Origin of the sequence: Kribbella sp. NPDC026596 (assembly GCF_040638415.1) — a bacterium.
Taxonomy (GTDB): domain Bacteria; phylum Actinomycetota; class Actinomycetes; order Propionibacteriales; family Kribbellaceae; genus Kribbella.
In genome coordinates, this window is sequence record NZ_JBEZYF010000015.1 from 1 (window position 1) to 115,070 (window position 115,070).

Consider the following 115,070-nt stretch of genomic DNA (forward strand, 5'->3'; position numbering starts at 1 on the left):
GGCCTCCCAGCCTGGACTGAGGAGCGCAGGGAGCGAAGCGACCGGAGCGACGAGGGACGGCCGGGAGTAGAGCCCCATGACCCGCCGAGCCGGAGGCGAGGCCAAAAGCACTGTCATGTCAGGCGAGATCCATGAAGTGCTCGAGGCCGACCGTCAGGCCGGGGGTGTCTACGATCCGCCGGACGCCGAGCAGGACGCCGGCCATGAACGAGACACGCGCCATCGAGTCGTGCCGGATCGTCAGGGTCTCCCCCTCGTCACCGAACAGGACCTCCTGGTGCGCGATCAGACCGCGCAGCCGGACCCCGTGCACCCGGATCCCGTCCACCTCCGCACCCCGGGCGCCGTCCAGCGCCGTGGTGGTCGCGTCCGGGATCGGCCCGGACCCGGCCTCGCGACGGGCGCCCGCGACCAGTTCCGCCGTACGGCGGGCTGTCCCGGACGGAGCGTCCACCTTGTCCGGGTGGTGCAACTCGATGATCTCGACAGACTCGTAGTACCGCGCGGCCTTGGCGGCGAACTGCATCATCAGCACGGCGCCGATCGAGAAGTTCGGCGCGATCAGTACGCCGGCTCCCGGGCTGGCGTCCAGCTGCGAGCGCAACGTGGCGAGCCGCTCGTCGTCGAAGCCGGTGGTGCCGACGACGGCGTGGATGCCGTGCTCGATGCACCAGGCCAGGTTGTCCATCACCACCTCGGGGCGGGTGAAGTCGACGACCACCTGGGCGCCTGCCTCGGTCAGTTGCTCGAGCTTGTCGCCGAGGTCGAGCCGTGCGACGAGCTCACAGTCGTCGGACTCCTCCACGGCGAGGCACGTCTGAGCGCCCATCCTGCCCTTGGCCCCCAGCACACCGACCTTGATCATGCGCACCCTTCCGATTGGAATCGAGGGCTCCAGGATCTCATCCGGTCAGGGGGTCTTGGTCGCGGCCTCGCTCCGGGGGACCCAGACCTGCACGTCCATCGTCTGCTGTGTCGGCGCGAGCAGTCGGTAGTCGGCTTGGAAGTCCAGCCCGCAGGCCCGCAGCGCGGTGATCTCGACGTTGGAGATCCGCCGGTTGAGGATGATGATCGGCGGACGGTCCGGGGCCCACGGGCGGCCTTGGCGGCAGGCCTCCTCGATCCCGGCCGCGGTCCGGACCCGCTCCTTCGGCGAGACCCACGCCTCGCCGACTGGCTTGCCCTGCAGCATCAGGACCAGTCCGGCCATCTGGTCGAAGGCCAGCATCGGCCTGCCCGGCGATGCGTACGCGCTGAGCCGAGTCGCCAGCTCGGTGAAGTTGCGTTCGGCTGCGGGCGGTAGATAAAGACCCTTCAACGCCGGCTGCTTCGCGGCTGCGGTCAGATCCGAATGCTCGGCCGACCGGTACGGATAGCGGAAGAGCCCGGTGTAGGCGATCGACGTCGCCGCCACCAGCGACGCCACCGTGACGATCCCCACCGTCATGCGGGCGACGACCGGCGTGGCCCCGATCCCGGTCACCACCGCGACCATCACCGCGGCCCAGGCGGCGAACCCGTTCAAGCCGATCGTGTAGAGCGGATTGTTCGTCCCGAACGCCTGGATCAGCGGCAAGACCACCAGCAGTCCGAGGATCACCCAGCCGCGTGTGTTCTCACGGCTCAGCAGCGAGCGATCCGTCACTCCGACCCGTCCCGCGACCACGGCCGCGGCGGCCGCCACGACAGCGACCAGTACGGCGGCCAGCAAGGTGACCGCGTAGTCGGGGGTGTGCTGTGATCCACCCAATGCGGCACCGTCGACGACCACCCGTCGTACAGACAGGACGAAAGCGACCAGCGCGAGCGCGGCGGCGGCGAAGCGCAGCCAGCGCCAGCGGCCGATCACCGCCACGGCGACCGCGACCAGCAGGATCCCGTGGTCGCGCAGCGTGCGTCCGAGCAGGTTCAGACCACTCGTCCAGTAGAAGTGCAGCAGCACCGTCGGCGTGTACGACGTACCCGCGATGAACCTGTTCACGGTGAGGATCCCCGGCACTGCGACGTTCAGCCGGACCACGAACAACTGCACGACGAGCGCGGCCAGCGCCAGCCCGCCCAGGGTCAGAAGGAAGCCCCGGGCAACAGCACGGACTCCCTGACCGGCCAGCACGACGACGGCGGCGACCACGATCAGTCCGATCACCACGACCGAGGTCCACTTCGCCAGCACCATCACACCGATGACGAGACCGGCCGAGACGAGCAGCCAGAACGGCACCGGGCGGCCACGATCGACCGCCGTCGCCATCCACAGCACGCACGACACCAGCGTCAACGCACCGAGCAGGACGACATCGTTGTACCCGGGCGACAGCGGCAGCCAGCTGTAACACATCCCACCGGCGGCCAGGATCACTGCCATCCCGGCCAGCTCCCACAGCTTCGTCGGCGCCGCGCCCGGCCGCCGGCCGCGCAGCCAGCGCATGAAGCTGTACCCGAAGAGCAGATGGACCAGGACCACCGTCAGCAGCCGGAACAACCGCAACCGCTCGATGTCGTACCCGAGCCACTCGAACACCGGGCCGTACACATACTGCACTCCGGTCAACGCCAACGGGTTGCTGTCCCACCACCGGTAGGACAGCAGGTAGTAACCCTCGTCGGTGATGTCGAAGCCCTCGTTGGCGGCCCGTCCGGCGGTCAGGATCCACCAGGCGGCCAGCCCGCCCGCAACCACGATGACGCCGACCAGCAGGACGAACTGCCTACTCCTCGGGGTCATCGGCACTCCAGTCATGGCGGCAACCCTAGGCCATCACTCCACCGCCAAGGCTGGCGTGTAGGCGGTCTGGGCATCCTCCGCGAAGTGGCAGGAGACGGTCTGGCCGGACGGGATCTGGCGGAGCTGCGGTTCTTCGCTGCTGCAGCGGGATTCCGCTCGTAGGCATCTGGTGTGGAACCGGCAGCCCGACGGTGGCATGACGGGCGACGGTGGATCACCGGCCAGCACGATCCGCCTGCGGCCTTGCCGGGCCAGGCCGGGCTCGGCGGACAGCAGTGCCTGCGTGTACGGGTGCGCGGGTACGTCGTACACGTGCTGGTGCTCGCCCAGCTCGGCGACCCGGCCCAGGTACATCACCGCGACCCGGTCCGAGACATGCCGGACCACGGACAGGTCGTGGGCGACGAAGATGATGCTGAGACCGAGCTCCCGCTGCAGACCCATCAGCAGGTTCACGACCTGGGCCTGGACGGACAGGTCCAGCGCCGACACCGGCTCGTCGCAGAGCAGTACGTCGGGGTTCAGCGCGATCGCCCGCGCGATGCCGATCCGCTGCCGCTGCCCACCGGAGAACTGGTGCGGGAACTTCGTCTCGTCCTCGGCCCGCAGTCCGACCATCTCGAGCAACTCGCGGACCCGGGACCGGATGTCCATACCCTTCGAGACATCCGGGTGGACCTCCAGCGGTTCGGCCACGATCTCGCCGACCCGCATCCGCGGGTTCAGGCTCGAGTACGGATCCTGGAACACCACCTGCACGTTCCGACGCCACCGCCGCAGCTCACGGGACTTCAGCTTGCTGACGTCGACACCGTCGTACGACAACTGCCCCGAGGTCGGCTTCTCCAGGGCGGCGAGCAGCCGGACCAGCGTGGACTTCCCGCAGCCGGACTCGCCGACGATACCGAGCGACTCGCCCCTGCGCAGCGTCAGGTCGACGCCGTCGACCGCGCGGACCAGAGTCTTGGTGCCGAAGCTCAGCGCCGGGCTGATGTCGTAGTGCTTCACCAGATTCGTTGCCACCAGCAACTCGTCGGCCATCAGACCGCCTCTCGTTCCGCGATCGACGTACGCCGGATGCACGCGGCGTCCCGGCCTGGTGCGACGGTCAGCAACGGCGGGAGCTCGTGGGCGCACTCGTCGACGGCGATCGGGCACCGGGGCCGGAACGCGCAGCCGGACGGGATCGCCCGCAGCGACGGCGGCGTACCGGGGATCGTCGGCAGCTCCTGTCCCTTCAGCTCCGCCGACGGCATCGACCCCAGAAGCCCTTCCGTATAGGGATGGACGGGATGCTCCAGGGCCTCCGCGGTCGACGCTCGCTCGACCACGTGGCCGGCGTACATCACCACCACGTTGTCCGCGACGTCCGACACCACGCCGAGGTCGTGAGTGATCAGGACGACTCCCATGTCCCGCTCGGCCTGCAGTTCGGCGATCAGCTCCAGGATCTGCGCCTGCACGGTGACGTCGAGGGCCGTGGTCGGCTCGTCCGCGATCAGTACGTCGGGATCGAGCGCGAGCGCCATCGCCAGCATCACCCGCTGCCGCATGCCGCCGGAGAACTCGTGCGGGAAGTCGCGCACCCGCTTCGCCGCGGCCGGGATCCGGACCTGGTCGAGCATCTCCGCCGCCCGCTTGAACGCGTCCTTCTTGGACATCCCTCGATGCACCCGGTAGCACTCGGCGATCTGGGTGCCGACCGACTGGACCGGGTTCAGCGCGGACAGCGAGTCCTGGAACACCATGGTGATCCGGTCGCCGACGATCTTGCGCCGTTCCTTCGTCGTCATCGCGATCAGGTCCGCGCCCCGGTACTTCGCCGTACCCGAGACGATCCGGCCCGGCGGCATCTCCAGGATCCCGGTCAGCGCCTGGGTCGACACACTCTTGCCCGACCCCGACTCGCCCAGGATCGCCAGCGTCTCCCCGGCCCGTACCTGCCACGACACGCCGTCGACGGCCCGCACCGGGCCCCGCGGCGTATCGAACTCAACAGTCAGATCGTCGACCTTGAGCAGTACTTCACCACTGTTTTTGGTCATCGGGCCTCCCGGTCTGGACTGAGGAGTGCAGGGAGCGAAGCGACCGGAGCGACGAGGGAAGACCGGGAGCCAAGGCCCGATGACCCACCGAGCCGGAGGCGAGGAATGTGCACAGTCATCGGATCAGCTTCGGGTCTAGGGCGTCTCGGATCGAGTCGCCAATGATCATGAACGAGATCGTCATCGTCGAGATGAACAACGCCGGCCAGATGAACAGGTGCGGGGTGTCGCGGTACGACGCCGCGACGCCGAACTGCGATCCCCAGGAGATGGACGGCGGTTGCAGCCCGACGCCGAGGAAGGTCAGCGCGGCCTCGAGGCCGACCATGCCGCCGATGCCCAGGGTGGTCATCGCCAGCAGCGGCGCCATCGCGTTCGGGAACACGTGCTTGCGCAGGATCCGCACCGGCGGTACGCCGATCGACCGGGCCGCCAGCACGTACTCGCGGTTGCGGACCGAGAACACCGTGGCGCGCATCAGCCGCATCCCGCCCGGCCAGCCGATCAGCAGGATGACACCGACGATGATCCAGATGCTGCGGTTCGGGACCGAGTTCAGGATCACGATCAGCACCACGATGCCCGGCACCGCGAACAGCACGTCGGCGGTCCGCGAGATCAGGCCGTCGACGAAACCCGGGAAGTAGCCGGCCAGCAGCCCGAACGAGCCGGCCAGGATGAACACGCCGAAACTCGCGCAGATACTGACCAGCACCGACGGCCGGGCTCCGTAGATCACGTTCGCGAAGTAGTCGCAGCCCTGGATGTCGAACCCGAACAGGTGTCCCGGGCTCCGGCTCTGCCGGCTCTTGGCCAGCTCGCAGAAGCGCGGATCCACGGAGGTGAAGAGCTTCGGCACCGCCGCCATCAGGAAGAACAGCAACAGCAGCAGGCTGCAGACGACGAACTGCGGCTTGCGTAACAACGCCCGCAGCAGTTCCCGGTTCGACAGCGTGCGGCCGTCGCCGAGCTCCTGGGCCTCGGCACCGACAACAGCTTGGATCTCAGACATTGCGCACCCTCGGATCCAGGACGCCGTACAGGAGGTCGACCAGCAGGTTGATCACGATGAACGAGATGAACGCCAGCGTCGACAGCAGCACCACGACGCCACCCTCCTTCAGCTTGATCGCCTGGAACATGAACTGGCCGAGCCCGGGCAGGTTGAAGATGGATTCGGTGATGATCGCCCCGCCGAACATGCCGGCCAGGTCGATCCCGATGAAGGTGACGATCGGGAGCAGCGCGTTCGGCAGGATGTGCGCCCACAGCACCCGCTGCTCCCCCAGTCCCTTCGCCCGGGCGGTCTTCACGTAGTCGGCGTTCACCGTCTCCACGATCGAGGTCCGCATCAGCCGGGCCAGCCCGGCGAACCCGAGCACCCCGATCACCAGCGCGGGCAGCAGGTACGCCCGCGGGAACCCTTCGAGCACGCCGGAGACCGGGAACCACTTCAGCTCGACGCCGAACAGGTACTGCGCGGCGAAGTACGCCACCAGCCCGGGCACCGCGAGCAGCACCAAAGTTGCCAGCAGCAACGATTTGTCGATCAATCCGTTGCGCTTGAACCCGGCGTAGATCCCGAAGAACAGCCCCAGCGTCCACTGGAACGCGTTCGCCAGCAGGGTCAGCTTCAGCGTGACCGGGATCCGGAGCCGGAGCTGGTCGGCGATGTCCGCGCCGGCGAACGTCGTCCCGAAGTGGCCGGTGAGAATGTCCTTCATGCTCAGCAGGTACTGGATGATGAACGGATCGTCGAGGTGGAACTGGGCCCGTTTGGCCGCCAGCACTGCGGCCGGGATCGGCTTGTCACCGGCCAGTTCCCGCAGGGGGTCTCCGGGCATCGCGAAGACGAGCGCGAAGACCCCCAGCGTGACGATCAGTCCGATCGGGACCGCCGCCAGGACACGGCGTGCGACGAACCGGATCACTTGAACGTCGCGTAGAGCGCCGACACCCCGACGTACTTCGACACGCGCGGCTCGATCTTGGCCGAGTGCAGGTACGCGTTCGACTTGGTGTACAGCGGGATCAGCGGCAGATCCTCGAGCGCGATGTCCTCGGCCTGCTGGTACAGCTTGATCGCCTTGTCCTGGTCCGGCTCGGCGTCGCCCTTGGCCAGCAGCGCGTCCAGCGCCGGGTTGCTGTAGCCGGCGAAGTTCGCGTCACCGTTGGACTTGAACATCGGGGTCAGGTAGTCCTCGATCGACGGGTAGTCGTGACCCCAGCCACCGAACCGCAGTCCGTCCAGCTTGTGGGTGTCCGCCAGCGTGGTGATCTCCGAGCCTTGCTTGCCGGTGTACTTGATGGTCAGCCCGAGGTTCTGCCGGAGCATGTTGCCGATCGCCTCGGCGAAGATCTGCCCGGTCGCGGACGTCGTGCTGTAGCTGATGTTGACCGTGCCGGAGAAGCCGCCGGCCTCGGCCAGCAAAGCCTTGGCCTTGGTCGCGTCGAAGTCGCAGTACTTGCAGGCGTCGTCGCGGTAGCCGTCGATGTCCGGCGCGATCAGGCCCTTGGCCGGCTCGGACAGGCCGACCAGGTCGGCGAAGGCCTTCCGGTCGATCGCCTCCGAGAACGCGTGCCGCAGCTTCGGGTTCTTGTAGCGCGCGTCCCAGGCCGGGAAGACCAGGTAGTTCGCGCCGGAGCTGACACTGGTCACCCACTGGTCGGGCGCGTCGGTCTTGAAGCTCTGCACCTTGGTCGAGGGCACGTCGGTGAAGTCCACGTTGCCGGCCAGGAACTCGTTGTACGCCGTGTCCGCGTTCGGGATGAACCGGTAGGTGATCGAGTCCGCCTCGGGCGCGTTCGGGCCCTTGTAGCCGTCCCACTTGGCCAGCTTGATGTCGTCACCGGCGTTCCAGTCGGCGGCCAGCTTGTACGGGCCGTTGCCGATCGGCTTGCGCTTGTAGGCGTCCGGGTTCTTCCGCACCTCCTCCGGCAGCGGGGCCAGGCCGAGGTACTGCAGGGTCAGGCCGAACTGCGAGAACGGCACCTTGAGCTTGACCGTGAAGGTCAGGTCGTCGACCTGCTTCAGGCCGCTCAGCGTCTTCACGGCGGTCGGCTTCGGGGTGGCGCCGTCCGCGGTGGGCGGGTTCAGCGCGTCGTACCCGTCGACCTTGGAGAAGAAGCCGTTGTTCTTCCAGGCGTTCGAGCCCTGCGCGGTCATGTTCCAGCTATCCACGTAGTCCTTCGCGGTCAGCGGCTGGCCGTTCTGGAACGCGTTGCCGGGCCGGAGCTTGATCGTCCAGGTCTGGCTGGTCTTGTCCGGTGTGACCGAGTCGGCCATCACGTTCTGCAGCTTGCCCGAGTTCGGGTCGGTGGTGACCAGCGGGGCGAACATCGCCATCGCGACCTGGATCCCCGGACTGCCGTTCTCGTTCAGCGGGTTGATGTACTCCAGCGGGTCGGCGGCGATCGCGATGACCTCGCTCTTCGCGCCAGTGCCGGAGCTACCTCCGGACTTCCCGTCACCACAGGAGGCGAGCACCAGCGATAAGCCGATTGCCACCCCCACAAACCCAGTCAGACGTCGCACGGTCAAACCAACTTCCTCGGCGGGAGGGCCGCTAGGCGGGCGGATCAAGCGTCATGGTGGCTGGTCGAAACTGCGCATGTCAACGTTGTCAGGCACAAAGCGGCGGCGCGTAACGTGAGCGTTACTTTCCCAAGACCTCAGACGACCGCCCGACACGACGGCACAACCGCCCGACCTTAATCCGATAAGTGCCACAAGTCATCAGATGTCAGGTCAGATTTCGGCCAAACTCCTCGGTGCGCACAAATGCGCACTCACGTCGCTGCCCTCAGTCCGGCCTAGATCCCGCGCCAGGTCGACGTGGACCGCCCGAACCCCCCACCCACGGCGCCCACGCGCCGAGCCCTCGGGCGCCAAGACCCGAACCCGGCGGCGCCCCGGCGAACTGCGCCGCGGGACATGGCGAGCCCCAACTGGCGAAGGAAGTCGAGGACCGCTTCCGGCGGCTGCGCCGGGACCGGTTCGGGAACTGGTGCCGGATGCTTCGTGCGCCGCGAAGTGATCGCGGACGCCCGCGACCGCGCCTCCCGCCGCGCCGCCCTGAACCACCGGGCAACCGGAGGCCGGCGTACTCCCGACGCTGGACGCCTGTGACCATTCACATAAGCCACAGTGACCCCCGCACGCCAGATCGGCGTGCCCCACCAGGGGTGATCCACCAACCACCAGACGCCCGCGGGCCACTCAGCCGGTGGCCGTTCGCTCGGCGACCATCTCCCGCTCCGCGTCAGAGGGGCGGGATGTTCTGGTTCAGGTGGAACAGGTTGCCCGGGTCGTACTTCCGCTTCAAAGCGACCAGCCGGTCGTACGTCGCAGCGCCGTACGCGGACCGGATCCGGTCGGTGCCCTCGTCGGTCAGGAAGTTGACGTACACGCCGGACTGGTGCGGTTCCATCGCCCGCCACGAGTCCCGGACCCACTCCCGCTGCTCCTCGAACCCCTCCGGTCCGAGCGTCACCCCGACGAAGTTGATCGTGTGCCCGCTCCCCCGCCCGCCGAACGCCGTACTGTCCGAGGGCACCTGGGAGATCGCGCCACCGAGATGGAAGATCGGGTACGCCGTGTACGGCGAATCGATCGCGAGGCCGCGCGCGGCCGCGATGTCGATCACCTCGTCGGTCAGCTCGGCGACGTCACACGCCCGCATGTAGTACCACCGGCCGTGCGGGAAGCTCGGGTCGAGCATCGACTGCAGGTCCAGATACGGCTTCGGGATGATCGTGTCCAGGAGCGGCGGCGCGAAGGCCTTGAGCGGCGCGACCGCCTTCTCGCCGTCCTCGACCGGTCCGGCGTAGCAGGCGACGACCGCCACCACCGGCCGGCCGTGCAGCTCGGCCGGGATCGTCGGCGTGTCCGGCAGCCAGCGGTGGATCACCGCAGTGGTCAGCTCGTCGGGTACGTCGGTGATCCAGTCGCGGTAGAAGCGCATCAGGTCCGGCGACTGGTCCATCGGCCAGGCCACGAGGCCGGCGTACACGATCGGCCCGACCGGGTGCAGCCGGAACTCGAACTCGGTCACGACACCGAAGTTTCCGCCGCCACCACGGATGCCCCAGAACAGGTCCGCGTTGACGTCCTCGCTCGCGGTCACCAGCTCGCCCTCGGCGGTGACCACGTCGACCGAGATCAGGTTGTCGATGCTCAGCCCGTACTTGCGCATCAGCCAGCCGATCCCGCCGCCCAGGGTGAGACCAGACAGACCGGTATGCGTCACGATTCCGGACGGCGTCGCGAGACCGAACGCCTGGGTCTCGCGGTCGAGTTCACCGAGCAGCACACCCGCTTGCGCTCGGGCGGTACGCCGTACCGGATCGACCCGGATGCCCTTCAGCAGCGAGAGATCCAGCACCACGCCGCCGTCGCAGGTCGAGTGACCGGGGAAACTGTGCCCGCCGCCCCGGACCGCGACCGGTCCGCCGGTACGCCGCGCGTACGCGAGCGCTGACCGGATATCGGCGACCCCCGTGCACCGGGCGACCACTCCCGGCCGGCGGTCGATCGACCCGTTCCACACTTTCCGGACGTCGTCGTACGACGGCTCGCCCGGATGGACCAGCTCCCCGCGGAAGTTCTCGCCGAGTGCCTGAATCTCCGGACTAATCGTGCTCATGACCAGCTCCCGCCCCCAAGTCCCCCAGGTCGCTGACCCCGCCAGTGTGCTCCTGCACCCTGGGGCTGTCGAGCCGCTCAGGACCTAGCGGCTGGGGAGCAATTGGGTGATCAGGGCGTCGGCCGTCCACTGCTCCCACCGGCTAGGGCTCCAGCCGCGGCGGCTGATGAGGAAGTGGTACATCTCAGGGCTCTGCAAGGCAAGGGCGATGTCGATCGCCGTGGCCGTATCGACGCCGTCGCGCAGCGGACTCCTGGACGCGAGAGCGGTGATGAGCTCTGTCATGACGATGGCGCGCTGGGTGTTGTTCGTCTCCCACAGTTCCGCGAGGTCGGAGTCGGCTGACGCGGCGCCGGCCACCACTTGGAGCACTGGTGCGACGCGTTCGTAGATCTCGCGCGACAATCGCGCCAGCTCACGGAGCTGGAGGACCGGATCGGGGTCTGCGATTGCGGCGCGCACCTTCGGCCGCTCCAGCGTCGGCACCGGCTCCTCGTCCCCGGCGACCGCGATGTCGAGGATCTCTTTGAGCAAGGCGCTCTTGGTGCCGAACGTGAAGTAGAGCGTCTGCACCGCCATGCCGGCCTCGTCGGCGATGGCCTGTATGGACGTCGAGGCATACCCGCGATCAGTGAACAGCGCCAGCGCCGCCGCGCGCATCCGGCGCCGGTTGGCCTGTGCTTTGTCCGCTCTGCTGGTGGCCGGGCCGGCTGACGCGTTCATGACCGCAGCCTATCAGTTGACTAGAGTGTTCCTCTAGTGATCCACTAGAGGAACACTCTAGTGATTTTCGACTGACTGGGAGCACGATCGATGAGCGAGACGCTCGCGCACTCCGGCAGCACTCGCCGGCTACTCGGCACCACGGCTCGACTGACAGCGTTCGTCGGCGGCCCGGTGTTCTGGCTGGGAACGCTTCTGCATCCCGCCCGTGACGGTTGGAGCATCGCGGCCGTCGGCGAGCGCTACGGCCTCACGCACGACATCCAAGCGGCCGGCCTGCTGCTGCAGGTCATCTGTCTGGCGAGCGTGATCGCGCTGGGCACTCAGATCACCCGGCGGCGAGATCTCCGGTCGTCGTACGCCGCTCTGACCGGCACCCTGCTGTGGTTCGCCCTGATCGTCTTCGACGGGGCGCACAACCCGGTCCGGGCCGAGTACGCGCCGAGCCTCGTGCACGAGCCGGCCGACCTCGACACAACGGCAGCGCTCATCGTGTTCCCGGCGCTGCTCGTCTTCCCGTTCGGGTACCTCTGGCTCGCCCGCACACTCGGCCGTCACGGTCTGCGCTGGGCCGGCGTGCTGCTCGGCGCCGGTGCCACCGTCTACACGATCGGCGGCCTGTTCATCTTCACATCCGGGCCGCGCTTCGGGCTCATCCAGCTCTTCGAAGTCGCCGGGGCGACGGCGTACGCCGTCGGCTTCATCCTCCTCGGCCGCGCAGCCATCAACGATCTCCAACAGCCCCCGCTGACCTCTCGCCGCCACTCCTGAAGGACGCCATCATGCCTCCAGCCCGCCCCGAAGACGCCGCGGCGATCCTCCAGGCCCTGATCTCACCTGCAGGGCGGCTCGATCCCTTCCCGCTGTACGCCGCTGCCCACCGGATCGGCCCGGTCCTTACCGTCACCGACAGCGTCTTCCTGGTGGTCGGCTACGCGGCGGTCAACCAGGTGCTTCGGAACCCTGGCTTCGGCCTGCCGGACACGACACCAAGCCGGTCCGCACCGGCTGTCGACCGGACCGCCGGCGCCGCCCTGCGCATGATGGAACGGTCGATCCTGCGGGCCAACCCACCGAATCACGGTCGCATGCGCTCGTTGATCTCCCAGGTGTTCACGCCACGCCGCGTCGCCGCGCTCCAGCCGTCGGTCGAGGCCGCGGTGGACACTCTGCTCGATCGGCTCGCCGAGCCCGCGGCGGATGACGGCATGGTCGACTTCATGGACCAGTTCGCCTTCCAACTGCCGGTCACCGTCATCTGCGAACTGCTCGGGATCCCGGCCCGCGACCGCCATAAGTTCCGCCCGCTGGCATCCGCACTGACAGCGGCACTGGAACTTGCCGGCGACGCGGACGGTCCCGCCGACGCGGCGGCCCGCGACTTGGGGCGGTATTTCACTCCCCTGATCAGCGAACGTCGTACGGCGCCGGGCGACGACCTCGTCAGCGCTTTGGTGGCCGCACGCGACGCGGATGACGGCCGCCTGTCCGACGAGGAGCTGCTCGCCAATCTGATCCTTCTGCTGGTCGCCGGCTTCGAGACCACCACCGACCTCCTCGGCAACGGGCTGGCGATCCTGCTGGACCGCCCGGATCTCGCCACAGCACTGCGTCCCGGCTCGGCCACGACAGCAGGCTTCATCGAGGAAGTTCTTCGGTACGAGTCTCCGGTGCAGGTCACGACCCGGGTAGCCCTCATCGACGGCCTCACTGCCGAGGATGTCCCCGTGCCCGACGGCAGCGACGTGATCCTCGTGCTCGGAGCAGCCAACCGCGATCCGGGCCGGTATCACCGGCCCGACTGCTTCGATGCCACCCGAAGCGACATCAAGCCCCTGAGCTTCGGCGCCGGCCCGCACATCTGCATCGGCAACAGCCTGGCCCGGCTCGAAGCCTCGGTGGCGTTCCCCCGCCTGCTCAGCCGGTTTCCCGATCTGTCGGCGGACCCCGGGCGGCAGCCCACGCGCCGCGACAGACTCGTTCTGCGTGGCTACCAGACTCTGCCGGTCCGGGTCAGACCGTGAAGGCGGTGCTGTCCTCGTCGAAGGGGCCCATCACGGTCAGGGCGGGGGCGCCGGCGTAGAGCTCGGCGGCGAGGTGGATGACGTCGTCGAGGGTGACGGAGTCGATCCGGTCCAGGATGTCGTCGACGGTCGGGAGCTCGCCGTAAACGAGCTCGGCCTTGGCGATCCGGGTCATCTTGGCGCCGGTGTCCTCCAGCCCCATCACGACCGAGCCACGCATCTGGCCCTTGCCCCGGAGCAGCTCGTCGGGGGTGATGTTGCCGCTGGCAATCGATTGGAGCTCGGCGCGGACCACGTCGAGGACCTCGTTGGCCTTCTTCGGCAGGCATCCGGCGTACACGCCGACCATGCCGGAGTCGGCGTACGCCGAACCGAAGGTGAAGACCGAGTACGCCAGACCGCGCTTCTCCCGGACCTCCTGGAACAGTCGCGACGACATGCCGCCGCCGACGATCCCGTGCAGGACACCGGCGACGTAGCGCCGGTCGTCGTTGCGTACCAGGCCCGGCATCCCGAGCACCAGGTGCGCCTGCTCGGCCTCGCGGTGGTGGACCTGCACCCCGCCGTACGTCGGAACCGGCTTGACGACACCGCCTCGCACCGGCGCCGGCTCGGCCTCGGTGGTCACCCAGTGCCGCTCGAAAGCCTTGCGGACCAGGCGAACGACGTCGGTGTGGTCGACGTTCCCGGCGACCGAGACGACGATGTTGGACGGCTTGTAGCGACGGCGGTACCACCCGACGACCTGCTGGCGGGACAGTCCGGCGACGGACTCCGGCGTACCGGTGATGGAGCGGCCGAGCGGGGACGTGCCCCAGAGCTGCTCGGCGAACAGATCGTGGATGTGGTCCGACGTCTCGTCGGCGTGCATCGCGATCTCTTCGTCGATGACGTCGCGTTCACTCTCCACGTCCGCACTGGTCAGCGTGGCGGAGGTGATCATGTCGCAGATGACGTCGACCGCGAGCGGGAGGTCGGAGTCCAGCACCCGGGCGTAGTAGCAGGTGTACTCCTTGCCCGTGAACGCGTTCATCTCACCGCCGACCGCGTCGATGGCGGAGGAGATCTCCAGCGCGTCGCGGCGCTCGGTGCCCTTGAACAGCAGGTGCTCGAGGAAGTGCGTGGCGCCGGCCAGCTGCTCCGGTTCGTCCCGGGAGCCGACGCCGACCCAGACGCCGAAGGTGACCGAGCGGAAGCCCGGCACGGACTGGGACAGCACACGAAGCCCGGAGGGCAGGACGGTCCGTTTGACCGGACCGCCCGCCTCCGGGCTCAGCAGTGTGCTGGTGATGGCTCGAGTCACTCGGCGGCGGGCTCGGCCTTGTCGTCGGACTTCTTGTCGCCCTCGCCCTCGATCACGGGGATCAGCGAGAGCTTGCCGCGGTCGTCGATCTCGGCGATCTCAACCTGCAGCTTCTGGCCGACCGACAGCACGTCCTCGACCGCCTCGACGCGCTTGCCACCGGCCAGCGGACGCAGCTTGCTGATGTGCAGCAGGCCGTCCTTGCCCGGCAGCAGGCTGATGAACGCACCGAAGTTGGTCGTCTTCACGACCGTGCCCAGGTAGCGCTCGCCCTTCTCCGGCATGGTCGGGTTCGCGATCGCGTTGATCGCGGCCCGGGCCGCCTCGGCCGACGGACCGTCGGTCGCGCCGATGTAGACGGTGCCGTCGTCCTCGATCGAGATGTCGGCGCCGGTGTCCTCGGTGATCTGGTTGATCATCTTGCCCTTCGGGCCGATGACCTCGCCGATCTTGTCGACCGGGACCTTCACCGAGATGACCCGCGGCGCGAACTCGCTCATCTCACCCGGCGCGTCGATGGCCTTGGCCATCACGTCCAGGATCGTCAGGCGGGCGTCCTTGGCCTGGGTCAGCGCGCCGGCCAGCACGCTGGCCGGGATGCCGTCCAGCTTGGTGTCCAGCTGCAGGGCGGTGACGAAGTCCTTCGTACCGGCGACCTTGAAGTCCATGTCGCCGAACGCGTCCTCCGCGCCCAGGATGTCGGTCAGCGCGACGTACTGCGTCTCGCCGTCGATCTCGCCGGAGATCAGGCCCATCGCGATACCGGCGACCGGAGCCTTCAGCGGCACACCGGCCGACAGCAGCGACAGCGTCGAGGCGCAGACCGAACCCATCGAGGTGGAACCGTTCGAGCCGAGCGCCTCGGACACCTGACGCAGCGCGTACGGGAAGTCCTCGCGCGACGGCAGCACCGGCACCAGGGCCCGCTCGGCCAGCGCGCCGTGACCGATCTCGCGGCGCTTCGGCGAACCCACCCGGCCGGTCTCACCGGTCGAGTACGGCGGGAAGTTGTAGTTGTGCATGTAGCGCTTGCGCGTCTCCGGGGAGAGCGTGTCCAGCTGCTGCTCCATCCGCAGCATGTTCAGCGTGGTGACACCCAGGATCTGGGTCTCGCCGCGCTCGAACAGCGCCGAACCGTGCACCCGCGGGAGCACCCGCACCTGGGCCTTGAGCGGCCGGATGTCGGCCAGCCCGCGGCCGTCGATGCGGACCTTCTCCTTGAGCACGCGCTGACGGACCAGCTTCTTGGTCAGCGACCGGAACGCCGCGGACAGCTCCTTCTCGCGGCCCTCGAAGTCGGCGGCCAGCTTGTCCACCGTGGCGGCCTTGACCGCGTCGGTGGCGTCCTCGCGCTCGTGCTTGCCGGCGATGGTCAGCGCCTGCGCCAGCTCCTCGGACGCCGAGGCCTCGACCGCGGCGAAAGCGTCGTCCTGGTAGTCCGGAAAGACCGGGAACTCACCGGTCGGCTTCGCGGCCCGCGCGGCCAGATCGGCCTGCGCCTCGACCAGCGTCTTGATGAACGCCTTGGAGGCCTCGAGGCCCTGGGCCACGATCTCCTCGGTCGGCGCCTGCGCGCCACCGGCGACCTTGTCGAAGGTGGTCGGGGTCGACTCGGCCTCGACCATCATGATCGCGACGTCACCGGTGTCGGTCACCCGGCCGGCGACCACCATGTCGAAGACCGCGTCCTCGAGCTCGGTGTGGGTCGGGAACGCCACCCACTGGCCCTCGATCAGCGCGACGCGGACGCCGCCGATCGGGCCGGAGAACGGCAGGCCGGCCAGCTGGGTCGACATCGACGCGGCGTTGATCGCGAGGACGTCGTACAGCTTGTCCGGGTTCAGGGCCAGGACGGTGATGACGACCTGGATCTCGTTGCGCAGGCCGGACACGAACGACGGCCGCAGCGGGCGGTCGATCAGCCGGCAGGTCAGGATGGCCTCCTCGGACGGACGGCCCTCCCGGCGGAAGAACGAGCCCGGGATGCGGCCGGCGGCGTACATCCGCTCCTCGACGTCCACCGTCAACGGGAAGAAGTCGAACTGGTCCTTGGGCTTCTTGCTGGCCGTGGTGGCCGACAGCACCATCGTGTCGCCATCGAGGTAGGCGGCGGCCGAACCGGCGGCCTGCTGGGCCAGTCGGCCCGTCTCGAAGCGGATGGTACGGGTGCCGAAGCTGCCATTGTCGATGACGGCTTCAGCGAAATCTGCGCCCTCCATGGGCACACTTGTGGATCCCGACACGGGATACCCCTCTCTAGCAGTGTGACGACTGCGAGGCGCGAGCTTCCGGGGTGCCGGTCTTCGATCGAGGCCCGCGGGTATCCCAGTGCTACCTGTTACCCGAAAGCCACTACCGAGGACCGGTCGTCTCCCGCCACGCGCTTCGCGTCGCCTCGTTCGTCTTGCGTGCTTCTGTATTCAGTTAGAACCCGCGCGAGTGCGCGGATACGCGAGGAGCGGCCACCCGAACCGGGGGGCCGCTCCTCGCGACGTCATCGGCGAAGGCCGAGCCGCTCGATCAGGGACCGGTAGCGGTTGATGTCCTTCTTCGCCAGGTAGTTCAGCAGCCGGCGGCGCTGGCCGACCAGCAGCAGCAGGCCACGACGGCTGTGGTGGTCGTGCTTGTGCTCCTTGAGGTGCTCGGTGAGGTGCGCGATGCGGTGCGTCAGCAGCGCGACCTGGACCTCGGGGGACCCGGTGTCACCCTCGGTCAGGGCGTACTCACCCATGATCTTCTTCTTCGTGGCGGCATCAACAGATGACACGGAGTTCCTCTCGATTTCCGTTGCGCGGCGCACCGGGGCATTCTTCACCCGAGCACTCTCGGTCCGCGGCCGTTCAGACGGCAGCGCCCAGAGTATCAGTCCGTGGACGCGTCACCCTAATTCCCGGTAAGGATCCGGCGCGCGCCGTCGACGTCGGCCTTCATCTGGACCAGCAGCTCGTCGATGGTGTCGAAGCGGATCTGGGTGCCGCGCAGTCGGGCGACGAAATCCACCGCGATCCGCGCGCCGTACAGCTCCAGGTCGTCGCGATCCAGCACGTACGACTCCACCCGCCGGTCCACGCCGTCGAAGGTGGGGTTGCTGCCGACGCTGATCGCGGCCGGCAGCGGTTCGCCGTACGACGGACCGCCGGCTGCGGGCTCGAGCACGGTGAGCCAGCCCGCGTACACGCCGTCGAGCGGGACCGCGGCCGTCGGATCCGCGGGAATGTTCGCGGTCGGGTAGCCGAGCTCGCGGCCGCGCTTGTCCCCCTCCACGACCACTCCGGTGACCCGCAGCGGCCGCCCGAGCGCCTCGGCGGCGGCCTCGACGTCACCCTCGGCGATCCGCTCCCGGATGTACGTCGACGACCACGGCTGCGCGTCTCCGGCCAGGCCCAGGCCCTCGACCTGGAACCCGTCCTTGGCGCCGGCCGCGACCAGCGTGTCCACGTGCCCGGCGGCCTTGTGGCCGAAGCGGAAGTTCTCGCCGACCACGATCGCCTTCGCGTGCAGCGCGCCGACCAGGACCCGCTCGATGAACTCCTCCGGCGACCAGCCCGACACCTCCTTGCTGAACGGGAGGATCAGGACGGCGTCGGCGCCGTACCGGATCAGCAGCTCGGCCCGCTCTTCGGCGCGGCTGAGCATCGCCGGCGCCCGTTCCGGCCGCAGCACCGTCATCGGGTGCGGGTCGAAGGTCAGCGCGACGACCGGGAGGCCACCCAGCTCGGCCGCCCGCGCCTTGGCGTGCGCGAGCACCTCCTGGTGCCCCCGGTGTACGCCGTCGAAGTTGCCGATGGTGACGACCGCCGACCCGAATTCCGGGCTCACCTGGTCCAAACCGTGCCAGACACGCATGACAGCAGGATTCCATGCCGTGATCGGATTCCGCGCAGCAGGTCCACGATCACCCCTTGTGATCGAGTGGTGACTCAACCTAGGGTGGGGGCCGCAACGCCCGAGCCTGGGGAGGGTCCTGTGAAGCTACGCCGTCTGGTCGCCGCCTGCGCGTCCTTGGTTCTGCTCGGCACGCTCCCGGTCGCTCAGGCCGACGCCACGCCCGCGTTCCGGAACTACGTGGCTCTCGGCGATTCGTACACCTCCGCGCCGCTCGTCCCCTTGCCGGACCTGCTGTCGCTCGGGTGCGTGCGCTCGTACAGCAACTATCCGAAGATGCTGGCTGCCGCGCTGCGGGTCTACCGGTTCACCGATGTGAGTTGCGGTGGGGCCGACACCACGAACATGACGCAACCGCAGAGCACCCCGATCGGCACGGCCGCGCCGCAGTTCGACGCGCTGACGCCGGACACGGACCTCGTCACACTCGGGATCGGCGGCAACGACTTCGGGGTGTTCGGCGACATCGTCGGGACGTGTCCGGGGCTCCGGGCCGGCGATCCGACCGGCGCGCCTTGCAAGGCGCACTTCACCGTCGACGGCGTGGACACGCTGAAGGCGAAGATCGCGCAGACCCGGACGCGGATCGCGATCGTTGTCCAGGGCATCAGAGCCAGGTCGCCGAAGGCAACCATCCTGCTGATCGGCTACCCGAAGATCGCGCCGGAGCACGGCACCTGCCCGGCGGTCCTGCCCTTCGCCGACGGCGACTACGCCTACCTGTACTCGATCGAGCAGGCCCTGAACTCGGCCGTGTCCGCGGCTGCCGCAGCGGGCGGGGCGACGTACGTCGACACCTTCGGGCCGTCGACCGGGCACGACGCCTGCGCGCCGGACGGTCAGGCGTGGATCCAGGGCAAGGACATCAACCTGCTCCGGGCGCTGAACTACCACCCCCGCTACGAAGGGCAGGCCGGCGTCGCGTCTCTGACCTACAAGAAGCTCACCGGCGCCCCCGCCGTGGTGACCGCGGCCGAACAGTCCGCCTGGGCTGCCCACGCTCGCACGTTGTCGCGGCAAGCCGCCGCCTCCCCCAAGGCCCTCGAGGCCTCCCTGAACCGCCTACGGACCAGCGCGCAACGCTGACCCTTTCCAATCCGTACGGCGGACCCCGGGCCGAGCCACCTCACGCGTGGCCCGGCCCGGTGGTGCTCACAGCCGTTCGCCGAGTTCGGTCAGCGCCTGACCGAGCGGGAGATTGATCCGGTGGGTGGCGTACGGGTCGCCGCGGGTCAGTCCCTGGTTGATGATCAGCACGGGGGTGCCCGACTTGGCGGCGTGGCGGACGAAGCGGAAGCCGGACATCACGGTGAGGGACGAGCCGAGGACGAGGACGGCGCTCGCGTTGTCGATGAGCCGGTAGCAGCGCTCGACGCGCGACTTCGGGACGTTCTCGCCGAAGAAGACCACGTCGGGTTTGAGCACACCCCCGCAGTTCGTGCAGTCGACGAGCTTGAAGCTGCCGACCGCCTCCGTCGGAAGCTCCGCATCTCCGTCGGGGTTGATCCGCGTCACCTCGGCCTCGAACCCCGGATTCGCGTCTCGTAGCCGGCGATCGAGCACCTCGCGGGCCGAGGTTGTGCGGCACTGCAGGCAGATCACCCGGTCGAGGTTGCCGTGCAACTCGATCACGTCTCGCGCGCCGGCAGCTTGGTGCAGGCCGTCGACGTTCTGGGTGATCACGCCGCTCAAGTAGCCCCGCGCCTGCAGCGCCGCGACCGCCCGGTGCCCGTCGTTCGGCTCCGCGCGGGCGATCGTGCGCCAGCCGAGGTGGCTGCGGGCCCAGTACCGCTGCCGACCAGACTCGCTGGCCGCGAAGTCGCCGTATGTCATCGGCGTGTGCGTCCGCAGGCTGCCTGTCTCACCCCGGTAGTCCGGGATCCCCGACTCGGTCGAGATCCCCGCCCCACTCAGTACGACGACCTGCCCGCCGGCCACGACGTCCGCCACCGGCCCGACATCCGCCGAACCAGGCTCCAACGCCAGCACCTCAGGCCCAGGAGCCCACCGCAAAGTCGGACGAGAACGCACCCCAACAGGGTAGCTAGGGCTGGAAGCGGTAGCCCATTCCCGGCTCGGTGATCAGGTGGATGGGGCGTGCGGGGTCGAGTTCGAGCTTCCGGCGGAGTTGGGCCATGTAGACGCGGAGGTAGTTGGTCTCGGACTCGTATCCGGGCCCCCAGACGTCCTGGAGCAGTTGCTTCTGGCTGACGAGCTTGCCGGGATTGCGGACCAGCATCTCCAGCAGGCTCCACTCGGTGGGAGTGAGTCGTACGTCGCCTTCGGAGGTCGTGACGCGTTTGGCCGCGAGGTCGATGGTGAACGCCTCGGTCCGGACGACCGCGGGCGCACCGGGGTCCGGCACCGCCGCCCGGCGGAGTGCCGCCCGGATCCGGGCCAGCAGCTCGTCCATGCCGAACGGCTTGGTGACGTAGTCGTCGGCGCCGGCGTCGAGTGCCGCGACCTTGTCGGCCTGGGCGTCGCGAGCGGACAGCACGATGATCGGCGCCGAGCACCAGCCGCGCAGACCGGACACCACCTCGACGCCGTTCATGTCCGGCAGGCCCAGGTCGAGGATGACGAGGCCGGGCGGCCGCCGACCCGCCGCCGCGAGAGCGGACGCGCCGTCGGCCGCGGTCTCGACGTCGTACCGGCGGGCGCGCAGGTTGATCGCCAGCGCCCGCAGCAGTTGCCGATCGTCGTCGACGATCAGGACGTTGATCACGGCACCACCGGCAGGGTCACTGTCATCGTCAAACCTCCGCCGGGTGTCGGTGCGGGCGCCACGCTCCCCGCCATCGCCTCGCTGAAACCGCGGGCGATCGCGAGTCCCAGGCCGGCGCCGCCGTCGGACCGGTTGTCGCCGAGCCGCTGGAACGGAGTGAAGATACGCTCCCGGTCCTCGGTCGGCACGCCAGGGCCGGTGTCGATCACGGCGACCTGTACGGCGCTCTCGTCGTACGACGCCTCGACCCGGACCGGGACACCGGCCGGAGAGAACCGCCGCGCGTTGTCGACCAGGTTGGCGATCACCCGCTCGAGCAGTCCGGCGTCGGCCAGCAGGAGCGGGAGGTGCACCGGGACGTCGACCGTGACGACGTCCGCCGGGATTCCGACCAGTGCCTTGGCGACGACCTCCTCCAGCACGACCGGCCGTGCGTCGACGGACAGCGCCCCGGCCTGCAACCGGCTCATCGCCAGCAGGTTCGCGATCAGGTCGTCGAGCCGGTCCGCCGATTCCTCGATCGTCTCCAGCAGCTCACTCTGCTCGGCCGGGCTCCAGGTCACGTCGCGCTGCCGGAGGCTGGAGACAGCGGCCTTGATTCCTGCCAACGGCGTTCTCAGGTCATGTCCGACGGCGGCCAGCAAGGCCGACCGCAGCCGGTCGACCTCGGCGAGCTGCCGGGCCTGGGCCGCTTCACCGGCGAGTTGCTGGTCCTCCCAGGCTCGCCCGGCGGCACCGGCCAGCCGGGTCAGCAGCTTCCGGTCCTCGGCGAAGAGTTCGGGGCCTTCGGCAACGAGCCGCAGCCCGTCCCGCGCCGGGACCGAGATGACCGGGCTGCCGCGCAGCGGCGGGCCGGCGACCGCGACGACATGGTCGAGCTCGCCGCGGCTCTCGAGCAGCGCGACCGACACCATGCCGAACGTCTCCCGCACCTCCTCCAGCACCGCGGTGAGCGAGTCGTCGGTGACCGGTTCCGCGGTGATCCGGGACAGGACCTCCGCCTCGCTGCGGCTGCGGACGGCGGCGACCCGGTGGCGAATGGCCACGTCGACGGTCACGCTGACCGTCACCGCGACCAGCACGAACACGAACAGCGCGATGATGCTGTCCCGCTGCTCGACGACGAGCGTGTGGTACGGGGTGGTGAAGAAGAAGTTGGCAAGCAGCACCGCGGCGAGGGCGGCGGCGACACCGGGAAGCAGGCCGCCCGTCACCGCGATCAGGACCACGATCAGCAGGTACAGCAGCAGGATGCTCTCGAGCGCCAGACTGTCCCGCACCGGGACCAGCGCGAGCGTCAGCGCCGGCAGGCCGGCCAGAACCAGCCCGAAACCGGTCCAGAGTCGCCTTCGCCGGCCGTGCCCGATCCTGCCGGGCAGTCGGGCGGCTGACTCCGCCGTCCTGTTCTGTACCACGGCACCACTGTCGCACGGCTGGAGCAGGTCAGACCGGCCCTGCGACCTTGTCGTGTGACGGCTCCGCGGCCGCCGGCTCGACCCGCCGGGCCTCGAGAACCTCCGCGGACCCGAGCTTCCACGGCACGTTGATCACCATCACGCCAGGTTGGAACAGCAGCCGCGCCTTCAACCGCAGCGCACTCTGGTTGTGTAGGAGCGCCTCCCACCAGTGGCCGACGACGTACTCCGGGATGAACACCGCGACCAGGTCACGCGGACTGTTCCGCCGTACGTCCTTGACGTAGCTCAGCACCGGACCGGTCACATCGCGGTACGGCGAGTGCAGCACCTTCAACGGGACAGGAATGTCGCGCTCACTCCAGTCGCGAAGCAAGGCGTCGGACGCGTCTTCGTCGGTGCTGACCGTCACCGCGGTCAGCGACGTCGGACGGGTCGCCCGGGCGTACGCGAGCGCCCGCAACGTCGGGGTGTGCAACCTGGACACCAGGACGATCGCGAACACCCGCGGTGGCAGGGTGACGCCACCCGGACGCGGCGTCAGCTCGACGTCGACGCGGTCGTAGTGTCGCCGGATCCCCCTCATCAGCAAGAAGATCGCCGGCATCGCGATGACCACGATCCACGCGCCGTGGGTGAACTTGGTGATCAGTACGACGACCAGCACGACGGCGGTGAACACCGCACCGAGGGCGTTGATGCCGCGGGACCGGTGCATCGAGGCCGTTGCCCTTGCCAACGGATCGCGCAGCAGGCGGGTCCAGTGCACGACCATGCCGGCCTGGCTGAGCGTGAACGACACGAAGACGCCGATGATGTAGAGCTGGATCAGCCGCGTCGTACTGGCATCGAAGACCCAGATCAGCAGGCAGGCGAGCGCCGACAGGATCAGGATGCCGTTGCTGTAGACCAGCCGGTCGCCGCGCCGGGCGAACTGCCTGGGCAGGAACCCGTCGTGACCGAGCAGCGAGGCCAGGATCGGGAAGCCGTTGAACGCGGTGTTGGCGGCCAGCACCAGGATCGCCGCGGTGAACGCCTGCACGGCGAAGAATCCGATCGAGTGGTAGCCGCCGAACACCGCCCCGGCCACCTGGGCGATGACCGTGCGCTGCTCGTAGTCCGCCGGGGCACCGGTGATCCGGCCGCCGTCGGAGGCCACGTGGACATCCGTCACCAGCGCCAGGACGGTGATGCCGGCGAACATCGCGATCGTCACCGCGCCCATGATGGTCAGCGTCGCCGCGGCGTTCCTGCTCTTCGGTGGCTTGAAATTCGGCACGCCGTTGCTGACCGCCTCGACGCCGGTCAGCGCCGTACATCCGGAAGCGAAAGCGCGCATCGCGAGCAGGACGACGACCAGGCCACCGGCGTGGGTCGCGGCCTCGATCCCGTACGGCGCGGACTCGGCGCGCGGGGTGTCACCGGTGAGGATCCGGACGAAGCCGACCGCGATCATCGTGAGCACGACCGCGATGAACCCGTACGTCGGGACGGCGAACGCCGTACCGGACTCCTTGACACCGCGCAGGTTCATCAGTGCCAGCACAGCGATCATGCCGACTGACACCAGCACCGCGTGCGGCCCGAGTCCAGGGATCGCCGACACGAGGTTCTGCACGCCGGCGGCCACCGAGACCGCGACGGTCAGCACGTAGTCGACGAGCAGGGCGCTGGCCGCGACCAGCGAGGCGTTCTGCCCGAGGTTCGCCCGGCTGACGGCGTACGCGCCACCACCACTCGGGTACGCGTGACAGGTCTGCCGGTAGGACGCCACGACCACGACGAGCAGAGCGACGACGACGGCCGCGATCCAGGGCGTCAGGTGCAGCAGGGTCAGCCCGCCCAGGCTGAGCATCAGCAGGATCTCTTCGGTCGCGTAGGCGTTCGAGGAGAGCGGGTCGCTGCAGAACACCGGCAACGCGAGCTTCTTCGGCAGCAGGGTCTCGCCCAGCCGTTCGCTGCGCAGCGGACGCCCGACCAAGAACCTCTTCGGCAGCTCCAACAACTTCACAACACCAGCGAACCGCCCCGCCGCGGTCCGGACCGCCGGTCTTGACGCCACCTTGACGCGGCCCCCGCCAATCTTGACGCCACCTTGACGCCTGGATGTGCGGTGAACCTTCGGCGGTGGGTCAGTCGACGCGCGGTGGGCCGGCTCTCAACCGGCGTTCAGCCGCGACTCGGGCTGCAGTGGGGTCCATCGAGGACCAGTCGGCGTCTATCCACCACGTGGCGCCGGCGTTGGCCCAGGGGCGGACGGTGTCGGCGGCGTTGGGGTCGTCGGCGGTGGTGGTGCCTTCGGCGACTACGTCGTACCCGTCCATGGTGAGGCCGTGGGCGGCGCGTTCCTGGCGGATCCAGGCGACTCCCTCGGCGAGGAGCTCCGGGGTCAGCTCCCCCGGCTGTCCACCGGGCGGAACGATGTAGTTCGGCAGCCAGCCGTCCTGCAGCGCGGCCCGGCGCATCGACTTCGGCCGCGGCCAGGCACCCACCACCCAGGTCGGGATCCGTGGCTGCTGCACCGGTGGCGGTGGCGCGGGCGCGGGCGGCATCAGCTCGGCGATCTTCTTCGACCGGTAGTGCTTACCGGCGAACTCGAACGGCTCGTCGCGCCACAGGTACTGCAGCATCTCCAGCGATTCATCCATCAGCTCGGCGCGCACCTTCCGCCCCGGATCGTCCTCGAACAACCAGAACCGCTCCTCCCCCGCCACCCCGAGCCCGACCGCCAGCGTCACCCGCCCGTTGCTCAGGTTGTCCACGGTCGACGTCTGCCCTGCCACATCCCACGGCTTCCGCCGCGGCAAGGGCGTCAGCATCGTCCCCAGCCGGATCCGCTCGGTCGTCATCGCCGCCGCACCGAGCATCACCCAGGCGTCGATCCCCCAGACCGACTCCCACACGAAGAACCCGTCCCACCCGTGTTCCTCGGCCAGCGCCGCCAACTCGGCCGCCGCCCGCGCGTCCCCAGCCGCCATCACGAACCCGTATCTCATTCCCCCGACGGTAGAACGCCCCACCGACAGGATTCAGGACTTGACGGCGTGGACCAGCCGCCGGGTGAGCTGACGGCTCGTCAGCAGGTGCGCGAGCCTGCTCGACTGCTCCTCCGCCTCCAGCCAGCGCGGGTCGTCACCGTGGGCCTTCGCAAGCAGCTCATCCACGTGCTCAGCCTTCTGCCGCCACTCCGCTGGCTCACCACCACCCGGCGCCTCCCTCAACTCGCGGATGCTGAGACCCGTCTGCCCGAGCAGATCCCCCAACTCGTCCAGGCTTGGGAACTCGTTCCCGCGAGGCAGCTCACTGTGCAGTCCAGGCTCAGCCACCAGCACCAGCAAGCCGACCGAACCACCGGGCCGCAGAACCCGCCGAAGCTCCCGCAGCAACGCAAGCTTGTCGTGCACGGTGCAGAGCACACCGATACACCAGGCCACGTCGAAGGCACCTTCTCCGAACGGCAGCCGGTCCCCGGTCGCACAGATCGGCGTACGCCCGAAGATCCGCCGCTCCGCCCGGCACGCGTCCTCCATCGGCTCGACCAGCACCGGCCGTACGCCGTACTTCTCCGCAGCCCACGCGGACGCGCCACCAACCCCGGCCCCCACGTCGACCAGGGACACCCCAGGACCCACCCCACAGGACCGAGCCAGCCACTCCAGCAGCCCAGGATCCCCGCTCCCACGGCACCCCGCCACAATCGCGTACTCGTCCCCGAGCTCCCCCACAACCTCAGCCGTCCAGGTAGCAACCGTCCCGAACTCAGCCCGCTGTTCCTCCCCGCCGCTCATACCGTCACCAATACCCCAGGCGTACGCCGATCAGCTGACGAAGACGGCCGTGGGTTTGGCTATCGGGCCGTGGGGTTCGTAGAGGGCCAGGAAGATGCCGGTGGGGTCGAACATGGCGGTCTGGCCCGGCTGGAGTTTGAGGCCGGATAGCGGGCGGCCGGTGCGGATCGCGGCGGCCTGGTCGGCGTCGGCGTCGTAGCGCGGGAAGGTGCCGGCGGCAACGTCCGCGATCGGCAGCCAGGCGAAGTCCTCGGCCAGCGACTCGAGGGTGTGCGCCGCCGCCAGGTCGAAGGAGCCCACGCGGGTACGGCGAAGTGCCGTGAGGTGACCGCCGACACCGAGCTCGGCGCCGAGGTCGCGGGCCAGCGCGCGGATGTACGTGCCGCTGGAGCAGTCCACAGAGACATCCACATCGATGCCGTCCGCCCCCGGGCGTACGTCGAGAATGTCGTACCGGGACACCGTCACCGCCCGAGCCTTCAGGGCGACCTCTTCACCCGCCCGGACCCGTTCGTACGCGCGCCGCCCGTCGACCTTGATCGCGGACACCTTCGACGGGACCTGCGCGATCTCGCCGCGGAAACCGACCACCGCGGCCGCGATCGCCTCCGCGGTCACGCCGTCGACCGCCGAAGTGGTGACGATCTCCCCTTCGGCGTCGTCGGTCGTCGTGGTCGCGCCGAGCCGGATCGTCGCGTCGTACGACTTGTCGGCCAGCTGGAGATGACCCAGCAGCCGAGTGGCCCGGTTGATGCCGACGACCAGCACACCGGTCGCCATCGGGTCGAGCGTGCCGGCGTGCCCGACCTTGCGGGTGCCGGCCAGCCGCCGGATGCGGGCGACGACGGTGTGCGACGTCATCCCGTCCGGTTTGTCGACGACGACGATCCCGTCGGAGGTCGCGCTGAACTCAGTGGACGTGGTGTTCAACGCAGCACTCAGTCCTGGTCGTCCTCGTCGTCGTCCTTGTGCTTGTACGGATCCGCGTCACCGGCCGGCTTCGCGCCCGCGGCCGACTTGGCCACCTCGGCGTCGGCCGTCCGGGCCTTGGCCAGCAGCTCCTCGATGTGCCCGGCGGTCTCCGGCACGGCGTCCAGGAAGAACGCCACGCTCGGGCTGTGCCGCAGGCCGAGGGCCTTGCCGACCTCGCTTCGGATCAGGCCACGCGCCGACTCCAGCGCGGCCGCGGTCGACGCCCGGTCCTGGTCGTCGCCGTACACGGTGTAGAAGACGCTGGCCTCGCGCAGGTCGCCGGTCAGCCGGGCGTCCGTCACAGTGACGAAGCCCAGCCGGGGGTCCTTGACCCGGCGTTCGAGCAGCTCGGCGACGAGCACCTGGATCCGGTCGGCCAGCTGCTTCGCCCTTGCTTCACCCATCAGGGCTCACTCCCTCATTCACAAGTAAACGTCCGGAGAGACAACCGCCTCTCCGGACGTTACTCCGGTGCCCGGAGGTCCCGAGCACCGACTGCTGTCAGTTACGCGGCTTCTCGCGGAGCTCGAAGGACTCCACGACGTCACCGATCTTGATGTCGTTGAAGTTGTTGATGGTCAGACCGCACTCGAAGCCCTCGCGGACCTCGGACGCGTCGTCCTTGAACCTCTTCAGCGACGACAGCTCGGTGTTGTCGACGATCACCGCACCGTCCCGGATCAACCGGACCTTGGCGTTGCGCTTGATCAGGCCGTTGGTCACCCAGCAACCGGCGATGTTGCCCACCTTCGAGGAGCGGAAGATCTCCCGGATCTCCGCCTGGCCGAGGACGGCCTCCTCGTAGATCGGCTTCAGCATGCCCTTCAGGGCGGCCTCGATGTCGTCGATCGCCGCGTAGATGACCGAGTAGTACCGGACATCCACGCCCTCGCGCTCGGCCACGTCGCCGGCCTTGCCCGCCGGCCGCACGTTGAAGCCGATGATGACGGCGTTCGACGCGATGGCCAGGTTGACGTCGTTCTCGTTGATCGCACCGACGCCGCGGTCGATGACGCGGAGGTTGACCTCGTCGCCGACCTCGATCCGGACCAGGGCGTCTTCCAGCGCCTCGACCGAACCGGACACGTCGCCCTTGAGGATGAGCAGCAGCTCCTGCGTCTCGCCCTTCTCCATCGAGGCCATGAAGTCCTCGAGGGTCCGGCGCGCACGACGCTTGGCGTTGGCGGCCGCCCGGGCGCGAGCTTCGCGCTTCTCGGCGATCTGCCGTGCCCTGCGGTCGTCGTCGACGACCAGGAACTTGTCACCCGCACCTGGTACGGCGGTCAGACCGAGCACCAGGACCGGACGCGACGGCGTCGCCTCCTCGACCGGGTCGCCGTGCTCGTCGAGCATGGCCCGGACCCGGCCGTACGCCGGTCCGGCCACCATCGAGTCGCCGACCCGCAGCGTGCCGCGCTGGACCAGCACGGTCGCCACCGGACCACGGCCCTTGTCCAGGTTGGCCTCGATCGCGATGCCCTCGGCGTGCATGTTCGGGTTGGCCCGCAGGTCCAGCGCCGCGTCCGCGGTCAGGACCACGGACTCGAGCAGCCCGTCGATGTTGATCCGGGACTTCGCCGAGACGTCGACGAACATCGTGTCGCCGCCGTACTCCTCGGGCACCAGGCCGTACTCGGTCAGCTGACCGCGCACCTTGGCCGGGTCCGCACTCGGGACGTCGATCTTGTTCACCGCGACCACGATCGGGACGTTCGCCGCCCGGGCGTGGTTCAGTGCCTCGATCGTCTGCGGCATCACGCCGTCGTCGGCCGCGACCACCAGGATGACGATGTCGGTGGCCTGCGCACCACGGGCACGCATGGCGGTGAACGCCTCGTGACCCGGGGTGTCGACGAAGGTGATGGCCCGCTGCTCGCCGTCGACCTCGGTCGTCACCTGGTACGCACCGATGTGCTGGGTGATGCCACCGGCCTCCTTGGCGACCACGTTCGCCTCGCGGACCGCGTCCAGCAGCTTCGTCTTACCGTGGTCGACGTGACCCATCACGGTCACGACCGGCGGCCGCTTGACCAGATCGGTCTCGTCGCCCTCGTCGGTACCGAAGTCGATGTCGAACGACTGCAGCAGCTCGCGGTCCTCGTCCTCCGGGGACACGATCTGCACGTCGTAGTTGAGCTCGGTGGCGAGCAGTTGCAGCGTCTCCTCGTTGACCGACTGGGTCGCGGTCACCATCTCACCGAGGTGGAACAGCACCTGCACCAGCGACGCCGGGTCGACGCCGACCTTCTCGGCGAAGTCCGTCAGCGACGCGCCACGGGCAAGGCGCACGATCTCGCCGTCACCGTGCTTGACGCGGACGCCGCCGACCGCCGGCGCCTGCATGTTGTCGAATTCCTGGCGCTTGGCCCGCTTCGACTTGCGACCACGACGGGCCGGACCGCCCGGACGCCCGAAGGCACCCTGTGTCCCGCCACGACCGCGGTTGCCCGGACCCGGACGGCCACCGCCGCCACCGGGCGGGCCGCTGGGGCCGCCGCCACCGGGACGGAAACCGCCGCCACCGCCACCGCCGCCACTGCGCGGACCGGCACCCGGTCCACTCGGAGCGCCACCGGGACGGCCGCGGCCACCGCCGCCGCCACCGCCGCCCGCGCCCCCACCGGGACCGGACGGGCGGCCGGTGAACGTACCGGCCGAGGACTTCGGCATCATCGCCGGGTTGGGGCGCGGCGCACCGGGCACACCACTCGGGCGCGGCCGGTCGTTACCGCCACCGCGGTCACTGCGGGCCTGCGGCGGACGCGGCGCCATCCCGGCCGGGCTCGCACCCTGACCGGAGCCGCCACCCTGACCACCCGGGCCGGGGCGAGCGCCACCGCGCTGCATGCCCTGGGTCGAGCTGAACGGGTTGTTGCCCGGACGCGGCGCACCCGGACGCGGGCCACCACCGCCCTGACCACCCGGACGCGGCGCACCGGGGCGCGGGGCTCCCGGACGCGGAGCGCTGCCCTGGCCACCGGGCCTGGGCCCACCCGGACGCGGACCGGAACCCGAGCCACCCGGACGCGGGCCGGGCCGGGCCGAAGTCTCGGCGACCGGACGCTGCTGCGCAGCCGGAACCTCCGGCTGAGCGGGCGCCGGGGTCGGCGCCGGAGCGGCCGGCGTGGCCTTGGCGGCCGGTGCCTCGAACGACGGTGCGGCCGGGGTCTCTGCCTTGGCCGCCGGAGCGGTTTCGACCGGAGCGGTCTCCTGCCGCGGGGCCGGCTTCGGGCCCGGACGCGGACCCGGCTTCACACCCGGGGTCGGAACCGACTTCACCGGTGCCGGAGCGGACTCGACCTTCTCGGCCACCGGGGCCTCCACCTTCGGGGCCTCCACTGTCGGGGACTGCGCGACCGGCGCCGGGGTCGGCTCAGCAGCCGGCGCGGGACGCCCAACCGGGGCAGGCTGTGCTTTTCTGGCCGGCTCGGCAGGTGCGACCGGTGCGGTCGCCTGCGGCGCGGCAGACGTACTCGCGGCGGCCTTCTTGGCCGCGCGCTTCTTCGGCGGGTTCTTCTCGAACTCTTCCGCCAACCGTCGTACGACGGGTGCCTCGATCGTCGAGGATGCCGATCGGACGAACTCTCCCATGTCGTTCAGCCTGGTCAGAACGACCTTGCTGGTAACTCCGAGCTCTTTCGCGAGCTCGTAGACCCGGACCTTTGCCACTACTCTCCCTCTGGTCCGAGCCTGGGCGCGGACCGTTAGTTGACGTACATGCTCATCGCATTGCACTCATCGTTCGACACTCATCGAGTGGTCATGAGTCGATGACCCGCCTTCATGTCGTCGCGACGGTCCGTTCTGGACCACTGCGGGCGGCCTGGTGGCCGCACTTGTTTCACTACTGCTTTCCGTACTGCGCTGCGCAACATGTTCCCGCACGAGCGCCAGCTCAAGCGGACCGGGGACCTTGAAGGCCCGCGGAAACGCTTTTCGCCGCTCAGCGAGGTCGAAGCACTCGGCCACCGGGTGCAGATGCGCCCCGCGGCCAGGTGCCCGACGATCGGGATCCGGGAGGACAAGCCCTCCGGACACCGTCATCCGCAGCAAGTCAGCCGGACTGGACCGCTTCCGGCACCCGATACAGGTGCGCTCCCGGGCTTGGCCAGGGCGCGCGTCTGTAGTCACTGTCACGCGTTCCTCAGGGTGTGGTTGCGACTCAGTCGACCGACCGAGAGATCAGTCTACCTTCTCGTCCTCACGAGTCACATCGGTATCCGGCCGGATGTCGATCCGCCACCCGGTGAGCCGGGCGGCGAGGCGGGCGTTCTGCCCCTCCTTGCCGATCGCGAGCGAGAGCTGGTAGTCGGGGACGATGACCCGCGCGGCGCGCGCGGCAGCGTCCACTACCTCGACAGACGTAACCTGCGCCGGGGACAGCGCATTCCCGACGAAGGTGGCCGGATCGTCGCTGTGGTCGATGATGTCGATCTTCTCACCGTGCAGTTCGTGCATGATGTTGCGCACCCGCTGGCCCATCGGGCCGATGCAGGCGCCCTTCCCGTTCACCGACGGGTTCAGGGTCCGGACGGCGATCTTCGTCCGGTGACCGGCCTCCCGCGCGATCGCGGTGATCTCCACCGTGCCGTCGGCGATCTCCGGGACCTCGAGCGCGAACAGCTTCTTGACCAGGTTCGGGTGGGTCCGGCTGACCGTGATCTGCGGGCCCTTGAAGCCCTTCCGCACGCCCACCACGTACACCCGCAGCCGGGAGCCGTGCTCGTACTTCTCCCCCGGCACCTGCTCCGGCGCCGGCAGCACCGCCTCGATCTTGCCGAGGTCGACCATCACCGAGCGCGGGTCGCGGCCCTGCTGGACCACGCCGGAGACGATGTCGCCCTCCTTGCCGGAGAACTCGCCGTACCGGACCTCGTCCTCGGCGTCGCGCAGCCGCTGCAGGATGATCTGCTTGGCCGTGGTGGCCGCGATCCGGCCGAAGTCGGCCGGGGTGTCGTCGTACTCGCGGGCCAGCGTGCCGTCCTCGGCGAGCTCCCGCGCGTGCACGGTCACGTGCCCGGTCTTGCGGTCCAGCTCGACGCGAGCGTGCTGCTGAGCCCCCTCGGTCCGGTGGTACGCGACCAGGAGGGCCGCCTCGATCGCCTCGACGACGACCTCGAGGGCGATGTCCTTCTCCCGCTCCAGTGACCGCAGCACGGCCATGTCGATGTCCATGTCAGCTCTCCTCCACCGTGCCGTCGGCAGGTGTTTCTGTTTCGTCGTTGCCGGCAGCCCGGTTGAATTCGATCTGGATCTTGGCCTTGGCCACGTCGGCGTACGCGACGGTCTGCCGCGTGCCGTCGACGTCCAGCTCGGCCGCCTCCTCGGAGGCGGACTTGATCCGGCCGGTCAGCTTGCCCCCGGCGGTCAGCGTGACAGCGACCAGCCGGCTGACGTTGCGCCGCCAGTGCCGGGGCAGCGTGAGCGGCCGGTCCACACCGGGGCTGGAAACCTCCAGTGTGTAAGCGCCCTCGCCCATGATGTCGTCGGCGTCGAGTGCCTTGGAGATGGCCCGGGTGACGTCGGCGACGTCGTCCAGGCTGATGCCCCCGTCGCGATCGACGAGCACGCGCAGCAACCGGCGGCGGCCGGCCGGAGCGATGTCGGCGGCCTCCAGGTCGCAGCCGAACTGCCCGACGATCGGCCGCAGGAAGTTCTCGAGGCTCGTGGTGTCCGTGTGGTCAGTCTTTCGGCTCACAGGTAGACCTGCCTCTCTCCAGTTGTGCACCCGTTCCACCCTTGACAGTGCTGCCAAGGGCAGTAGCCCACCATATCCGGCCGGTCGCGGTGTCCGCGCCACCGGCTCGTCCCAGACCGGTCAACGGCGGGCACCAGGTATCGTTCCGCCGTGCCGATCGAACCCCGCCTGCCCCGCCGCGTCTCCCGCCGCGCCGTCCTCGTGACCGCGGCCCTGGTGCCCGGTGCGACCACGCTGGCCGGCTGCAAGGACGATCCGGCCGGTACGCCGGGCGCCGTCAACCCGGGGTCGTCGGACCGACCGGCCGAGGAGACACCGACCGTCGACCCGGCGGTCGTCGCCGCACTCAGTACGGCGGCCACCCAGGTGACTCAATTGTCCCTCGGGTTCGCCGCGGTGAGCCGGAAGTTCCCGGCGCTGCGCACCCAGCTCGCGGCCGGCGCGAAGTACCACGTGAGTCACCTGGCCAAGCTGAAGGAAACCGACGGGGTCACGCCCGCGGCCGCGAAGGCACCAGCCGTTCCGAGTACGTCGGCGGCCGCACTCGCCGGCCTGGCCAGGCAGGAGAAGGCCGCGGCGATCGTCCACGCCGCCGCGGCGGTCAAACTGTCCGGCGCCCCAGCCCGCCTGCTGGCGATGATCGCCGCCTCCGAGACCCAGCTGGCAACCACGCTGCCCCCCAAGAAAAAGGAGGCCCCATGACTGTGCTTTTGGCCGGGCCTTCGGCGCCGGCGGGGTCATGGGGCTTTGACTCCCGGCCTTCCCTCGTCGCTCCAGTCGCTTCGCTCCCTCCACTCCTCAGTCCAGGCCGGGAGGCCCCATGACCCAGCTGGAAGCCCTGCAGGCGGCACTTGCCGGCGAACATGCCGCTCTGTACGGCGTGGGCGTGGCCGGCGGGAAGCTCAGTGGCGCCCGCTTCCGGGGTGCGACGGATCTCTACGAGCAGCACCGCAGCAATCGCGACCAGCTCAGTGCCTTGGTGGTGGCGGCCGGTAAGACCCCGGTCGCCGCGGACCCGGCGTACGACCTGCCCCAAGCGGTCACGAACGCCGCCACCGCCGCCGCCCTTGTCCTGCTGATCGAGCGGCGAGTCGCAGCCGTGTACGGCGACCTGGTCGAGGCGGCCGAGCAGCCGGCCGTCCGCAGCTTCGCGATCGAGAGCCTGCTGTCGGCTGCCAGCACCCAAATCGCCTGGGGTGGCGCGCCGGTCGCGTTCCCCGGCGCGGTGTGAGATGGCCAGATCCTGTCCGTGTGGGCTCGACGCCACCTATGACGACTGCTGTGGCAGCCTGCACCGCGGCCGTAGGGCGGCGATCACCGCCGAGCAACTCATGCGCTCGCGTTACAGCGCCTTCGTCGTCGGCGACGTGCCGTATCTCCTCCGCACCTGGCACTCCACGACCCGCCCGTCGAAGCTCCAGCTGGACGACGACATCAAGTGGACGGGCCTCGAGATCCTCGGCAGCACCGCAGGCAGCGCCTTCCACTCCGAGGGCACCGTCGAGTTCCGCGCGAACTACGTGCTGGCCGGCCACCTGACCGGCCAGCACGAGAACAGCCGCTTCCTCCGCGAGGACGGCGCGTGGGTCTACGTCGAGGCGCTCACCGCCGGCGGCGCCACGGGCCGGTGACGGCGTACGTGATGCCGGGGTTGTAGACGTTGAAGAACATCGTCCGGCCGTCCGCGGAGAAGCCGGCCCCGGACAGTTCGCCGTACTCCGGGTCCTCCGGGGTGCCGTTGTTGACCCGGTTGCGGGCGAACTTGAACACCTGACCGTCTTCGGTGGTGCCGAGGATGTGCTGCTCGCCGAGCCCGTCCTCGCACATCATCAGCCCGCCGTACGGCGACATCGTGATGTTGTCGGGGGCATCGAACTCGGGGTCGTCCGAACCGGGCTTCGGCCGGGTGAAGATCACCTCGAGGCGCAGCGTCTGCTTCCGCGGGTCGTACCGCCAGACCTGGCCGTCGTGGTCGACCTTCGGGCCGAGCTCGGTCCGGGCGAACGACGAGACGAAGTACACGCAGCGGTCGCGGTCACCCCACCAGCAGCCCTCGAGCTTGTAGCCGCCGGTGATCGGCTTGGCGTAGTCCTGGGCCCGGACCGACTCGGTCGTGGCCAGGGGGTCTGGGACCTTGACCCACTGCACGCCGTGGAACAGCGCACCGGCTTCCTGGACGACGGACAGATCCGGGAGATCCGGGATGTGCATGGCCTGCAGCTCGCCACCCGCTCGCAGCGTTCCCCAGCCGCCGCTGGGGCGGTTCGGCAGGAACCGGTAGAAGCCGCCGAGCGGGGCGACGAACGCGTCCTCTGTCTCGTACACGATGCCGGTCGACGGGTCGATGGCGACGGCTTCGTGCTGGAACCGCCCCATCGCCGTCAGAGGGACCGGGTTGTTGTTGCGGCGGTCGTCGTACGGGTCGACCTCGAAGATGAAGCCGTGGTCCTTGGTGTAGCCGCTCTGACCGGCCTTGAGCTCGGTCTCCTCACACGTCAGCCAGGTGCGCCACGGGGTGATGCCACCGGAGCAGTTGATCGCCGTACCGCCGAGGCTGACGAACTCCTTCGTCGCCGCGTTGTGCCGGTCGACGACCAGCGTGCTGGTCCCGCCCGCACCGGCCGGATCGTACGTGCGTTCGGCCGGAGCGACCACCTTGATCGCCGAGGTCGGACTGCACTCGTGGTTACGGACCAGGCGGGACCCGCCGTCGCGATCGGCGAAGGCACCCATGCCATCGAACCGGCTCGGGGTCTTCAGCCCGTCGGGCCGGACCGTGCCCTCGCGCGACAGGATCTTGTAGCCGAACCCGCGCGGCAGGTCGAGCATGCCGTCCGGGTCCTCGATCAGCGGCCCGTACCCGATCTTCGGGCCGGACGTCCCCAGCGCGGGCTGGGCGGTGTACAGCGCCTCGACCGAGCCGGCCAGGCTGACCGCAACACCCGCCGCGGCCGCACGGCCGACGAACTGACGCCTGGACAGGGAGTTGGACTGGAGTTCGGACACGGGCGGCCTCCAAGCTTCGGCACAAGCAGTGGTCGCCAGTGAACGTACGGTAAACAACTCACTAACGGCAAGAGAACGCGTGTCAGGAACCCACCGCTCGACCGGGTGCGGTCGTCCGGCCTGAGGGAGGTCAGCGGCCCGCAGGCGCGGTCAGTCTGGTCAGATGAGCACTGATCTCGGTTCGGGACTGACCAGCCTGTTCGTGGTCGCGGTGGTGGCGGCTGTGACACCGGTGCTCGTCGGGTTGCTGGGCCGGCTACGGGTTCCTCAGGTCGTGGTGCTCATTCTCGGCGGTGTGGTCGTCGGGCCGCATGTCCTCGACCTGGCCGACCCGAACAGCATCCAACTGCTCGCGAACGTCGGTCTAGGGTTCCTGTTCCTGCTGGCGGGCTACGAGCTGGACCTGACGGTCTTCCGGCAGTCGGCCGGCCGGCTCGCCGTGTCCGGGTGGCTGGTCACGATCACGCTGGCCTGCGTGATCGTCGGCGGGCTCGCGGCGCTCGGCGTCGTGAAGGCCTTCGTACCGGTCGCGCTCGGTCTGACCACGACGGCGCTCGGCACGCTGTTGCCGATCCTGCGGGACAACAACATGCTGCGCGGGTCGTTCGGCCCGTACATCCTCGCCGCGGGGGCGGTCGGGGAGTTCCTGCCGGTGGTGGCGATCGCAATCTTCCTCGGGTCGCACGGCCGGTTCGTCGGGCTCATCTCGATCGCCGCGATGGGCCTCCTCGCACTGCTGCTGAGTGTGCTGCCCAGGCTGGGCCGGGGTGGCCGGATCGCCCGGATCCTGGCGGAGGGAGAGCACGCGACGTCGCAGACCACACTGCGGTGGACCGTCGCGTTGCTGCTGCTCCTGCTGGTCGTCGCCGCCGACTTCGGGCTCGACGTGGTCCTGGGCGCCTTCGTGGCCGGCCTCGTCCTGCGCCGGTGGGCGCCCGGAGACCTCGATCACAAGCTCGATGCCGTCGGCTACGGCTTCTTCATCCCGATCTTCTTCGTCTCGTCGGGAATGGGGCTCGACGTGGAGTCCATCGTCGACGCCCCGGGGCGGCTGTTCCTGTTCTTCCTTCTGCTGCTGGCCGTCCGCGGCCTCCCGACGCTGCTGGTGTACCGGACCGCACTCCCCCGGACGAGACGGTTCGAACTCGTCTTCATCGTGTCGACGGCGTTGCCGCTGCTCGTCGCCCTCAGCCAGATCGGACTCGCGACCGGCCACATGCTGCCCGAGAACGCCGCCGCGCTGGTGGGCGCGGGCGTCCTGTCGGTCCTGGTATTCCCCGCGATCGCCGTCGCTCTTCACCACAGGCTTGCCCGTCAGGGCGAGGAGGGTGACCGGTCAGGGTGAGGTCGGGCCGGACCTTGACCCGCCGATCATCCGGCCGGCTCGTGCCAGGTCGCGTCGGGCGGCAGCAGGGCGTCGGCCTCCTTCGGCCCCCAGCTGCCCTTGGCGTACGAGATGACGGGGACGACGTCATCGAGCACGGGCTCGACCACTCGCCACGCGGCCTCGACCGTCTCCTGCGCGGCGAAGAGCGCCTGCCGGCCCGCGAGCGCGGCCCCGATCAGCCGGTCGTACGGGCGCTGGTCGGATCCCGCCGCCTCCGCGAACGTGAGGTCCTCGGCCTGCGCGTTCCACCCGGCGCCGGGCTTCTTGCCGCACAGGGTCAGCCCGACCTCGCTCTCCGGCCAGATCCGGAACCGCAACTGGTTCGCGACGGAGGCACCGGCGAGCCCGAAGAAATCCTGCGGCGGCCGGCGGAACCGGATCGCCACCTCGGTCGCGGTGACCGGCAGGCACTTCCCGGCCCGGATCACGATCGGAACGCCGGCCCAGCGCCACGTGTCGAGCGCCAGCCGGACCGCGACGTACGTCTCGGTCCGCGAGCCGGGATTGACGCCGGCGACGTCGAGGTAACCGTCGTACTGCCCGCGTACCGTGTCGTCTGCGGTGAGCGGGCGGAGTGAGCTGATGACCGCGGCCTTCTGCGCCCGCCAGGCTGCGTCGTCGAGATGGCCCGGCGGATCGGCCATCACACTCGCGAGCACCTGCAGCATGTGGTTCTGAAGGACGTCACGAATCGCCCCCGTGCGGTCGTAGAAGCTCCCCCGGTCGGAGACGTCGAAGCTCTCCGCCATGGTGATCTGGATGCTCTCCACGTGGTCGCGGTTGAGCAGCGGTTCGATCACCGAGTTGGCGAACCGGGCAAACAGGACGTTCTCCAGCGGATCCAGGCCGAGCCAGTGATCCACCCGGTAGATGGCGTCCTCGGGGAAGACCTCGTTCATGGTCGCGTTGAGCCGCTGAGCGCTGGCCAGGTCGGTGCCGAACGGCTTCTCGACCATCACCCGGGCCCCGTCGGCCTTGCCTGCGGCCGCGATCCCCTCGGCGATCCGGCCGAACAGCGGCGGCGGCACCTCGAGGTAGAACAGCGCCCGTCCGCCGGCGCCGATCTCCTCGGCCATCGCGCCGTACGTCGTGTCGTCGTCGAGATCCCCGTCGATGTAGCGCAGCAGGCCCAGCATGCCGGCCGCCGCGGGACTGTCCGGGTCGATCCCGTTGGCCAGCAACGACGCCGTCGCGTACGCGCGGAACTGGTCAAGCCCCCAGCCGCTCTTGGCCACCCCCACGATCGGTACGTCGAGCGCGCCCCGGTCGACCAGCCCGACCAGCGCGGGGAAGGTCTCCAGCTTCGCGAGATCACCGGTCGCACCGAAGATGACCAGTGCGTCCATGTCGGCGGTTGGCATAGCGGTTCTCCTCCTCGGTCAGGGCGCTGGGCCGATCAAACGGCGGGCCTCGGAGGTCTCGCCGGATCGCGCGGTACCGAGGCCCTGCCGGTCGCTCATCCGCGCCAGCGCACGCGCGAACGGGTCGGCGAACGCGGCGTCGGTGGCCCGGTCCAGGGCGTCGATCTGGTCTTGCACCGCGGCCCGGCGGGCAGGGAGCACCCCGGCCCGCAGATCCTCGAGCATGGTGCGCAACCGCCGGCAGACCGCCGGAGAGGCGGTGCCGTACTGGCGGATCTCCGTCACCCCGACATCGAGATAGTCCGCCCAGCCGCGGGTCCGGATGACCAGGCGGACCCGACCGTCCGCGTCGAGCGCGGTCCCCCGGAAGGCACGATCGGAGGACCCGATCCCGAGCAGCAGAGCGCCGATGTAGTTGAGCACCTGGGTCGCCGTGGTGGGGTCGTTGACCGCCGGGGACAGCGCGCGGATGGCGATGTCGACCAGAATGCGCAGGGCGAAGGCGGGGTCCTGGTCGATCGTGCGCTCACTCCCCAGGGAGACCATCCCGCCCAGCCGGCGCAGGTCGGCCTCGCTCGCCGCCCCGTGAACCTCCATCAGCACGCTTCCCACGGTGACGAAGTCACCGATCGTGTGCGGTACGACGCAGACCTGGCCGCGGGCCGCCGCGAACCGGACCAGGCCCGCGATGTCGATGTCCTGGATGGCGCCCGACCGGGACGCCGGCACCTGTGCGTCCGGCGCACCGCGCCGCCCGTCCCCGGGATCGGCAGCGATGGTGAGGCCGTCGTCCGCGGCTTCGATCGCCAGACCGGCACGGGTCATCGCCGCCGCGACGGCGACCGGCCGGAGCGCGTGCACGAAGCGGTCGAAGTACAGCAGCAGGAGGATCAGGTCGGCGGCGACGGCCAGCCCGACCAGGGTGATGCCCAGATCGGGTACGGACTCGGTCTCCACCTGGCGCAGCAGGGCGAAGGCGAAGGTGAAGGTGGCCGTGAACGCCGCGAGCACCAACTTCTGCAGCCGGTCCCGGTACCACAGCCGCATGAAGCGTGGCGACAGTGTGCCGGTCGCCATCTGCACGACCAGGACGCCGATCGTGACCACGAAGCCGATCAGCCCGATCATCGCGGCCGAGGCGGCCGACAACACGCTGTTCGCGGTGCTCGCGGAGTACGACCACCTCGGTGGCACGGTGATCCGGTTCTCGACCCACAGGTCGAGGTCGGACAGCAGCGCACCGATCACGCCACCGAGCAGCGGGACCACCCACAGGCTCTGCCGGACGTACTGGCGAGCCCGGAAGCCGGCGGCCCAGGACATCATCGGTCGCTGCCGCTCATTCGGTCAGTGATGGAAGCCGGCCGGCGACTTCTCCTGCGGCATAGGAGCGGTCAGGCCGTCGAGCCACTCGACCGCCACCCGCAGGTCACGGAGGAACAGCTCGGCCATGTCGTGACTGAACCCGTTGCGCACGACCACGCGCAGTACGGCCAGATCCTCCCGGTTCGGCGGCATCGTGTACGCCGGCACCAGCCAGCCCCGCTCGCGCAGCTTCCGGGATACGTCGTACACCGTGTACTTCGTGACGCCGTCGGCCATCCGGAACGCGAACACCGGCAGGTCCCGCCCGTCCGAGACCAGTTCGAACGCGGGCATCTTGTTGATCGCGTCGCTGAGGTGCACGGCGACGTCCTGGCAGGTCTGCTGGATGCGCCGGTAGCCGTCCCGGCCGAGCCGCAGGAACTGGAAGTACTGCAGCAGGACCTGCGCGCCGGGCCGGGAGAAGTTCAGCGCGAACGTCGGCATGTCCCCGCCCAGATAGTTCACCTTGAAGACGAGCTCCTCGGGCAGGTTCTCGGTGTGCCGCCACAGCACCCAGCCGACGCCCGGATAGACGAGGCCGTACTTGTGACCGGAAGCCTGGATCGAGGCCACCCGCGGCAACCGGAAGTCCCACACCAGGTCGGGCTGCAGGAACGGAGCCACGAAGCCACCCGACGCCGCGTCGACGTGCACCGGCACGGATATTCCGGTCCGCTGCTCCAGGTCGTCCAGCGCGGCGCAGATCTCGGCGACCGGCTCGTAACTGCCTTCCATCGTCGAGCCGAGGATCGCGACCACGCCGATGGTGTTCTCGTCGACGAACCGCAGGGCCCGGTCGGCGGTCAGGTAGAGGTTGTCGCCCTCCAGCGGCACATACCGCGGCTCCACGTCCCAGTACTCGGCGAACTTCTCCCACACGACCTGCACGTTCTGGCCCATCACGAGGTTGGGCCGGTCGAAGGGCTTCCCCGCGGCGCGCCGGGCGTGCTGCCAGCGCCGTTTGAGCGCCAGGCCACCCAGCATGCAGCCCTCGGAACTGCCCGTCGTCGACGTCCCGATCGCATCGGCCGTGTCCGGCGCGTTCCACAGGTCGGCGAGCATCAACACGCACCGGCTCTCGATCTCCGCCGTCTGCGGGTACTCGTCCTTGTCGACCATGTTCTTGTCGACCGTCTCCGCGTACAGCCGGTTCGCCTCGTCGTCCATCCACGTGGTCACGAACGTGGCCAGGTTGAACCGGGCATTGCCGTCCAGCATCATCTCGTCCCGGACGAGCTGGTACGCCGACTGCGGCAGCATCTCCTGATCCGGCATCCGGTCCTTCGGCACCGCCTGAACGGTGTCTCTGGTGAAGCGCGGAATGGCTGCCATCTCGATCGCCCGTTCCGTGGTGCTGCTGATCCCGCCCATCGCCGCCCCCTCGATCACGGCGACACGAGTTGCCGCCGTAACCCATCCCATACCCGCGCGCCGGGAGCCGTCCTCACCCGCTCCGCATGAGGCTGCCGCTCCAGCGTCAGAGTGAGCGGACCCAGTTGGCCAGCAGGCTCGCGCCCGCGTCGCCGGATTTCTCGGGGTGGAACTGGGTGGCGGTCAGCGGTCCGTTCTCGACCGCGGCGACGAAACGATCACCGCCGTACGTCATCCAGGTGACGAGCGGGGTCACCGACTCGCGGGTGTCGGTCAGCTGCCAGCTGCGGACGCCGTACGAGTGGACGAAGTAGAAGCGTTCCTTGTCGATGCCCTCGAAGAGGCCGGTGCCGGCCGGGGCGTCGACGGTGTTCCAGCCCATGTGCGGGACCGGCTCGCCGGTCTCGGGCTGCAGGCGCTCGACCACGCCGGGCCACTGGTCGCAGCCCTCGGTCTCCACCCCGTGCTCGATACCGCGGGCGAACAGGATCTGCATGCCGACGCAGATGCCGAGCACCGGACGGCCGCCGCTCAGCCGCCGGTCGACGATCACGTCACCACGGACCGCCTTCAGGCCGGTCATGCACGCCTCGAAGGCGCCGACACCGGGAACCAGGAGGCCGTCGGCGTTCAGCGCCTCATCGAAGTCCGACGTGACCGTGACGTCCGCGCCGACGCGTTGCAAGGCCCGCTCCCCCGACCTGATGTTGCCGGAGCCGTAGTCGAAGAGGACGACCTTCTTCGTCACAGAGCGCCCTTGGTGGAGGGGATACCGGTCTGCCGCGGGTCGAGCTCGGCGGCTGCCCGCAGCGCCCGGGCGAACGCCTTGAACTGCGCCTCGACGATGTGGTGCGGGTCGCGACCGGACAGCACCCGGATGTGGACACAGATCGCGGCGTTGAACGCGAGCGTCTCGAACACGTGCTGCGTCAGCGACCCGGCGTAGTCGCCACCGATGATCGCGTACACCTGGCCGTCCGGCTCGCCGGTGTGCACGCAGTACGGGCGTCCGGACAGGTCGACCGTGCAGTGCACAAGCGCCTCGTCCAGTGGCACCGTCGCATCGCCGAACCGCCGGATCCCCCGCTTGTCGCCGAGGGCCTCCTTCAGGGCCTGGCCGATGCCGATCGCGGTGTCCTCGACCGTGTGGTGCGCGTCGATCTCGAGATCGCCGACCGTGTTCACGTGGAGGTCGAGCAGCGCGTGCTTGGCCAGCGCGTTGAGCATGTGGTCGTAGAACCCGACGCCGGTGGAGATGTCGGCCCGGCCCTCGCCGTCGATGTTCAGCTCGACCAGGACCTTCGACTCGCTGGTCTCCCGATCGATCCGCGCTGTGCGGGTCATGTCAGCCTTCCCACGTCGGACTTGAGGATGCGCTCCAGTGAAGCGCGGAATGCGGCCATCTCTTCGCTGGTGCCGATCGAGACCCGCAGCCAGCCGTCCGGCCCGGTCTCGCGGATCAGTACGCCGTCGTCCAGCAGCGACTGCCAGACCGCGTGCCGGTCGGCGAACGTACCGAACAGCACGAAGTTCGCGTCCGAGTCGACCGCGCGCAGGCCCAGCGACCGCAGCCAGTCGACGGTCTCGTCCCGCTCGACCCGCAACTGCTCGACCCGGCCGAGCAGCTCGTCGGAGTGCCGCAACGCCGCCCGCGCGACCGCCTGGGTCACCGCGGACAGGTGGTACGGCAGCCGGACGATCCGCAGCGCGTCCACCAACTGCTTGCTCGCGGCAAGGTATCCGACCCGGCCGCCGGCCATCGCGAACGCCTTCGACATCGTCCGCGCCACCGCGAGATTCGGGTACGACGGCAACAACGTGACCGCACTCGGAGTCCCGGCCCGGCGGAACTCGGCGTACGCCTCGTCGACGACCAGGACGGAACCCATCGCGGCGGTCCGGGCGGCGATCGCCTCGACCACCTCGATCGGCAGCGCCGTACCGGTCGGGTTGTTCGGCGAGGCGAGCAGCACGACCGACGGGTGGTGCCGGGAGATCGCGGCCAGCGCCTTGCTCTGGTCGAGGGTGAAGTCCTCGGCCCGGCGACCCGTGACCCAGCCCGTGTTCGTGTCCCGGGCGTACTCCGGATACATCGAGTACGTCGGCGCGAACGAGAGCGCCGTACGCCCGGGGCCGCCGAAGGCCTGCAGGATGTGCAGCATCACCTCGTTGGAACCGTTGGCCGCCCAGACCTGCTCGGCGGTCAGCTGCGCACCGGACTCCCGGCCCAGGTAGGCCGCGAGATCCGCGCGGAGGTCGAGGAACTCGCGGTCCGGGTAGCGGTTCATCCCGCTCGCCGCGACGGAGACCGCGGCCGCGATGTCGGCGACGGCCTCCTCGCTCGGCGGATACGGGTTCTCGTTGACGTTCAGCAGGATCGGGACGTCGAGCTGCGGGGCGCCGTACGGCTCGAAGCTCTTCAGCTCGTCGCGGAGTGGCAGCCCGTCGAACCGGCCCATCAGTTCTCCTCCGGGAATCGCACCGACACCGCGGCACCGTGAGCCGGCAGGTCCTCGGCGTGCGCGAGCGCGACCACGTGGCCGGCGACGTCCTGCAACGCGTCGCGTGAGTAGTTGATGACGTGCACCGCCTTGAGGAAGCTCCGCACGGATAGTCCGGACGAGTGGCAGGCGCATCCCGCGGTCGGGAGCACGTGGTTGGAGCCTGCGCAGTAGTCACCGAGGGAGACCGGCGACCAGCCGCCGACGAAGATCGCGCCGGCGTTGGTGATCAGGCCGGCCCGCTCCTCCGCGTCCACGGTCTGGATCTCCAGGTGCTCAGCGGCGTACGCGTCCACGACAGCGGTGCCCTGCTCGAGGTCGTCGACCAGCACGACGGCCGACTGCTGACCGCCGAGCGCTTCGGTCACGCGGTCCTGGTGCTTGGTCCTCGCGACCTGCAACGGCAGCTCGGCCTCGACCTTCGCGGCCAGGCTTTCGGACGGTGTCACCAGCACGCTGGCGGCCATCGGGTCGTGCTCGGCCTGGCTGATCAGGTCGGCGGCGACGTGCTGCGGGTCCGCGGTGTCGTCGGCGAGGATCGCGATCTCGGTCGGGCCGGCCTCGGAGTCGATCCCGACCTCACCGAGCAGGAACCGCTTCGCGGCGACCACGTAGATGTTGCCGGGACCCGTGATCAGGTTGACCTTCTTGCAGCCGTCAAAGCCGTACGCGAAGCCGGCGATCGCCTGCGCGCCGCCCATCGCATAGACCTCTTCGATGCCCAGCAGCGCGCACACCGCGAGCACAGTCGGGTGCGGCAGCCCGCCGAACTCCTTCTGGGGCGGGGATGCGACCGCGAGGGACGGGACTCCGGCAGCCTGTGCCGGTACGACGTTCATCAGGACGCTGGACGCCAGTGGCGCACGACCGCCGGGGACGTAGAGACCGACGCGCTGGACCGGGACGAACCGCTGCGTGACCCGGCCGCCTGGCGCGGGCTCGGAGACGATGTCAGCGCTGAGCTCGTCCTGGCTGACCTCACGGACCCGGCGGATCGACTCCTCGAACGCGGACCGCACCTCCGGGTCGAGCTCCTCCAGCGCGGTCTTCAAGGCGTCGGCCGGGACGCGGATGTCCTCGACGCGCACATGGTCGAACCTCTCGCCGTACTCCCTGATCGCCTCGAGTCCGCGATGGCGGACATCCAGGCAGATCGGTCGGACGACGTCGAGAGCCTTCTCGACGTCGAACAAGGCTCGGGGGACGAGGGCGTTCACTTCGGCGGGGAGGTCAGGCACCTCTCCGGCCGCCACTCGGCCCCGCAGGTCGACGCGGCGAATCATGGCGTCAGTCTAGTGGTGACGGACTCCCGGCCCGACCGCATATCCACAGGACGGCCGGACCAGCGCTGTCACCAGGCGTGATCGGGGGTGAACATGCCCTAGGCTCGTCGATATGGACTCCCGCCTGCCGCTGCTCACTGTCGACACAGTGATCTTTCCCGGGCTGGTGCTCCCCGTTCCGGTGACCGATGTCCAGGGTCGCGCGGTGATCCGCGACCTGGTCGAGAACGGTGGCGAGCTGGTCTGCGGCGCGCTGGCCGTCCGGGACGGGTACGAGCTGGGTGAGCGGGTGTTCCGGTCGCTGTACGGGACCGGCTGCGCGGCGACGATTTCGGAGATCACGCTGGATCAGGACGACGACGGGCCGGTCGAGATCACCCTGACCGGCAACCGCCGGTTCAAGGTCGCCGAGCTGGACGGCAGCGGCGACTACCTGGTCGGGGACGTCGAGTGGCTCGACGAGGAGCTCGGTGACGACCCGCTCGGTACGGCGACGATCGCGGTCGCCCGCTTCCGGAAGTACGCCGAGGCCGTCAGCGAGGTCAGCCGCCCCGGCCTGCACATCGGCGAGCTGCCCGACGACCCGAGCACGCTGTCGTTCCTGATGTCGGCCGCGATGACGCTGCTCACCCCCGACCGCCAGAAACTCCTCGAGGCCACCGACACCACCTCCCGCCTGGTCCAGTTGGTCGGCCTCATCGACAGCGAACTCGCCGCCATCGCAGCCCTCCCCTCCCTCCCCGCCACCGACCTCATCAACTGGTCCACCATGTCCCCGAACTGACCCCTGACCGCCGCACGCCTGTTCGAGACCCACGAGCGGCAGACCGCGCTACCGAAATGAATCCCACAGCGGTATGGTGTTGGTATGAGTAAGCAGATCACTGTGCGGTTGCCGGATGAGCTGGTCGAGTTCATGGACCAGTTGGTGGCGACCGACAAGGCGACGAGCCGGGCGTCCGTGGTCGCCCGGGCGATGGAGCGGGAGCGCCGCCGGGAGCTGGCCGCCCGCGACCTCGCCATCCTGACCGAGCACGGCGACTACCCTGACCTGGAGGGCCTGGCCCCGACCGCCGCCGGCACCGCGCTCACCGACCTCGACTGATGCGGCCGATCCACATCGCCCGGCTGGACAAGCCGCGACCGGTCGTGGTCCTCACCCGTGAACTGATCAGGCCGCGCCTGACCAACGTCACCGTCGCCCCGATCACCAGCACCATCCGCGGCCTGTCCACCGAGGTCCTGGTCGGCCAGGACAACGGCCTCGACCATGCCAGCGCCATCTCCTGCGACAACATCCAGACCATCCCGAAGGTCCAGCTCGGCCGCCTGATCGGCTACCTCCACCCCGACCAGGAACCAGCCCTGGCCGAGGCCATCAGTCTCGCCTTCGACTTGGAGATCTAGCCCAGCTTCGAGACGTCGCGGACGGCGCCCTTGTCGGCGCTGGTCGCCATCGCGGCGTACGCGCGCAGTGCCTGGGAGACCTTGCGTTCGCGGGCGCGCGGCGCGTAGGCACCACCGAGCGCCTCGCGGCGAGCACCCAGCTCTTCCTCGGACACCAGCAGCTCGATCGAGCGGCCCGGGATGTCGATCCGGATCTGGTCGCCGTCCTGGACCAGCGCGATCGTCCCACCGGACGCGGCCTCGGGTGACGCGTGACCGATCGAGAGTCCCGACGTACCGCCGGAGAAGCGGCCGTCGGTGACCAGCGCGCACACCTTGCCCAGGCCACGACCCTTGAGGAACGACGTCGGGTACAGCATCTCCTGCATCCCAGGGCCACCCTTCGGGCCCTCGTACCGGATCACCACGACGTCGCCCGGCTGGACCTGCTTGGCGAGAATCTTCTCGACCGCTTCCTCCTGCGACTCGCACACCACCGCGGGACCCTGGAAGGTCCAGATCGACTCGTCCACGCCGGCCGTCTTCACCACGCAGCCGTCGACGGCCAGGTTGCCCTTCAGAACCGCGAGTCCGCCGTCCTTGGAGTACGCGTGCTCGAGATCCCGGATGCAGCCGTTCGCCGCGTCGTCATCGAGGGTGTCCCACCGCTCCGACTGCGAGAACGCGGTCGCCGACCGCTTGCAGCCCGGGGCCGCGTGCCACAGTTCCACGGCCTCCGGCGACGGCGATCCGCCGCGCAGGTCCCACGTCTTCAGCCACTCGTCGATCGAGTCGCTGTGCACGGTGTGGATGTTCTCGTTCAGAAGTCCGGCGCGGTGCAACTCACCGAGGATCGCCGGGATGCCGCCGGCCCGGTGCACGTCCTCCATGTAGTACGTGCCGCCCGGCGCGACGTTCGGCGCGACCTTGGCCAGGCACGGCACCCGGCGCGACACCGCGTTGATGTCGTCCAGGTCGAACCCGACCTCCGCCTCCTGGGCCGCAGCCAGCAGGTGCAGGATCGTGTTGGTCGACCCGCCCATCGCGATATCCAGCGCCATCGCGTTCCCGAACGCCTCGCGGGACGCGATGTTCCGCGGCAGCACGGTCGCGTCGTCGTTGTCGTAGTACCGCTTGGTGATTTGTACGACGGTCTCGCCGGCCTTCTCGTACAGCGCCTTGCGCGCGGTGTGGGTCGCCAGCACCGAGCCGTTGCCCGGCAGCGACAGGCCGATCGCCTCGGTCAGGCAGTTCATCGAATTCGCGGTGAACATGCCCGAACACGATCCGCAGGTCGGGCAGGCGTTCTCCTCGATCCGCAGGATGTCGGCGTCGGAGACGTTCTCGTTCACGGCCTCGGACATCGCGTCGATCAGGTCGAGCTTGCGGACCGTCCCGTCGACAAGCGTGGCCCGGCCGGCCTCCATCGGGCCGCCGGAGACGAACACGGTCGGGATGTTCAGCCGGAGCGCGGCGTTCAGCATGCCGGGGGTGATCTTGTCGCAGTTCGAGATGCAGACCAGCGCGTCCGCGCAGTGCGCCTCGACCATGTACTCGACCGAGTCGGCGATCAGGTCCCGCGACGGCAGGCTGTAGAGCATGCCGCCGTGGCCCATCGCGATCCCGTCGTCGACGGCGATGGTGTTGAACTCGCGCGCGATCCCGCCGGCCGCGTGGATCGCCTCGGACACGATCCGGCCGACCGGCGCCAGGTGGGTGTGGCCGGGGACGAACTCGGTGAAGCTGTTCGCCACCGCGATGATCGGCTTGCCGAAGTCCTCCCGGGCTACCCCGGAGGCCTGCATGAGAGCGCGGGCGCCCGCCATGTTGCGGCCGTGGGTGACAGTACGGGACCTCAAAGCAGGCACGACGGCTTCTCCTCTGCGTCTGGACGACTCCCACGCCTGACCGGGGCGGAGGGGTGGGGACGGAATTCACATGGTGCCACGCGCGTCCAGATGGCGGTACGCGGGTCCCGAATCGCGGAGGGCGTGAATCTGTCGGAGGGTAGTCCTAGCCTGAGAACCATGGCGGGGTTCACGCAGGTGCAGCGACCGGTGCACCCCGTCCTGCGCCCGTACGTCGGAGACCTCAGCGGCTATGCGTACGACGGCGATGCGCCGCCTCTCCACCGCGGACTCCCCTCGCGACACCTGACACTCGTCATCACGTTGGACGAGCCGTTGGGAGTCGCCTGGCCCGGCGCACCGGTCGAGAAGTTCGACGCCCTCGTCGGCGGACTGCACTCGACCGCGGTCCACGTCGGAGCGACCCCTAGCCGGGCCGGTGTGCAACTGTCGCTCACCCCATCCGCCGCCCGCGTGCTGCTCGGCCTGCCACCGATCGAGCTCACCTCCACCGTCGTGGGGCTCGACGACCTTCTCGGCCGGCCCGCCCGCCTGCTCACCGAGCAACTGCGGGAGGCGCCGACCTGGGACGCGCGCTTCGATCTGCTCGAAGGGTTGTTCCTCGAGCGATGGGCTGACGGCGTCGCGCACGCCGAGCGGCCCGAGGTCGGCCGGGCGTGGCGGCGATTGTGCGCGTCCGGCGGCACGATCGGCGTACAAGAGCTGGCCGACGAGGTCGGGTGGAGCCGGCGGTATCTCACCGATCGGTTCACCGCGGAGTTCGGGCTGGCGCCGAAGGTGACGGCACGGGTGCTGCGGTTCGAGCGCGCGGTCTGGCGGTTGCGGCGGCAGCCGACGATCCGGCTGGCCGACCTGTCCGCCCGCTTCGGGTACGCCGACCAGGCGCATCTGACCCGGGAATGGAGAGCGATCGCCGGCTGCTCACCCCGGCAGTGGATGGCCGAGGAACTCCCAAACGTTCAAGACTTCGTCCCGGCCTGGACCGCAGAGTCGGAGGTATGAACACCACGACTGAGCAGAAAACGGTGATCGGGGTCTGGCCTGGACTCCACTACCGAGACGGACAGGCCGCACTGAAGTTCCTCACCGAGGGCCTCGGCTTCGTCCTCGTCGCGTCGTACCCCGGCGTGGCCGAGGGATCGATCGCGCACTCCGAGCTGAGCTGGCCGTTCGGTGGCGGCATCATGATGGGTTCGGCGGATGCCAAGGCCGAACCGGACGAGTTCACCGCCCTCGCAGATCAGGCACAGTCGATCTATCTGGTCCACGACGACCCGGACAGCCTCATCGGTCGCGTCATCGGTGCCGGTGCGGTCGTCGTCCGCGGTCTGGAGAACGCGGACTACGGATCACGCGGCTTCACGGTCAAGGATTTCGAGGGCAATCTCTGGAGCGTCGGGACGTATGCGGGCGAGATCGCCAAGTAATCCACAGGTTTGGCTTCGGCGGCCAGCATCGGCGAGGCGATCTCATTAGACTCGCGGGGTGACCGAGACAACCGGGCTGCCCCTTCCAGAAGCCGTCGACGGACAGCCAGAAGCTGTCGATGTGCTACGCCGGGTCTTCGGGTACGACGCCTTTCGCGGTGAGCAGGCCGAGATCATCGACACGGTCGTGGCCGGCGGGGATGCCCTGGTCCTGATGCCGACCGGCGGCGGGAAGTCGCTGTGCTACCAGATCCCGGCGCTGGTCCGCTCCGGTGTGGGCGTGGTGATCTCACCACTGATCGCGTTGATGCAGGACCAGGTCGACGCCTTGACGGCCCTCGGCGTACGCGCGGGATTTCTGAACTCGACGCAGGACTTCGAGCAGCGGCGCGAGGTCGAGCAGGCGTTCCTGGCCGGCGAGCTGGATCTGCTCTACCTGGCGCCCGAGCGGCTCCGGGTCGAGTCGACCGTGCGGTTGCTCGACCAGGGCAAGATCTCGCTGTTCGCGATCGACGAGGCGCACTGTGTGTCGCAGTGGGGACACGACTTCCGGCCGGACTACCTGATGCTGTCCGAGCTGCACGAGCGGTGGCCCGACGTGCCGCGGATCGCGTTGACCGCGACGGCGACCGAGGCGACCCACCAGGAGATCGCCACCCGGCTGAAGCTGACCGACGCCAAGCACTTCGTCGCGAGCTTCGACCGGCCCAACATCCAGTACCGGATCGTCTCGAAGGACAACCCGCAGCGGCAGTTGCTCGACCTGCTGCGCACCGAGCACGCCGGAGACGCGGGCATTGTCTACTGCCTGTCCCGCAACAGTGTCGAGAAGACCGCCGCCTTCCTGACCCAGAACGGGATCGAGGCCGTGCCGTACCACGCCGGTCTGGACGGCCGGACCCGCTCGGTCAACCAGGCCAGGTTCCTGCGCGAGGACGGGCTGGTCGTGGTCGCGACGATCGCGTTCGGGATGGGCATCGACAAGCCCGACGTCCGGTTCGTCGCGCATCTCGATCTACCGAAGTCCGTCGAGGGCTACTACCAGGAGACCGGTCGCGCAGGGCGGGACGGACTGCCGTCGACCGCGTGGCTTGCGTACGGACTGCAGGACGTCGTACAGCAACGGAAGATGATCGACACGTCCGAGGGTGATCTCGCGCACCGGCGCCGGCTCAGCTCGCACCTCGACGCGATGCTCGCGTTGTGCGAGACCGTGCAGTGCCGGCGGTCGCAACTGCTCGCGTACTTCGGTCAGCACGGCGACACGTGTGGGAACTGCGACACCTGCTTGACGCCACCGGAGTCGTGGGACGGGACCATCGCGGCGCAGAAGCTGCTGTCCACGGTGTACCGGCTGCAGCACGAACGCAACCAGAAGTTCGGCGCCGGGCAGCTGATCGACATCCTGCTCGGCAAGGAGACCGAGAAGGTCAAGCAGTTCCGGCACGAGCAGCTGTCCGTGTTCGGGATCGGGACCGAGCTCAAGGACACCGAGTGGCGCGGTGTGATCCGGCAGTTGCTGGCGCTGCGGCTGCTCGCGGTGGAAGGCGACTACGGCACGCTCGTGCTCACAGAGGAGAGCGCTGAGGTGCTCGGCCGGCGCCGCGAGGTGATGATGCGCCGCGAGCCCGAGCGGGTGCGGTCCAAGTCGAGGTCTTCTGGTGCGAAGAAAGCCGCGGCCGATCTCGCTCCCGAAGCGGCTCCAGTCTTCGAGCGGCTGCGGGTGTGGCGGGCCGGTGTCGCCAAGGAGCAGGGCGTCCCGGCGTACGTCATCTTCCACGACGCGACGCTGCGCCAGATCGCCACCGACCTCCCCAGTTCGTTGGCCGAGCTGGGCACGATCAGCGGCATCGGCGAGAACAAACTGGCCAAGTACGGCGATGGCGTGCTGGAGGCACTGTCCGCAGACTGATGTCGAGTCCGGTCGGGTTCCTTCGACGCGAGGGTGAGAGCGCGGACCGGCCGCGCTTCGCGGAGTGAAGGAGCAGGATCATGTCTTCATCGGTGTTGTTGATGTCGGTGTCCGTCGACGGGTTCATCGCCGGTCCGAACGACCAGCCCGGCAACCCCGGCGGTGACGGCTTCATGCGGCTGCACAAGTGGTACGAAGGCCCCGACGGGGAGTTCGGCCGGCCGGAGGGACCGGCCGGCGAGATCTGGGACGAGCTGAACGACACCGGCGCCGTGGTCGTCGGCCGGCGGACCGCGGAACAGGTCGACTACTACGGCGGTGACCACCACGGGGTGCCGATCTTCGTGCTCAGCCGTCAGCCGGCGCCTGCCGCGGCGCAGAAGTACGAGACGGTGACGTTCGTGACGGACATCGAGAGCGCGATGGCGCAGGCGAAGGCGGCGGCCGGCGACAAGGACGTGCTGGTGCACGGTGCGTACACCGCCCAGAAGGCACTCGAGGCCGGAGTGCTGGACGAGCTTCAGCTCGACCAGGTTCCGGTGCTGTTCGGCCGCGGCCTGCGGTTGTTCGACGTCCTGCCGCAGCAGATCGAGTTGGAGGTGGCGCGGGTGATCGACACCCCGGCGGCCACCCACATCCGCTACCGGGTCCGCCACTGAGCACCGCCCTCCGGCTCCGCTCAGTTGAGCAGGGGCTGGAGGGCTTTGGTCAGCTCTTGCATCATCTTGCCGACATCTCTCCTGCTGTCGGCAATCATCAGGGCGACCGAAACCTTCTTCGCCGGGACCACGACCAGCAGGCTGGTGTGATCGGGATTGTCACCGTAGTGACCGTACGACGTACCAATGCCGAGCGCGTCCGCGAACAACTCCGTCCCCAGCCCGTAGTGCCCGTCGCACTTGGTCATCTCGCTGACCAGCTCGGCCGGCAGCACGCGGCCGCCGTACAGCTGGTACCCCCAGCGCGCGACCGTCGGTGCGTCGGCGGCAAGTCCATGACCCGCCGCGAGCGCGCTCGCGAAGGCGCGGCACGGAAGGTAGCCGTCCGGCTCGCCGCAGGACTCGTTGTTGTCCACGGCCGCCGGGGGCTCCGGCTTCTCCCCGTCCTGGAAGGCGGCGTGCCTCAGCCCGGCCGGCGCGGCCAGGTCGCGACGGAATACACCGGCGAGTGGCTGGCCGGTCACTTTCTCGATCAGCAGGCCCAGCAGCTCATAGCTGGCATTGCTGTAACCGGAGTCGCTGCCCGGCGCTCCGACCTTGGCAGTGTGGTACGACAGCGTCTGCTCACGCGTCCAATGCCTGCCCGGCGCCGCCGTGACCGCCTTGTCCAGCTCGCGGTAGTCGTCGTTCCCGAAGTCGGGAACGCCCGACGTCATCGACAGATGCTGCCGGACGGTCGCGTTGTTCGCGGTCAACTTGTGCTGCAGGTACGTCGAGATCGGCTTGTCCAGGTCGACCTTGCCGGCCTTGACGAGCAGCATCACCTCGGCCGCATCGAACGTCTTCGTGATGTCCGCGGCCGCCATGCTCGTCTCCGGACGCAACGCCGTACCGCGGATGTCCGTCCCGGCCGCTCCCGACCAGATCCAGCGATCGGTTACGACCGCGGCGGTCGCACCTCGCGAGCCTGATGGGCTGTCGGGCGACGCGACCACCTTGTCGACCACGTCCTGCAGCGTCTTCGCCTTCGCCGGATCAAGTGCGGACGTCCCTGGCTCCGGGAACGCCTGCATTGTGGCAGCCGTGGTCGGCGCGGCTGCAGGAGTCTCCCCCACCAGAACATCCCACCACCAGCGCAATCACCAGGAGGGCGGCTGCGCTCCACCTCATCCTTCGATGATGCCACCAAAACCAGTCGTCGTCAGCACTCGATCAGCCGAGCAGGGGCTGGAGGGCGGCGGTGAGCTCGGACATCGTGGTCCGGACGTTCTTGTTGCCTTCAGCAAGAATCATTGCGATGGAGAGCCGTTTCGAACCGATCACCAGCAGCATGCTCGTGTGGTCGGGCATGTCGCCGGTGTGACCGACCGCGTCGCCGATGCCGAACTGCTGCGTGAACAGCATCGTCCCCAGGCCGTACTCGCCGTCGCCCGCCGTCATCTCAGCCGCCAACCCAGGCCCGATCACGCGACCGCCGTACAGCTCGTAGCCCCACCGCGCGATCGTTGGTGCGTCCGCGGCGAGCCCTGCGCTCGCCGCTGACCGACTGGCCACCGCGCGACACGGAACGTAAGCGTCAGGTTCCGTTCCACACAGCGGATCGGCATCGCCCGCGACCGGCGGCTGGGGCTTCTCCCCGTCCTGGAAGGCGGCATGCTGAAGCCCTGCGGGTGCCGCCAGATCGTGCCGGAGCACCTCGGCCAGCGGACGGCCGGTCACCTTCTCGATCATCAGGCCCAGCAGGAGATAGTTCGGATTGCTGTACGCGAAGAACTCGCCCGGCGGCGCAGTCGGCGCAGTGTCATAGGCGAGCGCCTGCTGCGGCGTCCAATGCCGGCCGGGCGCTGCGCTGATCGCCTTGTCCATCCGGGCGTAGTCGGCCGGCAGATAGTCCAGTACGCCGGACATCATCGACAGGTGTTGCCGCACGGTCGCCTGGTTCGCGGTCAGCGTGTGCTTCACGTACGCCGAGATCGGCGCATTCAGATCGAGTTGCTCATCCCGCGCGAGACGCATCACCTCCGCCGCGACGAACGTCTTGGTGATGCTCGCGACCGACATGCTCGTGTCCGGCGTCAACGACTTCCCGACCGCGTCCTGGCCAGCTGCGCCCGACCAGATCCACCGGTCGGTGACGATCGCGGCCGTCACCCCGCGCGCCGCCGACTCGGCCTCTGGAATGGTGGCGTGCCGGCGGACGATGCCCGCGAGTACAGCCTGCAATTTCAGGGCCTTGGCCGGCTCTAGCGACGCCGTGCCGAGATCAGGGAAAGGCGGCGGGATCTCCGGAACGGTGATCACTGGAACATTGGTCGTCGGGCTGGGGACGGTGTTCTTGTCTGTGCCCCCGAGCGAGCAGCCGGCCAGGGCGAACACCAGCACCGCGGCGGTACGACGGACTGGCAGCCTCCCCATGTAGTGATCGTGCCACCGCTCGTGACCCGGGCGCAGCTCCCCGGCCTATTGAAGCCAGTCGACCGCCGCCGCGAGGTCCGCGAAGTCGTAGATGAGGCGGGAGCGGCGGGCGGCGATCCAGGCCAGGGCGACCTTGTTGGTGGTCAGGTCATGCACGGGGACGACGGCGATGTCGGGGCGCTGGTAGTAGGTGGCGACGGACAGCGGGAGGATCGAGATACCACGTCCGGCCGCGATGTGTTCCAGCTTCTCCTCGACACTGCGATAGGCCGGCACGGGCCTGGGATTGCCGCGGCGTAGCTCGACGGCGATGTCGCGCCACTCCGGTACGGCGTCCGGCGGCTGGAGCAGGTGTTCGTCGGCGAGGTCGGTGATCTCGATCATCGGCTTGCCGGCCAGGCGGTGGTCCGACGGGACCATCGCGACCCGCGGTTCCTCGAACAACGGGCGGATGCTCAAACCCTGCTGGTCGATCGGCAGCCGGACGATGCTGACGTCGACGCGACCGTCGTGCAGGACGTCCACCTCGTCGTCCCAGGTCGTGCGGATCACCTCGACCTCGACGTCGGGATGCGCGGCGGCGAACGCCCGGACCGCCGGGGTCACGGTGATGCCGGGCATGAATCCGACCGTGAAGGTCTTCGGTCCCCGGGCAGCCTGGGCCACCCGCCGCCGTACGGCCTCGGCCGAGGCGAGCAACGGTCGCGCGTCGTCGAGTAGCTGGCGACCGGCCGGGGTCAGTTCGGTCGCGCGCTTGGTGCGCACGAACAGCTGGACGCGCAGCTCGTCCTCCAGCGCGCGGATCTGCCGGGACAGCACCGGCTGGGCGATATGCAGCCGCTCCGCCGCCCGGCCGAAGTGCAGTTCCTCGGCGACGGCGACGAAGTACCTGAGCTTGCGGAAGTCGACGTCCATAATACCTTCAGGGTATTACAGGCGCCCTAACAGGTCTTGGACTCCGACGGCCGGGTGACCGCATCGTGGAAGGGAAATCTCAACCACGAAAGGCAATCTCATGACCTTGCAGGACCAGCGCGTCGTCGTCCTCGGTGGTACGTCGGGGATCGGACTCGCCACCGCGGAACTGGCCGCCGCCCAGGGTGCGACCATCATTGTTGCCTCCAGCAACCCTGACTCGGTGAAGGGCGCACTCGAAATCCTTCCGGACTCAGCGACGGGCGAGGCGGTCGACCTCACCGACTCCGGTGAGGTCGCCGCGTTCTTCGACCGCCTCGAGCCGTTCGACCACCTCGTGTTCACCGCGGGTGAGTCGCTGACGCTGCTCGAGGTCGGCACGATGGATCTCGACAAGGCACGCAAGGCGTTCGAGGTCCGGTACTTCGGCGCTCTCGGCGCCGTCGGTGCCGCGGCGTCGAAGATCCGTCCCGGCGGTTCCGTCGTACTGACGACCGGCGCCGCCGGCGACCGGCCCGCACCCGGTTGGTCCGTCGCCGCGAGCATCTGCGGCGCCGTGGACAGCCTGGTCCGCGCGCTCGCCGTTGAACTCGCGCCGCTGCGTGTCAACGCGGTCAAGCCCGGCGTGGTCCGCACCCCGCTCTGGGCGGGCGCCATGGACTACGAGCAGGCCGCCGGAGGCCTTCCGGTCCGCCGGGTCGGCGAACCGGAAGACATCGCGGCGGCTTACGTGTTCCTGATGAACGAGCCCTTCGCCACCGGCTCGATCGTCTCGGTCGACGGCGGCCACGTCATCGCCTGAGCCTGGCAGAGTGGGACACATGGCACGCATTCTCGTCACTGGGTCGGCCGACGGGCTCGGCCAACTGGCTGCTCGTGAACTGATGACGCAGGGGCATGAGGTCGTCCTCCACGCGCGGAACGAGTCCCGGGCCGGTGACGCCGTCGCCGCGCTGCCGAAGGCGGCAGGCGTGCTGACCGGCGACCTCGCGAGCATCGCGGAAACTCGCGAGCTGGCGCGGCAGGCGAATGCGTCGGGGCGGTTCGACGTGGTGATCCACAACGCGGCGGTCGGGTATCAAGAGCCGCGGGTCGAGACGGTCGACGGGCTGGAGCACGTGTTCGCCGTCAACGCGCTGGCGCCGTACCTGCTGACCGCTCTGATCGAGCGGCCGCAGCGGTTGGTCTATCTGAGCTCGGGGATGCACGAGGGCGGCGACGTCGTACTCGACGATCTCCAGTGGGTACGGCGGCGGTGGCGCGGAGCGCAGGCGTATTCGGACTCGAAGCTGCACGACGTGATCCTCGCGTTCGCGGTCGCCCGGCTCTGGCCCGGCGTACTCTCCAACGCTGTGGATCCCGGCTGGGTCCCGACCAAGATGGGCGGCCGCGGCGCACCGGGCGATCTGAACCAGGCGCATCTGACCCAGATCTGGCTCGCGACCGCGCCGGATGCGCCGACCGGCGGGTACTTCTACCACCTGCGGCCGCATCGGACGCATCCGGCCGCGAGGGATCCCGAGACGCAGGCAGCCTTCCTGGACGCCTGCGCCTCGCTCACCGGGGTGCGCCTCGGTCAGCCCTGAGAAACGTAGAGCCGGTTCCCATCCTGGTCGCGAAGACTGAACATCGGCGGGACGCCCGGCCACTCGAGCAGTTCGTCGGTGTCGACTCCCTCGGCCAGGAAGTGCTTGTGCGCTGCCGGCGCGTCCGGACTGGCGAGCCGGATGCCGGTGTCGACGCCGGCCGGGTTGCCCTCGGACGCCGGCACCAGCGCGATACTCGCCGCGGCGCCGGCCGGCGCGACGACGATCCAGCGGCCGCCGAGCTGCTCCAGCCTGGCATCCATCAACAGCTCGAACCCCAACGTGCCCGTGTAGAACGCGACCGCGCGGTCCTGGTCGGTCACCGGTACGCCGACGGTCCGAATGTCACTGAGGTGGTTCATCTCGGTTCTCCTCCTGGGTGAAAGGTGCCTTCACCCAGGAGGTAGAAGCCGTCCGGCCGATTTCGACATCACCGGCCGGAGAAATTCCTACTTCGCGACGACCCGCAGAGTGAACTCCGCCTGGCCGTCGCCGGTGGAGCGAGCCACGAACCCGCCGGAGCGGAGTGCGGCCAGATCCTTGTCCGAGCCGAACTTCGGGCTGAGCGAGCCCACCGACTCGAAGTCGACGTACCCGATCGTCACCGCGCCCTTGGTGTCGGGCAGGGCCTGCTTGAAGTTCTCGGTCTGGCCGAGGTTGCCACCCTTCAGCACCTGCTCGGCGTAGTCCTTGTCGGTGGCGAGGACGAGGGTGTCGTTGTCCTTCGCGCTCTCGATCGGGATGTTGGCCGAGCTGCGCTCGTGCAGCAGCGTGGTCAGCTTCTCCACCACCGGCTCGGCCTTCGCCGGGTCGGTCTCCATCCGGGCCGCGATCTTCGGGCCGTTCGCCGCGTCCTTGTCGATCGCGACCGCAAGGTTCTTGCCCAGCAGGCTCTTCAGGTCGTCCGGCAGGTTCAGGCCGGTCTCCTTGGTGATCTGCTCGGTCAGCTCCTTGATGTTGCCGTTGGCAGCCTTGTCGATCTGCTTCCACATCGTGTCGACCAGGTTCTCGCCACCCGACACCGCGATCGCGCCGGCCGTGGTGTCCGGCAGCTTGGTGACCACATCGGCAGCATCGGCCGAGTTGACCTTGATGCCCTGGTCGCCCTGGGCGATGCCCTTCAGCTCGACGTACGACGAGTCGAACCGCAGCGAGGCGGCCATACTCGCGTCGCCGACGCCGGCCAGCGCCTCGGAGTCGACCTTGCCGGAGATCGAGGCGATCCCCTTCATGTCGGCCCAGACCGAGGCGAAGCCCTGCTCGCCGAGCTTGTCCATGTCCGCGCTGAACTTGGCGTTCTTGTCCAACGGGTTGTCCTTGGCGGTGGCGACGGCCGCGTCGACGGTGGCCTGGTCGTCACCGAGCAGCACGTAACCGTTGCTGAACGCGCGGCCCGGCTTCTTGTCCTCGCCGGCCATCAACTTGTCCAGGCCCTTGGTGGCCTCGCCCTCGTTCTTCACCTGCACCGCGACCACGACGACCGGGTCGCCCTTGCCGTCGGCGGGCGGCAGCGCGGCGATCCCGGCGCGCTCGCCGAGCCACGGCTTGACGTCCTTGTCGTAGTCGACGTCGGCCAGGTCGTCACCGGCGTACTTCTTGATCTGCTCGAACAGCTTCTGCCGCAGGTCGTCCTTCTCGCCGGTCAGGCCGAACTTGTCCTTGACCGACGGGAACTTCATCAGGAACCGGATCGCCGCGACCTTCTGGCCGGCCGACGGGTTCAGGTCGACGCGGGCGTAGGCGACGGCGGTGCCCGGCAGCACGGCGGCCGGCTGGTCGCCGCCCTTGAGCTTGCCGTAGGCAAAGATTCCGCCACCGGCGACGACGAGCACCATGGCCAGCGCCGCGATCAGCGGGATGACCTTGCCGCGCTTCTTCTTCGGCTCCGGCTGCCACTGCGGCTGCCCGTACCCGGGCGGCCCCTGCGGCGGCTGCCCACCGACATGCATCTGCTCGTACGACGCCTGCTCACCGGCCTGCCCGTACGGCGCCTGACCCGGCTGCCCGTACTGCGGACCGGGCTGACCGTACTGCGGCCCGCCGTACTGCGGAGCCTGCTGCGGCGCGCCCTGCTGGTAACCAGGCTGCGGTGCACCCTGCTGCGACCGGCCCTGCTGCGGCTGGCCAGGCTGGTACTGCTGCTGTCCGGGCTGAGGCCACAGGTTCTGGCCTTGGCCCTGCTGCGGTGGTCCGGCCGGCGGGCGCTGGCCCTGCTGCGGTCCGCCGTACTGGCCTTGGCCGTAGGGGTTCTGGGGGTTCTGCGGGCCGCCGGCACCGGGGTACGGCGGGGTGTTCTGGTCGGACATATGCTCCCTCGCGTGTTCCAGTGGCCTCACCCACCGGATTAGGTCGCGTCTGGCGGTCCCGCGCCTAGACACGACCCGCAAACGCTACTGCACCGGTGGTGCAGGCTCTGACGCGGCAGGTTGCGATGTGGTTGCAACCGGTTCGCTGCGCCAGGTGGTGGCGGCGAGGATGGCGCACGCGAGGGCGGCACCGATCAGCCAGGAGACCGCTGGGGTCCAGGTGTGCAGCTCGAGGGGCGCGGAGACCAGGTCACCGGGCTTGGCCGCCTGCAGGCGCGGCTGGATCGGGTCGTGGCCGAGCAGCATGCCCACTCCCCAGGCGATGCCGGAGCCGAGGCACGCGCCGAGGGTCACGATCGCGACCGACCACGGACCGTAGTTCCGCAGCCACCAGAACAGTGCACCACCGAGGACGAGCGCGGCCAGGAAGCCGATCGAGGTGAAGGTGCCGTCCGGCCCGAAGATCCGGGTCATCTGCTCCTCCCCCAGCGCTCCACCGTTCTCGTCCACGGTGTACTGCGCCAGCGGCGAGAACTGCTGCCACGCCCACCCGGCCACCACACCGGCGACCAGGAACACGACCACGGTCACCACGATCGCCTTCGCCCACGGCATCCGCGGCTCCGGCTGGGTCGGCGTACCAAAGGGCGCACCGGCCGGGGGCGGAACGTAGGGAGACGGCTGCATGGGCTGCGGTTGAGTCACGTCGACAGTGTGACGCATCGAATCCAGCCCCAATCAGCTGGCCAGGCAGGACGGACCGAGCAGGGCCTTGAGGTCCGCCATCAGCGACGACGTCGGAGTCACCCGGAACCGGTCGCCGATCCGCATCACCGTCGTCTTCTGCCGGGCCTGCAGCCGCAACTGCACCTCGGTCATCCCGGGATGCGACTGCAGCACGTCCCGCAGTTGCTCGACCAGCGGCGGCGTACAGCGGTTCACCGGCATCGTGATCACCACCGGCCCGCTGGGGCCTTCGGTCAGGTCCGGCACGATCACTTCGGAGCCGCTCAGCTCGAGCCGGTCCTCGCGCCGGCGGACCCGGCCCTTCATCAGAATGATCGCGTCGTTGGTCAGCAGGTGCGCGTGCAACTGGTACGCCGAGGAGAACATCATCACCTCGATCGAACCTTCCAGGTCCTCGATGGTGACGATCGCGTAGATGTCGCCGCGCTTGTTCACCTTCCGCTGGACCGCGGTGACCAGGCCGCCGATCGTCACCTGGGAGCCGTCCGGCCGGTCCTCGTCGGCGAGCAGCTGACCGATGGTGCAGTCACTGCCGTTGGTGAGCACGTGCTCGACGCCGAACAGCGGGTGGTCGGACACGTAGAGACCCAGCATGTCGCGCTCGTGCGCGAGCTTGGTCGCCTTGTCCCACTCCTCGATCTCGGGAACGGTGACGGTCAGCCGGCTGTTGCCCTCGCCCTCGTCGGCGTCGTCGTCGCCCATCGAGAACAGGTCGAACTGGCCGTGCGCCTCGTTCCGCTTCAGGTCGATGGCCTCGTCGACGGCCTGCTCGTGCACCGCGACGACCGCACGCCGGGCGTGGTTCATCGAGTCGAACGAACCGGCCTTGGCCAGCGACTCGATGACGCGCTTGTTGCAGACCGGCAGCGACACCTTGTCGATGAAGTCGACGAAGTCGGTGAACCGGCCCTTCTCCTCGCGGGCCACGACGATCTCGGCGACCACGTTCACGCCGACGTTGCGGATCGCGGACAGGCCGAAGCGGATGTCGGTGCCGACCGGGGTGAAGTTCGAGTCCGACTCGTTCACGTCCGGCGGGAGCACCTTGATGCCCATCCGGCGGCACTCGTTCAGGTAGATGGCCATCTTGTCCTTGTCGTCCTTGACGGACGTGAGGACGGCGGCCATGTACTCCGCCGGGAAGTTGGCCTTCAGGTACGCCGTCCAGTACGAGACCAGCCCGTACGCCGCGGAGTGTGCCTTGTTGAACGCGTAGTCGGAGAACGGGACCAGGACGTCCCAGAGCGCCTTGATCGACTGGGCGGAGAAGCCGTTCTCCTTCATCCCCTCGGAGAAGCCGACATACTCCGCGTCCAGCACCTCGCGCTTCTTCTTGCCCATCGCCCGGCGGAGCAGATCCGCTTTGCCGAGCGTGTAACCGCCCAGCTGCTGGGCGATCGCCATCACCTGCTCCTGGTAGACGATCAGACCGTAGGTCGTCCCCAGGATCGGCTCGAGCGCGACGGCGAGCTCGTCGTGCGGGTAGCTGATCTCCTGCTGCTTGTTCTTGCGCAGGGCGTAGTTGGTGTGGCTGTTCGCACCCATCGGACCGGGCCGGTACAGCGCGCCGACCGCGGAGATGTCCTCGAAGTTGTCCGGCTTCATCAGCCGCAGCAGCGCCCGCATCGGGCCGCCGTCGAACTGGAACACGCCGAGCGTGTCGCCGCGGCCGAGCAACTCGAAGGTCGGGCCGTCGTCCAGGCTCTTGGCCAGCTCGTCCAGGTCCAGCGAGATGCCGCGGCTGGCCTCGACGTTCTTGACCGCGTCGTCCATGATCGTCAGGTTGCGCAGGCCCAGGAAGTCCATCTTGACCAGGCCGAGCGTCTCGCAGCTCGGGTAGTCGAACTGGGTGATGACCTGGCCGTCCTGCTCGCGGCGCATGATCGGGATCAGCTCGATCAGCGGCTCCGAGGACATGATCACGCCGGCCGCGTGCACACCCCACTGGCGCTTCAGGTTCTCCAGGCCGCGGGCGGTGTCGACGATCTTGCGCACGTCCTGGTCCGACTCGTACAGCTGGCGGAACTCGCCGGCCTCGGAGTACCGCTTGTGCTGCGGGTCGAAGATCCCGGACAGCGGCACGTCCTTGCCCATCACCGCGGGCGGCATCGCCTTGGTGATCCGGTCGCCCATCGCGAACGGGTAGTCCAGCACCCGGCCGGCGTCCTTGATCGCCTGCTTGGCCTTGATGGTGCCGTAGGTGACGATCATCGCGACCCGGTCGTCGCCGTACTTCTCGGTGACGTACCGGATCACCTCGGGGCGGCGGCGGTCGTCGAAGTCGATGTCGAAGTCGGGCATCGACATCCGCTCCGGGTTCAGGAAGCGCTCGAAGATCAGGCCGTGCTGGAGCGGGTCCAGGTCGGTGATCCGCATCGCGTACGCACACATCGAACCGGCACCGGAACCACGCCCCGGACCGACCCGGATGCCGTGTTCCTTGGCCCAGTTGATGAAGTCCGCGACGACCAGGAAGTAGCCGGCGTACCCCTTCGAGGTGATGACCTCGATCTCGTACTCCGCCTGCTTGCGGACCTGGTCCGGGACGCCGTCGGGATACCGCTTGTGCAGGCCGGTCTCGACCTCGGCGACGAACCAGGACTCCTCGTTGTGACCGTCGGGGCAGGGGAAGCGCGGCATGAACCGGCCCTCGCCCTCGGTGAAGCTGACGTCGCACTGCTCGGCGATCAGCAGCGTGTTGTCACACGCCTCCGGCAGTTCCTTCCACACCTCGCGCATCTCGGCCGCGGTCTTGACGTAGAACTCGTTCGCGTCGAACTTGAACCGGTTCGGGTCGGACAGGGTCGAGCCGGACTGGACGCAGAGCAGCGCGGCGTGCGCGGTCGAGTCCTCGGGCTTGGTGTAGTGCAGGTCGTTGGTCGCGACCAGCGGCAGGCCGAGCTCGCGGGCCAGCTTCAGCAGGTCCTTCTGGATGTCCCGCTCGATGCCGAGGCCGTGGTCCATCAGCTCGCAGTAGAAGTTCTCCTTGCCGAAGATGTCGCGGAACTCCGCGGCGGCCTCGACGGCCTCCTTGTACTGCCCGAGGCGGAGCCGGGTCTGCACCTCGCCGGACGGGCAGCCGGTGGTCGCGATCAGGCCCTGGCCGTAGGTGTTCAGCAGGTCGCGGTCCATCCGGGGCTTGAAGTAGTAGCCCTCGAGGCTGGCCAGCGAGCTCATCTTGAACAGGTTGTGCATGCCGGAGGTGTTCTTCGCCAGCAGCGTCATGTGGGTGTAGGCACCCGAGCCGGAGACGTCGTCGCGGCCCGAGTTCGCGTCGCCCCACTTGACCCGCTTCCGCTCGCTGCGGTGGGTGTGCGGGGTGAGGTACGCCTCCACGCCGATGATCGGCTTGACGTCGTACTTCTTCGCGGTCTTCCAGAACTCGTACGCCCCGAACACGTAGCCGTGGTCGGTGGTGGCGATGGCCGGCATGCCCATCTCCTGGGCGGTTTTGAACAACTCGTCGATCCGCGCGGCGCCGTCCAGCATGGAGTACTCGGTGTGCACGTGTAGATGCACGAAACTGTCGCTGGACGCCATGTCTGCGCAGACCTCCCGGGGGCGTGAGTGAGATGGACTGCAGCAGCCTAATCGGGCCCGCCGACAGTTCTTCACCGGCTCACCGGGTAGGCCGTCGGCTGCCCGATATCCGGGCGTGGACCACACCAGATCCACACCAGTTGGCACTGCCCCGCCGACCGCGGCAGTTGGCCGGCGGGGCAGGCGCTCCATCCTTCCCAGCCGGAGGAATTCGGGAGGATGGAGCGGCCGACCTGGCGCCGAGCAGGGGTCTCAGAGACGCCAGGTCAGCCGGGTTACGTACCGTCTGGCGGGAGGATCCAGACGGCACTGTTCGGGGGTAGCTTGTCGCCGGCTTCCGGGTCGCTGGCGATCAGCAGGGCGCCGTCGACCGGATTGCACACCGGTCGCGGCAAGCAGTTGACGACGCAGACGAATCCGTCGCCTCGCGTGAACGCGAGTACGCCGGGCTCTGTCGGCAGCCATCGGAGGTCGCCGGACGTGAGCGCCGGTATCCGGTGCCGCAGTGCCAGCGCCTCGCGATAGAGATGCAGCATCGAGTCTCCACTGACCAGCAACTGGTCCGCCGCGTGCTCCGCGAACCAGTCCGGTTGCGGTAGCCACGTCGTACCCGGTGTGCCGTTCGGGGAGAACCCGAAGGTGTCGTGTGCTGCTCTCCAAGGTAGCGGTACCCGACAACCGTCCCGCCCGCGTCGGACGCCGCCACTGCGGTGGAACATCGGATCGGTCAGCAGATGCTCGGGCAGATCGGTCACCTCCGGCAGCCCCAGCTCCTCACCTTGATAGAGGTACGACGATCCCGGCAGCGCGAGCATCAGCAGCGCCGCCGCGCGTGCCCGGGCGAGGCCGAGGTCGAGATCGCCGGGTCCGGCGCCCGGTGCTCCGCCGGCATACCGGGTGACGGACCTCGGCATGTCGTGGTTGTTCAGCACCCAGGCGACTGATGATCCGGACCTGGCGATCGTCCCGAGCCCCCGGTCGATCACGTCGTACAGCGCCTCGTCGTCCCACTCGGCGCGGAGGAACTCGAAGTAGAAGGTCTGGTGCAGTTCGTCCGGACGCTGATACTGCGCGAGCTGCTCGGTGTCCAGCAGGCCGACCTCGCCGACCAGGACCCGCTCGCGGCCGGTCCGCCGCGTGTACTCGTCGGCGATCGCTCGCCAGCTGCGCCACACCTCGTGCACCTCCGGCTGGTTCCAGGCGTGCGGATTGACCGGGTCGCCGGTGAGCTCGTCGTGGTCCGCGTGCTCGTGATCCGGCAGGCCATCGGCCTTGTGCAGCCCGTGCGCGACGTCGATCCGCAGCCCGTCCACGCCGCGGTCGAGCCAGTAGCGCAGGACGTCCTCGAAGTACGACGACACGTCCGGGTGCCGCCAGTTGAAGTCCGGCTGCTCGGCGGCGAACGTGTGCAGGTACCACTGGCTGCGCTCGATTCCTTCCCCACCCCACGATCGGGCCGGGACCCGCTGCCAGGCTGACCCTCCGAAGATCGACCGCCAGTTGTTGGGCGGCAACTCGCCGTACTCGCCCTGCCCGTCGGCGAAGTGAAAGCGGGCCCGCGCCGGGCTGCCCGGGCCGGCCGCGAGGGCCTCGACGAACCAGGGGTGCTCGATCGAGCAGTGGTTCGGTACGACGTCGATGATCACCTTGAGGTCGAGCCGGTGGGCGTCCCGGATCAGCCGGTCGAAGGACTCGAGCGTCCCGTACTCCGGCTGGACGCCACGGTAGTCGGACACGTCGTACCCGTGATCGTGCTGCGGCGACGGGTAGAACGGGTTGAGCCACAGGCCGTCGACGCCGAGGCTGCGCAGGTAGGGCAACCGGGCCCGGACGCCGTCGAGGTCGCCGATGCCGTCGCCGTCGGAGTCGGCGAAGCTGCGGACATAGACCTGGTAGATGACTGCGTTCCGCCACCAGTCCCTGGTGCTGCCGGGCAGGGGTGGGCAGCTCGGTTCGGCGGGCATGAGGGGTACCTCGGCAACGTGGGAGGGGACAACGTTGTCAGCAACGATCCCGCTCCGGCGGCCCGCAGACATCGGGACACTTACGGATCTGGCTACCTAGGTACCTGGCGATCGGGGTGCTCGGCGACCCAGCGAGCGACCTGGGCGCGCGAACTGAAGCCCAGTTTGCTGAGAATGTGCTCGACGTGGGTCTCCGCGGTTCGCTGGGAGATGACCAGGCGGGCGGCGATCTCCCGGTTGCTCAGGCCCTCGCCGATCAACCCCGCGATCTCGTGCTCACGCCGCGTCAGCCGCCCGGCCATTCCCGGCTTCGTAGCCCCGTCACGTTCGGTCTCCTCCCCCAGAGCGAGCGAGACCGCCTGCTCGAACGAGTACGCCGCTCCTTGCGCGAAAGCCTGGTCGAACGTCGCGTCGCCGATCACGGCCCGGATGCGCTCCTCGGCCTGGTCGTCGAACTGGCTGTACGGCGTCGTCTCGTCGACATGCGCACCGCTGGACCGCCACACCGCTCGCGACGCGCCCATCAGCCGGGCCGCACCCTCGTCGGGCGTCGCCGAACCGGCACACCAGGACAGGCCCTGGAGGCAGAACCCGATGCCGGTCCGGTCGTTCAGCGGTTGCCACAGCCGGATCGCCGTGCGGAACGAGCGGGTCGCCTCCTCGAACTGGTCGTGATCGCGCCACAGCACGAGGGCGCGCCCCCACAGCGCATATGCCTTCGACGACGCCGCACCCTGACCGTCGGCCAGCTCGTACGCCGCCCGGCTGAAGGCGTCCACCCGCGGATCGCCGAGAAAGAAGGTTGCCGCAGACAATAAGACCAGCATGTCGAACTCGCCCAGCCGGTCCTGGACCGCGCGGTAGCCGGCCAGGCCACTCTCGAGCCGGGCGACGGCACTGGCGAGCTCGCCTTGGTAGATCAGCGCCTGCCCCTGAACCTCGGCGATCCGGGACCGCAGCCGCTCGTCGTCGTACCGCTCGGCGAGTTCCGCGCACTCGGCCAGCAGCCGGATCGACTGCTCGGCCTCCCCCAGGAACATGGCGAGATAGGCACCGGCCCAGATCCCCTTCGCCCTGGTCGGGGTCTGCTCCGGCGTTGCGTCGATCGCCCGGCTGAGGTAGCGAAGACCCTCGCGGAGGAATCCGGCGAACCAGAAGTTCCAGATCGGCGCCGCGATCTCCAGCGCGGCGGCGCCTTCGCCCGGCTCGGCCAGACAGAAGTCGAGGGCGACCCGGAGGTTCTCGTGCTCGCGACGCAGCCGGATGAACCAGTCTGCCTGCCGCGGGCTGAAGGAGTCTGCCTCCCAGCGGGCCGCCAGCGTCCGGTAGTAGTCGCGATGCCGGAGCCGGAACTCGCGGGTCCGGCCGTCCTCGGCGAGCTGCCGGCCACCGTAGTGACAGATGGTCCCGAGCATGTCGTACCAGGCGACCGTGTGGGTGGTGGCGATCGTGCGGCTGATGATCGACTTGTTCACCAAGCCGGCGACGAGGCCGAGCACATCCTCCCGCTCGACCCCGTCGCCCGAGCAGACCTCCTCCACGCCCTCCAGATCGAACCCGCCGGCGAAGACCGACAACCGCTCCCACAGCAACCGCTCGGCCGGCGAGCACAGGTCGTAGCTCCAGCCGATCGCGGCATCCAGCGCCTGCTGCCTGGCCGGACCCGCCGGCCTTCCGCCGGTCAGCAACTTGAAGCGATCCTCGAGCCGGTCGATGATCTGCGACAACGACAACGTCCGCATCCAGACCGCCGCCAACTCGAGGGCCAGCGGTATGCCGTCCAGCCGCCGGCACACCTCGATCACCTGGGCCCGGTTGGTCTCGTCGATCACGAACTCCGGCACCATCGCACGGACCCGGTCCGCGAAGAGAACCAACGACTCGTACTGATCGGCATCGGCGGCCAGCACCTCCACCGGCGGCGTTGACAACGGTGGAACCGACAGGACCTGCTCGCCCTCGACGCCGAGCACATGCCGGCTCGTGACCAGGATCCGGAGCTGGGGTGCCGCCGCCAGCAGCTTGCTCACCAGTACGGCGCACGCCTCTGCCAACTGCTCACAGTTGTCGAGCACCAGGAGCAGGTGCTTGTCCTCCAGGTACTCGGCGAGGTCGGCCGTCGGGTTGGCCGACACCTGGCTCAGCTCGAGCGCTCCGGCCAGCGTGTGCCCGAGCAAAGCGGGATCCTGCAGGGCGCCGAGTTCTACGAACCAGACTCCGTCGGGGAACGTCCGGCGTACCTCTGTCGCCATCCGGAGCGCAAGCCGGGTCTTGCCGACTCCCCCGACGCCGGTCAGCGTCAGCAGACGGCTGCTCGACAGCAACCGCCTCGTGTCCGCCAGCGCACGACGCCGCCCCACGAAACTCGTCAGCTCAGCTGGAAGCCGCCCACGAGTCGTCGCCGCAGGCTTCGACTCAGCCATGCCTCAGCCTAGGCCCGATCCGCGCGCTTGAGACCGGCTCGAGGCGCCACACTGATGGAGTGGTGCGCATCGCGATGATCGTGGCTGCCGTGGCTCTGCTGTTGCTGACGACCCTTTGGGGTTTCCAGCGGCAGCTGATCTACCTGCCCGAGACAGCAGCTGTGGCGTCGGCTGCCACGGTCGGCGGCAAGGACGTGGTGCTGCAGGCGAGTGACGGCCTTCAGCTGGGCGGATGGCTGGTGCCGGCTCGAGGTTCCGATCGCGGCATCGCCGTACTGGTGGCCAATGGCAACGGAGGCAACCGCGAGGGACGGGCACCTCTGGCGCACGCGCTGGCTGCTGAGGGGTTGACGGTGTTGCTGTTCGACTACCGCGGCTACGGCGGCAACGAGGGCAGTCCTAGCGAAGAAGGGCTCGCTCGGGACGTGCGCGCGGCACAGCGCTATCTGGTCGAGGAGATCGGTGTACCGGCGGAGCGGATCGTGTACTTCGGCGAGAGCCTCGGCGCCGCGGTCGTCACCGAGCTGGCGACCGAGATCGCACCGGGTGGGCTGGTACTGCGGTCACCGTTCGTCGACCTGGCGTCAGTGGGACAAGCCCACTACCCGTTCCTCCCGGTCCGGCTGCTCCTCCGCGACGAGTTCCCACTCACCAAGCAGCTGGCCAACGTGAGGGCGCCAGTCACCGTGATCTACGGCAGCGCCGACTCCGTCGTACCACCCGACCAGAGCCGCGACGTCGCCCAGTCAGCCGCCACGCTGAAGGACCTTGTCGAGATCCCAGGAGCCGACCACAACGATCCGGTGTTGGTACACGGCGCGCAGGTGGTTGCGGCTGTCGTCAGGCTTGCCGATCAGCTCTGACCCAAGTCGCGTTCCGGTTGCGGGTGGGGAGTTCAGCTGGTCAGCATGCGTCTGCCCCACCCCTGGACGAGAAGGGGTCAGACGAGTTCGCGGTGGGCGCCGTCGATGACGAGAGCTTGGCCATCGGTCATGGGGAGGTACGCGACGCCGGTGCGGTCGTAGGGCTCCGCGACACCGGCAAGGAGCTCCGTCTCGGGATGTCCGGGTGAGTCGAGGTGCGGAACGATCGCATGGTCGAGGACACCGAGGCCGTCCCAGATGATGTCACCGTCGACCGCGCTCGTGTCGTCGCAGAGCTCGAGGCCGCGCAGGCTGGGCGCGAGGACACACGGTCCGGCGCTGTACCCGGCGTACACGAGCTCCCCGGAGCGGATCAGCTCAGGGAGGATCTGATCGGCTCCCGAGCTGGCCATGGCGATGCGGAGAACGAAGACGTTGCCGCCACGGACCCGGACTCCGTCGTACTCCCCGAGTTCCGCCCGGAGGTCGTTCGTGGCGCGGAGATCCAGCTCGTCGGCGCGGAGGCCGAGGTCCGTCAGCCAGGCGATCTCCTCGGCGACCTTCTCCCGGCGTACGGCGGCATCCTCGTTGTCGATCGAGTTGCCGATGACGGCAACCCGGACCTGCGGCGGGAGCAGGGTGACCAGGCGTTCCGGGTGATCGCCGAGGCGAAAGGAGGACAGGTAGAGCTTCATTGGGCGTCGACGAGGAGGTCCAACGCGTGGTCGAGGTCGTCGGGGTACTCCGAGGTGAACTCGACGTACTCGCCCGTACCGGGGTGGGCAAAGCCCAGCCGCATGGCGTGCAGCCACTGCCGGGTGAGCTGGAGCCGCTCGGCGAGGACCGGGTCGGCGCCGTACGTGAGGTCGCCGCAGCACGGGTGCCCGATCGCGGACATGTGGACGCGGATCTGGTGCGTCCGTCCGGTCTCGAGGGTGATCTCGAGCAGGGTGGCGTACCGGAACGCCTCGAGCGTCTCGTAGTGCGTCACGCTCGGCTTGCCGCCCGCGACGACGCCGAACTTGTAGTCGTGATGCGGGTGCCGGTCGATCGGGGCGTCCACGGTGCCGGTGAACGGGTCGGGGTGACCCTGCACCAGCGCGTGGTAGATCTTCTTGACCGTGCGCTCCTTGAAGGCGCGCTTGAGCACCGTGTACGCGTACTCCGTCTTCGCGACCACCATCAGCCCGGAGGTGCCGACGTCGAGCCGGTGCACGATGCCCTTGCGCTCGGCAGCGCCGCTGGTGGAGATGGTGAAGCCCGCGCCGGCCAGGTGGCCGATCACGGTCGGGCCGGTCCACCCGGGAGACGGGTGCGCGGCCACGCCGACCGGTTTGTCGACCACGATGATCTCGTCGTCGTCGTACACGATCCGCAGGTTGTCCACCGTCTCCGGTACGACGGTCACTTCGCCCGGCGGAGGTGGTAGCTCGACGTCGAGCAGGACGCCGGCCGCGACCCGGGACGACTTGGGTGCCGGGGCACCGTCGACCTGGACCAGGCCGGACTCGATCAGCTCGGCGGCCTTGGTCCGGGACACGCCGAACAGGCGGGACAGCGCCGCGTCCAGCCGCTCGCCGGCCAGCCCGTCCGGCACCATCACGGTCCGCGAGCTCACTTGCGCTGCTCCCGGGTCCCGTCGAGCTTGATCCCGCGCAGGGTCTGGATCACCAGCAGGATCGCGGCCGACGTGACCGCCATGTCCGCGATGTTGAAGATCGCCCAGTGCGGGGTCTGCAGGAAGTCGACCACGTGCCCGTGGAACGGCGACGGCTCGCGGAAGACCCGGTCGATGATATTGCCGACCGCGCCGCCGAACAGGAGCCCGAACGCGACCGCCCACCCGGCCGACCCGAGCTTGCGGGACAGGTAGATGACGCCGATCGCGACGGTGATCTGCACCGCGCTGATGTACGGCGTGTACCCACTGCCCAGGCTGAACGCGGCGCCCGAGTTCCGGATCAGGTTGAACTTCAGCAGGCTCCCGATCACGTTCACCGGCTCACCCGGCGTCAGATGCTGCAGCGCCAGCGCCTTGGTCAGCTGATCCAGGAACAGGATCAGCAACCCGACGCCGCCGAACAGCAGCATCCACTTCCAGGACCTCGTCGTCGGCGCACCGCCGCCGGGTTCCGGAGACGACGGAGAACCGGCCGACTCGAGGTCGGCCGGTTCCGGTGACTCCGCGTCCCCCACCTGACGGGACGAAGCTGGATCGTTCAGCGGCGTTCTTCGCGTTCTTTGCATGACACGCACAGTGTCGCACGCGGGAACGCCTGCAACCGACCCTTGCCGATCGCGTTGCCGCAGCTCTCGCAGACGCCGTAGGTACCGTCCTCGATCTTGGCCAGCGCGCGCTCGATCTGGTCGAGCATGTCCCGGGCGTTGTTCGCCAGCGACATCTCGTGGTCGCGCTCGAGCGTGGTGGAGCCGACGTCGGCCTGGTCGTTCCCCGCGCCGTCACCGCCGTCGCGGAGCAGGCCGACGATCTCCTGCTCGGCGTCGTGGATCTCCTTCTTCAGGTGCACCACGTCGGCTTCGAGCTCGCCGCGGAGCTCGGCCAGCTCGGCCGCCGTCCACGGGGTCTCGCCGGACTTCACCGTGAGGGTCTCTGCCTTGTGTGCTGCGGACCTGGCCGGCGCCGTTGCCGAGGTCCTGTTCTCGTTCGTCTTCATGGCCACCCTCTTCGTTGTCGCTTGCTTGGCAGGGGTCTTCTTGGCCGGAGCCTTCGCCGCGGTGGTCTTTGAAGTCTTCTTCGCCGCGGGAGTCTTGGTGGCCGGCGAGGTCTTCGCCGGAGCCTTCTTGCGGGCCGTGGTCGCGGCCGGCTCGGTCGTCTTCTTGGCGGCACTCTTCTTGGCCGCGGTGGTGCGTTGGGGGGCGGTCTTCTTGGGAGCCGATGAAGCCATGGTCAGCTACCCCCTGCCTTAGTCGGAGACTGAAGCGGACTGGTCGCAAGACAGTAGGCCACGTGGTTCCCACGTGCCAGTCCGACGCGCAGACCGTGGACATACGGTAGTCGGTTCTTCAAGGCCACTCGATGTTCCGCGCGTCACAGCCACGTCTCAGTGGCTACGTTGAGTCACCCCAACGTTTCAGTCGGCCAGCCATCTTCCTCCCCCTTCGCCGGCAACCACGTGTTCCGGCAGATTCTCGTCCCTGGCGGTCCCGGCTGACCAGCGATTAACGATTCGTAGTTGCCTGGTACGACGCCGTACACTGACAACCGCGATCCGCAAGGCTTTGATGGGGCCATCACCCCGGAGCCGCCGGAAGAAAAGTCCGCAAGGACCTATTAGAACCGGCAGCGACGCGAGAAGGAAGTGGGTGACCGCACTCAGGGTCACCAAGGAGGGTGGTACCGCGCGGTAACGGGCAAATGTGTCCGGTGCTTCGTCCCTCGTCAGCAGGTCACTGGCGACGAAGGACGACGGAAGATGGCGGCACAGAGCCCGAACACTCCCTGGCGGCAGGTTCCTGCCCAGGTCGACTTCCCCGCACTCGAGCGGGAGGTGCTCACCCTCTGGGACGAGCACGACACGTTCACCAAGAGCCTCGAGCAGTCCGCCGGCGGGCAGCCGTGGACGTTCTTCGAGGGCCCGCCGACCGCGAACGGCATGCCCGGCACCCACCACATCGAGGCGCGCGTCTTCAAGGACGTCTTCCCGCGCTACCGGACCATGAAGGGCTTCTGGGTCGAGCGCAAGGCCGGCTGGGACTGCCATGGCCTGCCCGTCGAGGTCGCGGTGGAGAAGGAGCTCGGCTTCAACGGCAAGAACGACATCGAGGCGTACGGCATCGCCGAGTTCAACGCCAAGTGCCGTGCGTCGGTGCTGCGGCATGTGGACGCGTTCAACGAGCTCACGGTCCGGATGGGCTACTGGGTCGACCTCGAGCGCCCGTACCGGACCATGGACCCTGAGTACGTCCAGTCCGTCTGGTGGTCGCTCAAGCAGGTCCACGACAAGGGACTGCTGGTCGAGGACTACCGCATCACGCCGTACTGCCCGCGCTGTGGCACCGGACTGTCCGACCATGAGCTCGCCCAGGGCTACGAGACGGTCGTCGACCCCTCGGTGTACGTGCGCTTCCCGCTGACGTCAGGCCCGTTGGCCGGTCAGGCGTCGCTCCTGGTCTGGACCACGACTCCTTGGACACTCGTTTCAAACACCGCGGTCGCAGTGCACCCGGATGTCCAGTACGTCGTCGCCACCGACGGCAACGAGTCCCTGGTCGTGGCGGAGCCGCTACTGGACAGGCTCGGCGAGGGCTGGACGGTGACCGGTCAGTACGGCGGCCGCGAGATGGAGCGGTGGACCTACCAGCGGCCGTTCGAGCTGGTGGAGTTCACCGAGCCGGCGCACTACGTCGTACTCGCGGACTACGTCACCACCGAGGACGGCACCGGTCTGGTGCACCAGTCCCCCGCGTTCGGTGCGGACGACCTCGCGGTGAGCCGCGCGTACAACCTGCCGGTGGTGAACCCGGTGGACGCCAGCGGTCACTTCAACGCCGACGTGCCGCTGGTCGGCGGGCAGTTCTTCAAGAAGGCCGACGAGGACCTGGTCAAGGACCTGGACGAGCGCGGCATCCTGTTCAAGCACGTGCCGTACGAGCACCCGTACCCGCACTGCTGGCGCTGCCACACCCCGGTCATGTACTACGCCCTCCCGTCCTGGTACATCCGCACCACACAGGTGAAGGACGCCCTGCTCCGGGAGAACGAGAAGACCAACTGGTACCCGGACTCGGTCAAGTGGGGCCGGTACGGCGACTGGCTGCGCAACAACATCGACTGGGCAGTCTCGCGCTCGCGCTACTGGGGTACGCCGCTGCCGATCTGGCGCTGCGAGGACGACCACCAGGTCTGCGTGGGTTCGCTGGCCGAGCTCGGTGACCTGGCCGGACGGGAGCTGAGCGAGACCGACCCGCACCGGCCGTACGTCGACGACATCACCTTCGCCTGCCCGACCTGTGGTGGCGAGGCTCGCCGCGTGCCCGAGGTGATCGACGCCTGGTACGACTCGGGCGCGATGCCGTTCGCGCAGTGGGGCTACCCGTGGGCGGAGGGGTCGAAGGAGAAGTTCGAGCAGACGTACCCGGCCGACTTCATCTCCGAGGCGATCGACCAGACCCGTGGCTGGTTCTACACGCTGATGGCGATCGGCACGCTGGTCTTCGACGAGTCGTCGTACCGCAACGTCGTCTGCCTCGGGCACATCCTGGCCGAGGACGGCCGGAAGATGTCCAAGCACCTGGGCAACATCCTCGAGCCGATCCCGCTGATGGACGACCACAGCGCGGACGCGGTGCGCTGGTTCATGGCCGCGTCCGGCTCACCGTGGAAGGCGCGTGGCATCGGCCCGAACGTGCTGAACGAGATCGTCCGGAAGGTGCTGCTCACCTACTGGAACACGGTCGCGTTCCACGCCCTGTACGCACGGCTGGCCGACTGGTCACCCACCGACGCCCCCGCGGTCGCGGATCGCTCGGTGCTGGACCGCTGGCTGGTCAGCGAGACGCACCGGCTGGTCCGGGACACCGACGAGGCGTACGCCGCCTACGACACGCAGCGGCTCGGCCTGCTGGTCAACTCGTTCGTCGACGTGCTCTCGAACTGGTACGTACGGCGGTCCCGCCGCCGGTTCTGGTCCGGTGACGCCGGCGCGCTGGCGACGCTGCACGAGACGCTCGACGTGCTGACCCGGGTGATGGCGCCGCTGATGCCGTTCGTCACCGAGCGGGTCTGGCAGGACGTGTTCCGCCCGGTCACGCCCGGCCTGCCGGAGTCGGTCCACCTCAGCGCGTTCCCGACGTACGACGAGACGCTGATCGACGACGTACTCGCGCAGCACGTGTCGATGGCCCGGCGCGTCGTCGAGCTCGGCCGGTCGGCACGGGCCGAGGCGAAGGTGCGGACGCGTCAGCCGCTGTCCCGCGCCCTGGTCGGGTCCGCGGCGATCGCGGACCTGTCGCCCGAACTGCTGCGGGAGATCGCCGAGGAGCTCAACGTGGGCGCGGTCGAGCCACTGTCCGCGGCGGGCGCGGATCTGGTCGAGTTCTCTGCCAAGGGCAACTTCCGCGAGCTCGGCAAGCGATTCGCCAAGCAGACGCCGGTGGTCGCGGCCGCGATCGCCGCCGCCGACGCCGGTGCGCTCGCGGTCGAGCTGAAGGAAACCGGGACGGCGAGTGTCGTCGTCGACGGCGAGGACGTCCGCGTCGGCGAGGCCGAGGTGCTGCTGTCCGAGCGGCCGAAGGAAGGCTGGTCGGTGGTGAACGAGCAGGGCGAGACCGTTGCTCTCGACCTCGAGGTCACCCCGGAGCTCAAGCAGGCCGGCCTGGCCCGCGAGGTGGTCCGGACGCTGCAGGAGGCCCGGAAGAATGCCGGTCTCGAGGTGTCGGACCGGATCAAGGTCTGGCTCACCTCGACCGACACCGAACTGACCGATGCCCTGGGCAAGCACGCCGACGAGATCGCCCGCGAGGTCCTGGCCGTCGAGCTGACCCAGTCGGCGCCTTCGGAGTCCGCCGACGTTGCCACCAGCACCGAAGAGGACCTGCAGCTGACCTACTGGCTGACTCGAGCCTGAGTCAGCGCGGCGGTCGTACGGCGCGAGCCCGCAACGCCGGGCTCGCGCCGAGCCGGTTGATCACGTCGACCAGCAGCAGTCGCGCCACCTCGACCCGATCGTCGCCCAAAGCGTGGCGAAGCTCCGCATCCAGCACGGCCCGGTGTTTGCGCGCCGCCGCGATCACCGCGTCACCACGGGCGGTCAGCACCACCTGCCGGGCGCGTGCATCGGCGGGATCCGGCCGGCGGCTGAGATAGCCGCGCTTCTCCAGATCGGCGACCGACTTCGAGGCCGCCTGCTGGGTGACGCCGAGACGCTCGGCCAGTGTGCTGATGGTCACCGGTCCACCGACCAGATGCTGGAACACCACCCCGTCGGCGAAGCGTGCATCCTCGAAACCCTCCCCGGCGAGCCGCCGCTGGATCTCGTCGGCCAGCGCCCAGCCGGTGAACAGCGACGCCAGGGACAGGTCGGCTCCAGCGGGATCGAACTCCATGGGCGTGAACTATACAACCTTGGTTGTGCATCGGTTAATCTACAACCATGGTTGTGCAAAAAGAGTTCGTCGAGAGAGCGCACCGGATCGTCTGGTGCGCGGTGGCAACGGTCGGACCGGACAACCGGCCCCGATCCCGGATCCTGCACCCGCTCTGGGAGCTGAACACAGAGCTGGTCGGCTGGATCGTGACGCGGGCGACGCCGGTGAAGGTCCGGCACCTGGCGTACAGCCCGTACCTGACCTGCAGCTACTGGGAACCCGGTCACGAGGTCGCCGTCGCGGACTGCCACGCGGAGTGGGTCGGCGATGCGGCGACCCGGCAACGAGTGTGGGAGCTGTACCGCGACGCCCCCGCAGCACTCGGCTACGACTTCTGGAGTGTTTTCCCCGTTGGACCGGCCGGGGAATCACCTTCACTCCTGCGGCTTACGCCGTACCGCTTGCGGCTCACTGATGTGGAAACGCTCAGTGGCCGGAAGCAACCTCTCGCCTGGCCCTGACACCGTGTCACCACCAACGGACGGTGCGTCAAAGGGGTCCGGACATGACGAAGAGGCGGTGCCGCCGGAAAGCACCGCCTCTTGTCAGAGGTTTTTAGACGCCGTGACCGTGCGCCTGCGCGCGGGCCTCGGGACGGAACCCGTTCCGCGGGCTGAGCGTGTCGTCGCCGTTGCCCAGCGCCTTGAGCTGCTCGGTGAAGTACGTCTTCAGCCGGCTGCGGTACTCGCGCTCGTAGGCGTGCAGGTCGTCGATCGTGCGCTCCAGCTGGCCCTTCTGCTTCTCCAGCGTGCCCAGCATCTGGGCGCGGCGCTCGGCGATCTCGCCGTCCAGCTTCTCGGCGCGGGCACGAGCCTCGCCGGTCATCCGGTCGGCCTTGCCGCGAGCCTCGTTCTCCAGCCGCTCGGCCTTGGCGCGGGCCTCGCCGATGATCTTGTCGGCGGTGTCCTTCGCCTCCTGGACCAGGTCGTCGGAGTGCTTGGTAGCCATCTCCAGCAGCCGCACGGCGGAGCTGGAAGCGTCCCCGACGGTACCTGCTGCCGCAGCAGCCCCCGCGGCCGCTACAGCGGGCACCACGGGCGGCTTCTCTTCCGGCTTCTCGACCACGACCGGGGGCTTCGGCTGCTGCACGACGGGCGGCAGCGCGGCGGTCTGGTCGACCGGCCGTTCCTGACCGGCACCCGCGCGCTGAGCCGCCGCGAGCTTGGCCCGCAGCTCCTCGTTCTCGGCGAGAAGTCGCTCGAGCTCGGCTTCGACCTCGTCGAGGAAGGAGTCGACCTCAGTGACGTCGTAGCCCTCCCGTAGTCGGACGGGCGTGAATTGCTTCGAGCGGACGTCATCCGGCGTCAGCGGCATCTTTCACCTCGTTTGTCTGTGTCTTGGCGGAGTCCCCGTGGCCTTCACCTCGGCGACTCAGTAGATCACGTTATCGCTTCGTTGTCTTAGAACGGAATCCGGGCGGGCGACAACGCCCGGAGTTCCCCATTTCGAGACTGACTCTACCTACCCGGTCCGTGACGTCCTCACCCTCACAGTGAGCGCAAAGCGGTCGAGTTGATGGACATCGCCACCGACACGATCACGAAGAGCATCAGCATGGACAGGTCGATCCGCACCCCGCCGGCCCCGATCGGGGGCAGGATGCGGCGCAGCGGCCGCAGGAACGGATCGGTGATCGAGTAGATCATCTCGAAGAAGAGCAGCAACGGCCCCTTCGGGTGCCACTGCGGCGCGAACATGACGATCAGACTGAGCACGAACCGCGCCACCAGCACGAGGAAGAAGGCGAGCAGCACCCAGCTGAGAACACTGAGGACGAGCGCTAGAGCAACCATGTCGTCAATGAGTGTAGAAGACAGCGGAAGGCAGAGCGATCAGCTCTGGTTGTAGAACCCGTCCGCTGCGATCTTCTCCTTCTCCTCGGCGGCGACAGTCACGTTCGGCGGGCAGACCAGGAAGACCTTCGTGGTGATCCGTTCGATCGATCCACGGCAGCAGAAGATCAGCCCGGCGGCGAAGTCGACCAGCCGCTTGGCGTCGGCATGGTCCATCTCGGTCAGGTTCATGATGACGGGCGTCCCGTCGCGGAAGTGCTCACCGATGACTCGCGCCTCGTTGTAGCTGCGCGGGTGCACGGTGGTGATGCGGGCCAACTCGGTAACCTCCGGTGACGGTGCGACACCACGTCGATCTGGAAACTTGCTGACCGTCGCGCCCTGCTCCTCGCGACCTGAGTTCGTCGACGACTCGGTGCGCGATTCACGGGTCTCGCGACTCTCCCGGCCGGCGGGCACCGGCTCGGGCTCGTGGGACTCCCCGTCGACGGCTTCGTCGTCGAACTCTTCGTAGTCGTCGTACTCGTCGTCGTACCGCGCGTTGTAGCGCTCCCCGTCCTCGACCAAGCCGAGGTAGACACCCATCTTGCGCAGCGCGCCGCTCATGGCCCTCCGACCCCTCGATCCGGTTTCGACGACAACGGTGAGCAGGAAGCAAAACCTGCTCGATGTCGACACTAACCGAGTGGAGGACGCGTACCGAGTAAGGCGCGCCCGAGCCGCACGTGTGTCGCCCCGTGCCTGATCGCCGCCTCCAGATCCCCGGTCATTCCGGCCGAGATCCAGTCGGCGCCGGGGTGTTCGGAGCGTAGTCGGGAGGCTACGTCGTGCAGGCCGGCGAAGGCTTCGCCGGGGTCCGATCCGAGCGGTGCTACCGCCATCACCCCGCCGAGCTCGAGCCCGTCCGCCGCGGCAACGTCCGCGGCCAGCTCCAGTACGGCGTCCGGTTCGACACCACCGCGTGCGGCGCCGGTCGCGGCATCCGTGGATCCGTACGACGCGAGGCTCACCTGGAGGAGGCAGCGAAGCGTCTTCTCCTCCGCGACCGCGGCCTTGGACAGCGCGGCGACCAGCGACGACCGGTCGACCGAATGCACGACCGCCGCCGAGCGGACCACCGAGCGAGCCTTCTTCGACTGCAGCTGACCGACGAAGTGCCAGGTGAGGTCCGGGCAGTCCGGGGCCTTCGCCTTGAGTTCCTGCTCGCGGTTCTCGCCGACGTCGTGAACCCCGAAGGCCGCCAGCGCCCGCACGTCGCTGACTGGGAAGGTTTTGGTGATCGCGACAAGGGTGACCTCGTCCGGAGCTCTCCCGGCCGCCTGACAGGCCTTCTCGATCCGCTCCCGGACCAGCCGCAGATTCGCCCGCAGCTCCTCCTCGCGTGCGCTCATCCTGCGGCCAGCTTGATCAGCCCGGCCTGCCGGCCACTGACCTTGCCTTCGCGCCGATAGGAGTAGAGGCTGTCCGACTCGATCGTGCAGGCGGTCCTATCGATCACCTCGACCCCCAGCTCGGCGAGTTGTGCCGTCACCCCAGCGGCCACGTCCAGCGCCGGCGTCCCCCAACTCGTCTCGGAGTACGACGCGGGCACGCGCTCGACGATCTCGGCCCGCATCTGCTCCGGCACCTCGTAGCACTTGCCGCAGGCGTACGGCCCGAGGACAGCGGTGATCCGGGAGGCGCCGAGCTCACGCATCGCTTCGACGGTTGCCGGCACGACGCCGAGGTACATCCCCGGCCGTCCGGAGTGTGCGGCACCGATGACGCCGTTCACCGGGTCGGCGAGCAGGACGGGCAGGCAGTCGGCGGCCCGAACCGCCAGCACGATGTCGGACCGGGTGGTGACGATCGCGTCCGCGGTGGGTGTCGGGGCGAGCGGCAGCTCGTCAGCGGGGGCGACCACATGAACGTCGCGGCCATGGACCTGGCTGACCCTGACGACGGCCTCCGGCGGGACTCCGAAGGCGGCGCCGACGCGGCGGAAGTTCTCGCCGATCAACGCGGGGTCCTCACCGGCTCCGCCGAGGTTCAGTTCGCCGTACGGCGCCTTGCTCGTCCCCCCGAAGCGATCGGTGAAGGCGAAGCGGACATCCTCGAGAACCTCGTCGTAGCCGAACACACCTGAAGGCTATCCAGCCGGGTCAGCACAGGCCGGACCGGCTCAGCTGGTGGGAGTCGCGCGCAGCCCGGCGAGCGCCGTCCGCGCCTCCTCGGCGACTTCGCGGCGCCCGTCGCCGTCCCCCAGGCCGACGACGTGATCCAGTGCGTGACCGTAGGCCACCGCGAACGCCGTCTCGGCCGCCACCTCCAGATCAGGCGTGATCCCGGTGCCTTCCCAGTTCGTCCCGGACACCGGATTGACCGCCCGTGCGATCGGAACGGTGGCTTCGAGGTGCCGGTGGACCGTGAATCCTTCGCGCGGGTGGGCACCACCCCGCGTGCGTTCACCGACCACGACAGCACGCTTGAGCTGCTGCAGGTTGTAGGTCAGCTCCTCGGCCGCCGAGAAGGTGGTCGCCGACGTCAGCACCCAGATCGGTTTGCTGCCGCCGAACCGGGGGCCGACCAGCTGCGGCACAGTCCAGTACTGGCGGACTGTCCCGTCGGACGGCGTGACCAGGTCGTTCAGGTGGACCGGCTCGTCCTCGAACAAGTAGCTGCACAGCAGCGCGACCATGTCCGGCGAACCACCCCGGCAACCGCGCAGATCCAGCAGCAACGCGTCGGTCGCCCACAGCATCGCCATCGCCCCGGCCGCCGCGGCTCCCGCGTGCTTCGGCTCGAAGAGCGTCGGCCGGATCTCGAGTACGCCGACATTGCCGGCCAGCCGCTCCGCTCGCGCCATCCCGGCCGCGTTCAGCTCGACCCGCCGTACCCAGGCCGCCTTCTCGGCGACCGGGTCGGCGCCCTCGTCGAACAGTTCGTCGACGTGGTGGAGCAGCCGCAGGTGCTTGTCGTCGTTGCCGACCTGGAGATCGGCGGTCATGCGTTCGGCCAGCTCCACCGGCTCGGTCAGGTCGTCGTACCGGCCGACCGACCCGGCCGCGGTCAGCCGGTCGGCGACCGCCGCACCGACCTCGGGGAACACATAGTGGGTCCGGACCAGCGAGGCGACCTGGTCGATGACTGCGGCGATCTCGTCTTTGCGCATGGCGGTCAGTGAAGCACCGCCATGGTCTGCCGTCGCCCGAATTAGTTACTTGAGGAAGTCGGGGATGTCGAGGTCTTCTTCGGGCTCGGGCTTGCGGGGCGGGCGGGTCGGGGTGGAGCCGGTCGACGGGTTGGACCCGGAGGCCGAGCTGCCGTTCGAACCCGCGCTGCTCGGGCCGTTCGTGGGCCAGGAGTGCTGGGTGGCCGGCGCGGTCGGTGAGGCCGGCGTGTGCGGTGCCGGCTGCGTCGACTGCTGGCCCGACTGGACCGTGCGGACCGGGTCGCCGGGCTGCGGCCGGGCCGAGTTGGTCGTCCCCGCACCCGGACGGCCCTCCGTCGACGCAGGCACCGGGACGGTGTCGTCGGTCGGCGTCGGCGGGTTGGTGAACTGTCCGGATCCTGCCTGCCCGTTCGAGGACTGACCGGCCGCGGCACCCGGCTGACCACCGATGGCCTGGCCGGCGCCGGGCTGACCGCTCGCGGACTGGGTTGCGCCGGCGGCGAACTGGCCGTCGGCAGGCTGACCCACGGGCGGCTGACCGGTCGCGGGCTGCGCGGCCTGCTGGCCGTTCTGGGTTCCCCCCGGCGCGCTCGACGCCGGCGCCGAGTACGACTGCTGGGCCGGCCGGGACGTCTGCGGGCGGGCCTGGTTCATCGCCTGCTCGCGCCGCTTCGGCATCCCGCCGTCGAAGCCGGCCGCGATCACGGTGACCCGCACCTCGTCGCCGAGGGCGTCGTCGATGACCGCGCCGAAGATGATGTTCGCGTCGGTGTGCGCGGACTCCGAGACCAGCTGGGCCGCCTCGTTGATCTCGAACAGGCCCAGGTCGGAACCGCCCGCGATCGACAGCAGCACGCCGTGCGCACCCTCGATACTTGCCTCAAGCAACGGAGACGAGATGGCCGCCTCGGCCGCCGCCACCGCGCGGTCCTCGCCGCGGGACGAGCCGATGCCCATCAGCGCCGAGCCGGCGTTCGACATGACCGCCTTGACGTCGGCGAAGTCCACGTTGATCAGACCGGGCGTGGTGATCAGGTCGGTGATACCGGACACACCTTGCAGCAGCACCTGGTCGGCCTGCTTGAACGCGTCCAACACGGACACGGCGCGGTCGGAGATGGTCAGCAGGCGGTCATTCGGGATGACGATCAGGGTGTCGACTTCCTCACGGAGGGCGGCGATACCGTCCTCCGCCTGGGTCGCACGGCGCTTGCCCTCGAACGAGAACGGCCGGGTCACCACACCGATGGTCAGCGCACCGAGCGAGCGCGCGATCCGGGACACCACCGGCGCGCCACCGGTGCCGGTGCCGCCACCCTCGCCCGCGGTGACGAAGACCATGTCGGCGCCCTTGAGCGCCTCCTCGATCTCCTCCGCGTGGTCCTCGGCGGCCTTCTGCCCGATCGCCGGGTTCGCGCCGGCGCCGAGGCCGCGGGTCTCCTCCCGGCCGATGTCGAGCTTGACGTCCGCGTCGCTCATCAGCAGCGCCTGCGCGTCGGTGTTGATGGCGATGAACTCAACGCCCTTCAGACCGTGCTCGATCATCCGGTTGACGGCGTTCACGCCGCCTCCGCCGATGCCGACGACCTTGATGAGTGCCAGGTAGTTCTGCGGTGCCGCCACGTCCGCGCCTCTCGCCTCGTTCTGTTCCCGTTGTGGCCGGTTGGCCCCTGTTCCAGCGAAAAGTTCCAGCGAAAAGACTGAACCTCAAGTGGATGCTTAGAGTTATGTCAACTTTAGATTACGCCGCACGCTACGGGACCGGTTCGGGCGATGTCCACGCGCCTCGCCGCACACCCCCGTGATGTGATCCGTCATCGCTTTTCCCCTTTGGTGACAGGGAGATCGGGCGCCGAGACGTCGTACACCTTCGCCTGGCGCTTCATCAGCACGCTGAGTACCTCCGCCTTGCGCTCGCTGTCATCGGAACTGCCCCAAACGACCTTCACCCCGGACGACAGGTTCAGGGTGATCGAGTCCGGCGACAGTGCCGAGATCGAGCTCACCTGCGCCCGCAACGTGTCCGGCAGCGCCGCCGAAACCGTCACCAGCGACCGGACAGTGACGTCGCGCCGGGTGCCGGACACCTTGGCCTCCGGTAGCCCGGCCGGCCGGTCGGGCACCGTCTTGAACGTCGTACCGGTCGCGTCCACCAGCTCGAACCGCGAGCCGTCAGTGACCACGACCACCGGTACCCGCTCGGTAACCACGATCACGATCTTGTTCGGCCAGGCGCGGGTCACCTGCGCGTCCGCGACCGCCGGAATGGTCCGGACCCGGTCCGCGATCGAACGCAGGTCGACCTTCGCCAGCGGAGTACCCACCGGCGCCGCCGCCTCCTGCTCGATCGTTGCCACCGGCACCGTATCCGCACCGCTCACCCGGACCCCGGCCACCGCGAAGGCGGACGAGTAGTAGAACAGCCAGACGATCAACCCGGCCAGCACGGCCAGCGCGCCGCCGATCGCCCACGGAAGCCAACTCCGCCAGCGCACCAGCCGTTGCCGGCGCGCGAACCGCTGCTGTGCCCGAGCCAGATCAGCGCTCTGGCTCATTCAGTCAACCCCACCCTTTTACTCCACCACAGGAGCGAGGGCCTCTTGCGCAGACTCGCGGGCGGCGGCGCGTTCGGCCAGCAAACCAACGACTTCCGGGCCGATCAGGGTCACGTCGCCGGCGCCCAGCGTCACCACCAGGTCGCCCGACTCGGCCAGGTCCGCGACCAGTTGCGGTACGGCGGACCACGACGGCTCGAACCGCACCTGCTCAGGCTTCAGCGGCACGTGGTTCGCGATTAGGGCACCGGTCACACCAGGCTCCGGGTCCTCCCGGGCGGCGAACACGTCCATCACGACGACCTCGTCGGCCAGCGCGAGCGCATCGGAGAACTGGGTGGCGAAGATCCTGGTCCGGCTGAACAGGTGCGGCTGGAAGCACGCGATCACGCGCCCCTCCCCCGCGACCTGCCGCGCCGCCGTCAGGTCCACGGCCAGCTCGGTCGGGTGGTGGGCGTACGAGTCGAACACCCGCACGCCGTCCTCGAGCCCCTTGAACTCGAACCGCCGCCCGGTGCCGGTGAACGACGCCAGCCCCTCGGCCAGATCAGCCGCCGAGAACCCGAGCCCGAGCCCGACGGTCAACGCCGCCGACGCGTTCAGCGCGTTGTGCTTACCCGCTTGCTGCAGCTGCACCATCGGCAGCTTGCGCCCGCGGTACACCGGTACGAACGACTGCGTCGCCCCGGTCGCCGTGATCTCGGTGACCCGCAGGTCCGCGTCCTCCGACTCGCCGTACGTCCGTACGTCGATGCCGCGCGCGCGAGCGAACTCGGCCAGCTTCCGCGCCCCGGCATCGTCGTAGCAGATCGCCATGAAGCCGTTCGGGATCACCCGGTCGCAGAACTGCTCGAAGGCGAGCCGGTAGCTGGCCTCGTCGCCGTAGTTGTCCAGGTGATCCGGCTCGACCGATGTGACGATCGACACCTCGGGCGTGTAGGTCAGGAACGACTTGTCCGACTCGTCCGCCTCGGCGACGAACAGGTCACCGGTGCCGTCGTGGGCGTTCGAGCCCGACTCGTTCAGGTTGCCGCCGATCGCGTACGACGGATCGACCGCACAGTGCTGCAGTGCCACGGTCAGCATCGAGGTCGTGGTGGTCTTGCCGTGCGTACCGGCTACCGCCAGCGTGCGGCGGCCGACCATCACCGAGGCGAGCGCGGCGGCCCGCGGCAGGATCGGGATCCCGGCGGCCCGGGCGGCGACCACCTCGGGGTTCGTCTCGCGGATCGCGGTCGACACCACCACGGTGTCGACGTCGGCGACATGCTCTGCGGCGTGACCGACCCAGCAAGTGGCACCGAGCGCGCGCAGCGCGGCCAGCACCTTGCCGTCCTTGGCGTCGGAACCGGACACCTCGATGCCACGAGACGCCATGATCCTGGCGATGCCGGACATGCCGGCGCCGCCGATACCGATGAAGTGCACTCTGCCCAGCTTCTCGGCGGGGTAGATCGTGGCGTCAGGACCAAAATTCTTTACTTCGACGATCACGAAGCAGACCTCACCACATCCAGGATGATCCGCGCCAATCGCTCGTCGGCGTCGGTCCGGATCAAGCCCTTCGCTGCTGTGGACATGGCTGTCAGACGCGCGGAGTCGAGCAGAAGTTGCGGAACATTCGCCCGAACCCAGTCAGCGGTCACCGTCGCGTTGTCCACCAGCAGGCCGCCGCCCGCATCCACCACCGGCTTGGCGTTCAGGGCTTGCTCACCGTTACCGTGCGGCAGCGGAACGTAGATCGCCGGCAGTCCGACGCCCGACACCTCCGTCACGGTGTTCGCACCCGACCGGCACACGACGAGGTCGGCGGCGGCGTACGCGAGGTCCATCCGGTCCACGTAGTTCAGCACCACGTACGGCAGCGGGCCGGCCGACGGGACCTCGAGGGTGTTCTTCGGCCCGATCACGTGCAGCACCTGGATCCCGGCCGCCTGCAGGTCGGCGGCCGCGCCCGCGATCGCCTCGTTCAGCCGCTGCGCGCCCTGCGAACCGCCGGTCACCATCAGCGTCGGCGCGTTCGGGTCCAGCCCGAAGAACTGCCGCGCCTCGGCCCGCAGCGCGGCCCGGTCCAGCTGGGAGATGGCGCGCCGGATCGGCAGGCCGACGTACTCGGCATGTGGCAGCTCCGTGCCGGGGAACGACGTCTTGACGTGCTGCGTGCAGTAGCGGGCGGCGAACTTGTTCGCGATCCCCGGCACCGCGTTGCCCTCGTGCACGACGATCGGGGTCTTCTTGCGCCAGGCGGCGACGTACGCGGGGGTCGAGACGTAGCCCCCGAAGCCGACCAGGACATCGGCCTTGGCCTCGTCCAGGACCCGGCGGGCCGCGCTCACCGAGGCGAGCATCTTGCCCGGTACGGCGAACAGCGCCGGCGTGGGCTTGCGCGGCAGCGGCACCGGCGGGATCAGCTCGAGGCGGTAACCGGCCTCCGGGACGACCCGGGTCTCGAGGCCGCGCTCGGTGCCGAGCGCGAGGATCTCGACGGTCGGGTCGAGCCGGCGCAAGGCGTCGGCGGTGGCGATCAGGGGTGAGGTGTGGCCGGCGCTACCGCCACCGGCCAGGACGATGCTGGGCACAGCTTTCAACGCTCCCGCGGGTTGTCTCAGTCGTTCGTTCGCCGCGACGGCAACCACCCGAAACGTGGCCGCCTGGTCTCCTTCAGGGCAGCCTGCGCGCCGGGTTCGGCCTTCGCGAAGGACAGCAGCATGCCGACCGCGATCAGCGTCGGCAGCAATGCGGAACCACCGTACGACAAAAGCGGGAGCGGGATACCCACGATGGGTAGCAGTCCGATCACGGCACCCAGGTTGACCAGGGTCTGCGCCATGATCCAGATCGTGATCCCGGCCGCCGCGTAGCGGACGAACGGCTCGGTGTTCCGCGTCGCGATCCGCACCCCGGCGTAGGCCAGCGTGAGGAACAGGGCGAGCACGGTGAGCGAGCCGACCAGGCCGAGCTCCTCACCGATCACGGAGAAGATGAAGTCGGTGTGCGCCTCCGGCAGGTTGCCCCACTTCTGCCGGCTGTTGCCGATCCCGACGCCCCACCAGCCGCCGGTCGACAGTGCGTAGAACGAGTGGTACGCCTGCCAGCCGACCGCGGTCGGGTCCTGGAACGGGTCCAGGAACGACGTCACCCGCTCCATCCGGTACTTCTCCGCGTTGACGAAGTACGACGCGATCGCACCGACCACACCGATGGTCGCGATGAACAGCCGCGTCGGTGCGCCGACGATCCAGATCATGCCGATCATCACGGCCATCAGGACGAGCGCCGTACCGAGGTCGTGCTGGCCGACCACCAGGGCGATCACCAGACCGCACACCGGCACCATCGGGACCAGCAGGTGCTTCCACTGGGTGAGCAGCTTCTCCTTCCGCGCGTACAGATCCGCGCACCACATCACCAGCGCCAGCTTGGCGAACTCACTCGGCTGGATCTGCAGCGGTCCACCGAGGTTCAGCCAGTTGGTGTTGCCGTTCACGCCGACGCCGAGTCCCGGGACGTACGTCAGCACGAGCAGAAACACCGAGCCGAGCAGAGCGACGTACGACAGCATGCGGAAGTGCCGTGGCGTCATCCGGGACGCGACGTAGGCCATCGGCAGCCCGACGCCGACCCAGATCAGCTGGCGAATGAAGATCGTGTAGCTGTTCCCGTTCGCGCGCAGCGACAGCACGCTGGACGCCGACAGCACCATCAGCAGCCCGAGCACCAGCAGCAGACCGGTTGCCCCGAGCAAGATGTGGTACGACGTCAACGGCCGGTCGAGGATCTCCCGGATGGCCACGAGCCACGCACGGTCATCGGTCTTCTTCTGGTCCGGCTGGTCAGCGATCGACGTCACGCGATCACCCCGGATCAGTTCGCGAGCCGCTGCACGGCTTCGGCGAAGGCGTCCCCGCGGGCTCCGTAGTTGGCGAACATGTCCCAGGATGCGCAGCCGGGCGCGAGCAGCACGGTGTCACCCACCTGTGCCAGCTTCGCCGCCTCCCCCACCACGATCTCCATGGCTCCAGTGTCCGTTGACTCGATCACGATCCTCGGGACATCCGGTGCGTGTCGCTCGAGTGCTTCGGCGATGACAGCCTTGTCCTGACCGAGCAGGACGACGGCCCGTAACCGTTCGCGCGCCGCGATCACCAGCTCGTCGAACGTCGCGCCCTTGGCCTGGCCGCCGGCGATCCACACCACGTGCTCGTACGCGAGCAGCGAGGCCTGTGCGGCATGCGGGTTGGTCGCCTTCGAGTCGTCGACATAGTTGACCCCGGCAACCTCCGCGACGTGCGCGATCCGGTGCTTGTCCGGCCGGAACCCGCGCAGCCCGTCCCGGACCGCCGTCGCCGGTACGCCGAACGCCCGGGCCAGCGCGGCCGCGGCCAACGCGTTCGCCACGTTGTGCGGCGCCGGCGGCGTGACATCGTCGATCGTCGCGAGCTCCAGCGCGGAGGTCGCGCGCTGCTCGACGAACGCCCGGTCGACCAGCAACTCGTCCACCAGGCCGACCATCGACGGACCCGGCGTACCGAGGGTGAAGCCGATCGCGCGGCAGCCCTCGATCACGTCCGCGTCCAGCACCAGTTGCTCGGTCGCGGGGTCGGCCACGTTGTAGACGCAGGCGACCTGGCAGTTCTCGTAGATACGGCCCTTGTCCTTGGCGTACGCCTCCATCGAGCCGTGCCAGTCGACATGGTCCGGTGCGAGGTTCAGTACGGCGGCCGCGTGCGCGGACATCGAGTGCGTGAAGTGCAGCTGGTAGCTGGACAGCTCGACCGCGATCACGTCGTACGGCTCGGGGTCCATGACCACTTCGAGCAACGGCAACCCGACGTTGCCCGCGGCAACGGCCCGGTGACCGGCCGCGGTCAGGATCGCGGTCAGCATCTGCACGGTCGTGGTCTTGCCGTTGGTGCCGGTGATGCACAGCCACGGCGCGGCGTTGGCCGGGTCGCGCAGCCGCCAGGCCAGCTCGATCTCACTCCAGATCGGCACGTCCCGCTCGGCCGCCTGGGCCAGCAGCGGCGCATGCGGCGGTACGCCGGGCGACGTCACGACGACATCGACTTCCTTGGGGAGTTCCGCCGTACTGCCCGGACCAAGGGTGACGGTGGCGCCGAGGACCTCCAGGATCTGCGCCTTCTCGCGGAGCGCCTCGTTGTCCCGGTCGTCCAGGACGATCAGGTGCTCGGCACCGGCCTGCAGCAGCGAGTCGGCGCACGCGTAACCCGCCGTACCGAAGCCCAGCACGACGAACCGCGTCGTCGCCCAGCCGTCCGAGGTGCGTGTCTCCAGTGTCACGGGGCCTCCCGGTCTGGACTGAGGAGCGTAGGGAGCGAAGCGACCGGAGCGACGAGGGAAGACCGGGAGTCAGAGCCCCGTGTCCCGCCGCGCCGGAGGCGTGGCAATTCAACACAGCTCATCCGGCCACCCATTCCGCATAGAAGATCCCGAGACCGATCACCACGCACAGGCCCTGGATGATCCAGAAGCGGATCACCACGTTCACCTGTTCCCAGCCGAGCATCTCGAAGTGGTGCTGCAACGGCGCCATCCGGAAGATCCGTTTACCGATCCCGGTGGTGCGTTTGGTGAGCTTGAAGTAGCTGACCTGCAGGATGACCGAGGCGGTGATGATGACGAACAGGCCGCCGAGCAGCAGCACCAGCAACTCGGTCCGGGTCATCACGGCCATGCCGGACAGCGCGCCGCCCAGGGACAGCGAACCGGTGTCACCCATGAAGATCTTGGCCGGCGACGCGTTCCACCACAGGAAGCCGAAGAGCGCACCGGTCAACGCGGCCGCCACCACGGCCAGGTCGTGCGGATCCCGGACCTCGTAACACTTGGCGGTCGGGACGGTCGCGCAGCTCTGGTTGAACTGCCAGATGCAGATCAGGGTGTAGGCGCCGAACACCATCATCGATGCGCCGGTAGCGAGGCCGTCCAGGCCGTCGGCGAGGTTGACGCCGTTCGACATGCCGGCGATCAGCAGCAGGATCCAGATCACCACGAGGATCGTCGGCAGTTCCAGCCAGCCGATGTCGCGGATGAACGAGATGAACGGCGAGGCCGGCCGCTGCCCACGTTCGTCGGGGAACTGCAGCGCCAGTACGGCGAACACCACCGCGACCATCGTCTGGCCGGCCAGCTTCGCCTTGCTGCGCAGACCGAGGCTGCGCTGCCGGAAGATCTTGATGAAGTCGTCCAGGAAGCCGACCGCGCCCATCCCGGCGAACAGGAACAGCACCAGCAGCGCCGAGGCGGTCGGCGCGCTCGTCGTGTACAGCTTCGCCGCGAAGTAGCCGACGATGGTCGCGATGATGAACACGGTGCCGCCCATGGTCGGCGTACCGCGTTTGGTGTGGTGCGAGGTCGGGCCGTCGTCGCGGATCTCCTGGCCGTAGCCGCGCTTGGCGAGCAGGGTGATCGCCCAGCGGGTACCGATCAGGGTCAGCACCATCGAAACGGCGCCGGCGAACAGGATCGAGATCACTGCACGCCCTCCTCGATCAGCGCGTCCGCAAGGCTACGGAGCTTCGACCCCTTCGAGGACTTCACCAGTACGACGTCACCCGCGCGCAGCTCGGAGCGCAGCAGCTCGAGCGCTTCCGGGATGCTGTCGACGTAGGCCGACTCGTTGCCCCAGGAGCCCTCCAGCGAGGCACCGAGATGAATGGGTTTCGCTCCCGCTCCGACCACGAGCAGCCGGTTGACGTCGAGTCGCACCACCAGCCGCCCGATCGCGTCGTGCTCGTCGGCCGACGCGTCACCGAGCTCGAGCATCTCGCCGAGCACAGCCCAGGTCCGCGCCCCGCGCGACCGGCCGATCGCGACGAGTGCTTTCAGTGCGGCACGCGTCGAGTCCGGGTTGGCGTTGAAGGCGTCGTTGATGATCGTCACGCCGTCCGCGCGTTCGGTCAGCTCCATCCGCGCCGCGGACACTCGCGTGGCGGCGTTGAGGCCTTCCGCGAGCTGCTCGGGAGTCATACCGATCGCCGCCCCGACAGCAGCGGCGGCCAGCGCGTTCGACACGTAGTGCTCGCCGATGAACTGCAGCTGGATGTCGCCGCTGAAGTCACCGATGCGCAGGGTGAAGGCGGGCTGCCCTTCGGCGTCGAGCTTCACGCCCTCGGCCCGGATGTCGGCCTCGGGTGCCTCGCCGAAGGTCAGCACCCGTTCCTTCGTCCGGCTTCGCATCGCGGCAACGCGATGGTCATCGGCATTGAGCAATGCGGTGCCGCCGGCGGTCACAGCCTCGATCATCTCGCCCTTGGCGACGGCGATGTTGTCCTGGGACCCGAACTCGCCGATGTGTGACGTACCGATATTCAGCACCAGCCCGATCTTCGGCGGCGTGATCCCGGTCAGGTAGGTGATGTCACCCTGGTGCCGCGCTCCCATCTCGGCGACGAGGTACTTCGTGCTCTCCGTCGCCTGCAGCGCGGTGAGCGGGTGCCCGATCTCGTTGTTGAACGAGCCCTCCGGCACCACGGTCTCGCCGTACGGGCGGATCAGCTGCCCGATCAGGTCCTTGGTGCTGGTCTTGCCGGACGATCCGGTCAGGGCGATCACGGTCAGGTCGGGAAGGCGACCGACCACCAACCGGGCCAGCGCTCCGAGCGCGGCCTGCGGGTCCGCGACGACGATGCACGGGCTGCCCTCGACCGGCCGGGCCGTCAGTGACACCGTGACGCCCGCGGCGGTCGCCGTACCGACGTAGTCGTGCCCGTCGACGTTCTCGCCCGGCAGGGCGACGAACAGCCCACCGGGGCCGGCGGCTCGCGAGTCGATCACCACCGCGCCGTCCACGACGGCCGACGGGGCGACCCCCGTGAGCTCGCCGTTCACAGCGTCGGCGATCTCGCCGCAACTGACAGGGATCACCGGTCTGCCTCCAACAGCTCACGCACGGTTTCACGGTCGTCGAACGGGTGGATCACACCGCCGACGTCCTGGCCTGTTTCATGGCCCTTGCCCAGTACGACGACTGTGTCGCCCGGGCCGGCCAGCTCGATCGCGCTCGCGATGGCCTGCCGGCGGTCGCCGATCTCGCGCAGGTCGACACCGGGCACCGCCTGCCGCGCGCCGTCGAGGGCGGCCGCGCGGATGGTGGCCGGGTCCTCGCTGCGCGGGTTGTCGTCGGTGACGATCACGACGTCCGCCGTCCGGGCCGCGGCGGCACCCATCGCCGGCCGCTTGCCGGGATCGCGGTCACCACCGCACCCGACGATCGCGAACAGCCTGCCCTTGGTCGCACCCCGAGCGGCCTGCAGGGCCAGCTCGACCGCGTCCGGGGTGTGCGCGTAGTCGACGATCACCGCCAGGCCGTCCTGGCGGGTGAACGTCTCCATCCGGCCCGGTACGGTCGCGGTCCGCAGCCCGGTCGCGATCGCCTCGGCGGGTACGTCGAGCTGCCGCAGCATCACGGTCGCGAGCAGCGCGTTCGCCACGTTGAAGTCACCGGGCAACGCGATCTCCACGGTCAGCGATTCGTTCGGCCCCTGGATGTCCAGCACGGTCGTACCGTGCTCGGACTCGTGCCGGTTCGCCACCGTCCAGTCGGCGTCACCCTTGGTGGAGGCGGTGACGAGCGGTACGACGGTCTGCGCGGCGAGGCGGCGTCCGTACTCGTCATCGATCATCACCACCGCGACATCACACCGCTCCGGGGTGAACAGTGAGGCCTTCGCCGCGAAGTACTCCTCGAACGTGTGGTGGAAGTCCAGGTGGTCCTGCGTCAGGTTGGTGAACCCGGCGACCGCGAACCGGGCCCCGTCGACCCGGCCCATCGCCAGTGCGTGACTGGACACCTCCATCGCGCACCACGCGACCGACTGCTCGCGCATCACCGCGAACAGCGCCTGCAGGTCGGTGGCCTCCGGAGTGGTCCGGACGCTCTTCACCACCTCGTCGCCGATCCGGGTCTCGATCGTCCCGATCAACGCCGTCCGACCGACCTCCCGCAACACGGAGTCCAGCAGGAAGCAGGTCGTGGTCTTGCCGTTGGTGCCGGTGATCCCGAGCAGCCGCAGCTCACTGGTCGGCTCGCCGTAGATCCGGGCCGCGACCGCACCGAGCACGTCACGCGGCTTGTCGACCACGAGCACCGGGAGACCGGTTGCCGCGGCCCGCTCCGCACCGGTCGGATCGGTCAGTACGGCGACTGCGCCGGACTGGTGTGCAGTTGCGGCGTACTCAGCGCCATGCGTGACGGCACCGGGCAGAGCGGCGTACAGGTCGCCAGGGAGGACAGAGCGGGAGTCGAGCGAGACGCCGGTGACGTCGACCGGCAGACCCGCTGGGACCGCTGCTGCGGCGATCCGGGCGACGTCGGCCAGGCCGACCGGCACGACGTGCCGTGGCCTGATCGCTGCGACGGCGCCGCCTGCGGCAGTAGGGGTGGACACGGGCCCTGAGGCTACCGCTCCGGACACCGTGACTCCTACCTGACCCTGCGTCACCAGGTGACGGGTACGTCGGGCTGCTTGGCTCCCGTCGGCGGTACGACGTACTTCTGCAGCGCGTAGCTCATCACGTCCCGGAACACCGGTCCTCCCTGGAAACCACCACCCCGAGCACCTGTCGGGTCGTGCAGTACGACGTACGTAACGAACCGTGGGTTGTCGGCCGGCGCAAATCCGGCGAAAGAAGTCGCCCACTTGCCGTACTTGCCGGTCTTCGGGTCGACCTGCTGCGCGGTCCCGGTCTTACCGGCCACCAGGTAGCCGTCGATCGCCGCCTGCGGCGCGGTGCCCTTCTTCGCGGTCACCGCCTCCATCATCGTGGCGACCTCCTTGGCGGCCTTCTCGCTGACCACCCGGTGCGGCGCCGCGGTCTGGTTCGGGATGACCGTCCCGTTCGCGTCGATGTAGTTGCGGACCAGCTTCGGCGGGACGTAGACACCGCCGTTGGCGACCGCGTTCACCGCGGCGGTCATCTGGACGGCGTTCACCGACAGGCCCTGACCGAACGCGACGTTCGACCGGGTCAGCTCGGGCCACTCGTCACCCGGCTGCATCAAGCCCTTGCTCTCACCCGGGAAGCCCAGCCCGGTCGGCTCGCCGAAGCCGAAGTCGTGCAGGTACCTCACGAACTGCGGGATCGGCATCTGCTGCGCGGCCATGATCGTGCCGACGTTGGACGACTTCGCGACCACGCCCGCGATGGTCAGGTTCAGCGGGCCGTGGTCCCAGTGGTCCTTGATCGTCCGCCGCTGCACCTCGATGCTGCCGGGCACCCGGAGCTTGGTGTTCAGGTCGATCAGGCCGGCGTCGGCGAGGGCGGCCATCGTGACCACCTTCTGCACGCTGCCGGGCTCGTAGGTGCGCTCGAGGGCCGGGTTGTTCAGGTCGGACGGCTTGTACTTCTTGTTCGGGTCGAACGACGGGTAGTTCGCCATCGCCATCAGCTCGCCGGACTTCACGTCCATCACGATCACCGTGCCGGAGGTGGCCTTGTACTGGCGGACCGCCTCGGCGATCCGCTGTTCCGCGAAGTACTGCAGGTCGGTGTCCAGGGTCAGCTGCACGCTGACACCGGGCTTCGGCTCCTCGACCGTGTGGTTCGCGTTCGGGATCTTGTTGCCCCGGGTGTCGACCTCGTACATCGCCTTGCCGTCCTGGCCGGACAGCTTGTCGTTCAGGCCGTACTCGAGCCCGGACAGACCCTTGCCGTCGGCACCGACCACGCCGACGACGGTCGAGGCGACGCTGCCGTTGGGGTGACTGCGGATCGGGTCGTCCTCGGTGTAGAGACCGGCCAGCAGCGGGGCGTCCTGCTCCTCCGGCTTGCTCTTGTTCTCCTCGATGATCGCGGCGTTGCGGGTCTTGATCTCGGCCTCGATCTCGTTCCAGGCCTGCGGGCTCACCTGGTGCGCGAGGACGGCGAAGCGGCCGGTTCCGCTCATCGCGGCGAGCAGTTTGCTGTACGTCGTACTCGTCACCTTCGGCGCGAGGATCGACGCCAACTGCTCTGCCACCGGCTTGGTCTGGGTCGGGTCGGCGGTGATCGCCACAGCGTCCTCGGACACGGCCAGCTGGACGCCGTTCCGATCCTCGATCGTGCCTCGGGACGCGTGCAGGATGAACGGCTTGGTGTTCTCCTTGGTCGCGGCCTGCGCGTAGCTGTCCGGGTCCACGCCCTGCAGCAGCACCAGCCGCCCGGCGAACAGCGACAGCACGAACGCCATCACCCCGAACGTCATCCGCAACCGCAACGCCGGCCGCCCCAACCGCAACATCCGCGGAGGCTTCCGCACCTTCGGCTTCTTCGGCCGGGGCTGCGGCCTGTTCTGCGGGGGCCGCTTCCGCGGCGGCGCACCCTTCTTGACCGGCCGCTTGGCAGTCTTCTTGGCAGGAGCTTGCTTGCGCGGTGCCGCCGTACCAGTAGCAGGTCTCTTCCTGGGCTGGCTGGGTGCAGCCTTCTTCACCGGGCGACGCGGGGCCGCGTTCTGCTCAGCCTCGCGGGCCTGGCGGAGGAGTCTTTCGCGGGTGGTCTCGGGACGCTGCGGGGTGTTCCGGGTGCTGTCGGTAGTGGCGGACGGACGGGACGGAGCCTTGCGGGGCGGGGTGCCCCGGCGTGGTGCACTGCCACGCTTGCGTGGCGGCTCGTCTCCCCGTCGGTCCGTCATCCGATCATCCCCCAGTGGTCGTGGTGCCCTGCGCCCCCGTCGTACCGGCGCGCGGCTTGTTCGTCGTCACGGGCGGCTTGGTGCCCGTCGTCCCTGTGCGTGCTGTCGCCGTCCCCGGCTTCACCGTGCCCGCGGGCGGCTTCACCACCGGCGGCTTCACGACCGGCGGCTTGACAACCGGCGGCTTCACGACCGGTGGTTTGGCGACCGGCGGATTGACCACCGGCGGCTTGGTCGCGGTGCCGGTCGGCGTACCGGGACCGAACATCGCCGTACCCGTGCCGGCCTTGCCTTCGGCCGGTACGCCGAGCACGCGCCCGTCGGACAGCCGCAGGAACACCGGGTTCGGGTTCGGCACCATGCCCATCCGCAACGCCCGGTCCGCCAGGTTCTGCGGCGACTCGAGCGTGCGGACCTGCTTCTCCAGGCCTTCCTGCTGATCGCGCAACTGGTCGGCCTGGTTGCTCAGGTTGGTGACCTCGAACGTCCCGCGCTGCAGCTCGGTGTTGAGCAGCAGCAGGCCGACCAGGCCGGCCGCTAGCAGCGACACCACGAAGATGACGAACGGCATCCGCGGCGGCCGGAACGGCGCACCGTAGACCACCCTGAGCTTCGGTTCCGACTTCTTGGCCGGAGCGGCCGGCGTGACCCGCGCCTTCTGCGGGCTGAAGACAGTACTCATCAGGCCACCAGCCCTTTCTCCCGGATCCGTTCCGCCGCCCGCACGCGAGCGGAGGCGGCGCGCGGGTTCGCCGCGGTCTCCTCCTCGGTCGGCCGCTCGGCACCCCGGGTCAGCAACTTCAGGTACGGCTCGTGCCCGGCCGGAATCACCGGCAGGTCGTCCGGTACGTCGGTCTTGGTCCCGGTCGCCAGCGTCTGCTTGGTGATCCGGTCCTCGAGCGAGTGGTAGCTCATCACCACGATCCGGCCGTGCAGCGCCAGCGCCTCGATCGCGGCCGGCAGCGCACGACGCAGTACGTCGAGCTCTCCGTTCACCTCGATCCGCAGCGCCTGGAAGGTCCGCTTCGCCGGGTGTCCCCCGGTCCGGCGGGCCGCCTGCGGGATCGCGTTGCGGACCAGCTCGGACAGTCGCGCGCTGTTCGTGAACGGCTCGATCTCACGCTCGCGCACGATCCGGTCCGCGATCCGCCGGGCGAACTTCTCCTCGCCGTACTGGAACAGGATCCGGGCAAGGTCGGCCGCGCTGTAGGTGTTCACGATGTCGGCCGCGGTGGTCGGGCCGGTGCTGTCCATCCGCATGTCCAGCGGCGCGTCCTGCGCGTAGGCGAAACCACGCTCGGCCTCGTCCAGCTGCATCGAGGAGACACCCAGGTCGAACAGGATCCCGTCGATCGCGCGTACGTCGAGCTCGTCCAGCACGCGCGGGAGTTCGTCGTACACCGCGTGCACGAGCGTGATCCGCTGCTCGTACGGCGCCAGCCGCTCACCGGCCAGCCGCAGCGCGGCCGGGTCACGGTCGAGCCCGATCAGGCGAGCCTGCGGGAACTGGCGCAGGAAGGCCTCGGAGTGACCACCCAGACCGAGGGTCGCGTCGACGAGGACCGCACCGGGATGCGCGAGCGCCGGCGCCAGCAGCGCGACCACGCGCTCCAGCATCACCGGCACATGCCGCTCCGCAGCGTCCATCCTCGACCCTTTCCCGTCGCCACGGGAGCGACCCTGCCCCCGCAGGTTCTTCGGTGTTGCGGTGCTGCCTGTCAGTGCCGCGGCCGGAGACGACTCCGTCCGGTCAGATCGCGGGTACGCCTTCCGGGGAAGTACCTCGGTGTCTTGGCGCCGGGGAAGTGGCGCCAAGCCGTGAGGTCGGAAGTCGGACCCGTGATCTCACCGGACGGCCGGTGTGCTCGCGAAGCCGCTTGCTCACTGTTCAGGTTCAGAAGATGCCGGGCAGTACCTCCTCGGAGAGGTCGGCAAACGCCTGCTCCTGCTCCTGGGAGTACCTGTTCCAGTTCTCCGTGTTCCAGATCTCCACCCTGTTCATCGCCCCGATGACGACGCAGTCGCGATCAAGTCCCGCGTAATCGCGCAGCATCGGCGGGATGGTGACCCGGCCCTGCTTGTCCGGCACCTCGTTCGAGGCTCCGGCGAACAGCATCCGCAGGTAGTCCCGCGCACCCTTGTTGGTGATCGGCGCCTGCTTCAACTGCTCGGTCAGCTGGACGAACTCGCGCTCGGGCCACACGGACAGCGACCGCTCCTGTCCACGCGTGATCACCAGGCCGTCAGCCAGTTCGTCCCGGAACTTCGCCGGCAGGAACAGCCGTCCTTTGTCGTCGAGCTTGGGGAAGTGAGTTCCGAGGAACACGCTCCACCTCCCCGTTGCGGACTCTCCGTCTCAGGCGAGCTGTTTCCACCACTTCGGTTCCATTGCGCTCCACCTTACTCCACTTTCCACCACCGTCAACCAACTTCCGCCCCATCCACTACCCGCGCCGCGTGATTCCGGCGCGGCTCCCCCGCGTGTCGCTGCCGGGTCAACCGCTTGAATCTCCTCCACTTCGCTCCACCGGTCTCCTCCACTTCCCTCCACCCGGGTTCCTCCACTGCGCTCCACGCGGTATGCCGGTGAACCTTCCGGGCAGACTGTCCGTGAACCTTCTGGGCGGCAGGTACGTCGTATGCCCCGCGCACTGCTTTTTCCGCCCGTACGCTTGGAGGGACGCCAGATCTCGACCACAGAGACCGACCCCGCCGTGAGGGCGTGTGCCGATGAACACCGAAACGCAAGGTAACGAAACCCCCGCTGGTCTAGGCCCGACCCCTACAGCGGGTGAGAATGTGTCGGCCGTCAATGAATGGGGAGGACTCAGGGTGAGCAGCACCGCGACCAGCTCGGCGCTGGCAGGAGCCGGGGACTTCGACGAGCTGTCCGAGGTGGCGGGCCGGGTCCGCCGGGCGATGGAGCAGGTGATCGAGGGCAAATCCGACGTAGTCGAGGTCGCCATCACCGTGCTGCTGGCCGAGGGGCACTTGCTGATCGAGGACGTGCCCGGCGTCGGCAAGACGATGCTGGCCAAGGCGCTCGCGAAGTCGATCGACTGCACAGTGCGACGGATCCAGTTCACGCCCGACCTGCTGCCGTCGGACATCACCGGCGTCTCGGTCTTCAACCAGGAGATCCGCGACTTCGAGTTCAAGCCCGGCGCGGTGTTCGCGAACATCGTGGTCGGTGACGAGATCAACCGGGCCTCGCCGAAGACCCAGGCCGCGCTGCTGGAGTCGATGGAAGAACGCCAGGTCACCGTCGACACCACGACGTACCAGCTCGAGACGCCGTTCATGGTCATCGCGACCCAGAACCCGATCGAGATGGAAGGCACCTACCCGCTGCCCGAGGCGCAGCGCGACCGCTTCATGGCCCGCGTCTCGATGGGCTACCCGGAGCCGGCCGCCGAGCTGCGGATGCTCGACGGGCACGCCGCCGACGATCCGCTGCTCACGTTGCAGCCCGTCACCGACGGTCAGCAGATCCTGCGTCTGGTGAAGACAGTGCAGTCGGTGCACGTGTCGGAGTCGGTCAAGGAGTACGCCGTCGCACTGGTCGGCGCGACCCGCCGGTCGCAGGAGCTCCGGCTCGGAGCCAGCCCGCGATCGACACTGCATCTGGTCCGGGCGGCCCGTGCGGCCGCGGCGCTCGACTCCCGGGAGTTCGTCCTGCCGGACGACATCCAGGAGCTCGCGGTGCCGGTGCTGGCACACCGGGTGCTCCCGGCGGCTGAGGCGCATCTCGGTGGGCGCGGGTCAGCCGACATCGTCTCCGGGCTGGTGGCCAGCGTGCCGCTGCCCCGCACGCGTCGGGACTGAGACATGCGGCAGGCACTGCGCGGGCTGACCACCAGGGGGCGGGCGTTCGTCGCGGCCGGCATCACTGCCTCGCTGTGCGCGCTTCTGCTCGGTCAGAAGGATCTGTTGCGGGTCGGCATTCTCCTGGTGGCGTTGCCGGTCGTCGCAGCACTCGTCGTCGGCCGGACCCGGCTGCGCCTGCAAGTACGCCGTAGCCTCGCGCCGGACCAGGTCCCGGTCGGGACCCAGGCGACCGTAGAACTTGCCCTGAGCAACCAGGGCCGGATGCCGGCCGGGCTGCTGCTGCTCGAGGACCGGATTCCTTATGTACTGGGACACCGGCCGCGGTTCGTGGTGGATCGGGTCAGCCCGAACTGGCGTCGTACCGTCACCTACCCGGTCAAGTCCGATGTTCGCGGACTCTTCCAGGTCGGGCCGCTGATGCTGACCGTGGCCGATCCGTTCGGCCTGGTGGAGACCAGCCGGACGTTCACCCGTAGCCAGCACCTGCTGGTCACGCCGCGGGTCTACCGGCTGCCCGAGATCCGGCTGGGTGCGGACCGGGCCGGCTCGGGCGAGAACCGGCCACGGGCGATCGCGTCCGCCGGTGAAGAGGACGCGACAGTCCGCGAGTACCGCGATGGCGACGACCTGCGCCGGGTGCACTGGCGTTCGACGGCCCGCCGCGGCGAGCTGATGGTCCGGCGCGAGGAGCAGCCCTGGCAGAGCCGGTGCGCGATGTTCCTGGACGCGCGGACGATCTCGCACCACGGGCACGGACCGTCGTCCAGCCTGGAATGGGCGGTCAGCGCGGCCGCCTCGATCGGCATCGACCGGATCCGCCGCGGCTACGTCACCACCTTGCTCGGCGGGCCGACGACCCTGTCCGCGATCGCGCATCGGACGTCGGCCGCCGTACACCAGCCGTTGAATCCGCAGGAGTTGCTGACCGAGTGCGCGACCGTCGAGGAACACCGGTACGCCGAGGTCGGTCCGCTGCTGACGGTGGACCGGCACGCGCAGGAGCCGAGCCTGGTCGTCGCGATCGTCGGCGCCTGCAGCAGCGATGACGTCGTCGCACTGAACCGGTGGCGAACCAGCCAGGCGACCGGTGTCGCGCTGCTGCTGGACGCGGCCAGCTGGGCGGTCGGCGCCGAAGCGACCGAGAAGGCGGCCCGCCTCAGCGCCGCCACGGCCGCGACCGAGAACGAACTGCGCATCAACGGCTGGCGAGTCGCCAGAGTCCAGCGCGGCGACCACCTACCCACCGTCTGGTCCACCCTCGGCCTAAGGAGCGGACGTATCGCATGACCGTGCTTTTGGCCGGGCCTTCGGCGCCGGCAGGGTCATCGGGCTTCACCTCCCGGCCTTCCCTCGTCGCTCCAGTCGCTTCGCTCCCTGCACTCCTCAGTCCAGGCCGGGAGGCCCGATGACCGGTCACGCCAGAATCTCGATAGCTGCTTGGGGAGCGACTGTTCTCGGGGCGCTTGTGCTCACGCCGGTGTTCTCCGGGCCGTTCCTGTTCGTCAGCGCTCTGCTGTGCGCCGCGATCACGGGCATCGGGGTCCTGCTGCAGAACCTGCGCACCCCGCGCGTCGTCGTACCGCTGGTTCAGCTGGTCGTGCTGGTGGAACTGCTCTCGCTGTTCTTCCTGCAGGACACGCTGAAGTTCGGGCTGATCCCGGTGAAGGCGACCGCGCTCGAGTTCAACCAGCAGATGGTCAACGCGATGGACTCGATCAATCGGTTCAGCGCACCACTGCCCCCGGACTCACACCTGACCCTGTTCGCGGTCTCGGTGATCTCGGCGACCGGGTTGCTCATCCACGTCATCGCCGTACAGCTCCGGCAGGCCGCGTGGGCCGGGTTGCTGCTGCTGATCATGTACACGGTGCCGGCCGCGACCGTGCACGGCGGGCTGCCGGCGATGCTGTTCATCCCGCCCGCGCTCGGGTACATCCTGCTGCTGTCGGCGGAGGGCCGGAGCCGGCTGAGCCGTTGGGGCCGCCGCATCTCCGGCGTCTCGCACCTGGACGCGGCCGAGCCGGTCGAGGCGTCCGCGCTCGGCCAGGCGGGTCGGCGGATCGGTCTGTCGGTGGTCGCCCTGGCCGCGCTGCTTCCCGCGCTGCTGCCGGCCCTGCCGGAAGGTGTCATCGGCAACGGTCTGGCCGGCGGCGGCAGTGGGACCGGGATCGGCGCGTCGATCTCGTCGACCGACCCGATGCTCGACATGGGCAAGAACCTGACCCGCGGCGACAACGTGGTCGCGCTCACCTACAAGGGCGGCCCGAACGGCGGCACCTATCTGCGGCTGACCGCGCTCGACCTCTTCGACGGCAACACCTGGCGGATCGCGCCCCGGCCGGAGGGCAGCAAGATCGACGGCGACCTGACCCCGCCGCCGGGCTTCATCGGCGACCTGAACAAGGTCCCGCAGTCCAAGATGGAGATCGACGTCAGCCGGAGCTTCCGTTCGCAGTTCGCGCCGGTCCCCTACCCGCTGCACTCGATCTCCCTCAAGCGCGACTGGCGGTACGACGGCTCCACGCTCGACGTGGTTTCCTCGGGCGGACAGGTGGTCGGCGGCAAGAAGTACAACGTCACGTCGTACGACCTGCAGCCGACACCGGAGCAGTTGGCCAGCTCGGTCAACGGCCGTCCGGACCAGTACACCAGCAGCGTGCCGACGCGCACGCCGACCGAGATCAAGACCCTCACCGACCAGATCACGGCCAGTGCCAAGGGCAACCAGTTCGAGGCGGCCGTGCTGCTGCAGCAGTGGTTCCGCAGTGGCGGCGGTTTCACCTACAGCACCGAGAACGCGCGCGGCAGCGGAATGCGGGCGATCAGCGACTTCCTGCTGCGGAACAAGACCGGGTACTGCGAGCAGTTCGCCACCGGGATGGCGCTGATGGCGCGCATCGTCGGCATCCCGTCCCGGGTCGGCATCGGGTTCCTGCCCGGGACAGCCGGCAAGGACGGTCAGTACACGGTGCGGATGCACGACATGCACGCCTGGCCCGAGCTGTACTTCCAGGGCACCGGCTGGGTCCGGTTCGAGCCGACCCCGTCCGCGCGCGTAGCGACCACGCCGAACTGGACGGTCCCCGCGAGCTCCGACCCGACCAACCCGACCACGGCACCGAGCACCGCGCCGATCACGCCGGGCGCAACCGACGACCCGGAGCTCAACCGGCCGAATGGCGACCGCAACCTGCCGACCGACACCGGCGTCGCCGTCACCGGCGGCGGCAACTGGTTCACCAACGGCGGCGGGAAACTGATCGGGATCGCCGGTGGTGTTCTCCTGCTGCTCTGCATCCCGTGGCTGATCCGCAGCCTGACCCGGCGCCGGCGGTTCACCCGAGAGCCGGGACGTGCCTCGGCCGAGGGTCTGTGGGCCGAGATCCGGGACACCTCCCGGGACCTCGGACTGGACTGGTCCGACATCTCCACGCCGCGACAGACCGGCGAATGGCTCGTCTCGAAGCTGCCCGCTGACACGCAGCCCCAGGCGATCCGCCTGGCCCGCGGCATCGAGGCCCTCCGGTACGCCGGTGACGCGAATCCGACCGTGGACCTCCGGACCGAGGCGGTCGCCGTACGCAAGGCCCTCTGGACCCAGGCACCACGACTCCGCCGCTGGCGGGCGCGACTCCTGCCGCCGTCCTGGCGCTGGTACCTCAACCGGGGCAGCACCGAGGCCTCCGACCTCCTGGACGAGTTCGACCTCCTCCTGGCCCGCCTCCGCTCCCTAGCCCTAAGACGCCGCCACGCCGGCTAACCGAACGCCTGGGCTAGCCCGCCTGCTAGCCCGACGCCTGAAGTGCCACCTGTACCCAACCGCTCCCGTTCGGCGCTGTGCCTAGCCACCGACGGTCACCCGACCGCCAACCCGCACAGCGCCGAACGGGAGCTACCCGCACCACCAAGCAACGCCCGCGGCAGCGGCACCAAACCCGCACAAAAAACAACCACACCCGCCCCACCAGGGCACGGGTGTGGTTGAAGGACTGGTCGCGCGCTCAGGCGCCAGGTCCCATCGTCGTCAGAGGTCTTCGTCGCGCCGGCGCCGCCAGCGGTCCTCCATGCGCTCCATGAAGCTGCCGGACGAGTCGTGCTTGGTCCGGTGCCGCTTGGTCGGCGGGGGCGGCGGGATGTCGTCGGCGTCCCCGGCGTTGCTGATCCGCTTCATGCTCAGCGCCGCGATGTACAAACAGGCGACCATCATCACGAAGCCGATGACTCCGATGATGGTGTTGGGGATGATCGCACCGGCCATCAGCACCACGATGCCCAGCACGAATCCGACGCCGGCAAGCACTGCCCGGCGCTTGTAATACAAGCGCACATTGGTCCCACGCATGGCGGAAACGAACTTCGGGTCTTCCGCAGCGAGGGCACGTTCGAGCTGCTCGAACTGGCGCTGCTCTTCTTCCGAGAGGGGCACCGTCGATCCCTCCATGATGAGCGCGATCTCGATAGGCCGCCTTCAGTCTAGGCCGAGCATGCCCCGCACGAAACCCTGACCGCCTGTCCAGCGCGTCACGGTCCGGCAACTGCCCTGCAACACCGGGTTCAAACCTGCCCATTCAGGCGCGTCGCACACAGCTCGCTCACAGCTTCACCGGCATCGACGGTCGTTGACGCCGCAGGTTACGCCGTGATCACCCTCCGTCGCCGCCGTTCCAGGTGTGATCGGGGGCACACGCCGTACGCGATCAGCGGGTGGCGAGGATGTGGAGCTGGGTGGCGAGGGCGCGGAAGGCGGGGTGCTGGCTGGCGGCACGCTCGAGTTCGGCGAGCGAGTCGGCGGCGCCCGGTTCGGAGTCGACGAACGCGGACGGGACGAGGTCGGCGAACGTCCGTACGCCGTGCACCGTGTGCACCATGAACCCGGCGTCGGCCAGCTGCGCGATGATCCCGGCCTCGTCGAACCGGCGCGGCGTCGGGTCGGTAGGCCCCCACCGCCCGTCCGGGTCCTGGAGCGCGACACGCGCCTCGGCGAGGTGCCCGGCCAGCGCGCGTGCCAGGACGACAGCGTTGCGCTGGGCAACAAGCAGACTCAGTACGCCGCCCTCCCGCAGCACCGAGGCCATCGCCTGCAACGCCTGCACCGGGTCGTCGACGACCTCGAGCACGCCGTGGCACAGGACGGCGTCCGCGCTCGACTCACCGGCGAGTCCCGGGAGCTCGGCAGCGTCACCCAGGACACCGCGGACCAGGTCGCTCACGCCTTCATCGCTGGCCCGCCGTTCCAGTGACGCGAGCGCGTCCGGACTCGGGTCGACCACCGTCACCCGGTGGCCCTCGACAGCCAGCGGCACCGCGAACCCACCGGTCCCGCCTCCGAGGTCGACGATGTCCAGTCCGGCACCCGGATCGGTTCGCGCCCGCCCGGCCAACGCGACCCGCAGCGCCTCACCCACCAGCGCCGTCCGCACACCCCGCCGCCGCCGATCCGCCATCCTGAACCCTCCAAGCCAGTCCCCCGACACCCACCCGCCGCGCCACACCCTACTTCCACCCCACCCCCTCCCCCGTCAGCCACCCGGTTCCACAGATCCGCGCTACGAGCTCGCGCTCGCGTACGAACGCAGCCCGCGGCGCCACAGCATCCGGACGAGCGTCACCGCGACCACGGCCAGCGCGATCCCGCCGGCGACCGGCGTCCAGCCGAGATCGCCGGCCAGCGCCTGGACCGGGAACGTGGTCGCGAACGCCACCGGGAACGCGAAGGTCAGGAACGTCCGCACCGCCACCGGGAAGAACACCAGCGGATACCGGCCGGCTTCGACCAGGTTGAGGTAGATGGCCCCGATCGGATTCACCGACTGCAGCCAGAACGCGAGGAACGACATCGCGCTCCACACGGTCGCGAGCAGCACCGATCCGCAGGCTGCGAGCACCAGCGCCTGCAGGACGTCCAACGGGTTCGGGCTGACACCCGACTGCACGAGGCCGATCACCAGCACGACGATGCCGCTCGCAACGTTGCTGAGCTCCGCGATGTCGATCCACCGCAGGGTCAGGTAGAACTGGCTCGACACCGGCCGCAGCAGCACACTGTCGAGTTCGCCTTCGGTGATGTACGCCGTCATCCGTTGCAGGTTGGGCGCGACGAACGCCGCCATCAGCCCGGTGATGATCTGGTACGCCCCGACGAGCGTGATCACCTCGGCCCGCGACCAGCCGTGCACCTCCTGGGTGAAACCGAACAACAGCAGGATCGGCACGATGCCGAGCCCGAGCTGGACCAGACCGACGAGCAATGTGGTGAAGAAGTGCGCGCGGTAGTGCGTCTCGCGGACCACTGCCTGTGCGAGGAACCGCCGCCACAGCCGGAGGTGACGCCGCTGCTTGGCCAGCCAGTGCCGGTCGAGCGGTTGCCGGTGGTCGGCGTTCGTACGCAGGTCGGTCATGCGCCCACCGCCGAGTACGCGCGGATGCCGGATGCCCAGACCACCCGGGCGATGGTTCCGAACACGACCACGTACGCCGCCTGGAGACCCAAGCCCACCAGGAGATCCTGACCGGAGAGGTTGCCGGCGACGACCTCGACCGGGAACGACACCGTGAACCTGAACGGCTGGTTGTCGATGAACCCGCGCGACCAGTCCGGCATCAGAGCGAGCGGTACGACGGCGCCGGACAGCACACTCGCGATGATCAGCCGGGCCTGCGCCAGCGCGGACACGTCATCCATCCAGAACGCGAGCGACGCGATCAGGATGTCGATCGTGAACACCAGGATCGCCCCGAGCACGAGGCTGACCGCGAACACCGCCCAGCGACGCGGACCGGCCGGGATGTCCATCGAGTCGCGGAAGATCCACCACAGCACACCGATCATCGGCACCAGTGCGAACAGCTTCAGGAACTTCTCCGACAGGTTGTTGGCCACGAAGCCCAGCAGCAGCGACGCCGGGCGCACCATCCAGCTGGACAGCTTGCCGAGCCTGATGTCGTTCGCCAGGAAGCCGGTCAGCCACGACGACGTGGCCATCGTGACGAAGCTCAGCAGCACGAAGTAGGTGGTGACGAACCGCTCGTCGATCGGGAGTTGTGCCCCGTTCGCGATCGCGGTGCGCCAGATCAGCAGCGAGATGATCGGTACGCAGACGTTGGCCGCCATGAAGATGATCCACGAACCGCGGTAGATGGACTGCTGGACGACCTGCGCCACCGTCATCCGGCGCAGCACCCGGAGGTTGCGCACGAGGGTGTTCACGAGCCGTCCCCCAACGTGCTGCGGCGCAGGAAGAGGTCGCGCATGATCTCCTCGATGTCGGCGTCCGCGACGTCCAGGTCGACCAGCGGACCGATCTGGGTCAGCTGTCCGAGGACGTCGCCGGCCCGCTCGCGGTCCACCTCGAGCTTGACCGTCTGGCCGGAACCGTCGACCGCGGTCACGCCCTCGAGGGCAGCGAGGCGGCTCCCGTCGACGGTCGTCGCGTAGGTCGCCTGCACGAGCTTGCGCGGGCGAGCCGTGTGCACGAGCTCGTCGAGGCCCCCGTCGTACTGCAGGCGTCCGTGGTCGATGATCATCACCCGCGAGCAGAGCGCCTCGATGTCGTCCATGTCGTGGCTGGTCACGAGAATCGTGGTGCCGCGGACCTTGTTGACGTCGGCGAGGAACGTTCGTACGCGCGCCTTCGCGACGACGTCGAGGCCGATCGTCGGCTCGTCGAGGAACAGGATCTCCGGTCCGTGCACGAGCGCCGCCATCAGCTCGAGCTTCATCCGCTCGCCGAGGGACACCTTGCGGACCTGGACGTTCAGCAGGTCCTGGACGTCGAGCAACTCGGCCAGCTCGGCGACGTTGCTGTCGAACTCCTGCTTCGTGAGGCCGTACATGTCCTTGTGCAGCAGGAGGCTTTCCATCGCCGGAACATCCCACCAGAGCATGGTCTTCTGGCCCATGACGAGCGCGATCCGCCGCAGGTAGTCGTGCTGGCGGTCCGACGGGGTGAAGCCGAGGACCTCCAGGTCGCCGGCCGTGGTGTACAGCAGACCGGAGAGCATTTTGAGCGTGGTGGTCTTGCCGGCGCCGTTCGGGCCGAGCAGGCCGACGACCTCGCCGCGGTTGATGCTGAAGGTGATCTTGTCGACGGCGAGCCTGGTCTCGTACGTACGCCGGACGAGGCTCTTGACTGCGCCTTTGAGGCCGGCCTGCTGCTTGTGGAACGTGTAGGTCTTGGTGAGATCGGTCGCCGCGATCACCGGCGGCCGGGTCGAGACGTCGTCAAAAGATGCGTTCGTCACGGTGAAGCACCGCTTTCGAGAGTCGGGAGAGATCGGACCGGGCAACGTCAGCGCAGAGCACAGGAGTCTCTGGTCCATCCGACATACGGCTGCCGCGACAAGCTAAGCGGGGCAGGAAAGCGATGTCCAACCTATTTTGCGATCAGGCGGTGCGGGCGACGACGTACAGGCGTTGGGTCGTCTCTTGCCTGGTGGCGATGGGGCCGCGGAGATACCACTCGACGTCGACGAGACCGGCCGCCTCGACGGCTCCGACCACGGATGCGGCGTCGTACAGAACGAAGTCGAGGTCGACCTCCTGACCGAAGAACGAGTCGACGTGGCGAATCTCGGCCCCAGCGTGCAGACCGAGGACGAGCCACCCGCCTGGATCGAGCGGCCGAACCAGGGCTGCGACGGCGTCTGCGAGCTCGGACGCGGCCAGGTGGATCAGGGAGTACCACGCCAGGACGGCTGACCAGCCAGAGCTCGTCGGCGGACGACCGAGCCGCCGCAGGTCTCCGACCTCGAAGGTCCGATCGGGAAAGCGCCGGCGGGCCTCGGCCACCATCTCGGGCGAGAAATCGATCCCCGTCGCATCGGCGCCATGATCGGCCAGGTACGCGGTGACGTGCCCCGGGCCCGATCCGACCTCCACCACCGGACGTCCGGCGGCGTGCGCAACCACCCGGTCCAACAGCCACGTCTCGAACGGCAGCCCGTCCAGCTCATCCACCAGCTGATCGGCGTACGTCGTGGCGACGGCGTCGTACGACGACCGCACCCGAGCATCACGCGCATCCGTCCCGTCCGCGATCACCGCGTCCCTGTCGACCGTCTCGGCGGCGACCTGCGCGGCTGCCTCCGGCACCGGCCCGAGGAGGTGCACCCAACGCCGGTCATGCTGCCCAACCCGTCGTTCGAGCTCACGCACCAGTGGCTCGGGTCGCGCCGCCATCCGACGCAGACAAGCCTCGACATCAGACCGGTCGGCGAACGTGTGCAGCCGCTCGGTCCGCGTACGCAACTCCCCCGGCGCCTGCTCACCCCGCAGCAGCAACACCGTCAGCAACGCCCGCTCATCGGCCTCGAGCCCGAGCCGCTCGTCGAGGATCTGGTGGTACTTCAGCGTCCGCCGCCCCGTGTCCACCCACACGATCCGGACCAGCTCTCGATCCCGGAGCGACCGCGCCGTCTGCTCGACCGTCGCCTGGTCGTACTCGACGACGGGGTCCCGGTTGCTCGCCTGATTACACGCCGTCCGCAACGCGTTGGCGGTGAGGGGGTACGACGCCGGCACCGTCGCCTGCTTCTCCATCAAGCTGCCCAGCACCCGCTGATCCTCAGCCCCAAGCACAGGAAGTTCACTCACGCTCCAGACCCTAAAGCCCCCCAGGCCCACCCAGCCAAGAAGAACCCAGCCACCGAACACCCGACCGGACGCCGCACACCCTGTCCCACCACCCGAGCCGAGGCTCTGGGTGAAGAGTTGATGGGTTAGCCGGGGTGGGGGGTGGTTGGGTCTGTGGGGGTGAGGGGTTCGAAGGCGGTGCCGTTGCAGCTCGGGCAAGGGGTGCCGGCTTGGGTGCCGGAGCCGGCGCAGGTGGTGCAGAGGCCGTCGTGCCAGGACTCTTCGGTCAGGGAGTGGTGGGGGCGTGGGTAGTGGGTGTCGGGGAGGTAGCACTCGGCGCCGGTGATGGCGTGGACCCGACCACACAGGTCTTTGCCGATGCCTCTGGGAAGTTCTGTCACGGGGTGGGTCTCCTGCTCGCCGACTGGGTCAGCTGACTTGCGTCCGGGGTTGGTGTCCTACGTGCCGCTGGATCGGCTGGCATGCGGGGTGGGTGTCCGCCGGCTGGGTTAGCTGGCTTGCATCCAGGGTTGGGTGAGGACTGACTGGGGGTCGGTGGTGGCTGTGAGGGCGGGGGTGGTGGAGAGGCGGAGGCTGGCTTCTACCTGGGTGTAGAAGGTGTCGACGGCTCGGACCAGGTCGTCGGCCTCGCGGGTCGTGACGGCGCGCTCGAGGCCTGCCTCGGCGGCCGCGCGCTGGGAGGCGCCGGCGGCGAAGAACGTGGCCCACTCGCCGAACTCCGGCGCGACCTCGGCCAGCAGCACCCACGCGTTGCGCTGGACCCGGCGGCGGCTGCCTGAGCGGACCGGGCGGGCGCGGACGGCGAGGACCGCGGCCGCGACCCGGAGACCCGCGACGTGGGCGCTCGAGTAGCGGATCAGGTGGTCGCTCGTCTCCATCGCCTCGGCCAGCGCGGCGCGCGCCCGGGACAGCTCCCGGCTCGCCGCGCCCGCAGCCGCCGGGGAAACCGGTGAAACAGTCATCGGTCCGTCACCCTTTCCAGTTGCCAGCGGCCGGAGTCCGGGTCATGCGCGAGATCGAACAGCTCTTGCCGACCGTGCCGGCCACACCCCGCCTCTACCCGGTACACCGAGCGCCGCGGTCCCCAGTCCGCATCCAGTACGCCGACTGCCGCCGGACTCCCCGACAGCCCACGGGCCGGCTCCGCACTGGCTGTATCCGCGCACAGCTCCGTGGAGGCGCTCCCGGCGGGCGCGAGCGCCGCACTCCCGCCGGGAGCGAGCGCGGAGACACAGTCGGCGAGCGAACGGGGGCTCGCCGACGCAGCCGCGAGCGGGCGACCGGAGTGGGCGGCGCCGCGAGCAGGAGCGGTGGTGTGGGCTCGCTCGGCGTGGGTCCAGTGGTCGGCGTGGCCGTCGTACGTCAGGCCGGCGCCGATGATGCCGCGTTCCCACCAGGCGGCCGTTTCGGTCCAATGGGACTGGACGGAGCAGACGCGCCACAGGCGGCCGCGCCAGAGGAACTGGTCCGGGGTCTCGGTGCCGTCCACAACCACCGAGTGCACTTCGACGGCCTCGTCGAACTCCCACATGCTCCATCGCCTCCTGTGTACGAACTGCTTCCCCTGATTGACGGCTGGGTCGGAGGCCCGGCGGGTCGGCACGAGGTGGGGGTCGAGGTCCACCCCGGTGCGCGGCCCGCCGGGACCACCGGTTTCCGATGCGGCCGCAACTCCGCACCGGAGCCGTCCAGCTGTCCGCCGCACCTCAGCCCGGCCTCCCGACGAAACCGGATCTGAGGTAATCGAACATCTGTTCGAACACTGGAAGCGTATCGTCGCCCGCCGACAATCGTCAACGGCCCGTAAGCCCGGCGCGCCGTCCCGCGACCGCGAGAGCCCGCAGACTGGTGACACGGGAGCAGTGGAGGGAACGATGGCGAAGCGATGGCGGGCAGCGATGATCGCCGCGGTGGCGGTGGCCGTCGTGGTCACCGCGGTCGCGTTGCCGCTCTTCCAGCCGTGGCGGCTCGTCAACGACAAGGTCGTCGACGAGGCACTCCCCGGCGCTGCTCCGATCTCCACGCACTCATCGTCGACGACGCCACCGACAGTTTCCGTACAGCGATCAGCAGCTCTGAAGATCCTCCTGACCGGGAAGCTGATCACGCACGAACACGAGACCTCCGGCACAGTCGCAGTACTGGAACTGCCGGACGGCTCCCGCGTGCTCCGCCTGGAGAACCTGGACACCTCCGATGGCCCCGACCTCAAGGTGTGGCTGAGTGGCGCCAGGACGGTCGCCGGCAGGGCGGGATGGCATGTGTTCGACGACGGGCAGTACCGCAGTCTCGGCAGCCTGAAGGGAAACCACGGCAACCAGAACTACCCGATCCCCACCGACGTGAAGCTCGAGGACTTCCGCAGTGTCGTGATCTGGTGCGATCGATTTAACGTTTCGTTCGGTGCCGCTCGGCTCGCATAAGGTGCCAAGGGTGAGCAGTCATCCCAACGTGCAGAAGGTGGCCGACGCACTCCGCGCGGCCGGCGCCACCGGTGAGATCGTCATTCTCGACGAGGCGGTCCCGACGGCCGCGGCCGCGGCGGCCGAGCTCGGGTGCGAGGTCGGCGCGATCGCGAACAGCCTGATCTTCGACGGCGACGGCACCCCGGTGCTGATCCTGACATCCGGCGCACACCGCGTCGACACCGCGAAGGTCGCCGCCGAGCTCGGAATCGGCAAGCTCCGCCGCGCCACCCCGGAGTTCGTCAAGGACCACACCGGTCAGTCGATCGGCGGCGTCGCCCCGGTCGGTCACCCCGGCCAGGTCCCGACGTACGTCGACACCGCCCTCGAGCAGTACGCCGTCGTCTGGGCAGCCGCCGGTATCCCGCACTCGGTCTTCCCCACCACGTACGCCGAACTCCTCAGCCTCACCAACGGCACCCCGATCACCGTCAACTGAGCACCGACGGGATCGCCGTTCGGAGGAACGCCCGCGTCAGGACGCCACGGCGGTGGCGCCACCACGGCCACGTGCGGCGTGGGTGGCCGTAGCGGCGCTGGGTGATGTCCGCGATCACCGCGGGCGGGGCGCCAAGAGACGCGAGGACATCAAGTGCGGCTCGTTTGGTGATGAGGACGCCGGTTGTGAGGGTGACATGGGCGCGAGCCAAGGTGAGCAGGCTCAGATCGACCCAGATGTCGGCGTACCAGGGGGTCCGCTTGCGGGTCACCGGCAGCCAGAAGTCGCGTAAGTCGCGCCGGATGAAGGCGAAGAGCTCGTCGTCGCTGGTTGCCGGTAGCAAGGACGACGGCGGCGGGCCGTAGAGCGCAACGTTGCTCAAGGCGAGCTCTCGACGGGTCACCGGCGTCACCGGACGGTCGAAGTACCGCTCCTGGGCGAAGGTCACGTGCCTGATCGACGGGTCGGCGAGCTGGCCGGCCACCATGTAGGAGCAGTGCAGTTTGGCGGCCAGCGGCGAGGCTGCGATCAACTGCCGATGCACCTCCGCAACAGCAGGCGATGGAGGCGACGAGACCACCGCGACGACATCCAGGTCGCTTCGCCCCAACTGGTAGTCCCCCAGCGCCAGTGAGCCGTGCAGCCAGACCGCCTCGACCGCAGTGACCTGGCGTACAGATGTGACGAAGCCGTCCAGCAACTGCTGGACGGCTTCGTTGATCACACGGTCCAATCTAGATGGCGGGACTGACGTCCACGTCGGCGGCGCGTACGTACGCCATGCGGTGTCCGAACCAGATCTGGTAGTACCGGTCCTTGCCGATGACCTGGACGTGGTCGGCCGGCGGCTGCTCCGCGAACGTCACGGCCCGGTAGTAGTCCGTCTCGATGTTCAGGTCGCTGACCGGGTACGCCTGGCCCGCGCCGATCGAGTACTGCAGCGGCGTGACCGTCTGGTACGGGATGTTCGCCGGGTACGCCGCCTGCTCGGGGTAGGCACGCCCGTACACCGGCACCGAGGCCTTGCCCGCCTTCGGCTTCACCACGAGACCCGGCTTGGCGAACGCATCCGGGGTGCTGGCCGGGCTCTTGAACCAGCCCATCGCGCCCAGGTACCAGACCGCGACCCAGTCCCCTTGACGCTGCGCTACGACGTACTGCGAGCCCGCGGCGGCCCGTGAACCCATGTCGGAGACGTCAGTGGTGCCATCGCTCCCGTCCGGGTGCAGTCCGATGTCCTTGACCAGCGGAGCGTTGTCGTCAGGCGCCTGGCGCAGGTAGACGAAGTTGGTGCCCTGCGGCGTGCACGGAGTGCCCGGAGCGTCGCAGTTGTTGACTACCTGCACGTTGCCCTGGAAGCCGGGCTTGATGGTCACGATCGAGCCGGCCTTCACCGGGAAGACGTTGTGCCCGTAGATCGGCGCGCCCAGCAGGTCGAAGTAGTGCTCCCAGTCCCAGTACGGTCCCGGGTCCCAGTGCATGCCGCGCACCGTCGACGGGACCGTGCCCGGCACCTGGTCGTGGCCGATGATGTGCGCCCGGTCGAGCGGGATGTCGTTCTTGGCGGCCAGGTACTTCACCAGCTTCGCCGAGTTGCGGTACAGCGACTCGGTGAACCAGGTCGCGCCCTGAGGCGCGAAGCCCTCGTGCTCGATGCCGATGCTGTGCATGTTCACGTACCAGTTGCCGGCGTGCCAGGCGACGTCGTTCGCCTTCACGTGCTGCCACGTGTGGCCGTCGGACGACCGCATCGTGTACTGCCAGCTCACGTACGTCGGGTCCTGCACCAGGTTCAGCACACCCTGCCAGGTGCCCTCGGTGTCGTGGATGACGATGTAGTCGATCTTCCCGGTCTTCGGCCGGTTCGCGAGGTCGTGGTTGCCGTAGTCACCGGCCGTACCAAACTCCGAGTACGGCGCCGGCAGCCACTCGCAACCCAGCGACGGCGGGCACTCCACATTGGAGGTGGACGGCTTCACGCCCGCGGGCAGCGACAGCTTGCTGACCTGGGCCTTGTCCGGCGTGACCGCGACGGCAGGCATCACGACCTGCTGGCCGGTGTTCGTCGTACGGGCCGCACCGCGAGCCATGATCGAGTAGACGTCGTCGGCGAAGCCGGCCGCCGCGACCTTGTCCCCGGCCTCGGCGTACGACGCCACTGCGCCGTACCACTCGGCCGGAGAGGTCTCGGCGCCGACCGGCAGACCGAGGGACTTCTGGTACGACGCCAGCACCGCGGCACCACCGTTGATGTTGGCGGTCGTGTCGGTGCGCAGCGCGGACGCGTCGAGGCCGGTCAACTTGGCGGCCTTGTCCAGCGTCTGCAGTGAGTCGGCGGTGGCGACCTTCTGCTTGCCGGACAGGTCCGCGACCTCCGACGCGCCGAGCGCGGTGAGGTGCATGGGGCCGTAGCCGCCTGACGTGCTCGGCGCGCCACCATGGTCGTCCCAGCGGGACTCCGCGTACGACACAGCCAGCAGGACGGACTCCGGTACGCCGTACTTCGCAGCGGCCGCGCTGTACGCCGTAGCCGCGACGGCGGCCGGTGCCGGCAGAGGCGCCGCGGTGGCGGGCGGACCTCCCGACGACACGCCGGTCAAGGTAATGGGCAGCGCTACCGCAGCCAGTGCGGCGAGAATCTTCGGACGACGCAGCATGTTGTTCTCCTGAACCCAAGGGCGGGTGCCGGTCACAAAGACTGGCAGCCTAGTCACTGTGAGTCGAGGCGAGCCGGATGTCAACGGTTAACCAAAACTCACCACGAAGGGTTCGATACTGACGAAACCATGCCGCGCACGCGACGGCGACTGAGGGTTACGGAGCACGACGATGGAAGCGTTGCCGTTGGCGTTCACGACGGGCTGGGCCAGTGGCATCAATGCCTACGCCTGCGTGCTGATTCTCGGTCTGCTCGGCCGCTTCGCCGGTGCCGACGACGTACCGACCGCACTGACCACGACACCCGTACTGATCGCAGCGGGTGTTCTCTTCGCCTTCGAGTTCGTCGCGGACAAGATTCCGTATATCGACTCCGCGTGGGACGCGATCTCGACCGTGATCCGGCCGACCATCGGCGCGATCCTGGCAGCGCTGCTGTCCGGCCAGGCGAGCACCCTGCAGCAGGCCGTCATCGCGACCACTGGCGGACTGGTCGCACTGCTCTCGCACTCGGTGAAATCGAGCCTGCGACTGGCGATCAATACCTCCCCCGAGCCGGCCACCAACATCGCCGCGTCGTCCGCCGAGGACATCGCCGTCGTCGGCGTGGTGTCGCT

102 protein-coding genes and 1 pseudogene (1 of these 103 running past the window's edge) are annotated in these 115,070 nt (G+C 68.9%); 25 read left to right on the plus strand and 78 right to left on the minus strand.

All coding sequences use genetic code 11. The features are described from left to right. Positions 1 to 118: 118 nt before the first annotated feature. The 9 genes from dapB to AB0E63_RS14840 form a co-directional block, all read right to left on the minus strand. Positions 119 to 865: a 4-hydroxy-tetrahydrodipicolinate reductase gene (dapB, locus tag AB0E63_RS14800; RefSeq protein WP_360365812.1), complete on the minus strand. Its 747-nt coding sequence runs from the start codon at positions 863 to 865 to the stop codon at positions 119 to 121. 45 nt (positions 866 to 910) lie between these two features. After that, positions 911 to 2,740, minus strand: a complete 1,830-nt coding sequence (locus tag AB0E63_RS14805; RefSeq protein WP_360365561.1) for a hypothetical protein — start codon at positions 2,738 to 2,740, stop codon at positions 911 to 913. Positions 2,741 to 2,758: 18 nt separating this feature from the next. Beyond that, on the minus strand, positions 2,759 to 3,766 hold the full coding sequence (locus tag AB0E63_RS14810; protein ID WP_360365563.1) for a dipeptide ABC transporter ATP-binding protein: 1,008 nt from the start codon (positions 3,764 to 3,766) through the stop codon (positions 2,759 to 2,761). Continuing rightward, positions 3,766 to 4,770 carry an ABC transporter ATP-binding protein gene (locus tag AB0E63_RS14815; RefSeq protein WP_360365565.1) on the minus strand — a complete coding sequence of 335 codons (1,005 nt, stop codon included), beginning with the start codon at positions 4,768 to 4,770 and terminating at the stop codon, positions 3,766 to 3,768. The genes AB0E63_RS14810 and AB0E63_RS14815 overlap by 1 nt, the downstream gene beginning before the upstream one ends. A 115-nt stretch (positions 4,771 to 4,885) precedes the next feature. After that, positions 4,886 to 5,782, minus strand: coding sequence for an ABC transporter permease (locus AB0E63_RS14820; RefSeq protein ID WP_360365567.1), 897 nt, complete (start codon positions 5,780 to 5,782; stop codon positions 4,886 to 4,888). Further along, positions 5,775 to 6,701 carry an ABC transporter permease gene (locus AB0E63_RS14825; RefSeq protein WP_360365569.1) on the minus strand — a complete coding sequence of 309 codons (927 nt, stop codon included), beginning with the start codon at positions 6,699 to 6,701 and terminating at the stop codon, positions 5,775 to 5,777. The genes AB0E63_RS14820 and AB0E63_RS14825 overlap by 8 nt, the downstream gene beginning before the upstream one ends. Then, entirely contained in the window at positions 6,698 to 8,278 is a 1,581-nt protein-coding gene (locus AB0E63_RS14830) for an ABC transporter substrate-binding protein (protein ID WP_360365571.1), read from the minus strand. Before AB0E63_RS14830 ends, AB0E63_RS14825 begins: the two co-directional genes overlap by 4 nt. A 754-nt stretch (positions 8,279 to 9,032) precedes the next feature. Next, positions 9,033 to 10,415, minus strand: coding sequence for an FAD-binding oxidoreductase (locus AB0E63_RS14835; RefSeq protein ID WP_360365573.1), 1,383 nt, complete (start codon positions 10,413 to 10,415; stop codon positions 9,033 to 9,035). Between the two features lie 84 nt (positions 10,416 to 10,499). Then, the gene (locus AB0E63_RS14840) at positions 10,500 to 11,138 is read right to left on the minus strand and encodes a helix-turn-helix domain-containing protein (protein WP_360365575.1); all 639 of its coding nucleotides are present in this window, start codon (positions 11,136 to 11,138) and stop codon (positions 10,500 to 10,502) included. Positions 11,139 to 11,228: 90 nt separating this feature from the next. Here AB0E63_RS14840 and AB0E63_RS14845 point away from each other — a divergent pair, with 90 nt between their 5' ends. Next, entirely contained in the window at positions 11,229 to 11,909 is a 681-nt protein-coding gene (locus AB0E63_RS14845; protein ID WP_360365577.1) for a hypothetical protein, read from the plus strand. Positions 11,910 to 11,920: 11 nt separating this feature from the next. Then, on the plus strand, positions 11,921 to 13,162 hold the full coding sequence (locus AB0E63_RS14850) for a cytochrome P450 (protein ID WP_360365579.1): 1,242 nt from the start codon (positions 11,921 to 11,923) through the stop codon (positions 13,160 to 13,162). Here AB0E63_RS14850 and AB0E63_RS14855 read toward each other — a convergent pair. The 4 genes from AB0E63_RS14855 to AB0E63_RS14870 all read right to left on the minus strand — a co-directional run bounded on the left by AB0E63_RS14855 (position 13,152) and on the right by AB0E63_RS14870 (position 18,311). Further along, on the minus strand, positions 13,152 to 14,465 hold the full coding sequence (locus tag AB0E63_RS14855) for a pitrilysin family protein (RefSeq protein WP_360365581.1): 1,314 nt from the start codon (positions 14,463 to 14,465) through the stop codon (positions 13,152 to 13,154). The two genes, AB0E63_RS14850 and AB0E63_RS14855, sit on opposite strands and share 11 nt — an antisense overlap. Then, positions 14,462 to 16,684 (minus strand): polyribonucleotide nucleotidyltransferase, encoded by a 2,223-nt coding sequence (locus AB0E63_RS14860; protein WP_360365583.1) that lies wholly within the window; start codon positions 16,682 to 16,684, stop codon positions 14,462 to 14,464. Before AB0E63_RS14860 ends, AB0E63_RS14855 begins: the two co-directional genes overlap by 4 nt. Before the next feature lie 275 nt (positions 16,685 to 16,959). Beyond that, a complete protein-coding gene (rpsO, locus tag AB0E63_RS14865; RefSeq protein ID WP_130379758.1) occupies positions 16,960 to 17,232 on the minus strand; it encodes a 30S ribosomal protein S15 in 273 nt (90 codons plus the stop codon). Between the two features lie 116 nt (positions 17,233 to 17,348). After that, positions 17,349 to 18,311 carry a bifunctional riboflavin kinase/FAD synthetase gene (locus tag AB0E63_RS14870; protein ID WP_360365585.1) on the minus strand — a complete coding sequence of 321 codons (963 nt, stop codon included), beginning with the start codon at positions 18,309 to 18,311 and terminating at the stop codon, positions 17,349 to 17,351. A gap of 120 nt (positions 18,312 to 18,431) precedes the next feature. On the opposite strand from AB0E63_RS14870, the gene AB0E63_RS14875 reads away from it, so the two are divergent. Beyond that, positions 18,432 to 19,436 carry an SGNH/GDSL hydrolase family protein gene (locus AB0E63_RS14875; protein ID WP_360365587.1) on the plus strand — a complete coding sequence of 335 codons (1,005 nt, stop codon included), beginning with the start codon at positions 18,432 to 18,434 and terminating at the stop codon, positions 19,434 to 19,436. A 66-nt stretch (positions 19,437 to 19,502) separates the two neighbouring features. On the opposite strand, the gene AB0E63_RS14880 is transcribed toward AB0E63_RS14875, so the two are convergent. From AB0E63_RS14880 to rimP, 12 genes are all read right to left on the minus strand, one after another. After that, positions 19,503 to 20,381: an NAD-dependent protein deacetylase gene (locus AB0E63_RS14880; RefSeq protein ID WP_360365589.1), complete on the minus strand. Its 879-nt coding sequence runs from the start codon at positions 20,379 to 20,381 to the stop codon at positions 19,503 to 19,505. Between the two features lie 13 nt (positions 20,382 to 20,394). Further along, on the minus strand, positions 20,395 to 21,072 hold the full coding sequence (locus tag AB0E63_RS14885) for a response regulator (protein WP_360365814.1): 678 nt from the start codon (positions 21,070 to 21,072) through the stop codon (positions 20,395 to 20,397). After that, a complete protein-coding gene (locus tag AB0E63_RS14890; RefSeq protein ID WP_360365591.1) occupies positions 21,072 to 22,490 on the minus strand; it encodes an ATP-binding protein in 1,419 nt (472 codons plus the stop codon). The genes AB0E63_RS14885 and AB0E63_RS14890 overlap by 1 nt, the downstream gene beginning before the upstream one ends. A 28-nt stretch (positions 22,491 to 22,518) precedes the next feature. After that, entirely contained in the window at positions 22,519 to 24,501 is a 1,983-nt protein-coding gene (locus AB0E63_RS14895) for an APC family permease (RefSeq protein ID WP_360365593.1), read from the minus strand. A 121-nt stretch (positions 24,502 to 24,622) separates the two neighbouring features. Beyond that, positions 24,623 to 25,486 (minus strand): LLM class flavin-dependent oxidoreductase, encoded by an 864-nt coding sequence (locus AB0E63_RS14900; protein WP_360365595.1) that lies wholly within the window; start codon positions 25,484 to 25,486, stop codon positions 24,623 to 24,625. Positions 25,487 to 25,519: 33 nt separating this feature from the next. After that, positions 25,520 to 26,278: a methyltransferase domain-containing protein gene (locus AB0E63_RS14905; protein ID WP_360365597.1), complete on the minus strand. Its 759-nt coding sequence runs from the start codon at positions 26,276 to 26,278 to the stop codon at positions 25,520 to 25,522. A 30-nt stretch (positions 26,279 to 26,308) separates the two neighbouring features. Continuing rightward, on the minus strand, positions 26,309 to 27,208 hold the full coding sequence (truB, locus tag AB0E63_RS14910; protein WP_360365599.1) for a tRNA pseudouridine(55) synthase TruB: 900 nt from the start codon (positions 27,206 to 27,208) through the stop codon (positions 26,309 to 26,311). An 8-nt stretch (positions 27,209 to 27,216) separates the two neighbouring features. Further along, positions 27,217 to 27,654, minus strand: coding sequence for a 30S ribosome-binding factor RbfA (gene rbfA, locus AB0E63_RS14915; RefSeq protein ID WP_360365601.1), 438 nt, complete (start codon positions 27,652 to 27,654; stop codon positions 27,217 to 27,219). Positions 27,655 to 27,751: 97 nt separating this feature from the next. After that, entirely contained in the window at positions 27,752 to 30,919 is a 3,168-nt protein-coding gene (infB, locus tag AB0E63_RS14920) for a translation initiation factor IF-2 (protein WP_360365603.1), read from the minus strand. A gap of 66 nt (positions 30,920 to 30,985) precedes the next feature. Then, positions 30,986 to 31,387, minus strand: coding sequence for a YlxR family protein (locus AB0E63_RS14925; protein ID WP_360365605.1), 402 nt, complete (start codon positions 31,385 to 31,387; stop codon positions 30,986 to 30,988). A 45-nt stretch (positions 31,388 to 31,432) separates the two neighbouring features. After that, a complete protein-coding gene (gene nusA, locus AB0E63_RS14930) occupies positions 31,433 to 32,425 on the minus strand; it encodes a transcription termination factor NusA (RefSeq protein ID WP_360365607.1) in 993 nt (330 codons plus the stop codon). Between the two features lies 1 nt (position 32,426). Beyond that, positions 32,427 to 32,948 (minus strand): ribosome maturation factor RimP, encoded by a 522-nt coding sequence (rimP, locus tag AB0E63_RS14935; protein WP_360365609.1) that lies wholly within the window; start codon positions 32,946 to 32,948, stop codon positions 32,427 to 32,429. A gap of 150 nt (positions 32,949 to 33,098) precedes the next feature. On the opposite strand from rimP, the gene AB0E63_RS14940 reads away from it, so the two are divergent. From AB0E63_RS14940 to AB0E63_RS14950, 3 genes are all read left to right on the plus strand, one after another. Further along, positions 33,099 to 33,650 carry a cell division protein FtsK gene (locus tag AB0E63_RS14940; protein ID WP_360365611.1) on the plus strand — a complete coding sequence of 184 codons (552 nt, stop codon included), beginning with the start codon at positions 33,099 to 33,101 and terminating at the stop codon, positions 33,648 to 33,650. A gap of 118 nt (positions 33,651 to 33,768) precedes the next feature. Further along, complete coding sequence (locus tag AB0E63_RS14945) at positions 33,769 to 34,179, plus strand: ferritin-like domain-containing protein (protein WP_360365612.1); 411 nt, start codon at positions 33,769 to 33,771, stop codon at positions 34,177 to 34,179. A gap of 1 nt (position 34,180) precedes the next feature. Then, on the plus strand, positions 34,181 to 34,579 hold the full coding sequence (locus AB0E63_RS14950; RefSeq protein WP_360365613.1) for a YchJ family metal-binding protein: 399 nt from the start codon (positions 34,181 to 34,183) through the stop codon (positions 34,577 to 34,579). Here the strand turns inward: AB0E63_RS14950 and AB0E63_RS14955 are convergent. Beyond that, complete coding sequence (locus AB0E63_RS14955; RefSeq protein ID WP_360365615.1) at positions 34,551 to 35,954, minus strand: alkaline phosphatase PhoX; 1,404 nt, start codon at positions 35,952 to 35,954, stop codon at positions 34,551 to 34,553. The two genes, AB0E63_RS14950 and AB0E63_RS14955, sit on opposite strands and share 29 nt — an antisense overlap. A 163-nt stretch (positions 35,955 to 36,117) precedes the next feature. Between AB0E63_RS14955 and AB0E63_RS14960 the strand changes: the two genes are divergently transcribed. Then, positions 36,118 to 37,299, plus strand: coding sequence for a cation:proton antiporter (locus AB0E63_RS14960; protein ID WP_360365617.1), 1,182 nt, complete (start codon positions 36,118 to 36,120; stop codon positions 37,297 to 37,299). Positions 37,300 to 37,325: 26 nt separating this feature from the next. Here the strand turns inward: AB0E63_RS14960 and zwf are convergent, their stop codons facing one another. The 7 genes from zwf to hisD form a co-directional block, all read right to left on the minus strand. Further along, a complete protein-coding gene (gene zwf / locus AB0E63_RS14965) occupies positions 37,326 to 38,702 on the minus strand; it encodes a glucose-6-phosphate dehydrogenase (RefSeq protein ID WP_360365619.1) in 1,377 nt (458 codons plus the stop codon). Between the two features lie 18 nt (positions 38,703 to 38,720). Beyond that, positions 38,721 to 40,028, minus strand: coding sequence for a DUF2254 family protein (locus tag AB0E63_RS14970; RefSeq protein WP_360365621.1), 1,308 nt, complete (start codon positions 40,026 to 40,028; stop codon positions 38,721 to 38,723). 21 nt (positions 40,029 to 40,049) lie between these two features. After that, a complete protein-coding gene (locus AB0E63_RS14975; protein WP_360365815.1) occupies positions 40,050 to 41,399 on the minus strand; it encodes a glutamate decarboxylase in 1,350 nt (449 codons plus the stop codon). A gap of 145 nt (positions 41,400 to 41,544) precedes the next feature. Next, complete coding sequence (hisH, locus tag AB0E63_RS14980) at positions 41,545 to 42,186, minus strand: imidazole glycerol phosphate synthase subunit HisH (RefSeq protein WP_360365623.1); 642 nt, start codon at positions 42,184 to 42,186, stop codon at positions 41,545 to 41,547. Next, a complete protein-coding gene (hisB, locus tag AB0E63_RS14985; protein ID WP_360365625.1) occupies positions 42,183 to 42,782 on the minus strand; it encodes an imidazoleglycerol-phosphate dehydratase HisB in 600 nt (199 codons plus the stop codon). The genes hisH and hisB overlap by 4 nt, the downstream gene beginning before the upstream one ends. Next, a complete protein-coding gene (locus AB0E63_RS14990) occupies positions 42,779 to 43,897 on the minus strand; it encodes a histidinol-phosphate transaminase (protein WP_360365627.1) in 1,119 nt (372 codons plus the stop codon). Before AB0E63_RS14990 ends, hisB begins: the two co-directional genes overlap by 4 nt. Further along, positions 43,897 to 45,222 carry a histidinol dehydrogenase gene (gene hisD / locus AB0E63_RS14995; RefSeq protein WP_360365629.1) on the minus strand — a complete coding sequence of 442 codons (1,326 nt, stop codon included), beginning with the start codon at positions 45,220 to 45,222 and terminating at the stop codon, positions 43,897 to 43,899. The genes AB0E63_RS14990 and hisD overlap by 1 nt, the downstream gene beginning before the upstream one ends. A 112-nt stretch (positions 45,223 to 45,334) precedes the next feature. Here hisD and AB0E63_RS15000 point away from each other — a divergent pair, with 112 nt between their 5' ends. The 3 genes from AB0E63_RS15000 to AB0E63_RS15010 all read left to right on the plus strand — a co-directional run bounded on the left by AB0E63_RS15000 (position 45,335) and on the right by AB0E63_RS15010 (position 46,629). Continuing rightward, on the plus strand, positions 45,335 to 46,006 hold the full coding sequence (locus AB0E63_RS15000; RefSeq protein WP_360365631.1) for an LON peptidase substrate-binding domain-containing protein: 672 nt from the start codon (positions 45,335 to 45,337) through the stop codon (positions 46,004 to 46,006). A gap of 84 nt (positions 46,007 to 46,090) precedes the next feature. Further along, the gene (locus AB0E63_RS15005; RefSeq protein WP_360365633.1) at positions 46,091 to 46,327 is read left to right on the plus strand and encodes a YlcI/YnfO family protein; all 237 of its coding nucleotides are present in this window, start codon (positions 46,091 to 46,093) and stop codon (positions 46,325 to 46,327) included. Next, positions 46,327 to 46,629: a type II toxin-antitoxin system PemK/MazF family toxin gene (locus AB0E63_RS15010; RefSeq protein WP_360365635.1), complete on the plus strand. Its 303-nt coding sequence runs from the start codon at positions 46,327 to 46,329 to the stop codon at positions 46,627 to 46,629. Before AB0E63_RS15005 ends, AB0E63_RS15010 begins: the two co-directional genes overlap by 1 nt. Here AB0E63_RS15010 and ilvD read toward each other — a convergent pair. Next, on the minus strand, positions 46,626 to 48,476 hold the full coding sequence (gene ilvD, locus AB0E63_RS15015; RefSeq protein ID WP_360365637.1) for a dihydroxy-acid dehydratase: 1,851 nt from the start codon (positions 48,474 to 48,476) through the stop codon (positions 46,626 to 46,628). The two genes, AB0E63_RS15010 and ilvD, sit on opposite strands and share 4 nt — an antisense overlap. A 159-nt stretch (positions 48,477 to 48,635) precedes the next feature. Here ilvD and AB0E63_RS15020 point away from each other — a divergent pair, with 159 nt between their 5' ends. The 4 genes from AB0E63_RS15020 (at position 48,636) to AB0E63_RS15035 (ending at position 52,474) form a co-directional block, all read left to right on the plus strand. Continuing rightward, the gene (locus AB0E63_RS15020; protein ID WP_360365638.1) at positions 48,636 to 49,478 is read left to right on the plus strand and encodes an AraC family transcriptional regulator; all 843 of its coding nucleotides are present in this window, start codon (positions 48,636 to 48,638) and stop codon (positions 49,476 to 49,478) included. Then, positions 49,475 to 49,903, plus strand: coding sequence for a VOC family protein (locus AB0E63_RS15025; protein ID WP_360365640.1), 429 nt, complete (start codon positions 49,475 to 49,477; stop codon positions 49,901 to 49,903). Before AB0E63_RS15020 ends, AB0E63_RS15025 begins: the two co-directional genes overlap by 4 nt. Positions 49,904 to 49,961: 58 nt before the next feature. Further along, on the plus strand, positions 49,962 to 51,815 hold the full coding sequence (recQ, locus tag AB0E63_RS15030; protein ID WP_360365642.1) for a DNA helicase RecQ: 1,854 nt from the start codon (positions 49,962 to 49,964) through the stop codon (positions 51,813 to 51,815). Positions 51,816 to 51,895: 80 nt separating this feature from the next. Next, the gene (locus AB0E63_RS15035; protein WP_360365644.1) at positions 51,896 to 52,474 is read left to right on the plus strand and encodes a dihydrofolate reductase family protein; all 579 of its coding nucleotides are present in this window, start codon (positions 51,896 to 51,898) and stop codon (positions 52,472 to 52,474) included. Positions 52,475 to 52,494: 20 nt separating this feature from the next. On the opposite strand, the gene AB0E63_RS15040 is transcribed toward AB0E63_RS15035, so the two are convergent. The 3 genes from AB0E63_RS15040 to AB0E63_RS15050 all read right to left on the minus strand — a co-directional run bounded on the left by AB0E63_RS15040 (position 52,495) and on the right by AB0E63_RS15050 (position 55,804). Further along, complete coding sequence (locus AB0E63_RS15040) at positions 52,495 to 53,589, minus strand: serine hydrolase domain-containing protein (protein ID WP_360365646.1); 1,095 nt, start codon at positions 53,587 to 53,589, stop codon at positions 52,495 to 52,497. 97 nt (positions 53,590 to 53,686) lie between these two features. After that, the gene (locus AB0E63_RS15045) at positions 53,687 to 54,889 is read right to left on the minus strand and encodes a serine hydrolase domain-containing protein (protein WP_360365648.1); all 1,203 of its coding nucleotides are present in this window, start codon (positions 54,887 to 54,889) and stop codon (positions 53,687 to 53,689) included. A gap of 45 nt (positions 54,890 to 54,934) precedes the next feature. Further along, positions 54,935 to 55,804 (minus strand): LysR family transcriptional regulator, encoded by an 870-nt coding sequence (locus AB0E63_RS15050; protein WP_360365650.1) that lies wholly within the window; start codon positions 55,802 to 55,804, stop codon positions 54,935 to 54,937. Positions 55,805 to 55,904: 100 nt separating this feature from the next. On the opposite strand from AB0E63_RS15050, the gene AB0E63_RS15055 reads away from it, so the two are divergent. Together AB0E63_RS15055 and AB0E63_RS15060 are read left to right on the plus strand one after the other, a co-directional pair. Then, the gene (locus tag AB0E63_RS15055) at positions 55,905 to 56,606 is read left to right on the plus strand and encodes an SDR family oxidoreductase (protein WP_360365652.1); all 702 of its coding nucleotides are present in this window, start codon (positions 55,905 to 55,907) and stop codon (positions 56,604 to 56,606) included. 19 nt (positions 56,607 to 56,625) lie between these two features. Next, positions 56,626 to 57,390 carry an SDR family NAD(P)-dependent oxidoreductase gene (locus AB0E63_RS15060; RefSeq protein WP_360365654.1) on the plus strand — a complete coding sequence of 255 codons (765 nt, stop codon included), beginning with the start codon at positions 56,626 to 56,628 and terminating at the stop codon, positions 57,388 to 57,390. Here AB0E63_RS15060 and AB0E63_RS15065 read toward each other — a convergent pair. From AB0E63_RS15065 to AB0E63_RS15090, 6 genes are all read right to left on the minus strand, one after another. After that, positions 57,381 to 57,752 carry a VOC family protein gene (locus tag AB0E63_RS15065; RefSeq protein WP_360365655.1) on the minus strand — a complete coding sequence of 124 codons (372 nt, stop codon included), beginning with the start codon at positions 57,750 to 57,752 and terminating at the stop codon, positions 57,381 to 57,383. The genes AB0E63_RS15060 and AB0E63_RS15065 overlap by 10 nt on opposite strands. An 87-nt stretch (positions 57,753 to 57,839) precedes the next feature. Next, the gene (locus tag AB0E63_RS15070; RefSeq protein ID WP_360365656.1) at positions 57,840 to 59,696 is read right to left on the minus strand and encodes a DUF3352 domain-containing protein; all 1,857 of its coding nucleotides are present in this window, start codon (positions 59,694 to 59,696) and stop codon (positions 57,840 to 57,842) included. An 84-nt stretch (positions 59,697 to 59,780) separates the two neighbouring features. Then, a complete protein-coding gene (locus tag AB0E63_RS15075; protein WP_360365658.1) occupies positions 59,781 to 60,401 on the minus strand; it encodes a hypothetical protein in 621 nt (206 codons plus the stop codon). A gap of 33 nt (positions 60,402 to 60,434) precedes the next feature. Next, positions 60,435 to 63,983, minus strand: a complete 3,549-nt coding sequence (dnaE, locus tag AB0E63_RS15080) for a DNA polymerase III subunit alpha (protein ID WP_360365660.1) — start codon at positions 63,981 to 63,983, stop codon at positions 60,435 to 60,437. Positions 63,984 to 64,258: 275 nt separating this feature from the next. Further along, entirely contained in the window at positions 64,259 to 65,947 is a 1,689-nt protein-coding gene (locus AB0E63_RS15085) for an alpha-amylase family glycosyl hydrolase (protein ID WP_360365662.1), read from the minus strand. A gap of 92 nt (positions 65,948 to 66,039) precedes the next feature. Beyond that, positions 66,040 to 68,370, minus strand: coding sequence for a LuxR C-terminal-related transcriptional regulator (locus AB0E63_RS15090; protein WP_360365664.1), 2,331 nt, complete (start codon positions 68,368 to 68,370; stop codon positions 66,040 to 66,042). Between the two features lie 59 nt (positions 68,371 to 68,429). On the opposite strand from AB0E63_RS15090, the gene AB0E63_RS15095 reads away from it, so the two are divergent. Beyond that, positions 68,430 to 69,233, plus strand: a complete 804-nt coding sequence (locus AB0E63_RS15095; protein WP_360365666.1) for an alpha/beta fold hydrolase — start codon at positions 68,430 to 68,432, stop codon at positions 69,231 to 69,233. 77 nt (positions 69,234 to 69,310) lie between these two features. Here the strand turns inward: AB0E63_RS15095 and AB0E63_RS15100 are convergent, their stop codons facing one another. From AB0E63_RS15100 to AB0E63_RS15115, 4 genes are read right to left on the minus strand one after another with little or no spacing between them, the layout of a single operon-like run. Next, positions 69,311 to 69,928 (minus strand): Type 1 glutamine amidotransferase-like domain-containing protein, encoded by a 618-nt coding sequence (locus AB0E63_RS15100; RefSeq protein ID WP_360365668.1) that lies wholly within the window; start codon positions 69,926 to 69,928, stop codon positions 69,311 to 69,313. Continuing rightward, entirely contained in the window at positions 69,925 to 70,833 is a 909-nt protein-coding gene (locus AB0E63_RS15105; RefSeq protein WP_360365817.1) for an RluA family pseudouridine synthase, read from the minus strand. Before AB0E63_RS15105 ends, AB0E63_RS15100 begins: the two co-directional genes overlap by 4 nt. Before the next feature lie 14 nt (positions 70,834 to 70,847). After that, the gene (gene lspA / locus AB0E63_RS15110; RefSeq protein WP_360365669.1) at positions 70,848 to 71,480 is read right to left on the minus strand and encodes a signal peptidase II; all 633 of its coding nucleotides are present in this window, start codon (positions 71,478 to 71,480) and stop codon (positions 70,848 to 70,850) included. Further along, positions 71,453 to 72,139 (minus strand): TraR/DksA C4-type zinc finger protein, encoded by a 687-nt coding sequence (locus AB0E63_RS15115; protein ID WP_360365671.1) that lies wholly within the window; start codon positions 72,137 to 72,139, stop codon positions 71,453 to 71,455. The genes lspA and AB0E63_RS15115 overlap by 28 nt, the downstream gene beginning before the upstream one ends. 528 nt (positions 72,140 to 72,667) lie before the next feature. On the opposite strand from AB0E63_RS15115, the gene ileS reads away from it, so the two are divergent. After that, entirely contained in the window at positions 72,668 to 75,820 is a 3,153-nt protein-coding gene (gene ileS, locus AB0E63_RS15120; protein ID WP_360365673.1) for an isoleucine--tRNA ligase, read from the plus strand. Between the two features lies 1 nt (position 75,821). Here ileS and AB0E63_RS15125 read toward each other — a convergent pair whose 3' ends face one another. Continuing rightward, on the minus strand, positions 75,822 to 76,298 hold the full coding sequence (locus tag AB0E63_RS15125) for a MarR family transcriptional regulator (protein WP_360365675.1): 477 nt from the start codon (positions 76,296 to 76,298) through the stop codon (positions 75,822 to 75,824). Positions 76,299 to 76,345: 47 nt separating this feature from the next. On the opposite strand from AB0E63_RS15125, the gene AB0E63_RS15130 reads away from it, so the two are divergent. Next, positions 76,346 to 76,801 (plus strand): pyridoxamine 5'-phosphate oxidase family protein, encoded by a 456-nt coding sequence (locus AB0E63_RS15130; protein WP_360365677.1) that lies wholly within the window; start codon positions 76,346 to 76,348, stop codon positions 76,799 to 76,801. A gap of 94 nt (positions 76,802 to 76,895) precedes the next feature. On the opposite strand, the gene AB0E63_RS15135 is transcribed toward AB0E63_RS15130, so the two are convergent. From AB0E63_RS15135 to mraZ, 19 genes and pseudogenes are all read right to left on the minus strand, one after another. After that, on the minus strand, positions 76,896 to 77,654 hold the full coding sequence (locus tag AB0E63_RS15135; protein WP_328521776.1) for a DivIVA domain-containing protein: 759 nt from the start codon (positions 77,652 to 77,654) through the stop codon (positions 76,896 to 76,898). Between the two features lie 173 nt (positions 77,655 to 77,827). Then, a complete protein-coding gene (locus tag AB0E63_RS15140; RefSeq protein WP_360365678.1) occupies positions 77,828 to 78,133 on the minus strand; it encodes a YggT family protein in 306 nt (101 codons plus the stop codon). A 39-nt stretch (positions 78,134 to 78,172) separates the two neighbouring features. After that, entirely contained in the window at positions 78,173 to 78,739 is a 567-nt protein-coding gene (gene sepF, locus AB0E63_RS15145) for a cell division protein SepF (protein WP_360365680.1), read from the minus strand. Between the two features lie 71 nt (positions 78,740 to 78,810). Continuing rightward, entirely contained in the window at positions 78,811 to 79,524 is a 714-nt protein-coding gene (locus AB0E63_RS15150; protein ID WP_360365682.1) for a YggS family pyridoxal phosphate-dependent enzyme, read from the minus strand. Further along, positions 79,521 to 80,252 (minus strand): polyphenol oxidase family protein, encoded by a 732-nt coding sequence (locus tag AB0E63_RS15155; RefSeq protein ID WP_360365684.1) that lies wholly within the window; start codon positions 80,250 to 80,252, stop codon positions 79,521 to 79,523. Before AB0E63_RS15155 ends, AB0E63_RS15150 begins: the two co-directional genes overlap by 4 nt. A 42-nt stretch (positions 80,253 to 80,294) precedes the next feature. After that, complete coding sequence (locus AB0E63_RS15160) at positions 80,295 to 81,284, minus strand: S41 family peptidase (protein ID WP_360365686.1); 990 nt, start codon at positions 81,282 to 81,284, stop codon at positions 80,295 to 80,297. Between the two features lie 618 nt (positions 81,285 to 81,902). Then, positions 81,903 to 82,976 (minus strand): annotated as a pseudogene (gene ftsZ, locus AB0E63_RS15165) (cell division protein FtsZ); the annotation flags it as partial. Positions 82,977 to 83,098: 122 nt separating this feature from the next. Continuing rightward, positions 83,099 to 83,839: an FtsQ-type POTRA domain-containing protein gene (locus AB0E63_RS15170; RefSeq protein WP_360365687.1), complete on the minus strand. Its 741-nt coding sequence runs from the start codon at positions 83,837 to 83,839 to the stop codon at positions 83,099 to 83,101. Between the two features lie 18 nt (positions 83,840 to 83,857). Then, the gene (murC, locus tag AB0E63_RS15175; RefSeq protein WP_360365689.1) at positions 83,858 to 85,333 is read right to left on the minus strand and encodes a UDP-N-acetylmuramate--L-alanine ligase; all 1,476 of its coding nucleotides are present in this window, start codon (positions 85,331 to 85,333) and stop codon (positions 83,858 to 83,860) included. Next, positions 85,330 to 86,418 carry an undecaprenyldiphospho-muramoylpentapeptide beta-N-acetylglucosaminyltransferase gene (gene murG, locus AB0E63_RS15180; RefSeq protein ID WP_360365691.1) on the minus strand — a complete coding sequence of 363 codons (1,089 nt, stop codon included), beginning with the start codon at positions 86,416 to 86,418 and terminating at the stop codon, positions 85,330 to 85,332. Before murG ends, murC begins: the two co-directional genes overlap by 4 nt. Before the next feature lie 26 nt (positions 86,419 to 86,444). Next, the gene (gene ftsW / locus AB0E63_RS15185; RefSeq protein ID WP_360365692.1) at positions 86,445 to 87,689 is read right to left on the minus strand and encodes a putative lipid II flippase FtsW; all 1,245 of its coding nucleotides are present in this window, start codon (positions 87,687 to 87,689) and stop codon (positions 86,445 to 86,447) included. A 14-nt stretch (positions 87,690 to 87,703) separates the two neighbouring features. Beyond that, positions 87,704 to 89,140: a UDP-N-acetylmuramoyl-L-alanine--D-glutamate ligase gene (gene murD / locus AB0E63_RS15190; protein ID WP_360365694.1), complete on the minus strand. Its 1,437-nt coding sequence runs from the start codon at positions 89,138 to 89,140 to the stop codon at positions 87,704 to 87,706. A 118-nt stretch (positions 89,141 to 89,258) separates the two neighbouring features. Beyond that, entirely contained in the window at positions 89,259 to 90,335 is a 1,077-nt protein-coding gene (mraY, locus tag AB0E63_RS15195; RefSeq protein WP_360365696.1) for a phospho-N-acetylmuramoyl-pentapeptide-transferase, read from the minus strand. Beyond that, positions 90,332 to 91,726: a UDP-N-acetylmuramoyl-tripeptide--D-alanyl-D-alanine ligase gene (gene murF, locus AB0E63_RS15200; RefSeq protein WP_360365698.1), complete on the minus strand. Its 1,395-nt coding sequence runs from the start codon at positions 91,724 to 91,726 to the stop codon at positions 90,332 to 90,334. The genes mraY and murF overlap by 4 nt, the downstream gene beginning before the upstream one ends. After that, positions 91,723 to 93,249, minus strand: a complete 1,527-nt coding sequence (locus AB0E63_RS15205) for a UDP-N-acetylmuramoyl-L-alanyl-D-glutamate--2,6-diaminopimelate ligase (RefSeq protein WP_360365700.1) — start codon at positions 93,247 to 93,249, stop codon at positions 91,723 to 91,725. Before AB0E63_RS15205 ends, murF begins: the two co-directional genes overlap by 4 nt. A 50-nt stretch (positions 93,250 to 93,299) precedes the next feature. After that, positions 93,300 to 95,471, minus strand: a complete 2,172-nt coding sequence (locus AB0E63_RS15210; RefSeq protein WP_360365702.1) for a penicillin-binding transpeptidase domain-containing protein — start codon at positions 95,469 to 95,471, stop codon at positions 93,300 to 93,302. Positions 95,472 to 95,475: 4 nt separating this feature from the next. After that, positions 95,476 to 96,153 carry a hypothetical protein gene (locus tag AB0E63_RS15215; protein ID WP_360365704.1) on the minus strand — a complete coding sequence of 226 codons (678 nt, stop codon included), beginning with the start codon at positions 96,151 to 96,153 and terminating at the stop codon, positions 95,476 to 95,478. Then, positions 96,153 to 97,118, minus strand: a complete 966-nt coding sequence (gene rsmH, locus AB0E63_RS15220) for a 16S rRNA (cytosine(1402)-N(4))-methyltransferase RsmH (protein WP_360365706.1) — start codon at positions 97,116 to 97,118, stop codon at positions 96,153 to 96,155. Before rsmH ends, AB0E63_RS15215 begins: the two co-directional genes overlap by 1 nt. Positions 97,119 to 97,365: 247 nt before the next feature. After that, positions 97,366 to 97,797: a division/cell wall cluster transcriptional repressor MraZ gene (gene mraZ, locus AB0E63_RS15225; RefSeq protein ID WP_131351384.1), complete on the minus strand. Its 432-nt coding sequence runs from the start codon at positions 97,795 to 97,797 to the stop codon at positions 97,366 to 97,368. A gap of 593 nt (positions 97,798 to 98,390) precedes the next feature. Between mraZ and AB0E63_RS15230 the strand changes: the two genes are divergently transcribed. The 3 genes from AB0E63_RS15230 to AB0E63_RS15240 all read left to right on the plus strand — a co-directional run bounded on the left by AB0E63_RS15230 (position 98,391) and on the right by AB0E63_RS15240 (position 103,059). Next, complete coding sequence (locus tag AB0E63_RS15230; protein ID WP_360365819.1) at positions 98,391 to 99,296, plus strand: MoxR family ATPase; 906 nt, start codon at positions 98,391 to 98,393, stop codon at positions 99,294 to 99,296. A gap of 3 nt (positions 99,297 to 99,299) precedes the next feature. Continuing rightward, on the plus strand, positions 99,300 to 100,586 hold the full coding sequence (locus AB0E63_RS15235; RefSeq protein ID WP_360365708.1) for a DUF58 domain-containing protein: 1,287 nt from the start codon (positions 99,300 to 99,302) through the stop codon (positions 100,584 to 100,586). A gap of 118 nt (positions 100,587 to 100,704) precedes the next feature. After that, the gene (locus AB0E63_RS15240) at positions 100,705 to 103,059 is read left to right on the plus strand and encodes a DUF3488 and transglutaminase-like domain-containing protein (RefSeq protein WP_360365710.1); all 2,355 of its coding nucleotides are present in this window, start codon (positions 100,705 to 100,707) and stop codon (positions 103,057 to 103,059) included. 264 nt (positions 103,060 to 103,323) lie between these two features. Here AB0E63_RS15240 and AB0E63_RS15245 read toward each other — a convergent pair whose 3' ends face one another. The 9 genes from AB0E63_RS15245 to AB0E63_RS15285 all read right to left on the minus strand — a co-directional run bounded on the left by AB0E63_RS15245 (position 103,324) and on the right by AB0E63_RS15285 (position 110,422). Beyond that, positions 103,324 to 103,740 (minus strand): DUF3040 domain-containing protein, encoded by a 417-nt coding sequence (locus AB0E63_RS15245; protein ID WP_360365711.1) that lies wholly within the window; start codon positions 103,738 to 103,740, stop codon positions 103,324 to 103,326. Positions 103,741 to 103,996: 256 nt separating this feature from the next. Further along, positions 103,997 to 104,743: a methyltransferase domain-containing protein gene (locus AB0E63_RS15250; RefSeq protein ID WP_360365712.1), complete on the minus strand. Its 747-nt coding sequence runs from the start codon at positions 104,741 to 104,743 to the stop codon at positions 103,997 to 103,999. 102 nt (positions 104,744 to 104,845) lie between these two features. Beyond that, positions 104,846 to 105,697 (minus strand): ABC-2 family transporter protein, encoded by an 852-nt coding sequence (locus tag AB0E63_RS15255; protein ID WP_360365714.1) that lies wholly within the window; start codon positions 105,695 to 105,697, stop codon positions 104,846 to 104,848. Further along, positions 105,694 to 106,506, minus strand: coding sequence for an ABC-2 family transporter protein (locus AB0E63_RS15260; protein ID WP_360365716.1), 813 nt, complete (start codon positions 106,504 to 106,506; stop codon positions 105,694 to 105,696). The genes AB0E63_RS15255 and AB0E63_RS15260 overlap by 4 nt, the downstream gene beginning before the upstream one ends. Next, on the minus strand, positions 106,503 to 107,540 hold the full coding sequence (locus AB0E63_RS15265; RefSeq protein WP_360365718.1) for an ATP-binding cassette domain-containing protein: 1,038 nt from the start codon (positions 107,538 to 107,540) through the stop codon (positions 106,503 to 106,505). The genes AB0E63_RS15260 and AB0E63_RS15265 overlap by 4 nt, the downstream gene beginning before the upstream one ends. A gap of 142 nt (positions 107,541 to 107,682) precedes the next feature. After that, the gene (locus AB0E63_RS15270) at positions 107,683 to 108,891 is read right to left on the minus strand and encodes a DUF480 domain-containing protein (RefSeq protein ID WP_360365719.1); all 1,209 of its coding nucleotides are present in this window, start codon (positions 108,889 to 108,891) and stop codon (positions 107,683 to 107,685) included. A gap of 125 nt (positions 108,892 to 109,016) precedes the next feature. Continuing rightward, positions 109,017 to 109,271: a hypothetical protein gene (locus AB0E63_RS15275; protein WP_360365721.1), complete on the minus strand. Its 255-nt coding sequence runs from the start codon at positions 109,269 to 109,271 to the stop codon at positions 109,017 to 109,019. A gap of 108 nt (positions 109,272 to 109,379) precedes the next feature. Beyond that, a complete protein-coding gene (locus tag AB0E63_RS15280; RefSeq protein ID WP_360365723.1) occupies positions 109,380 to 109,853 on the minus strand; it encodes an SAV_6107 family HEPN domain-containing protein in 474 nt (157 codons plus the stop codon). Beyond that, on the minus strand, positions 109,850 to 110,422 hold the full coding sequence (locus tag AB0E63_RS15285) for a DUF6504 family protein (protein ID WP_360365725.1): 573 nt from the start codon (positions 110,420 to 110,422) through the stop codon (positions 109,850 to 109,852). The genes AB0E63_RS15280 and AB0E63_RS15285 overlap by 4 nt, the downstream gene beginning before the upstream one ends. A gap of 343 nt (positions 110,423 to 110,765) precedes the next feature. Between AB0E63_RS15285 and AB0E63_RS15290 the strand changes: the two genes are divergently transcribed. Together AB0E63_RS15290 and AB0E63_RS15295 are read left to right on the plus strand one after the other, a co-directional pair. Then, entirely contained in the window at positions 110,766 to 111,314 is a 549-nt protein-coding gene (locus tag AB0E63_RS15290) for a DM13 domain-containing protein (protein ID WP_360365727.1), read from the plus strand. A gap of 10 nt (positions 111,315 to 111,324) precedes the next feature. Next, a complete protein-coding gene (locus tag AB0E63_RS15295) occupies positions 111,325 to 111,795 on the plus strand; it encodes a YbaK/EbsC family protein (protein ID WP_360365729.1) in 471 nt (156 codons plus the stop codon). On the opposite strand, the gene AB0E63_RS15300 is transcribed toward AB0E63_RS15295, so the two are convergent. Beyond that, positions 111,788 to 112,519 carry a nucleotidyltransferase domain-containing protein gene (locus AB0E63_RS15300; protein ID WP_360365731.1) on the minus strand — a complete coding sequence of 244 codons (732 nt, stop codon included), beginning with the start codon at positions 112,517 to 112,519 and terminating at the stop codon, positions 111,788 to 111,790. The two genes, AB0E63_RS15295 and AB0E63_RS15300, sit on opposite strands and share 8 nt — an antisense overlap. Positions 112,520 to 112,529: 10 nt before the next feature. Continuing rightward, positions 112,530 to 114,452, minus strand: coding sequence for an N-acetylmuramoyl-L-alanine amidase (locus tag AB0E63_RS15305; protein WP_360365733.1), 1,923 nt, complete (start codon positions 114,450 to 114,452; stop codon positions 112,530 to 112,532). 172 nt (positions 114,453 to 114,624) lie between these two features. On the opposite strand from AB0E63_RS15305, the gene AB0E63_RS15310 reads away from it, so the two are divergent. Further along, positions 114,625 to 115,070, plus strand: partial view of a DUF4126 domain-containing protein gene (locus tag AB0E63_RS15310; protein ID WP_360365735.1) — the 5' portion only. It continues 166 nt past the right edge of the window; the window shows 446 of its 612 coding nt (coding positions 1–446); its start codon is at positions 114,625 to 114,627; the stop codon falls past the right edge of the window.

Excerpts from the sequence above, each read along its gene's own strand:
- dapB (WP_360365812.1), bottom strand. The coding sequence starts at position 865 with ATGATCAAGGTCGGTGTGCTGGGGGCCAAGGGCAGGATGGGCGCTCAG.
- AB0E63_RS14805 (WP_360365561.1), bottom strand. The coding sequence starts at position 2,740 with ATGACTGGAGTGCCGATGACCCCGAGGAGTAGGCAGTTCGTCCTGCTG.
- AB0E63_RS14810 (WP_360365563.1), bottom strand. The coding sequence starts at position 3,766 with ATGGCCGACGAGTTGCTGGTGGCAACGAATCTGGTGAAGCACTACGAC.
- AB0E63_RS14815 (WP_360365565.1), bottom strand. The coding sequence starts at position 4,770 with ATGACCAAAAACAGTGGTGAAGTACTGCTCAAGGTCGACGATCTGACT.
- AB0E63_RS14820 (WP_360365567.1), bottom strand. The coding sequence starts at position 5,782 with ATGTCTGAGATCCAAGCTGTTGTCGGTGCCGAGGCCCAGGAGCTCGGC.
- AB0E63_RS14835 (WP_360365573.1), bottom strand. The coding sequence starts at position 10,415 with ATGAGCACGATTAGTCCGGAGATTCAGGCACTCGGCGAGAACTTCCGC.
- AB0E63_RS14840 (WP_360365575.1), bottom strand. The coding sequence starts at position 11,138 with ATGAACGCGTCAGCCGGCCCGGCCACCAGCAGAGCGGACAAAGCACAG.
- AB0E63_RS14845 (WP_360365577.1), top strand. The coding sequence starts at position 11,229 with ATGAGCGAGACGCTCGCGCACTCCGGCAGCACTCGCCGGCTACTCGGC.
- AB0E63_RS14850 (WP_360365579.1), top strand. The coding sequence starts at position 11,921 with ATGCCTCCAGCCCGCCCCGAAGACGCCGCGGCGATCCTCCAGGCCCTG.
- AB0E63_RS14860 (WP_360365583.1), bottom strand. The coding sequence starts at position 16,684 with ATGGAGGGCGCAGATTTCGCTGAAGCCGTCATCGACAATGGCAGCTTC.
- AB0E63_RS14870 (WP_360365585.1), bottom strand. The coding sequence starts at position 18,311 with ATGCGTGTCTGGCACGGTTTGGACCAGGTGAGCCCGGAATTCGGGTCG.
- AB0E63_RS14900 (WP_360365595.1), bottom strand. The coding sequence starts at position 25,486 with ATGAGATACGGGTTCGTGATGGCGGCTGGGGACGCGCGGGCGGCGGCC.
- AB0E63_RS14905 (WP_360365597.1), bottom strand. The coding sequence starts at position 26,278 with ATGAGCGGCGGGGAGGAACAGCGGGCTGAGTTCGGGACGGTTGCTACC.
- rbfA (WP_360365601.1), bottom strand. The coding sequence starts at position 27,654 with ATGGGTGAAGCAAGGGCGAAGCAGCTGGCCGACCGGATCCAGGTGCTC.
- nusA (WP_360365607.1), bottom strand. The coding sequence starts at position 32,425 with ATGGACATCGACATGGCCGTGCTGCGGTCACTGGAGCGGGAGAAGGAC.
- AB0E63_RS14945 (WP_360365612.1), top strand. The coding sequence starts at position 33,769 with ATGACCCAGCTGGAAGCCCTGCAGGCGGCACTTGCCGGCGAACATGCC.
- AB0E63_RS14950 (WP_360365613.1), top strand. The coding sequence starts at position 34,181 with ATGGCCAGATCCTGTCCGTGTGGGCTCGACGCCACCTATGACGACTGC.
- AB0E63_RS14960 (WP_360365617.1), top strand. The coding sequence starts at position 36,118 with ATGAGCACTGATCTCGGTTCGGGACTGACCAGCCTGTTCGTGGTCGCG.
- zwf (WP_360365619.1), bottom strand. The coding sequence starts at position 38,702 with ATGCCAACCGCCGACATGGACGCACTGGTCATCTTCGGTGCGACCGGT.
- AB0E63_RS14970 (WP_360365621.1), bottom strand. The coding sequence starts at position 40,028 with ATGATGTCCTGGGCCGCCGGCTTCCGGGCTCGCCAGTACGTCCGGCAG.
- AB0E63_RS14975 (WP_360365815.1), bottom strand. The coding sequence starts at position 41,399 with ATGGCAGCCATTCCGCGCTTCACCAGAGACACCGTTCAGGCGGTGCCG.
- hisB (WP_360365625.1), bottom strand. The coding sequence starts at position 42,782 with ATGACCCGCACAGCGCGGATCGATCGGGAGACCAGCGAGTCGAAGGTC.
- AB0E63_RS14990 (WP_360365627.1), bottom strand. The coding sequence starts at position 43,897 with ATGGGCCGGTTCGACGGGCTGCCACTCCGCGACGAGCTGAAGAGCTTC.
- hisD (WP_360365629.1), bottom strand. The coding sequence starts at position 45,222 with ATGATTCGCCGCGTCGACCTGCGGGGCCGAGTGGCGGCCGGAGAGGTG.
- AB0E63_RS15000 (WP_360365631.1), top strand. The coding sequence starts at position 45,335 with ATGGACTCCCGCCTGCCGCTGCTCACTGTCGACACAGTGATCTTTCCC.
- AB0E63_RS15005 (WP_360365633.1), top strand. The coding sequence starts at position 46,091 with ATGAGTAAGCAGATCACTGTGCGGTTGCCGGATGAGCTGGTCGAGTTC.
- AB0E63_RS15010 (WP_360365635.1), top strand. The coding sequence starts at position 46,327 with ATGCGGCCGATCCACATCGCCCGGCTGGACAAGCCGCGACCGGTCGTG.
- AB0E63_RS15020 (WP_360365638.1), top strand. The coding sequence starts at position 48,636 with ATGGCGGGGTTCACGCAGGTGCAGCGACCGGTGCACCCCGTCCTGCGC.
- AB0E63_RS15025 (WP_360365640.1), top strand. The coding sequence starts at position 49,475 with ATGAACACCACGACTGAGCAGAAAACGGTGATCGGGGTCTGGCCTGGA.
- AB0E63_RS15035 (WP_360365644.1), top strand. The coding sequence starts at position 51,896 with ATGTCTTCATCGGTGTTGTTGATGTCGGTGTCCGTCGACGGGTTCATC.
- AB0E63_RS15045 (WP_360365648.1), bottom strand. The coding sequence starts at position 54,889 with ATGGGGAGGCTGCCAGTCCGTCGTACCGCCGCGGTGCTGGTGTTCGCC.
- AB0E63_RS15050 (WP_360365650.1), bottom strand. The coding sequence starts at position 55,804 with ATGGACGTCGACTTCCGCAAGCTCAGGTACTTCGTCGCCGTCGCCGAG.
- AB0E63_RS15055 (WP_360365652.1), top strand. The coding sequence starts at position 55,905 with ATGACCTTGCAGGACCAGCGCGTCGTCGTCCTCGGTGGTACGTCGGGG.
- AB0E63_RS15060 (WP_360365654.1), top strand. The coding sequence starts at position 56,626 with ATGGCACGCATTCTCGTCACTGGGTCGGCCGACGGGCTCGGCCAACTG.
- AB0E63_RS15065 (WP_360365655.1), bottom strand. The coding sequence starts at position 57,752 with ATGAACCACCTCAGTGACATTCGGACCGTCGGCGTACCGGTGACCGAC.
- AB0E63_RS15070 (WP_360365656.1), bottom strand. The coding sequence starts at position 59,696 with ATGTCCGACCAGAACACCCCGCCGTACCCCGGTGCCGGCGGCCCGCAG.
- dnaE (WP_360365660.1), bottom strand. The coding sequence starts at position 63,983 with ATGGCGTCCAGCGACAGTTTCGTGCATCTACACGTGCACACCGAGTAC.
- AB0E63_RS15085 (WP_360365662.1), bottom strand. The coding sequence starts at position 65,947 with ATGCCCGCCGAACCGAGCTGCCCACCCCTGCCCGGCAGCACCAGGGAC.
- AB0E63_RS15090 (WP_360365664.1), bottom strand. The coding sequence starts at position 68,370 with ATGGCTGAGTCGAAGCCTGCGGCGACGACTCGTGGGCGGCTTCCAGCT.
- AB0E63_RS15100 (WP_360365668.1), bottom strand. The coding sequence starts at position 69,928 with ATGAAGCTCTACCTGTCCTCCTTTCGCCTCGGCGATCACCCGGAACGC.
- AB0E63_RS15105 (WP_360365817.1), bottom strand. The coding sequence starts at position 70,833 with ATGGTGCCGGACGGGCTGGCCGGCGAGCGGCTGGACGCGGCGCTGTCC.
- lspA (WP_360365669.1), bottom strand. The coding sequence starts at position 71,480 with ATGCAAAGAACGCGAAGAACGCCGCTGAACGATCCAGCTTCGTCCCGT.
- AB0E63_RS15115 (WP_360365671.1), bottom strand. The coding sequence starts at position 72,139 with ATGGCTTCATCGGCTCCCAAGAAGACCGCCCCCCAACGCACCACCGCG.
- ileS (WP_360365673.1), top strand. The coding sequence starts at position 72,668 with ATGGCGGCACAGAGCCCGAACACTCCCTGGCGGCAGGTTCCTGCCCAG.
- AB0E63_RS15125 (WP_360365675.1), bottom strand. The coding sequence starts at position 76,298 with ATGGAGTTCGATCCCGCTGGAGCCGACCTGTCCCTGGCGTCGCTGTTC.
- AB0E63_RS15130 (WP_360365677.1), top strand. The coding sequence starts at position 76,346 with ATGGTTGTGCAAAAAGAGTTCGTCGAGAGAGCGCACCGGATCGTCTGG.
- AB0E63_RS15135 (WP_328521776.1), bottom strand. The coding sequence starts at position 77,654 with ATGCCGCTGACGCCGGATGACGTCCGCTCGAAGCAATTCACGCCCGTC.
- AB0E63_RS15140 (WP_360365678.1), bottom strand. The coding sequence starts at position 78,133 with ATGGTTGCTCTAGCGCTCGTCCTCAGTGTTCTCAGCTGGGTGCTGCTC.
- sepF (WP_360365680.1), bottom strand. The coding sequence starts at position 78,739 with ATGAGCGGCGCGCTGCGCAAGATGGGTGTCTACCTCGGCTTGGTCGAG.
- AB0E63_RS15150 (WP_360365682.1), bottom strand. The coding sequence starts at position 79,524 with ATGAGCGCACGCGAGGAGGAGCTGCGGGCGAATCTGCGGCTGGTCCGG.
- AB0E63_RS15160 (WP_360365686.1), bottom strand. The coding sequence starts at position 81,284 with ATGCGCAAAGACGAGATCGCCGCAGTCATCGACCAGGTCGCCTCGCTG.
- AB0E63_RS15170 (WP_360365687.1), bottom strand. The coding sequence starts at position 83,839 with ATGAGCCAGAGCGCTGATCTGGCTCGGGCACAGCAGCGGTTCGCGCGC.
- AB0E63_RS15210 (WP_360365702.1), bottom strand. The coding sequence starts at position 95,471 with ATGACGGACCGACGGGGAGACGAGCCGCCACGCAAGCGTGGCAGTGCA.
- AB0E63_RS15215 (WP_360365704.1), bottom strand. The coding sequence starts at position 96,153 with ATGAGTACTGTCTTCAGCCCGCAGAAGGCGCGGGTCACGCCGGCCGCT.
- rsmH (WP_360365706.1), bottom strand. The coding sequence starts at position 97,118 with ATGGACGCTGCGGAGCGGCATGTGCCGGTGATGCTGGAGCGCGTGGTC.
- AB0E63_RS15230 (WP_360365819.1), top strand. The coding sequence starts at position 98,391 with ATGGAGCAGGTGATCGAGGGCAAATCCGACGTAGTCGAGGTCGCCATC.
- AB0E63_RS15235 (WP_360365708.1), top strand. The coding sequence starts at position 99,300 with ATGCGGCAGGCACTGCGCGGGCTGACCACCAGGGGGCGGGCGTTCGTC.
- AB0E63_RS15240 (WP_360365710.1), top strand. The coding sequence starts at position 100,705 with ATGACCGGTCACGCCAGAATCTCGATAGCTGCTTGGGGAGCGACTGTT.
- AB0E63_RS15245 (WP_360365711.1), bottom strand. The coding sequence starts at position 103,740 with ATGGAGGGATCGACGGTGCCCCTCTCGGAAGAAGAGCAGCGCCAGTTC.
- AB0E63_RS15250 (WP_360365712.1), bottom strand. The coding sequence starts at position 104,743 with ATGGCGGATCGGCGGCGGCGGGGTGTGCGGACGGCGCTGGTGGGTGAG.
- AB0E63_RS15255 (WP_360365714.1), bottom strand. The coding sequence starts at position 105,697 with ATGACCGACCTGCGTACGAACGCCGACCACCGGCAACCGCTCGACCGG.
- AB0E63_RS15280 (WP_360365723.1), bottom strand. The coding sequence starts at position 109,853 with ATGACTGTTTCACCGGTTTCCCCGGCGGCTGCGGGCGCGGCGAGCCGG.
- AB0E63_RS15285 (WP_360365725.1), bottom strand. The coding sequence starts at position 110,422 with ATGTGGGAGTTCGACGAGGCCGTCGAAGTGCACTCGGTGGTTGTGGAC.
- AB0E63_RS15290 (WP_360365727.1), top strand. The coding sequence starts at position 110,766 with ATGGCGAAGCGATGGCGGGCAGCGATGATCGCCGCGGTGGCGGTGGCC.
- AB0E63_RS15305 (WP_360365733.1), bottom strand. The coding sequence starts at position 114,452 with ATGCTGCGTCGTCCGAAGATTCTCGCCGCACTGGCTGCGGTAGCGCTG.